The organism is Ilyobacter polytropus DSM 2926 (assembly GCF_000165505.1).
GTDB classification, from domain to species: domain Bacteria; phylum Fusobacteriota; class Fusobacteriia; order Fusobacteriales; family Fusobacteriaceae; genus Ilyobacter; species Ilyobacter polytropus.
In genome coordinates this window covers 1-115,343 of sequence record NC_014634.1, presented here as the reverse complement: position 1 = coordinate 115,343, position 115,343 = coordinate 1, and the positions used below count along the sequence as shown (strand labels likewise).

Genomic DNA, 115,343 nt, shown 5'->3' with positions numbered 1-115,343 from the left:
AACATTGCATCGATGCTTTCATTCCAAGGTGGGAAATTCGTACCCTCTTACACTGCGTCAAAGCACGGAGTAGCAGGTCTTACTAAGGCATTTGCTAATGAATTGGCCGGAATGAATATACAAATTAATGCAATTGCACCTGGTTATATAGCAACAGCTAACACTGCCCCTATAAGAGCTGATGAAAAGAGAAATGCTGAAATTTTGGAAAGAATTCCTGCCTCTAGATGGGGAGAGCCTTCAGATCTTGGTGGAGCAGCAGTATTTCTGTCAGCAAAGGCGTCTAACTATATGAATGGTCATATTCTTTGTGTGGACGGCGGATGGTTAGTAAGATAAATTTATAGATACTGTTTTTTATTGAGGGAGATTTTTAGAAGATCTCCCTCAATTTTTCTATATAAATACAATACTTCAAGACTCGGAGGATATTAAGTGATTTATGGAAATTTAGAAAAATTGGGAGATATCACCATATACCCAGTGTCTATACAAAAACAATCAAATATCTTATGGATACAGATCTTGCCAACATAGAGGCCGGGGTATATGAAATTCAAGGAAGGCATATGTACGCACAGATTATGGATATAGAAACTGCCTTTAGAGAGTATAAAAAGCCAGAAGTTCATAGAATTTGGGTCTCTATCCTCCCATTTTTTCCTGAACTTCTAAAAGAGCTTTATGACCTTTTTAATGTCCTAAGTTTCTGATAATATATTTACAATTTGTTCTCTTTCTGCAGATATTTTTTCTCTTTTTACCATAATAAAAAGCCTAATTATTTAAATGCTATTTACAGACTTTTTTGGACAGTCTCACATATTTTTTTCTATTCTTTGATTCAACATATCTATAAAGGTTACTGCATCCCCTTCTACCACTACATCCGATATAAAACAGATAGGTGCATTTTTATTCTTATTTACTGATATCAGGTGTTGTACGTTTTTCAATCCCACTACGTGTTGAGATGTTCCGTGAATACCTAATGCGATGTATAGTTTTGGACTCACAATCTTTCCTGATTGCCCGACCTGAATATCCCTTTTTACATATCCTCTGTCTACTAACCATCTACTTGCCGAAACATTCCCGTCTAGATTATCTGCTAAAGTATATAGTTTAGCAAATTGATCTTTAATTCCGCTTCCACCTGAAATTAATATGTCACTTGACCTTATATCCTTAGTTTTAGGTTTTTTATATCTATCTTGAATAACTACTGAGTCTGTTGGAGTTATAGAGTCTTCATATATCTTCGTTATTTTTTTGCTGTTAATATTTTTTTCATTCTTAAACATCAATGGTCTTATAGACATCATTACAGGTTTTTTATCGCATACTATACTCGCAAAAAGTTTTCCTTCAAAAGCCGGTCTTACCATTACAATATCTTCACCATTCTTTTCAATCTCAGTTACATCAGCACAGAGACCTGTATCTAAGGCCATAGCTACTCTTGGTGCAATCATTCTACCTAAAACTGTAGCAGAGAAAAGCACATAATCAAAATTTTCATTGCAATGTATCTCCTTTATGTACTCAGCAATCACTTTATTATTATATTTATCAGCTTGAGAGCACTTTATCTTTATTAGTTTATCTATATTAGAGTTTTTAATATCTATTTTTTCATCAAAAGAAATAGCCCAGATCTCATTTTTTTCACTAATTTTATTTGACACATTAATAAGATCTTCGTAATAATTAGTGTTTCCAGCCTCTAAACAAATCAAAATTTTATTCATTTTTAATAAAACCTCTTTCTAACAAATAATTATAAACATAGTCAATTCCTTCACTGTCACATCTAACTATTTTTTTCGTTTTATTTACAGTTTGTTTAGGTTTGGCTTTTATAACCTTAGTAGGAGAACCTTTGAGACCTATTATTTCATCAGCAATAGATAAATATTCATTGTTCACTATTTCTATTCTATCTACCACGTCCTTCTTAAGATCTGCGTACTTTGGATAACGAAGTTTATATTTTTTATTGCTCTTTAAACTAAGTAATGTAGGAATTTTAGTATTCAAATTTAAGATCTCATCCTCTAACTCAATCTTAAAATCCAAAGTATTATCTCTTACAAAATCTATTTGACTCACATCGGAAAACTGATTGATGTCTAAAAGATGAGCAACTTGTGGTCCGATATGTCCTGTATCACCATCTTGAGCTCTGCTTCCACTTAGTATAAGATCGTATTCGCAATTTTTCAGATACCCTGACAAAATATTACTGGTTGCATAGGTATCGGAACCTGCATATTTCTTATCGCTTATAAGGATCCCTTTATCGATTCCTCTTCTGACTACATCTTTCAAGTTTTCTAAAATAGACATGCTTCCCATAGTTACAGTCGTTATTGATACATCATTATATTTTTCTTTAAGCTGTAATGCACACTCAACAGCACATGCATCGTGGGGATTTAAAATCATGTTCATCCCATCTCTAATTAGAGTATTAGTTTCATAATCATATTTAAACTTATCTATATTTGGAACAAATTTAATTAAGCAAATAATATTCATATTTTTCTCCATAATAAATTTTAAATCCATACAGATCAAATGATCTGCATGGATCCGTTAATTTTATTGATCTTCAGTGCTATATTGTAAATCTTCAAGAACTTCCTTTGTTTGTATAGACTTTTTCCGAAAGATAGTTATTGCGATTACTCCTATAAAACCACAGATAGCACTAGTAATAAAATAAGAATTATAGCCTCCATTACCGCCAAAAGTTCCAAATAATACACTATTTACCTTTGGTATTATCATATCAGGAAGGTAACCGATAAATGAAATTACACCTATAGAAAGACCTAAGATTGCGTTATTAAGTCTACAATCTCCAAGAAGAGACCAGTATAGTCCTCTTATAGCATAAAGCATTATAGCAAGTAAGATAAATAATGCAAAGAAAACTATTTTTGGAGTAGTGTAAGGCAATACAGAGATTCCAATAAGTAGAACAGAAGCAAATCCTACAGCCATTTTAAGTGTTTTTGCTTTTCCAATTTTATCAGCAATAAATCCACCACAAATTCCACCTACTGGACGCATCCATAGTATTATAGTTGTAACAAGACCTACAGTTACTGGATCTACTTCTATATTAGTTTGTAAGAATCCCCCTACATAGTACACAGTCCAGAATACTGTATAACCCATAAATATTATAATTCCTAAGTTCCATACAAAACCATTGGAAAATACACTTTTGAAATCGTCAATTAGGTTACGTTTAAGAGAATTTTTCTTTTCTTCTTTCTCTACATTACTTTTATTATCTTTTAGAAAGATAGCCATCAAAATAGATAGAGCAAAAAGTGAGAAGGTATACATATATATTACTTTAACAAGAGCCTCTCTTTTTAATACTATATCACTTGATTCACCTAATATCGAAGAAAATAAGGCAAGACCAATCGACGCAAGTAAAGCTTCTACTACTCCTCTACCACCGTCAAGTATTCCAAAAAAACGTCCTTCTTCCTCCTTTGTAGACATTAGTTTTACAATTTTAAGATGAGCTCCCCAAAATGTAAATACTGAAAAAAATCCCCAAATAGCAAAGATTATTTTAACACTCGTATAACTAGGTATTTGTGCATACCAAAGTCCGCCTAAACCAGAACCAAATAAAGATCCAACAAGAAGTTTTTTTGCAGAAATTTTGTCAGCTAACCAACCACTAGGAAAATATCCAATAACATACACTAGTCCTAATGTGCTATATATAGTATTTAATTGTTCATTTGTAATTCCAAATACCTCTATCATTGTAACCTGATAATTAGTTCTAAGGTACATTAAAGCAAAAATCATGCCTGCTGCTAAAACTACAAGAAGAAACTGAAAATATCTACTGGTATTATTTGTTTTCATAAGATCCTCCTCTTTAAATTAAAAAATTGAATGTGCTACCTTTAAAACTTCATCTGTATGTTTTCTAACATTTTTTATCACCTTATTATTTATTTCATCATAAAATGAATAAAGTTTTTTATTTGGTTCAAATACTTCTTTGATTCTGACCATATTTTCTATTGCTTCATCAAAGGAGTCATAGATGCCAAGATATTTAGCTGCGCATATTGCAGCCCCTAAGCAAGCACAACTTGTTGCTTCGTTTCTTTTGGTTGGTAAAGCAAACATGTCCGCTATTATTTGCATCATTAAGTCGCTTTTAGATCCACCACCTATTACTGTTATATTGTCAATCTCTGATCCTATTTCATCTAACATATCATATATATTATTTTTAATATTGTATGATATAGCTTCTAAAATAGAACGATATATATGAGCATTTGTGTGTCTGTGATCAAAACCAAGCATAACCCCTTTTCTAAAATCATAAGCTGAATTGTTTAACCAATCTAGCAAAGTTATCAAACCGTCACTTCCTGGAGGGACTGTTTCCCCAATTTGATTTAAATACTCTTCTTCAGAAATATTTAATTCCCTAGCTTTATTAATAACTTCTTCTCCCAAAAGGTTTTTATACCAACTTACAGTCCACATACCTCTTCTTATTCCTGTAGATTCATAGACATATTTAAAAGGTACACACGCTAACGTTGGAAAGAAGCTTTTAGCATTTTCAAAATAATTCTCTCTTATAAGCATAGAAGATATAAAAGTTCCTAAAGAGATCATGATTGATTTATCATTGTTGATACCTGAACCCAAAACTTCGACAGCCTTATCATTACCAGTTGCCACAACTTGAATACCTTCTTTTAGGCCAAATTCTTTGCACAACTCAGCTTTTAGTGCACCATAGCTTTCCCCCGGTTTTATTATTGTAAACAGTTGATCTCTTCTCAAACCATTTTCCTCAATGACTTGATCATCTGTTGACCAATCTAATGTTTTTCTGTCAATTGGCCAATAAACTTCTAAATTACTGCAAGTATCTTTAAATTCTCCTGTCATCCTGTTAGCAAGATAACCTGAGGTAGTTGTAACATATTTTACCTCATCATTCTCATGTACATACGGAACAGATAATCTGCTGTCCATCCAACTTAAAACAGGATATGCCAACGAACCATCTTCTTTTAGAAGTGCACGACAACACCTGATTGTGCATAGTCCTATGGCAAGGATATCACCTTTATCTCCATGAAATTTATCGAGACAATCCTTTAGTCCGCCACGAACACTATCCCATAAATCATCATCTGGGTGCAACACTACTCCACCCTCAGCAGTATAAAGGTTTTTAAGAACCTTTGATCCATAACAAACTTCATTTCCTTCTAAGTCAAAAATAGTAACTTTAGTACTTTGTGAACCATTGTCTATACCTATTAAATATTTACTCATAATTAATCCTCCTACTCCTTTGGACAACATCAGGACGAAATGAACTCATAAAGTCCAAAATGTTCAAAAAGGCTTTTGCCCCAAAAATTACCCATATGTATTCTATTCCAGTGTCTATTTTAATTAACACTGTATAAAATACATATGGGTTTTTAGCCAATTAAATTACTCTAGTAGTAAATATATATTGTTTATTTTTAAGGATATCTTTATTTAATTTTGTTCAATATATTTTTTAATCCCGTCTACTTTCGGATAGATTGTTCCATAGTTCATGATACCTTTAGGATCAAAGACCTCTTTAAGTTTTTCCAACATATAGAATGCTGATGTATGCTCATCTTTAGCCCACTGCGAACGATATTTTCCTATTCCATGATGGTGACACATAGAACCACCTAATTTAAGAGTTTCTTCGATGACTATCTGATGGAGAGGGTGGTGGTAAATCTTCATTTCATCTTCTGGTGCACAGTTTATATTGTAGTTATATACAAAGTATAAATTAGTTCCATTTATATAACTGTGAGACGAATGTCCTCCCAACATAGTAATGTCATGAGCTCTATCAAATTCATTCCTTACTCTTTTTATAACATTGTGATAGATCTTAGGTATAGTTTCCCAATCTGCTGAAATCTCTGTGGTAAATCCATCATGAGAATCATTTTCTATCATCCCTTCAAATTCATCATCAAGATCCTGCTGACTCCAGTTAAGGTGGTTAAACCACTCCTCTATTAGAGATGAATCTACTTTCTTAATTACACCATCTTTAAACTTACTTACAGCTTCCTCTATCCCTTCACCTGTGGCATCTACTATACCTTTTGGCCCCTCAGCCATAAACACTAAAACACATTTACCTTCATGAAAATGATAGAAATGTTGTTGTGCATCCTCTTCAGAATAAGCACGTGCAACCGATGGTCTGAAGCCATTAACCATAACTTCACGTAGGATTTTTAAACCAGTATCTATATCTTCAGTTAAATATCCATAGAACTTATTATTTTCAGGGTAGTATTTAAATATTTTAACAGTCACCTCTGTTATGTAACATAGTGTTCCTTCATTACCTATAGCAAGATGTCTGATATCTGGTCCTCCAGCACGACGGGAAACATTTTTTATTTTTGAAATATGTCCATCAGGAAATACACATTCTAGTCCTACAACCATGTCTTCTATCCCACCATAAAGAGTAGAAAATTGACCGATACTTCTAGTAGCCACAAGCCCCCCCAATTGTGCTACAGGTTTAGATTGTGGTGAATGCCCAGTCGTATAACCTAATTTTCTGAGCTCGTCCTCTAAATCTAGAAGTCTTGTTCCACACTGTACAGTAGCTTGCATATTGTAGGTGTCTAGTTTTATAATTTTATTCATTTTAGAACCATCAATAACTAAAGTGTCTTCTTTCCAATTTTCAAGACCACCCTCTGTAGCAGTTTTACCACTCCTTGCTATAACATTTATATCATTATTATTACAGTATTTGAGTAAATTCTCTACATCATTTGTACAACTTGGATACACTATAGCTATAGGAGTAGGAACATCCAACACTTTTCTTGCTTTGGCATACTTTTTATATCTGTCTGATGCTGCATCGTATAACTCTTCTGCATTTGTTACAATTTGATTAACATCAACTAATGATTCTAAATCCTTTAATACTAATTCTTTTTTAGACATTTTTTCTCCTCTTTTCTTTAATTTTTATAATAAAATTTATCTTACTAGATATCCACCATCTACAGCAAGCACGTGGCCATTTACATAATTAGAAGCATTACTAGCTAAGAAAACAGTAGCTCCCATAAGATCCATTGTTTCACCCCAACGATTTGCAGGGATATGATCCAGAACTTTTTTATTTGTTTCAGGGTTACTTCTAGTCTTTAATGTTATATCAGTTGCATAATATCCAGGTGCAATTCCGTTTACTTGAATATTATATTGTGCTAGCTCATCGCAGTAAGCTTTTGTAAAACCTGCAATTCCATGCTTAGTAGCGGCGTAAGCTGGAGACCATTGACCGCCTAAGAAAGAAAACATTGAACATATATTGATAATCTTTCCGTTATTCTGAGGAATCATATATTTAGCTGCTTCGTGACTTAATTCAAATGCTGCTGTTAGATTTACACTTATCATTGGATCCCATTCATTTCTTGCAAAATCTTTTACCTCTGCTATTTTACATATTCCTGCACTATTAACTAAAATATCTATAGATCCAAGCGTTTCTACACACCTTTCAATAATTTTTTTAGGCATGCCTTCTTTTGTTATATCTGCCATCATGAATTCCATCTTTACACCTTCAGCTTCTATCAATTTTTTAGTTTCTCCGTCATCATCCATTATGCTAGGTATAAATATATTGGCTCCCGCTTTGGCTAAAGCAAGTGCAAAAGCCTGTCCCAATCCTGTATTTCCACCAGTTATAAGAGCATTTTTACCTTTTAAAGAGAAAAAATCCATTGAAAATTTTTGAATGTCATTGATATTGTTCATTCGTTACCTCCATTTTATTATATTTTTTCTAATTTTACTTCTCGCGGATGTACTTTTATTGATTAGAAAGTATTGTTACAGAAAAAGTTAATCTGATTTGGTGGTTTGTTTATCTTGATAATGAATATACCACCTGTTTTTTTTTTAGTCAATGGTTTTTTTGGAAATTTTTACATAAATTAGAATTTAAAATATAAAAATGGAAAATTTTCCATTAATTTGATCATTCAATTTATGTTAGTATTGAAAATATCATTAGTTTTTTCAATTTAAATTTTGGAAATTTTTATACTTTTTACATTTAAAATGTATTTAGGTGGAAAATTTTCTTTGATTTTGTTATTATTAATATAATAAAATATTTATTACGAAACAAAATATAAGGTGAAGGTGATTTTTATGATAGGTATTAGCCACACTAAATTGAACAATCTAGAAAAATGCATAATAGAGACTATTAATAATTCTGACAAAATAACCAGTAAACTTAAAATTTATGAAGTTGCTGAAATTGCAAAAGTCTCTCCATCTAAAATATCCAAACTTTCTAAAAAACTAGGATTTGAAAATTATAAGCAGTTTATTAAATATCTTTCTAAAGAATCTCCTTTACCACAGAAAAAAGAAACGAATCTTGAAGAAAAAAGAATAATCGATTTTTTACAAAACTTTAATATTAAGATTATAGATGATCTTATTAAAACTATAGAAAAATACCAAAATATAATATTAGTTGGATACGGTCCCTCTCTTTTAGCAGCAGAATATTTTGCATATAAATTGAAATTAGCTGTTAAAAAAAATATTATAACAACTAGTGAAGAAATGGTGATTGAAAAACTATACAATGAAGACACCATATTAATTTTATTTTCTGTAAGTGGAAAGTTTAAAAAAACCTCTGAGTTGTTAAATAAAATTTCCAATAAAGGAGGGTATATAATTCAAATATTAGATGAATACAACACAAACATTGAAATGGAAAAATTTTCACAGGTAATTTATTTAACAAAGTCATTCCAAGATGAGAACTTATTACATTATGAAAAATCGAGGAGTATCTTTTTTATATTTTTTGAAAAATTTCTTCACAGATTAAGAGAGAATGACAAACTTTAATCTAATAATATAAATATATCCAATAATAGTTATACCTTTTATATATTTAGTTTTTTTATCATATAAGTATAGTATTTGATTATTAAATTTTAGATAGATGAAATAAAAACTAAGGGGGATATTATGTTTAAACAAATTAGGCCTATTGCTTTTTGGCCTGCTTTCATACTTTTAATAGTTTCCTTAAACTCAACTGAGTTTTCCAAGATATATTTAAAATGTTACAGCCGCAAGTGATTGGATGCTTGCAAATTTTGGATGGGCATTTAATCTAATAGGCTTTTTAGTTATTATTGCTGTTGCCATCATGTATTTTTCAAAATTAAGTGAAATAAAAATAGGAGGAGTTAATGCAAAACCATTTCCATCAAATTTTAACCGATTTGCCATCACTTTATGCACAACCCTTGCAGCAGGCATAGTTTTTTGGGGAACTGCTGAACCAATTTATCACTTAGCGTATCCACCTAAAACTTTAGGAATACAACCACTTTCTCCAGAAACTGAAAAATTTGCCATGTAAACAATGTTTTTACACTGGACTTTTACTCCGTATGCGATGTATACATTGCCCACCGTTTTATTTGCAATCTCTTTCTATAATTAAAAAAAACCGTTTAGTATCGGCTCACAACTTTCTCCTATTACAGAAAAAATAGAAAATAATAAATTTTACCAGGTAATTGATGCTGTTTGTTTTGTCTGAGTGCTGGTGCAGCTTTTGGGACGTCTACTTTAAATATCGGAGGTCTCTTAATTCCACAATAGGAATTCAAAATACTCCAAGTTTATGGTTTTTAATTTCAATTTCAATTACACTTTCTCCAGCTCCTAATGATGCTTCTTTTGCTGCTTTTGATGTAAGATCTGGCACCAATCCTATCACATAAACCTTTAGCCCACCTCCTGCGGATGAACAGGCTATTTTATTTATAAAATTTATATTTTCAAAATCTATTTTTTTATTTACTTCAATTTTTAGTTTTTTGTAGGTTTTTTCAAAACCTATCATTATATCATCTTCTACAGTAGTAATATCCTTAGATGTTGCTAATATTTTTTCAGATTCAACATCAACTAATGTTAATTTATTATAGGTACTTCCAAAACCAATTAATAAATAAGCGTTCATTTTCACCACTCCTAAGTTTATTTTTAAAAATAATTGTTCTTGACATTTTTTTTTATGCGTATTATTATAATAACACTTTTAGTACGGATCCGTAATAAAAGAATAAAAAAATTGAGGTGGCTCATGAAAAAATTATTTGATGAAGTTAAAATTGGGAATTTATCAGTTAAAAATCGTTTTGTGAGAACAGCAACTTGGGAAAATATGACACAGGATGGAAAGATGAACCCAAGGTTATTTGATTTATATGAAGATCTTGCTAAAGGAGAGGTTGGTCTCATTATCACAGGATATGCAAATATTGTAGAAGAAGAACAGCCTAATGCGGGAATGTTCGGTATATATAATGACTCGTTTGTTCAAGGATATAGTGAGCTATGCAAAAGAGTTCATAGATATAACTCCAAAATCATTCTTCAAGTGGCTTATGGAGGAACTAAAACAAAGTATAACGTAGGTGCAAGAAAAATATTTGCTCCTAGTGATGTTGCAGAATTATCTACTGGAACCCTTGGGACTCCTATGACTAAAAAGGATATAAACTATATTATTAAGGCTTTTGGTCAAGCTGCAAGAAGGTCTAAAGATGCTGGATTTGACGGAATAGAGATCCATGCAGCCCATACTTATCTTATCAATCAATTTCTATCACCATATTATAATCAGAGAAAGGATGAATATGGCGGATCTTTAGAGAATAGAATGAGATTTTTAGTAGAAATATATAATGCAATGAGAAATGAAACAGATTCTGACTATCCTATTTTAGTTAAGCTGACTGCTTCTGATTTCTTTGATGGAGGATTGACATTTGAAGAGACAAGAAGAATATCCAAAAAAATGGAAGAAATAGGCATAAATGCAATAGAAGTTTCAGGAAATATCCATGGAAAAGGTGAGTCTTTAATAGGCCATGAATTTGAAGGTTATAAAATACAAGATGAAGCTTATTTTGGAAGGTTTGCTGAAATTATTTCAGAAGAACTGAAAATTCCTGTAATAACTGTTGGTGGGATAAAAACTTATGAAACCGCAGATAAAATTTTAAACTCTAGTAACATTTCAATGTTTGGATTATCAAGGCCATTACTTACAGAACCGAATCTGATAAAGAGGTGGAAAGACGGAGACAGAAAAAAAGTTAAATGTGTCAGATGCAGTAAATGCAGAACATCAGAAGGAAATTACTGTGTAATTTTTAATAAGTAAAATAGTGTAATAATCTACTAATTAGGAGGGAAAAAATATGAAGTTTAAAGCAATTAGAATTTTTGAAGAAGAGGAAAAGACGTTTGTATCAAAGATTGTTGAAAGAAGTATAGAGGAGCTTCCAGAGGGAGAAATTGTGATAAAGGTGGCATACTCATCACTTAATTATAAGGATGCACTTTCTTCTAAGGGAAACAGAGGAGTAACAAGAGAATTCCCTCATACACCTGGGATAGATGCTGCTGGAACTATTGTTTCATCTAAGGTAGATGATTTCGAAATTGGTGAAGAAGTATTAATTACTGGTTATGATTTAGGAATGAATACAGACGGTGGATTTGGTGAATATATAAGAGTACCTGCTAGCTGGGTAGTCAAGAAACCTAAGGATTTAACCCTTAAAGAAACAATGATATATGGGACAGCAGGATTTACATCTGCTTTATCTGTATATGAATTAATAGCTAACGTTAAGCCAGCAGATGGTGAAATATTAGTAATTGGTGCATCTGGAGGAGTAGGAAATCATTCAGTAAAATTCCTTGTAAAATTAGGATATAGTGTAGTTGGAGTAGTTAATACAGAAGCGGAAAGAGATTTTGTATTAAGTTTAGGAGCGACTAGAACGATTTCTAGAGAGGAAGCTGATAATACAACTGGAAAACCAATGCTTAGACCGGAGTGGGCAGGAGTCATTGACACTGTAGGGGGAAATCCTCTATCCACAGCTATTAGATCTACAAAATACAGTGGTGCAGTAACAACTTGTGGAAATGTAGCAGGTGGAGATATTCCTACAATGAATGTATATCCTTTTATTCTTAGAGGAGTAAAACTTATTGGAATTGATTCGGTTAACTGTCCTATGCCAAAAAGATTAGATGTATGGAACACATTGGCTAAAAGTTGGAAGGGTAAAAATTTAGAATCTGGAGTCGTAGAAGTATCTATGGAAGGAATATTAGATAAGATAGATGAGATGTTAGCTGGAAAATTGGTAGGAAGAGTAATCCTAAAACATAGTTAAAAAAATTCAGCATATGTAGTTAAGCAATTTAATAGAATGGATAGTAGTAGATAGGCTACAACGTTTTGGACAGTTTTCTTAAGTTCATATAAAATTAATAAAAAATAGTAGGGCTATCCTAAGTATTTAAAATCTAAACTTTCCTTATGTAAGATCTAGGAGGATAGACAACGATGAATAGTGAAAATATAGTGTATTCTATCTTTTCGGCATCTAGAAAGATTCGCCAATATTTAACTGAAGGATTTAAAGAGTATGGGATCACTCCTGAACAATGGACAGTTTTGAAAATATTATCACATAAGGAAGGAATCTCTCAAAAAGAGATTGCCTGCAAAACAGAAAAAGACCCAAATAATATCAAAGCTGTTATAGATAAACTAGAAAAAAAATCTCTGATTATTCGAAAAAAAAATTCCTTTGATAAACGAGCATTTTCTCTTTATATTACACCTGAAGGCAATAATTTATTTCTAAAAATATCTTTGATTGACCGAGCAATGTTTGACAATGTTACTGCCGATATTTCTCATGAAGAATTTTCTAACCTTGATTCTATTTTATTAAAAATCAAAAATAGTATTTCTAAAAAATAATTGGTAATAAAAATATTTTTATATTTTTAGATTATTCTCTTAATTACTGAATGATATAAACATTATTGAAAAATATACGTTTAAACCTATTGCCGAAATAATATCTACAGGTCAAGTCGGGGTAGACCCTTCTATAAGGGTTATGGCCCCTGTCCCAGCCATAAATAATGCACTGAGTAAAGTAAAAATACAACTAAAAGAGATAGAAATTTTAGAGATAAATGAAGCCTTTGCTACTAAGTCACGAGGAGTAATGGCTAAACTTTCAAAATAATATAATTTAGATCTTAAATGGTTCACGAAAAAAACTAATATCACTGGGGATGCCATAGCACTAGGACTTCCTGTAGGGGCTCTGGAAATAGAATCATAACTACTCTTATTCACGAAATGATAAAAAGAGGTGAACTTTTGAAGTATAAAAATTTAATTATAGAAACAAATGATAAAATTTGTATAGTGAAGATAAATAGACCAAAGGCGTTAAATGCTTTAAATGTAGAAACAACAGTTGAAATTTATCATTGTTTTAAAGAACTTGAAAATGATGATAATATTGATGTGATTATCATTACAGGTGAAGGGAAATCTTTTGTTGCAGGGGCAGATATATCTTATATGAAAAATCTAAATGCTGTTGAAGCTAAGGAGTTCGGTTTATCTGGTATTAACGCATTTAACGCTATCGAAAACAGTAAAAAAATTGTAATTGCTGCCTTGAATGGATTTGCATTGGGTGGTGGGTGTGAGCTTGCTATGGCATGTGACATTAGGATAGCCTCGACTAAAGCTAAAATTGGTCAACCAGAGGTTACTTTAGGAATTACTCCTGGATTTGGTGGAACTCAAAGATTTCCAAGACTTGTAGGTGTAGCTAAAGCCAAAGAGCTAATTTATACAGGGAAGATAATTGATGCTCAAGAAGCAGAGAGGATAGGATTAGTAAATAAAGTAGTAGAACCTGAATTTCTTATGGAAGAGGTTCTAGGGATGGCAAACAAAATATTAGAAAATGCAAAATTTGCTGTAAGATACTCAAAGGAGGCAATTGATAAGGGATTACAGGTAGATAAAACTACAGGTATGTATATTGAAAGTAGTTTATTTGGGTTGTGTTTTTCTACATATGACCAAAAGGAAGGAATGTTGTCGTTTCTTGAAAAAAGGAAGGCGACATTTAAAAGCAAATAAAGCGGGTCTTTCCCAAATTACGTGTAAATTACATTCCTAGTCATCTATGGGAGCTCTAGCTAGAGCTCCTTTTAAATTAAATATTTATCCATCTTTTCTGGATAAACTACTACCAGCATTCTAAGCATCTTTTCCCAGCCCCTGATCTTCTGAATCAATTTTTTAACATGTTTTTGGAAGCCAGATAAAAAACCTTTTGAAGAGAGTCATCTGTTGGAAAAATAGACTTAGAGCGGCTAATTTTTTTGAACTGACTATTAAAGGGAGTGTGAAGTTTTTTGTTTAAAATCCAGATATTATTAAACATAGACTTTGGTTGAAATATTAGCTTGAAAAAAAGAGTCCCCTTAGGAACCCTTTTTCAGTAAATTTAGGACACTTCTGTACACTTGTAAATAATTATATTTTTATTAAACTTTTAACAAAAATATAGACTTCTTCAGATAGATTTATTAGCTCAATTACTTCGTCTTCTTCTGGCATTATTTGGTTATTGTTAAAATATCTATATAGAGTGTCATTGGGGTTTAATATTCCACAAGCTTTCTTCATTTTTTCAAACTCTGGATCTTCAATAATACAAGCTTTTAAGAGCATTAATAAATTATGAGTTCTCAATTTTCTATCTTCTGTATCTTTCCCTTTATAGTTAAGATAAGCTTTCATTGCTTTTTCTGCGCATTGCTGACAATGATATGCTGAAGTATCGAGTGTTTTAGGCTCTATTAACCCTTTTTTAGCTGTTAGAAGGTCATTTTTTGATCTCTGTAATAGTTGCTCCCATTTATCCATGTAATACTACCCCCTTGCTGTCCACATAACTTTCAAGACTACCCCTAGTATTCTTTGATAAATTAAACTCTTCAGATGTTTCGACTACCAAGTCCACTGGAAAATCTAAATCAAAAAGAATATCAGTAGCTTTGGCTATCCTTTTCCCAAGGCTTAATTCTTTAAATTTATTGCTAATTACCAATATATCTAAATCACTATCCTCTGTAGGTTCTCCCCAGGCATAAGATCCAAATACATATACTCTTTCAGCATTGTATAATATTTGTAATTTATCTCTTAATAGGTTGATTTTTCTAAGATTAATCATTTTACCCTCCCAAAATAAAGCATATTTTTATTATATATTATCTTCTGTAAATACTCAACTTCCTTTATCTCTTACATTTATTATTTAATGGTCAAACTCATGCTTATAAGCGAAGGGATTTTAGAAACGTTATTTTAGCTATGGTTCAATAAAAAATTATAGATGATTTTTAAGATTTATTCAACTTTAATTTATATGCCGTAGTTCTACCAACCCCGTATAGCTTAAGTTTTTCTAAAGCTTCTTTCTGCATAATTTCCCTAGAATTCCATCTTCTAAGAATATCATTTACTTCAGGAGTGACCTCTATACAGGGTCTTCCCCACCCTCTGTCTTCCTTTCTAAGCCTGTCCTGTGCTATCTTTACCCCTTCCTTAACTCTGAGGGCTATATTTCCCCTCTCAGCTTCTGCTCTGAGAGCTTCATTTTCAAGTTGTTGGTCTATCATTCCTATCATCAATTTTTTGATGAGCTCCCCCAGTCCACTGATAAAGTCATCTAACAGACCATTTCCAGTGTCCATGGTGAAATCCTTAAATATCTCTGCTTGTTTCTCTGCTTGGGCTTTCAAATCTTCACTAGATAGGTAAGGAGTATCGATTATAAGAATATTAATTCCTATGTCCACAAGATTCCAGTATTCTTTTAAAATAAATTTTTTATCTCTCCCCAGTCTGTCCAAATTTTTAATCAAGAGGTAATCTCCAGGAACCATGAGTTTTTTCATTTCAGAATACATGTCTCTATCTTCGGCATTGGATTTTCCAGTTATCTTATCTCCTCTTATAAAAATATTATCTAATCCGTAATCTTCAAATATTTTTATCTGTCTGCCTTCACTCTGTTTTGAAGTTGACACTCTCCAGTAAGCCCAAACTCTTTTTTTATCTTTAAATAACAAATTTACCCTGTTTTTCATGTTTCACCTCTATTTTAAGTTCAAATTACAATTTTTAAAACTAATATATTGTACTACTAGTTCATAAAATTCGCAAACGTGTATTTTGAACTTGTGAAAAGTATGATTTTAAAAAAGTACAGAATACTGTAGTATTTTGAATTATAAATATTTAAAATAATTAAAAGAAGTATTTTCCCATAAAAAAAAAGGCACTTCGGAAAGGACCTTTTTCTTTTTGATCTTAATTGAAATATTGTTATTTTTATAATGATTTTAATATAGACTGTTTGACTTGTTATAGTCTATCCAGTTTTGAACATAATATCGCTAAATTAAAATAGTTTCAAGCAATGGCTAAGATCTATCGTAATGGTATCTGCATTGGTGAACTATTATTTCATTTGAATCTACTTCATAAACTAAACGATGTTCACGATCAATTCTTCTAGAACATAAACCAGAAAGACTACCTTTAAGAGGTTCAAGGGCACTTGGCTAACCACAAAATCATATTTAGTTTTATATACAATTCCCCTCATATGATAAGGTATAAAATTTTCTCAATCTTTAACAATATAAGTTGTCCCCATTGCAGTAGCTTCGACAACTTCCTTCATATCCACCTTTGAAGCCTATTCTTTAACATTTTCTTTCATTTCTGTAGCCTTTTCCGCAACATTCTCTTTCGTTTCCGTAGCCTTTTCTGCAACATTTTCTTTCATTTCTGTAGCCTTTTCTGCAACATTTTCTTTCATTTCTGTAGCCTTTTCTGCAACATTTTCTTTCATTTCCGAAGTCTTTTCTTTAATATTCTCTTTCATTTCCGAAACCTTTTCTTTAACAGCATCTACAAATAAATTTTTTTTCATAAAAAGCCCTCCTTGATTCTTATAACTTTCTTCCACGTATTATCCGTATCAATATTACAATTATCGCAATTACTAGAAGAATATGTATAAAACTACTCATAGTATACGAACTAACTATTCCTAAAATCCATAATATTATTAGGATTACAGCAATTGTTTCTAACATCCTATCACCGCCTTTAAAATTTAATATTAATCCTTTTCACTATTTTTTAATTTCCTCTACCTCTTAATTTTCTTATACAAACTTCTATGATTTTCTTTGCTGTTGTCTTTAATAATTTAAATTAATAAAACAGTTTCGGCTATAAAAATATTCAAAAGAAAATGGATAAACCCTTCAAAAAAATGGATAGGCTACAATGTCTCTTAGGCTTGCCTATACCCTCAAATGGATGTCTTAATACTTCTTTGATCAATTTCTGAATTTTTTTCTGAATTTTTCTGTCAGTATCACACCAATATGTGTTATCTTCCCAGCCGATTTCTGTAAAGGAAAGGTTCATTACTCCTCCTTGAAAAATTTCTTTAATTGTAATGAAAATTGTACAAAAATTCAAATGATATACTTTTAAGAATTTTTAATCAAAAAAGTCTAAGTATAAACATTACACTTACACCTTGGTTAAAATATTATGATTTATATATTACTTTAAAAAACTGTCCAACTTATTGTAGCCTATCCAATTTAAACAATGTTAAAAATGTTAATTTATATTTAGATCAGATATGTGACTTTACACTTATATCTTGATAATTAATATAAAAAAATTAAAAAAAGGATGGTAAGAAAAAATGAGCTGTAATAATGAAAGGTGTACTTGTCCTAATATCAAATGTATCCGTCATGGTAAATGCTGTGAATGCATAAATCATCATATGGAAAATGGAGTTACTGTTCACTGTATGAAGGATAGTGACCTTTCATATTGGGAAAATGTCAAAAAATAGTTAATTATACCTTTCTAAAAAAGGCGGGATTTGAAGCCTACATGAAATACGAATAAAAAAAAGTCCCATTTTCAGGGACTTTTGACTATTCAATCAAGAAGTCTATGATATTTTTAACTTTGATCCCAGAGTAGTCATTGAAAATGATTTGGTCCATAGTCAAAATATATTTCGGATAGTTATCAGAAATGGATTCTAGAGGTCTAAGCTCTCGCTCTCTCGTTTTCGTATCCATGATTGTAGCTGAAACTTGATAGTAGATTTTTTCGTCTGTTTTTGAGGCGACGAAGTCGACTTCTAAGGAACCGATTTTTCCAATAGTCACTTCATAGCCACGTCTTAATAGTTCCAGATAAACTACGTTTTCTAAAACATGACCATAATCTGTGTTACCTAGGCTGGTCAATCTATTGCGTATACCTATATCAACGATGTAATACTTTTCAAGGGTTTTTAGAAACATCTTCCCTTTTAAGTCATAGCGGTTTGCCTTGTAAATGATAAATGCATTTTCAAGCATCCTAAGATAATTATCAATCGTATCACTAGTAGTCTTCCTCCCACTACTGGTAAGATAGTCGCTAATTTTTTTAGTAGAGACGATACTTCCGATATTGGCAGCGATAAATTTCAAAATACTTTCAAGAAGGGCGGCATCCCTGACCCCATTCCTTTCAATAACGTCCTTCATAAGCACAGTATTGTAGATGCCTTCCAGGAAAGGACCGATTGTATCTGGATTATTTAATAGATCAACTACTGTAGGAAGCCCACCGTATTGAAGATATTGATTAAATTTTTCTTGGAGATTCATTTCTTTATCTGATTCTAAGAAATATAAATACTCTTTAAAGGATAAAGGCTGCATTTTGATTTCAACATATCTGCCCGATAGCAATGTGGAAAGTTCTGAAGACAAAAGATAAGCATTTGACCCAGTTATATAGATATCTACATTGGCATCGACAAGGAAAGAATTAATAACTTTTTCCCATGAAGAAACCTGCTGGACTTCATCAAGAAGAATATAATATTTTTTATTTGTGTCACTAATGCGTTCTTTAATGTGTGCATGGAGTTCCTTATAACTGATAATTTCATCGAACTCAAATGACTCAAAGTTCATACGGATAATGTGTTTGTTGTCAACACCGCTGGCGATCAGATGATTTTCAAATAGTGAAAGTAGGGTTGACTTACCCGAACGTCTTAAACCGGTGATTACCTTAATTAATTTTTTATCCCTAAACTGAATGAGTTGATTAAGATAAAGATCTCTATTTTTCATAATATCACCTCTTAAATAGAGTATAACAAAAAAAAACTATACTTTCAATTTTTATTCGACTATACTCGAAAAAGTTTTATAATAATAACTTTTATTGGATTATAAAATAGAAAGTGAGTCCGGTGTAATAACTAGATTTAATCTCTTTTTTATCTCTATATATTGTAGAAATAACTTGATAAATAAGTATTTTAGAGTGATACATACTTTGACGACTAAACCCTAAAATCCTTTATTTATAGATGTTTTAGGTTTTTATATTTCAACGAGGGGTCCCGTCAGGAAAATTCGGATTTACAACGCTAAGGAATTTTCATGAGGGGACCCCATTTAAGATTCAATTATTTGTAGTAATGTGTATTTAAGTAAAAAAATAAATTCTACCACAAACCTCCAATTAAAATCTTTATTACTCATAAAAAATATATTATGGTAAAAAAATAAAAAAATTACCATTTCATAAAATATAGTGGTATAATTAACTCATATTAAATGATTATGGTAATTTATCATTAATTTTACCATTTGGAGGAGAAGATGACACCTAATAATGATTTAAAAATTTTGCCACCTAAAATAGATATAGAAACTGTTTCAGTATTAAAGCAGCTGAACAAATCAAGTAGAGCTCTTGCAGAATTAAAAGCATATTCAGAATTAATACCCAATAAAGAAATACTAATAAGTTCATTAGCTCTGCAGGAAGCAAAAGCCAGTTCAGAAATAGAGAATATAGTTACTACTAATGACAGTTTATACAAAGCAATCGCTATTGATGAAAAGAAAATTGATCCAAGCACAAAAGAAGTTTTAAACTACAGAACTGCCTTATGGAGAGGAGTAGAATTAGTAAAAGAAAAAGGGTTTATTAGTACCAATCTTATTATAGAAATTCAAGAAACTCTTGAAAATAATAGCGGTGGGATCAGAAAAATTCCAGGGACAGCTCTAAAAAATGCACTAACAGATGAAGTAATCTACACTCCTCCGTCAGGAGAAGAACTTATAAGGCAGCTATTAAGAAATTTAGAAGAATATTATAATATAGAAACTGATATCGACCCCTTAATAAAACTAGCTATATCTCATTATCAGTTTGAGGCTATCCACCCTTTTTATGATGGAAACGGAAGAACAGGAAGGATTCTTAATATTCTTTATCTTCTCAAAGAAGGACTGTTAGAATCTCCGATACTATATCTAAGTTCATATATTATCAAAAATAAAGGATTATACTATAAACTTCTAGAAGAAGTTACAATAAATGAAGCCTGGGAGAAATGGGTCTTATATATTTTAAAAGCCATTGAAATTACTTCCAGAGATACCTTAGAACTTGCCAAGAATATTAAAAGTCTTATGGACATAACAACCCAAGAAGTAAAAAATAAACTTCCTAAAATATATAATAAAGAGTTAATAGAATTTATCTTTACAGAGACCTATACTAAGGGATCTCACCTTGTTGAACAGGGTTTCGCTACTAGAAAAACTATGACTAAGTATCTTAGAGCGTTAGAAGAAATTGGAATTTTAAAAAGTGAGAAAGTTGGAAGAGAAGTTATATATATAAACGTCCATCTTTTCAATCTTTTAAAAGGAAGTTAATACAAAGAAGTTTATTTTTAATTTATACCTTTCCAAAATGAATTAATATAATATTCAAAAGATTAGGCACTCCGAAGAGTGCCTTTTTGTGGTTAAAATCTAGGTGCTATTACGTTTAGACCTTGGCTGAAATATTATGATTTTTATATGACTTTAAGAAAACTGTCAAACTATCCATTTAAGATCAAACACCAGTAGAGTACAAAATGAATAACCTTAAAAAAGTTGTCTAAAAAAGTGGTGCCATTCCATAAAATTCAACTTAAAATAGAAAAATTTTAAGCAATTTTTAGGAAAATCAACAAAACATTGAAAACACTGGGCTAAACAAATAAATGATCCGTTTTCCCTAAAAAAACCGACCACGGCCTTTAAAGCTATTGTTATTTACAATAGAAAAGGCCATTGCAATACTGAAAATTATACAGTACTTTTGCAACAGCCTAATTTAGTCTTAGAATAAAACTGTCAAATTTATTGTGGTTTATCTAAATTTGTTCTCAAACGATATTGGTATTTTTTCCCTACTTTTTCCTTTAAATAAACTCTCATTTCAACCAGAATATTTAAGTCTTTTCTAGCAGTCTCTTGTGTTACTTTATTTATTTTCCTATAAAACTCTATATCTATAGATTCTTTTCCAAAAGAGATAGTCTTTTCTATTATTTTTTCCTGTCTTTTGTTAAGAGCTACTCCTCTTTTTTCTAAATCTAGTTTTATAACTTGTTTGAGATATTCTCTCTTGAAATCATTTCTAACTTTTACAATGCTTTTTAGAATCATTTCAGTATAGAAAATTGCAAAGTAAGTCATATCACTTTCGTAGTCTTCTGAATTTTTAATAGATTTATAATATCCCTGTCTAGCTTCCTTTATTAAGCTTGATATAGAAAAATACTTAAAAAAGCTATAACCATTTTGAATAAGATACATATAGGTTAAAGCACGTGCAGTTCTTCCATTTCCATCATAAAATGGATGAATATATACAAAATAATAGTGAATGATTATTGCCTTTAGAATTGGATGTATTCTTTCATCAGATTCAGTTCTGATAAAATGAATTAGTAAATTCATCATACCTTCAACATTTTCAGCCTTTGGAGGAATATATATAACCTCTTCTAAATTTCTAACCTCGTTTTCACCTGTTCTGTATTTTTCAACGACTTCATCTATTTCCAATGTAGAATTGGTTATTATATGATATATATCAAGGATTATTCTTTCAGAAATAGGATTACTTATTTTTTCTAAGACATAAATCAAAGCGTTGTAATTGTTGAGGACCATTTGCTCATCCTTGTTTTTGGGCTGCTCTTTTTTTTCTATCATGTCTTTGGTACGTTTTTTAGTTGTATGTGCACCTTCAATGACACTCGAATAGAATGCTTCATCTGCTTGTGCTCCGAGCATTACATTCATCTTAGTTTCCTCATCAAGTTCTTCAAAAATATTCTGTCTTGCCAAGTCATCAATTTTTGCTATATTTTCTTTAAGTTTATCAGTAAGGACAAAAAAAATATTTTTAGATTTTTGATCGATAAGTGGAATTTCAATACCTATATTCTTTCTGTATTCCATTAATTCTGCCCAGACTACATTGATGTCCTTATCTGTTTTCAAACGATATAATAGATCTGTTCTGTTCATATATAATGGTGAATTGTAGTTATCCATAATCCTCCCCTTTTTTAATATTTTAAAACTATTTTATTACTAAATTCTAACTATTATAAGATTAAATGTCAAGTATATAACCCATTATTTTCAATGTTTTGGTTTATAATTATATATTGTATGAATTTAATTCTAATCGTCCTTAATTAGTAGTAATTTAATCAAAAAAGTCTAAGTATAAACATTACACTTAGACCTTGGTTGAAATATTATGATTTTTATATGACTTTAAGAAAACTGTCAAACTATCCATTTAAGATCAAACACCAGTAGAGTACAAAATGAATAACCTTAAAAAAGTTGTCTAAAAAAGTGGTGCCATTCCACGAATTCAGGGGAAAGTATTATTATAAATGAAAATTTAGACGAAGATGTATAAATAAGAAAAAAATAAAATAAATAAAGTTCATAATTTTATTACGAAAATTGATTGGAACTACTTTTTCTATTTCAGAAAATAAGAACATAAAATATAATATCCAATATATTTACAGGTCTCCGTATTTAATTCTTTCAGGTTATCATCTTGATATTATTTACCTAGTGGTGTATAATGGTGTATATGAGATGAGGGGGAATTTTTATGCCACAAGCTTTTAAAAGACATAATATTTTATTTTCGGATGAAGAGTGGGAATTGATAACTGATAAAGCTAAGGAGCTTAAAATTTCTGTCAGTGAGTTTATAAGAAAAACTATGGCCAAAGAAATACAAGAGAGAGAGAATCAAGATCTTTTGAACTATATAAATCAAAACTGTGAATTTGTATCTCCTGAGGAAGAAAAAGATATAATGCTTCTGCTAGAAGATATAGATTTAAATGATGATTCTGACGGAGTAGAGGTGACTGTGGATGACATATTACAGGGTTAGATATAAAAAAGAAGCCCAAAAGTTTTTATTAAAAAATAAAAAGGTTGGACTCCAATTTCATAGAGTCTTTGATAGTATATCAAAAGACATAGAATCAGTAGATTTATATAATATTAAAAACCTTCAAGACTATAATAATTTAAAGAGACTTAAAATTGGAAATTATAGATCTATTTTTAAGATGGATAGCGAAGGGCAGTTAATTATAGTTGCAATTATTGGTCCACGTGGTGATATATACAAAAAAATAAAAGGTCTTTAGGGAAGTTTCCAAAATTTAGTGGGGTCTTTCATTTTTTATTTTTTAGGGTTTCCAAAATTCAAACTAAATTTTGGAAACCCTTTACTAGTCTATTTGTACTATCATATAAGCTTCTTCAGAATCATATTTTTATGAGCCAATAGATCGAGGGTGTGAAATAATCCCTACTTTTTTGGGAAGCTGTCTAATTCGAAATTTATATAGTCACCATTTAGTTTTAATTTTAAGTATGCCTCATATTCTTTCCCAGATTTATTCTTAAGTTTAAACAGAGCTTTTCTAGACTTATTTAACAATAGTTTGGCTTTTGTTTTGGTTATTTTTATTTTATTATCATAATGTTTTGAGTCTTCCCAAAGGACAAATTTACATCCTTCTTTATATGCTTCACAATAATAAGTGATCTTTTTAGTTTTTGTTTTTCCCTGATAAATATTTTTTCCACATTTAGGGCAAATTCCAATAATTTCCTTATCATAGCTTTTAGTATTTATCTTATCGATTTCAACTTTTTTTGAAATAGTTATATCTAATTCTTCTTTTGTGAGTGATATCAGAGATTCTAATGATGTCTCTCCTCTGGATATTTTTTTTAAAAGTTTAGAAAACTCTATTGTTCGGTTTTTATATAGATTTATCTGAAGAATATCCAGTGTTTTTATCAAATCTTCTCCCAAGGGCTCTATGGAAAAGTTTTGTCCTTTCTGACTAAGATATTTTTCTTTTATGCATTTTTCTACAATACCAGTTCTTGTTGCTTCAGTCCCTATTTCAACACCCTCAAGAATTGCTTTATATTCTTCGTTTTCAGTAGTTTTTTCTGTTTTAAATGGATTTTTAAGAAAGCTTGATAATGAACTTTCTGTTATTTTAGATGGTGCTTGAGTTTCCTTTGAGACTATCTTAAAATCTACTTTAAATATATCACCTACATTGAGTTTTGGTAGGTTATTTGTAATCTTTTGGGGTTCATATTTTAAAAAGCCCTCATTTTCAATTGTTTCACCTTTCAATGTAAATATTTCTTCATTAACTCTTATTTTTAAAGTGGTTTTAGATATAATTGTTTCCTCATCTAAAAAATTAGATACAAAACGATTAAAGACCGTCTTGTATATTGTTTTTTCTAAGGCTTTGAGCTCATCTTTTTTAGGTCTTTTAGTGGTGATAATAATAGCACTATGGCTTTCTAGTTTATTATCATCAAAGATAGACTTGAGTTTTTTTACTTTAAGATTTACCTCCGGGTAATTCTTTATAATTGATTCTATTTTAGGTATTTCATTTATGCTAAGATACTCTGTATTTGTTCTTGGATATGTAATATATCCCTTTTCATATAAACTCTGTATAGACTTCATAGAGGCTTGAAAATTAATTTTATGTGATTTAGATAATTCTGATTGTAATTGAGAAAGAGAAAACAGTTTTTTAGGATATTTTTTTACTTTTTCTTTTTTTAAATCTGAAACAAGAGCTTGTGAATTATTAAGTAAATGTCCTTTTTCTTCAGCTTTGGCTGCATCTTTTAACTTAAACTTTTCTTTAACTTCTAATTTAATACCTTCAGTTTCTGAAACTAGTTGCAAGTATTTTTCTGGTTTAAAATTCTTTATTTCTAAATCTCTGTCATAAATAAATTTAACAACTGGGATCATAACCCTGCCTGCTCTCAGAAGAGTACCCTTTTTTAAGCTGATATGCCTCGTAATATTTATTCCAAGAATCCAATCTAGGTAAGTTCTAGCGTATCCTTCAGCAGCTAAATTTGTATATTTTTCATTAGGCGACAGATTTTTCAGCTCTTTTCTTATGGTGTCTTCTGTTTGTTCTGGTAGCCATAGCCTGGTAACTTTTAAATTTGTTTTTAGGGTATCTATAATAATATCAACAATAATTTGTCCTTCACGATCTGCATCTCCACAATTTACTATCTCAGTAATAGGGTTTTCTTTAATGATCTTTTGTAATATTTTGAACTGCTTTTGTATACCTTCATTGTTCTTGAGTTTAAACTCAAATTTTTCAGGAATAAAGGGAAGAGAAACATCCTGCCACCGTTTATTCTCTCCAAAATAATCATTTACAGATTTAAGTTCAAACAAATGCCCAAAAGCAAAGCTTACTATATATTTATTTGTAAAAAAATAGCCCTCTCTCTTTTGAAATTGTCCTAAAGCCCTTGCCACATTTAAAGCCAGACTAGGTTTTTCACATATAATTAACTTCATAAATCTGCTCCCCTTATATTTATTTATAAAACTGAAAAACACACTAATTTCAAATTTTAATATTTTAGTATCAGTTTAGCTTTATTTTTTATCTCCGATCTCTTAATCGCTCCAAAATATCTGCTATCAAAGGAATTAGGATTTATCCCAAGGACAAAGAATTCGTTAGATTTAGGCTGTAAATCTCTAGTAGATAGGTAAGGAAGATTTCTTCCATTAGAATCTTTACTTTTAATATATGAGTGAAATTTTCCATTTATATATAGTTTATCATCTATCCTGAATATATTTTCTTTTTCAGTGGCAACTACTTTTTTCAGCAATTTTTTTACATCTTTTTTAAGATACTTTCTTCCGTGTATATACTTTTCAGATTTTTTAGGTATATTGAAAATAACTATATCTCCTTTTGTAATTTCTCCTGTTCCAATAAGCCAATAGACTCCTCTAGGAAGGCTACTGCTTACATTGATGGTGAGATGGTTTCTTACTGCAAATAAAATCGAGACAAGGCTCAAAATCAAAATTATCAAATAGAAATTATATTTTTTCATATCAACGTCTATCACATCCAAATATTAGGGTCTTTTTTTAAGTTAAATATTTAATCTTCTATTTAATCGGTTTTTTTGGAATTTTGATACAACTCTGAGTTTTCTTTTCCACCAGGTGAGGTTATATTATTATTTGATCTACTTAAACCTGACATCATTTTACTAACTCTTTGACCAGCAGTATGAGCTCTTCCACCTTTAGAAATATCTCCAAGGCTTTCTTTCCCAGAGACTCCTAATCCAAAATTAATAAAGTTTTTACCACTACCAACCATAGCCCCTGCAGCTCCGCCTATTGCTGCAGCTCCTGCATTTGTGCCACTTTTTATAAAACCAGCCAGATCTCCACTAGATAAGTTAGGATTTCCTGTTAAAAGTGATGCCGCCAGTCCTGGAGTCCTCCAGATTAAATACATAATAGACATTACTATACTTAGTACATGAAGAGCAGGCAACAATCCCATATTTTCAGGGATACTTATTTTTGAAAGAATTTTATAGCTAGCCCCTAGTGTTAAAGCTAATGTCATTATTTTTATCCCCATGGAAAGTATAACAGAAAAAGCTTTTTCTGTTATAAATGAAGTTTTATCAAGAGCAGCAAATGGTATAAAGATTATCGTGATACCAGTAAGAGCATAAAATTCTAGCCATACGACAAAGACCTGAAATGCAATTGCAATGGCACAGAAATACATTACAAGTATAATCACCCAGTACATGAGACCGGTTTTCGTAAAAAGGGCAGCATTATCATATAAGGGGGTAGTTATATTAAAAATCTCAGTTAACAAGTTGCTTGGATTCCTTAAAAGTTCTCCGTCAAAAAAGCCAGTAGAATTGACTCCGATTTTGACAAATCCCCCTTGTATTTCAGTTAAGATATATTGATATTCGTCTATTATCCAGTACAGGAACCCTATTTTAAATGCTTTTCTACATAATGTTTTTATCCAATTAATTTCATCAACTTTGAAAATAAGCAATCCAAAATCAATTATTGTTAAGGTAAGAAGAAGCCAAAGGGCTGTTTCTTTCAAATTTTCAGGAATACTAAAAAATTCTTCAGAAAGTGTTTCAAGTGTTTTAGTTAAAATTTGGGTATCACTATACATATAGTTTCCTCCTAGAAAAACTGCCCTAATAAATTACCTTCATCATCTATAATTCCTGAAGATTCGTTGCTGGTGTCCATATCATGTCTTAAGTTAGAATTTTCATTCTGTTGATTTATTATTTTTTCTTGATTTTCATTTACAATATAAGTTGATTGCAATTTAAGACTTTGACCTATTAAATATTTTAATTCCATTAGTTGCTGAGATGTCCCTGCAGAGAGTTGTACTACTGCCTGGATTGCTTGTAGCTGCCCCACTGCATCTTTAGCCGTATCCATAATGGCATCTATTTTTTCTGTGTCGTTATTATATTTTTCAGGAGATATTATTTCCAAAGATTTCATTGCGTCATATGTGACATCATTAATTTCTTTGGAAAGTTCTTCTGCTTTTCTTGAATAATCACTGGCTTTAAGGTAAGAATCATCAGTATAATCTGGATAAAGTTCCATAAACTTACTTTGAAGATCGGTGTAGTTATTAATTGTTGACTGAGTACTATTTTGTAATGCAATTATTCTTTGGAGATTGTTTCTGAGGTTCTGTATCGATCCCATGCTCAAACTTAAATCAAATTTTTCAAGTTGTTTAGCTTGATTAACAAGACTTTTAGCTTGGTTTTCAAGACCTCTTATCTGATTGTCAATCTGCTCAAGAATATTTAATTTATTTTCTAAATTTACCGCGTAATTTATTGGGTCATGAACAGTAAAAGAGTATGTCAATGAAGATATGATTATAAAAAAAATTAAAATAAATTTCATAGTATAGATTCCTCCAAAACTTTAAAATATTTATTCTTTCTTGATTTGTCTCATGATTTTAGCTATATGGACATTTTTAGTTGAGTTAAAAATTTTTTTGTGTAGTGTATTCATAGACTTTGTATCAGTGGTTTTTAGATAATTTATTTTAGCTGTTTCTAAGATTTTAAGCTTCTTCTCATCAGGTAAACGGTTATATTCCTCAAGTAAAACATTGTTTTCAAATTCTATTTTTTCAAGATTCTCTAGGTCATTTTTTACTTTTTCTTTTAACATTTCAGAGGTTATTACATCTGGTGTTATGATGGTTTAGTAGACAGTTTAGCACTCAAAAATATATAATAAAAAATAAACATATTTAGGAGTGGCTATGATGGAAGAAAAAAGAAGATATGCAAGATTTTCAGAGGAGAAACAGAAGCAAATCGCTGAGCTTTCTTTCCTTAAAATAAAAACAAAGGTAGAGCTATCAAATGAATACGGTATTACCACTAATACTGTTGCTGCCTGGGAAAAGAAATACTTTGGAGGTCCTAAGAAGGACATGGAGTTAAGCGCTCAAGACAAAGAAATTATCAGGTTGAAAAATCTACTTAAGGAAAAAGAAGAGGATATAGAGATCTTAAAAAAGGCTACAGCCATATTCTCAAGGAAAAAAAGATAACTAAGAGGGAACTCTTTATCTTCGTTGAAATACACAGAAATGTTCATTCTATATCTCAGATATGTAGAGCCCTAGAAGTCTCTCGAAGTGGTTTTAATAAGTTTCAGAATAACAAAACTACTGAGAGAAAGAAAAAGGATCAAGGGATTCTAGATAGTATTCTAGAGGTCAGAAAGAACAGACATAAGAGGAGCTATGGAGCCCCTAGACTAAAGGTTGAGCTCAAAGATGAATATGGCATAATAACAAGCGAAAGACGAATAAATAGAATAATGAAAGAAAATGATATATCAGTTAATTCTACCAAGAAGTTTAAAACAGGAAATGAAAAGAGTAAAAGAGAAAATATCACAGGAAATATTGTAAAAAGAAAATTCAAAGTAGGTAGAAAAAATGAGGTCTGGGTTACAGATATCACATATATTTGGACAAGCGAAGGTTGGCTATATTTAAGCACAATTATGGATCTTTTTTCTAGAAGGATTATCGCCTACGATATAGGTAAGCGCATGACTAGTGAGTTAGTAATAGATACTTTAACAAGGTCATTTTTACTGGAGGAACCAGAGGAAGAACTGATAATTCATAGTGATCAAGGATCGCAATATTCGAGTAGGGAGTACTCTAACCTTGTAAAGAAGCTAGGATTAATCCAATCTATGAGTAGACGTGGGAACTGTTATGATAATGCAGTAATAGAATCCTTTCATGCTTCTTTGAAGAAAGAGATGATTTATGTAGAAGGTTTAGTAACTAAAAGGTATATGAAGGCAATGGTATTTGATTACATAGAATTTTATAATAAAGAGAGGAGACACAGTTTCTTAGGAAATGTCTCCCCTGTTGAGTTTGAAAAAATACAGAAAAAATTGGTGTTAGGTTGACTACTATATTGACAGAAGACCACATCTCCCCTTTGCCATCTATTGAATCTATCTACCGTTTTAAATGTATCCCATTTACCGATTAAAGCTGTATAAACAGCTCCATTTAAAGATATTACTTTGGGATCTTTTTTCATTTTGTTATAAATCTTTTTAAATTCCTCTTCAGTAAGTTTAAGTATATTTTTTCTAATATTAGATTTGGTTTTTTCATTTAATCTATAATTGTCTAAAAATTTATAAACTATCGTTTTTTTATCTTCTATTTTTTTAGAAGAAGATTTTTCTTTTGTAGTATTATTTGAAGTAGTATCTGATATATGTAACTTCCCTTGAGGAAGTTCCGTAAACTCCTTTTGGTTAACTCCGTAACTTACCAAAGGGAGTTTACAGGGATTTCCTTTTATTACTGGTTGGTCTAGATCTTTTGAATCTACTTTAATTAAATTGTCTAAAAACTCATCTGTATATTTGTTGTTCCTGTAATAGAAAGTAATACCCTTAATTTTATCGTGATATGAACAATAAAAAAACTCTTCTCCATTTTCATTGATGAATACACTTTTATCTCTATTTATTCTCTCTTCAAATGATCTTTTACTGACATATGAAATTCCTAATTTACTAAATGCTGTTCTAACTTCTTTTTCAGAAAAAACAAGCTCTTCAGACCAACTATCACCATTTTTATAAAATTTATTTTCCTTGTTAGGTTTAGAAAGAAATTTATAAAATGGCTGTCCATTTTTTATATGAAACCAATATTCAATTTGCTGCATTAAAATAGTGGCATTGGTATTTTTGAGAACCCTTTTAAGTTGTGGAAGATATGGAATACCTTCTCTAGTGACAGCTAAGAGCTTGTTTTTCATTTGGTCCTCCCTTCTTTAGTTACTCTATATTAAGTATCGATAAGTTAATAATATGTTGCACTCCTGTGGTTAGAACAAGCTCTTAGTATTCGCTTGTTCTAATCCTCGTAGCACGAGTTTTAAGAAATTCTATTTTTTTAAAAATTTATTAATCTTTTTTCAACCTCTTTTACTATTTTTTCTCCGTTAAATCCTTTGAATTTGAGCCAAGCAACATTGAATTCTTTAACATTTAAATGCATAATATTTTTAGCTGATTGCTGATCAGATTCTCCACTTGTTGCCAGGTATGCTAATTCTAAAGGGCTTAACCCCAACTGATACAGCCTGGAACCTAAAGATGACTTATAATAATAGTCTCTTTTTAAAGTTCCTAAAGATAAAATTTCGATTTCTCTTTCATTCAATCCAAATTCTTTATATATTTCAACATTTTCTTTAGCTTTAGGATTTGGCAGAAATATCTTAGTTTGGCATGCATTTTTTACAGTTTCGCAGATATTAGATTTAGCTATATCATTAAGTTCTTGGGTTGCAAAGACAACACTTGCATTTTTTTTCCTAAGGACTTTAAGCCATTCTCTGATCTTAGATTCAAATTGTTGATTATCAAAAAATAACCAACATTCGTCTAAAATTATTAAAGTAGGATCTCCATTAAGACGGTCTATTTCGATTCTATGAAATAAATAGCTCAGTGTGGGAGTAATGACTTGTTTTTTTTCAGCAATCTTTTCCATTTCAAAAACCTGCCAATTTCCATAACTCAGATTATCTTCTGAAGAATCAAAATACTTTCCATATGGTCCTTCGTTGGTATAGGGTTTTATCGCTCTTCTTAGGTCTTCATCCTGAAGATAGGCTTTAAATCCAGTTAATGTTCTTTGATTAATTGGAGTATTCTCAAGGTCGGTTAATGCATTCCAAATAGCTTCTTTTCTCTTTGGGTCTATTTCTATGTTTTCTTGTAAATAGATTGCTTCAAGCCATTCTTGGGCAAATTCTTTTTCGATAGCCCTATCTATCAGGGCAAGAGGTTGAAAAGCTAAGTCCTCTCCTCCTAAGTCATAAAAATCACCCCCAACAGCCTTAGTTAATATTCTAGAAGAAGCCCCTTTATCGAATGTGTATATTTGAGAGTTATTATATTTTTTAAATTGAGCTGCAAGAGCAGCTAACTTTACAGATTTTCCTGATCCAGTCATTCCTACAATCATTGTATGACCAACATCACCTTGATGAAGGTTTAATCTAAATGGAGTATTTCCACTTGTTTGTGTGTATAGTAGCGGTGGAACATCAAGATGTTTATTCCATGATTCACCAGCCCATACAGCACTCATAGGTAATAGGTGTGCTAGAGTTAATGAATTTATCATAGGTTTTCTTACATTGTAGATTGTTGTTCCTGGAAGAGATCCTAGCCAAGCCTCTATAGCATTGAATGTCTCAATATGAGCAACAAATTCAAGACCGTTGATTATTTTAACAATCTCTTTAACTTTTTTATTTAGAGCTTTTTTGTCTTCATCTAAAATCACAATTGTACAGGTATAATACCCTAGAGATACTTCATCACTTTGAATAAAAGTCTTTTCCTGGGCCACTTCTTCTGCCTTATTTAGGGAATCTCTATTTAAATTATGTATAGTTTCTTGATTGGTAAAAACCTCTTTAATCAGTTGAAAGAAGCTTTTTCTTCCAGCAAACCATTTCCTATGATAACTTTCTAAATTTTTTAAAGAAGTTTCTTTATCTAATGAAATGAACCTTGTAACCCAACGATACTCAACATTGAGTCTATTTAAATCATCAAGTATTCCGGGAATACTTGATCCGGGAAATCCATCTATTGATATAGTTCTTAGATGTTTTTCTCCTAGTTTAGGCTCTAAACCTCCGATCAATGGAGTGTCGGTTATAAAATTATCTAGTAACACAGAAAATTCTGGTACTTTAACCCCATGATATTTATCTGATACCGTGCTGTGCAGATATGTCAATGTTTCCTTGTCATTTAACCATCTTACTTGTGCAAATATTGGTTTTACAGAAAGAAAAAAATCTTCACTTTGACTTTTAAATGTCTTTATAGCTTCTTTATAATCTACTCCACCTTCAGTCTTTTCTCCAACTATGAAAAAATCAAGCAACTTCTTTGTAGCGTCTTTTGGTGGGAGATATGTCAAGGTAAAGAAATACTCACTTTCATAGTGATGCCCACTCTCAAAAAACTTTTTTCGTTCATCCTCTATAATTTGTACTGGTATTTCTTTAATTCCTTTACTCATTCTATAATTTTTAGATTTGAAACGCTTTGATTCACAGTGAAAGGTCCATTCCCCGTCTATTCGTTTAAAAATATTATTAATCTTATTAGCTGAAGATATCAGTTCTCCAATTGTGGAACTATCAAGATCAAAGCCTCGAAAGGAAAAGGTAGCTTGTATGGAACCATTTTTATTAATCAGGATTCCTGGTTCAACCATATACCCCCATGGGAGATAAAAAGCTAATCTATCCTGTACATCCTTGTACTCTTTAAGAAACATAGTTTTGCCTCCATTTTTTATATTTAATCAGGGATGATAATATCTTTTGTGCTTCATATATCTTTTAAAACACTCAAAAAACTTTTGATCTCTTTTAGCTGAGTAGATAATAAGTACGTGCGTAAAGGCAAACAGCGGCATGATTATAATATTTTCAAATCCTAAAAAAACAACTCCTGCAATCGTTGCGTTGAGAATAACTATATTTCTTGGACCTCCCGCTATTGGAATATCTTTTGTTATTGCCTGACAAACTGCTATTCTATAATTATCTTTAATACTCATAAACTTTTATCCCCTTCTCAATTAATCTATTTTAAATAACTCATAATCCTTACTATAGTTTTTAAGCTCCATTATATTTTCTATGTATCTTTTGGTTCCCAACTTTTTTATTGTTATTATAATATCTACTGCTGAAGCTATTAGTTTTTCTTGTGAACCTGTAGCTACTTCCTGTATATATTGTTCTAGTTTCTCAAGACCTGATTTACAGTCATTAGCATGAATTGTACAAATTCCACCAGGATGGCCGGAATTCCAAGCTTTTAAAAGATCTAGTGCTTCTCCTCCCCTTATTTCACCGATCATTATTCTGTCTGGCCTAAATCTCATTGTAGACTTTATAAGGTCACGCATAGTCACCTTATCTGTAGTTTTCATAAAAACAACATCCTTTGCTGAACATTGAAGTTCTTGAGTATCTTCTAAAATAATAATTCTGTTATCATACTTCGCCATTTCATTGATGATGGCGTTACAAAAAGTTGTTTTTCCAGTGGAAGTTCCCCCTACAACGAGGATATTTTTCCTATCTTTTACGGCCTGACAAACTTTTAAATATTGCTTTTCAGTTATAGATCTTCTTTCTAGGTAATCATTTAAAGTAAAAATCTTTATAGCTTTTTTCCTTATTGTAAAGATTGGATTAGTAACTGTAGGTGGGATCATCCCTTGAAATCTACTACCTGTTCCTGGAAGCTCTGCACTCAATATCGGATTGTTCTTATTCACTATTGTTTCTACTGCACTGGATACTAAATTTATTATTCTTAATGCAGAAGAAGGTAAAATATCTGTTCCTGTATATTTTCTCCCTTCAGTAAGAGTATCTATCCACAATTTTGTATCTGGATTTAGCATAATTTCAATAACATCATCGTTTAACAGATAGTTCAAAATTTTTTCTCCCAAGGCTGTTTCAATGAGATCCAATTGTCTTTGTTTAGTTAGGCTCACGTAAGACTTTCCTTTCTGGCAGACTTTCTTTTGAGTGCCTCCATTCTTTTTTGTTCTTTTAATTCCTCTATCTTAAAGGCTCCTATCTCTTTTAAAAAATCTAGTCTTTCCTTATTATTTTTAGGGTCCCGTATTAATTCAAGCGTTTCCTGAGAACTCCCATAAAAAATTTGTTTTGCCAGATCATCGTCAATAATTTCATTATAGATACCCAAGTAGTCTAAAAACTTATTTATCTCCCTTTTTTTTCTAGCCATCTCTTTTTGGAGGACCTCTTTTATCTGCAAGTCTAAGTTTTTCTTTTCTTCTTTAAGTCGTTCCCTTCTTTGGTGTAAGCTTTCTAGCTTCATATTTCACTCCTTTGCTTTTAGCTTTAATCTGTTTAAATATTTTCTATCTTCATAGTACTTAATCTTGAATCCTTGTATAGGAGGCTTTCCGTTTATTAATATTAAATTTTTATCTGAAGAGTAAGTTCCAACTTCTCCTTCTGTTAAAAGTCTTCTTCCGCTTTTGTGTGAAGAGTAACTCCAATCAGATAGATACTTAAACCCTTTCCAAGATTTTGTTGTAAATTCAATAGTTTTATCTCCTAGAGAATTAGATATTAGCCTTGGTGTTTCATGATCTGATTTTGCAGGAGTATAAAAAACAGTCACATAGCAATTACTTAGTATAGAATTATCTTTTGTATACAGCCTGTTTACTTGATTAATATCTTGTGTTATTAAAAGAGCCTTCATGCCATAACCTGCTATGAAGGCCAAAGCTTTTTCTATCAACGGAATTTTTCCAAGTGCTGGGAATTCATCTAATAGAAGCAATAATCTATGTTTATATCCCTTATTTTCCATTCCATTTATAAATTCCATTTCCTCAGTAAGACCATATATAATCTGAGTTATGATTAACCTAAAAAGTGGTGCAGTGACATCTAATGCCTTAGGTGGTGTTACAAGAAATAGATCTAAAGGAACATCGGCATTCATGAGATCATTTACCTTAAAATCACTGCCAGACGTATTTTTGTCTATGATAGGATCCTGATATATTCCTAATTTTGTGAGAGCAGTTGATACTATACTTGCCCTTTCCTTATCTGCTTTTCCTAGCATATCTCCTGCAACTCTTGCTGCAACAGGATGTGTATTTGGAAACTCTGTTACTATTAACTCTTGTGTCTCTTCATCTTCAACGTTTAGCTTTACAACATCATGATATATATTTTCAAAAATAAATGGGTCATTCGTATGAGGATATGACATTATTAATTCCATTTTATCTTCAAAAGTTGTTTCTGTGGATGTTAGAAAACGAACTATTCCTCCTAAAGTAGGGTTAGATTCTGAATAGATAACGTGAAGGATTATTCCTGTTAAAAAAGAAGTTGCACTTTGAGACCAGTGATCTGGCTTATCTGAAGCACATATTATTTCTGCAATAATTCTTGCATCTTGATATTCACAGTCCTTACTTTTATTAACATCAAGAAGGGGATTATACTTACATGAATCCACGGGATTTGTTGGATCAAATTTCAGACATTTGTGACCCAATGTTTTCCTGAATTTTTTTGTTAGTTGATAGTTCTCTCCTTTGATATCATTAACAATTGTTGAATGCTTCCAGGTAAGAAGAGTAGGTATAATAACACCAACTCCCTTACCTGATCTGGTAGGGGCCATGAGCATAATGTGTTCAACTCCATTATGTATTATCTCTCTTCCTTTAGGGTCTTTTCCTAGAACGACTCCATCTCTATGATGTTCTTCTTTGGGAAGTCGTTTGGTATAAATATCCCACATTCCAGATAATTTTAAGGCCTTTTCAACCTCTTTATTTTTTAAATAAAGTCCAGATTCTTTGATATCATGGATATCTGCCCATCTAGCAGTACCGTGGGTGTCTAGAGAGGAATGCTTTCTTTTAAAAATAGCCATAAGAAAAAATCCTGCAAAAATAAATTCAAATAATATCTGTAGCGACTTTTTAGTAGCAATGGGAGCTGAATGTGAATATTTTTTTAACCAGATTAAAATCAAAAAAGGTTTGTATATTTTAATGTCTTTAAATTTAATTAGCGGGTCCTCTAATCCTGGATGATATCCTGTATATTTAGCAAAAGTTTGTGTGGACACCCATATCCCTAAAAGGAGAAATAAAATGAATATATAGCCAATTGTATTTTTTTTATAAAATTTAAAATTAAGTTTCATATTAGATTTTCCTTTTTGACTATTTTCATTCCTTATTCATAAGGTGTTAAAACCATGTCGCTATTTACCATAATGTTAAATCTATATCCTGCTCTTATCTCAATAGTCGGCTGTACATCCAAGGCCTTTTCTGCAAAGTTATTTCCGATGTTAATAATTGCTATTCCTGCAGCCTTAGCAGCTTCAGACTCGTAATCATTATTTTCATCATTTGTTACTATTGCTGAGCCGGCACCTGTAATTGATGTAAGTACCACTCCTTTTAAAAGTGTTCCAAAGTGATTATTTACTTTATCACTGAAACCTGCCTGACCTGTAAGGTCAACTCCTGGCATATTAGAAAGATTAATTGATTTCCCATTAGGGAAAATAAGTCTTTGCCAGACAATTAATACTCTATCTTGTCCCCAGGTTATACTAGAATCATAAGTTCCAAAAATTTTAGTTCCTTGAGGAATTAAAAGATAGTTTCCTGAAACTGTGTCAAATACTGACTCCCTAACTTGACCCACTATACTTCCTGGTAAATCTGAGTTAATCCCGGTAATCATAATACCAGGTATTATTGTCCCTGCTTTTACTTCATACGGTGATATTGGATCTTCTATATAATTTCCAAGGTAGTTAGGACTAGATTCCTTATTTTTTAAGAAAGAATCCTTGCTTCCTTGGTCATTTAAATTCTGTTCTCTTGAAATATAGGTAGTTTGGTCAATTGATGTGTTTTCATTATTTCTCTTATTGACACCAAATCCTATTCCACTTCTCTTAGCTAGTTCCGCTTCTTGATAAAGTTTATCCAATTTTTTATGCTTTTCTTCATCTAACATTTGATTTTTATAACTTATATTTTTTGTGTATTTGCTATTATCAAAAGTTGTTTCTATCTCTTCTTTTATTCTCATCTCTTGATAGCTATTTGGAAGATCTGAAACATTATTAACCGTCATTTTTTCCTCTAAATTGATACTTTCCTTCTTCTCAGAACTCCCTTTATTTTTAAAAGATGAAGTTAAAATTATGATTCCAAGGATTAGAACAAACGCTATTATTAAAGACCTTTTGTTTATATGTTTTCCTGGAATCACATCTTTTTTCACTTGTTTTTCATTAGAACTTTCTGACATATCAAAGCTCACCTCTACGACCAGATAGCTTAATATTATCCTTCCTTTTTCTATTAGAATTAATAGTTCTCTTAATTTTTACTTCTTTTTTACCAAGTTTTATAATTGCCTTATCAAAAATCCGATCAATTATATAATAATTGCCTTTAATTCTATAATTTACTAGTGCTATGTCTCCTGTAAGAGGATCTTCTACATAGATTACAGGAGCCTCGGAACTTTTTATTTCTTTTTTCATTATCAGAAATGTTTTATTCCCGTCATCAAATACCTGTGAGGGAGCTATTTTATACCTTGAGTGATTTATCTTATATCCAAAGAAGAGATCTTCAGTGTTTACTGGAGTCAATTGTTTTTCATCCTTAAGTTTTTGAATCTTATACTTTAATTGAGATTCTCTAGGGTACAGAAAACTAATCAGAGGATTATAGTAATTTTTAGCGCTTTGAAGAAAAAAATGATACTGCCTTTTATTTGTATTAATAACCAGGTTTGTTTTGATTTCTTGTTGAAATGGTTTGATATAAATTGCAGTTCTTTCTCCTTCATTAGAACCTGTTATTGCCTGTTCAATAGCCCATCTAGAGGTATCTCCACCACCTAAAAATTCAACTTCTTCTCCTGGCTGAAGTAATATTGTTGTTAGGAATCCCTCCCTAGCATAGATCCTATACATATCTCCTTGATTAAAAATAAAGTTTCTAGAAATGTTTTCTTCAGCTTCTTTTAAGCCTGTCCTTATAACGGGATCTTTCATAGAAAAGTCTTTATAACTAGATTCTTCTGAGAATGAAAAACAGCTAACAATTATAAAGGTTCCTAATATTAATTTTTTCATCTTCATTCTCCTTCTATATTTCAATAGACTGTGAAAAATCTTCGATAATAATTCCAAGTGGATTCCTGTATAAAGCTTCCTCTGTTTTAGGTGGATTTGATGAAATAGTATAGATCCCAGAGAATTGTTTTTTTTCTTTTACTCCTCCCTCTTTACCAAAATATGTTTCAGTCCATCTTATCTGGTATGAGTTAGGGGTACCTGCAATTTTAGCAATAGATATAATCTCTGGTGAAACTGTTTCTTTAGCTGTTAGTTTTTTAAGAACTTCATCTTCTACGTATAGTAATCCAAGCTTTTGCTTTGATTGTTTACTAACAAAATAGAAAGCTTCTTTATACTTTTTTCCATAAAGAACTGGATCTAAAGGTATAGTTCTGGTATTTAAAATAAACTGGCGTAAAAAATACTTTATTTGTCCCTCAGTTACTTTGTAATTTTGCTCCAATGGTTTGCCTATAGAGTTAACTTTTCCATTTTTCTCAACTTCAATTATGTATGGAACAAATGTTGCTTTGATACTTATAAAATATGTAACTATAAGAGAACCGGTAAAAAGAATAAAGATAAAAGAAAAAGCTAATTGCCAGTTTCTGACTCCCTTAGAAAGATTTAAGTACCTGTCATGCCAAGAATCCATTGGGTTTATCTTTTGACAATTAGCAACGAAAGGAGGAGTGTCTGGTTTATAGTTCATAGCTTCCCTCCTTAAAAATTAACTCCACCTGAAAAACTGAAGAAAGTTGGAACCCAACTAACTGCAGCAAAAACTATTGAAATACCAAAGACAATATTAACAAGTCTTTTCATAGCTCCACCCATCTCACCAAACGACATAGCAAGACCACATCCTGCAACACAAATAATCGCTAAATATTTAGCAACCGGACCTGTGATTGCCAACATAATCTCTTCAAGAGGTCCGACAAAGGGCATGTCTGAAGAAGACGCCATACCAACCTCCCTTATTAAAATAAACATCCCCGCAACAATTAGGTAATGCAAATTACTTTTTAAAAACTTTTTCATTGAAAATCCTCCCTTAGATTTTAATAGTCCTCACGGTCAAAAAGCTCATCAATAGAAATATCCAAAGCTTTAGCAATCTTATCTAAAGTAGAGAATTTTGCCCCTTTAGTTTTGTTTGAGATTATATTATGAAGAGATTTATAGTCTAGTGATGTTCTCTCAGATAATTCAGATATGCTTATACTTTTTTTTAAAATGATGCTTTTCACTTTTATTAAAATAATCCACCTCCTCAATTGCTTTTTGACACTAAAATTCTATAATTAAAATTGCTATTTGTCAATAAAAAATAAAAAATACTATGCTAATTGTCAATTAATAAAGTAAACTATAATGAAATTAAATTGATTGAAAGGAATAAAAATGGATATTAAAAAAATTGGAGAGTTCATTAGAAAGAGAAGAGAAAGTCTAAATTTATCCCAAGGTCAGTTATCATACAAGTGTGATTTAGAGACCTCTGTTATACATAGAATAGAGGTTGGCGAAAGAAAAAAAATTAATTATGAACATTTAAAAAAAATTGCTACAGGCCTAGACATGAATTATATTGAACTATATAAACTAGCTGGTATAATTGAAGAAGATGCCCTTTCAGATTATTATCTTCCAGACTTTAACGATAAGATCAATCAACAAATAGAGCTAATTTCAGATACCAAGGTTGATACAATTCCAATCTATGAAAGTGTTTCAGCTGGATGTGGATATATTCCTGATTCGGTCCCATTAGAATATATATCTTTACATCTGAGTGGAAAAGAAAATTGTATTGGAATCATAGTTGATGGACACTCTATGGAGCCAACTATCACAGATAAGGCAGTCATAGTAATGAAAAAAGATACAGAGCTTAAGTCCAAAGATATTGGTGTTTTTCTTTTAAATGGAGAAGCTTATGTTAAAAGATTTTTTAAAAAAAATAATATTATAATTCTATACTCTGACAACAGCGAATATTCCCCTATTATTGTAGATGAATATGATGATTTTATTATTTGTGGAAAAGTTATAAAGACTTTAAATGAAATAAAGTAGAATTCTAGATTTTTTATTTAATACAGATTATACTTTTTAAGAAAAAAAAGACACATAAAACGTTCTAGATATTCTTGTTGAAGAAGTTTCTGTGATAAAAGATAGTAAAATATGTATTCACATAGAAAAAGGATCAAATTTGAGAATAGACTCAAATTTGATCCTTTTTCTTAAATTATATTATCTTCGATTTTATTAATTCGTAAAATTTCTTAAAAAGGTAAATATAATCACTTTTAATTTTTCCGTATATTTCCCAAGCGGTATCTAGATTGTATGTGTGAGAAGTCCTATTTCTATCTTCCATCATTTTTATCCAATCAGTAGCATTATCTAATATAGAATTTTTAAAAGCTTGTCTGAAGCTCTCTCTAGGGCTATTAACTTCTATTCCATTGTATTCTAAATAACCTTTCATAAGCTTCCAACTTAGTTCAAACACAAACTCAAACCTTTGGATCGTGCCGTCTAAATACAGGTCATCTAAATTGGGATCTTTTTTTAAAGAATCATCCAATTTAGATAAAACTTTTTCAAAATTTGATAATTTATATTTTAGCTTACTTTCATTCGTAACTATACTCCCCTTATTATCTGTCAAAAAAATAATTTGTCCTTCTTTATCTATAAGACTTTCTAAATTTTTATTTGTATTTTTATTATAATCAATGATATCAACCATGTAAGGAAGTTGTGTATTGTAAAAATCACTTTTTATTTCTAATAGTCTGTCTTCTTTAAATGAGATTGCAAGGTCTATATCAGATGTTTTTTTGTAATCATCTCTAGATCTAGACTCAAATATTTTAACCCATTCTATATCTTTGGAGTAAGCGTTTAGTACAGTAATTATTTGATAGAATTCCTTTTCAGTTAGTCCATACATACAGCCATCCTCCCAATATATATTTGTTTTATTATACCTTTTCAATTTAATTAAGTAAAGATTCGAAACTTGGACTGATCGGTAACATAACCACAAAATAATTTGTATTTTATGGCGTGCAATGGATATCATCTCAGATCTGATTGTCCTATAATAATTTTATGAGATAAATCACTCCGAAATGAAGGAGTGCACGCTTACGCGTTCATTTTTACCTATTGGCAAAATTGAACTCACGTGTAAGATTAAAAACCACTTTGATTTCTGATGATTTCCCCTTCATTTCATTTGGTAAAGCTTCGCTTGTGGGAATTTTCTCCCCACCTGTTATTTTTTTAAGGAGGATTTCTTATGGCTAACTATCATCTGACATATAAAATAGGGAATATTGGATTTGGAGGTCCTCATGCAGAATATATTACCAGGTCCGGTAAATACTCTAAAAGTCATAAAAAAGAAGAGCTTCAATATAAAAACTCGGGAAACATGCCACAGTGGGGAATAGAAGACCCAGTTAAATTTTGGCAAGCTGCTGATATATTTGAAAATGTAAATGGAAGATCTTATCGTGAATTTGAAGTTTCCCTTCCTAATGAGCTCTCCATCGATGAAAACATTAAACTTATGAATGAATTCAAAGATATTATGCTTGGAAGAGATTTTGCATACACATATGCCATCCATAGGAGCTATAACAATGGGCAGGAAAATACCCATGCACATTTTATGTTTACTGAAAGAAAAAATGATGGAATTGAAAGAGATCCAGATGCTTTTTTTAAAAGAGCAAATTTTCGTTACCCTAATAAAGGTGGAGCTAAAAAAGATAGGATCTGGCAAAAGAAAGAGGTCCTTTTAAATGCAAGGAAACAATTTGCAGCTATAACTAATAAACATCTTGAAATGGCAGGATTTAAAGACAGAGTTGATCACAGATCTATTAAAGATCAGTTAAATGAAGCTCTTGAAAATAACGATATTAATAAAGTTGAGTACCTCACCAGGCCAGCTGTAAATATTTCTGGAAATCTTCTAAATAAAGTAGAGAGAAACCTATCTACCCTGGAAAAGAAAAGTCTTTCTGAATTCCAAGAGGCAAGACAACTTAAAATAGAAAAAGAGAAGGAGTACAGAACTAGGACTTCACCTCTCGAAAAAAAAGATATTTTACTTAAAATAAAAGAAATAGACAAGAAATTAGACAAGAATAAATTAAAAAAATCCACCCTTAACTCCATTACCAACGGGGACTATTATAAGTTTCTCAATAGAAACTTCAAACTGAAGAAAGAGCTAAAAATAGACCCGACTAATATGGATATAAAAACTAAACTAGATGATCTTAGGGCAAAAATCAATGATATTGAAGAATATCTGCCAGAGACCAGCAAATATATTGCGAAATACAGAGCTCTTGAGAGGGCTTATACAAGTAAAAAAGAAGCCTTAATTGAAGAACTCGAAAATAGATTTGGAATAAAGAAAACAGATTCTGAGAAGCATATCAAAGAAAATAGTCTTGATAATATTAAATCTAATATAAATATTTCTAAACTCAGAAGAACGGTAGACTTATCGAGTTATTTGTCTATAAAAGATAGCCTAGAAAGAATTGATTATAATATTAAACATTTATCCAAAGGGAATCCTGGGAGAGATCTAAAAAAGCTTAAACTTGAAAAGAAAGTTTTAGAAAAAGAATTAAGTAAAAGCAAGTTACCTGACAAAGAAACTCTTGAAACTTATAACATTGAGAAACTTATCAGGCTCAGATGGGAATATTTAACTTCAAAGCTTAATATAGATAATTTTAAAAAGAAAACAACTGATATTAACAATTCTGAAAACAGACCTAGATATTCAAAGCTTATTCATAAAGCAGTAATGCTTGAAAAGCTCATAGAAAGGCAGGAAGCAACTGTCAAAAAGATAAGTAAACCAAAAATACTTGAAATCTCTTTAGACTACAAAAGAAAAGAGGAAAACAAACAAGGCAGGCTTAAAAATGGAGTTAAAAAACTTGAGAATTTACTAAAATCAGAGGAGATGCTAGAGAAAAAAGCACTCAACAAACTGACAAAAGGGAAATACTCTTATCTTGAAAAACAAAAGATTCAATTAAATAATATGATATGTGAATTTAAAGAGGAAAGAAGAATTCTTGAAAATAAGCTGCAACTGACGAGTAAAATATATTTTATACAGTCGAGAAAGCTTAATAAAAAAATAAACACCCTTAATTCTAAAATAGATCCTCTCGAAAAGAAATACAACCATCTAACAAAAGAGCATTCAAAACTTTATAAGGCCGTAGATCCTAAGCTCCTGAAAGATCAGGTAAAAGAAGTTAGCAATAACATTTACAAGGCTCTAAACAGGACAAAAATGGAGTTATCTTCCAGTAAAGGTAAAATAATTATCTGCAACAACATGCAAAAATCATATAGACCTTTAACCAGGTCTTATTCTGTTTCTCATTCAAAACAAAACTCAAGGAACCTTAAAAAGATTGGGGATTTATTTCAAGAAGATTCTAAACCAAACGACATAAAGCAAAGCATGAAACCAAAGATTTTTAAAAGGGAGGATGATAAAGATATAGCAGAATTAGAAAGATAGAACTACAGGAGGCTTTGATGAATCTAGAGAACCTATATTCAAAAAAGAGAAAATTGTACATAGCAGATAAAAAAGCCAGGCTGAAATTGGCTAGTTTTGAAAGGAAAAGTCAGTTTATTCTCAGGAAAGAGAGAGCAAAAAGGCTTCTTATGCTTGGAATACTAGTTGAGAAAGCCGAGATTGACAACCAGCCGATTGAAACTATTTTGGGCTACATTTTAGAATACAAAAACCTTTCTCCAAAACAGGAAAAATCATTTCTTGTAGAGGGTAAAAAATTATTTTTGAAAAAGAGTAGAGCAGAAAAAACAAGGGAAATAGAGTTCTCGTATATGACTTATCTTGAAAAAAAAAAGAGAGCCCATAAGCTCATAGGTATAGGTGCGCTATTTGAGATAGCAGATCTAGATAAAAAAGATAAGGGTGCACTCGTAGGATATCTTATCCAGTTCAAGAAAAGGGATCTTCATGAAAAGAAAGGCTATAATGAGGCGGGAACTAGAATATTGATTAAAAGAAAGAATAATTATAAACAGGGGGACAAGTATGAAAAAAAATAAATTTGAAGATATAGTAATTAGGATCAAACATAAAATAATAAAAGATAATCTTGGAATTACTGACAATTCAGGGATAGTCTCAGAAAAGGAGATGGATGGGGAGTGGTTTGAACCCGATCTAAGTTATTTCATAGGTAAAGGTGAACGCCCTGATGAATAAAACACAAGAGAAAATAAAGAAGGAACGTCAAAATCTGACCAACCAAATAATAGAAAATCTAGAAAAGGAAGGCTCTATATGGAAAAAGGGATGGAATTCAGAACTTTTAACTCCCTATAACCCTACCAACGGGACAAATTATAAAGGATATAACAGGGTTAAGTTGATGATGGCCGCAGAAGATTGTAGATCCACAGATCCGAGATGGATGACTTATAAACAGGCTCAGGAAAAGGGATGGCAAGTCAAAAAAGGCTCCAAAGGAGTATCATGTGAATATTGGAAATTTGAAAAAGAGGTAAAAGAAAAAGATTCAGAAGGGAATGAAATAATAAAAAAAGAAAAACTTAAAATTCCTTTTGGAAATTCATTCACTCTGTTTAATGGGACAGATATAGACGGTATCCCTGAGCTAGCTAAAAGAGAATGCGTAGAGAGCAGTGAGCTAAGGTTTATAAATGATACCCTAATAAAATCCTCAGAATGTGAAATCAATGAAATGGCTACTAACCGGGCTTTTTACAGACCATCAGAAGATAAAATATATATTCCTCTTAGAGATTCCTTTAAGAAGCCACAGGAATTTACAGCCACTCTTATACACGAGATGGCTCATAGTACTGGTCATGGATCAAGATTAAACAGAGAAAAAGGTAAATCCTTTGGAGACGAGCTCTATGCAAAGGAAGAGCTAAGAGCTGAATTGTCCTCAGTCTTCACTCAAAATAGCTTAAACCTAGAACTAGATACAACAATTGACAATCATTCTGCTTATATAAAATCATGGATTCAGGTTTTGAAAAATGATCCAAATGAAATCTCAAGAGCTGCAACTGATGCAGAAAAAATATCTGACAGACTAATAATAAACTATAGAGAAACTGAAAAAGAAAAGATCCAGGAACTAATAGGAAATCCGTTAAAAAAGGATCCATTTAGAGGACTTGTAATTAGACATCATTATAGTGAAGCTAGTTCAGAGCTTGGAATAGAAGATAATACTACTCTTAGGGGATACAGGGCATATAAGTATCTTGAAAAAGTTATCGCCCTAGATAAAAAAATATATCTTCAAAATAATAGTCAAGATTCTAAAGATTCATTTTACAAGACTAAATTCTCTTTTAAACTCGGTGAATATGAAAAAGATAACAATGAGGCTGTGAGATATGATCTAGGAAGCGGAGAGTTTGGAAGCCACACCAAAGTATCGTCCGCTATTAAATTTCGTTTTAACGAGCATTTAGAAGCTCTAAACAATCAAAAAGAGTATTGGTCTTCCAAATATAATATAAGTGACATAGAATTTGACAAAGAATTGCAAAATATGGAAAGTGACATAGAAAAAATGGTAAAAAATCTAGAATCAAAAGAGCTGAAAAATCAGAAACAAAAACAGCCTAAGACTCTGGGGAAAATCATATATCCAAATAAATCAAAATCTAGAGAAAAAAATATAGATTTAGAGCTGTAAAAAAAGTTTGATAGGTTACTTCATGTAGCTTGTTGGGAACGGTAAATCCCATGATGTTGTCAAAGCCTGCAAGAAGTTTAGGATGAAATTTTCCTAGTGAGAGTGGCCGTTATTGCTGCTCTCTATTTTTTTAAAAATGCAACCTAAATTTTAAATTTAGATTGTAATTTTTAAAAAGGAAAAAAAGACAGTTTATAGTAAAGAATTAGTAATTCACTTCTCTAAAATTTTAATAGCTTTTATATGACTCTTCTGATCAAAGCCCTGTTTTAATAGAGCAGGGCTTTTTAAGGTGTTACGCTACGAAAAGTTTTCTGGAATTAAAAAAAACAATTTTTTTTTAAAAAAAATTTGAAATCTTGAAATTTTATTGTTTTGATTCAAAAAGTAGTATCCCTTTCTAACCAAAATAGTAATAGCCCGCAGCCATCTACCCAAGGTGGTTGCACCCCAAAATTATTGGCTAGGCATTTATATGTCTGGCTTTTTTTTGCAAATCACAGGATATAGTCCCTAAATTTACCAACTCCCATATTACCTGTAAGCTCGTTGATTAGACCCAAAGCCTTTTTTCCAGTTCTTGTTTATGTTCTGACATGCTTTTCTCCTTAAAATACAATTTTTATAAGATCAATCACACTAACAGTATATACCATTCCACCACATATGGAAACACGGAAAATAAAAAAGAGAGGCATAAACCTCCCTAGAATATATCCCCTATTCGGATGCATCTTCAAAATCCATATATGCATTTAAAGCGTAACCTATATACCTCTTATAATTCTCCACATTAAATTTTTTGTGTTCCAATTCCTCTAAGATAATTGTCTCCAAAAATAAGGTTATATTTGGTAATTTGTCTTTTATCAAGTCGAAAATAATTGTTCTGTCTAATATGGTGCTGTCTTTCTCTCTAATTTCTACAAAGTTTTTCATCGCACCCCAAGGAATTTCAGGATGCTTTTCTTTCACTTCATTGCTAACTCTCTTAGAAGATATTCCAGTGCTTATGAGTAGTTCAATAGAAGCTTGAAACGTTAGATTATCCATAGCGTTATAAAATTCTGTTGAGTTGTTATAGCCCTCAGCCAACTCAGAAAGTAACCTGATATTTTTTAAAATATCAATAATAGGTGCCAAATCACCGCTTGTTTTTTCCCGCATAAAATACCTCCTTCGAAATTTAATCAAAAAAACTCGAAGCAGGTTAAAAGAATGGATTCGGAACGCTTTTTAGCATGCTTCTTATTTAATTTCTACAAAATATCTATGCGTATCCTTTATGGTTTAATAAGTTATTTATCACGTATAACTCCTTATTTTATCTATAAATTATAGGAATCTTCTAAAAGTAAGCTTCTGTGTCATTTTATTTTTATCTTGTCCACTTTTACCATTTTCGTTAATCTATGAACTACCTGCTTTAGTGAAAATTCTTTTTTACCATCTCCTATCTTAGGAAGAATTAAAGTTTTTTCTCCGGTAGATTCCAAAATAACATATCCCTCTGCTGAGAAGGTTTTTCTGCTTGAGTCAATGTATTTTATAAGGTCTATCTTCCAGCAGTTACCTTCATTTTTTAATTCGAGTCTTCTTCTTTTATTTGAATTCTTTGTGTATTTCCAGTCTCTGATCACTCTGAACTCTCCCTTCTGCCCTGGAATTATTACGAATTACTTATTATCATCAGGTATACTTGTGATTATCTCCCTTATCTTGTCTCCAATCATAGGGATCTTAATCTCTCACTCAATCTATGTTTCTGTATAAACAGTCTTGATAAAGTTACGCTGCATCCTATTAGAATACCTTCACTATTCTATACAGCAAAAAAAGCCCCTCTTATCAAAGGTTCTTAAATTCTTTTTGATCTTTTATAATCTCTTTACATAGTTTAATTCCGTCATAGATGTAGTCTTCTACCACTTTTTCCACAATGGATAAGTTAAGAGTCTGATAGTCATGCACTGCCACATTCCTAAATCCGACCATTCCTTGTAGTCTTTCACTTAATTCTTTAGGGATAATTTTGTTATCTTCAAGTATCTGAAAACTGTCCTTGCTACTCTGAGGCACACCAAGTTTTTTCTTTCTGATTATATGTGTGGCTATGTCGATACATGCCTCACATAGTCTTTGAATATTTAGAATTATCGAGTCCTGCCTTCTGTATTCATTCAAGTTTTCAGGATTATCTTCATATTCCTCGTTTATTCTTTTTATACACCTTTTTATTGTTTCACTTTTATTTATAATAATATCATCTATCATAGGTCAGCTCCATAGTCGTTGATAATTTCCCTTCTCTCCTCATTGAGTCTTGCGTACTTCTTAAACACCAATATCTCAAATTCTTCTCTCTTGATAGGATCTTTTTCATAAATCAATATTCCATTTTCCACAACTTCTTTTTGAAAAACTGTTGAAGAATTCTTTAGTTGGATAAAGTCTACCTCTCTTTTTAATGCTTTCCCTATACTCTGGGCCAACATAAAAATTTCAAAGGGTTCGTAACTGTTTCTAGAATAAAAAGCAATGTCTATATCACTGTTGTCATTTTCTATTCCTTTGGCTACAGATCCGAAGATGTATACAAAATCTTTATCTATTTTCTCCAAAACTTCCATTATTAAATCGACAACATTTGGCGACATAACATTCCCTCCCTTCATTGAATCTTTAAATATATTATATCTCAGAAATCCTTTATTTACCAGGTAAACCTGGCAATGATATCCTTGATGGTTTCTGTAACCAATGGAATCTTAACCCTTCGATCTCTCAGTCCTTGTTTTTCTTTATCTGTTTATCTTTCTTGAGAAGCTATATTCTGCCTTATCTACATTTAGGGTCTCAGTGCCATAAGAATATTGTCAGATTCATGGAGAACTATGTACTTTTTTTTATTTTTTTTCTACGGAGATACCTGGTTTTATAATTCAACGAAGTTAAACCAAACTTATTTCGAGCCCCGGGCATCTCAATTACGAAAAATACATTTATTTTATATGACCTTAAGAAAACTGTCCAACTTATTGTAGCCTATCCAAACAGCTACAGTGTATAGCTAGAGTAATACTCTATTGATGCATTATTTGAACCCTGGTAAAATAAGGATTTATAGAGTCTCACAAGACTTGTCTCAAAGAAGGAGGTTAAATCTTGAGAAAAATAGTCTATATTCGTGTAAGTTCTGAAAATCAAAATTTGAAAAGACAGCTACAGCAACTAAAAGAAATTGGAATGGATTTAATTTTTCAAGAAAAAGTTTCAGGTGCTACAACTAACAGAAAAGAGCTACAAAAAATGTTAGAGAATTTAAAAGCTGGTGACACAATCTATGTAACCGATTTGACCAGAATAACAAGAAGCACTCAAGATTTATTTACTTTGATCAATAAAATACGTGAAAAGAAGGCTTTTTTAATTTCTTTAAAAGATACGTGGCTAAATCTGTCTAAATACAATCCATACAGCCAATTTCTAATAACAATTATGGCGGGTGTTAATCAATTAGAAAGAGATTTAATTAAGATGAGACAACGTGAAGGTATTAAAAAAGAAGGTAAATACAAAGGACGAGTTAAAAAGTATCATGCCGATCATGCTGGAATGAATTATTCTTTAAAACTGTATCATGAAGGTAATATGACAGTTAAGAAGATTTGTGAAATAACAAATATTTCTAAAGCCTCAATATACCGAAAACTCTTAAAAAATAAGGAATTAAAAGGATAAATTAATTCCTTAACGTTGTAAATTCGCATTTTCCGGAGCAGTAATTAAAGGATTGTGGGTATACCAATTTTTGTTCACGAAAACCATTATAAGCCCTTGATATTAAAGGGATAGCCCATCATGAAAAATCCCTTAGCGTTGTAAATCCGCATTTTCCTGACGGGACCCCTATTATGAACTCCTTTAGATATGGCGTATCTAGACATACCAGCCCTATATCCTGCTTTATGAATCTAATCATAAGTTCTTTAGTCTCTTTTCGGTAGTGTAAATATTTTTGTGTTTTTGAGTCCTTCTCTTGATTACTGAATGATACTGTTGTATCTATGTAATTAAGAGAGGGATTTTTTTATGGCTAGATTACCGAAGGAACTTGTTAGAGATTTTGTTAGAAAAGGAAACTTTAAATCTATTAAGGATATCGAAGAAGCTTTAAAGGATATTTTTAAAGACACTATTCAGGAAGCTTTAGAAGCTGAAATTGAAGAAGAGCTTGGATATTCTAAGTATGATTTAGCCAACAAATCCACTACTAACTCTAGAAATGGTAAGTATAAGAAAACTGTTAAATCAAGCTCTGGAACCATTGATCTCCTCGTTCCGAGAGATAGAGAAGGTGCATATCAGCCTAAGATTGTTGAAAAACATCAAAGAGATATCTCTAAATTGGAAGATAATATTCTATCGCTCTATGGAAAGGGAATGAGTACTAGGGATATCAGCTCTCATGTTCAGGATATCTATGGATTTGAAGTGTCTGCAGAGAGTGTTAGTAGAATAACAGATAAACTAATTCCTCTTATTCAGGAATGGCAGAGTAGACCTCTTGATCCTGTATATCCATTCATTTTCCTTGATGCAGTCCACTATTCAGTCAAAGAGGAGAATAGGATTGTTAAAAAGGCTGCCTACGTTGTATTAGGAGTTACTTTAGAAGGAAGAAAAGAAATTTTAGGAATATATATAGTTGAGAATGAGACCTCCAAATTTTGGTTATCAGTAATGACTGATCTTAAAAATATAGGGGTAAAAGATATCTTAATCGCTTCTGTAGATGGTCTGAACGGATTTGATAATGCTATTCTGAGTGTATTTCCACAGGCTCAGATCCAGAGGTGCATAGTTCACCAAATAAGGAATACGCTAAAATATGTAAGCTACAAAGACAGAAAATCTTTTGCGCATGACTTAAAATCTATTTATACCGCCCCAAGTGAAGAAGCAGGACTAACTGCCCTTAATACTATCAAGGATTCCTGGAAATTCAAATATCCATACGCTCTAAGGAGCTGGGAAGTGAACTGGAGTCAATTGAGTGCATTCTATGAATATACAGAAGAAATTAAAAAGGTCATGTACACAACCAATATGATAGAAAACGTCCACAGGCAGTTTAGAAAGGTTACTAAATCCAAAGGAGTCTTTCCTACGGATATGTCTCTTTTAAAACAGCTATATCTTGTGGTAATTGATCTGGATAAAAAATGGGATAGGAGTTTTAAAAGAGGTTGGGATCAGATTCTTGGACAATTGGCAATTAAATATGAAAACAGACTCTCAGAATATTTATTTTAGAGAGAGCCTGTCAATCTCCTTTACAACCAGTATATCTCCAGGTTTCAATATCGCTAATAGCTCATTAAGACCTTCTCTGTCCAAAGTCTTTCCACTATATTTATCTGAAAATATAAATCTTGGATTTATTCCGTGGTCAATCAGTGCATCTACCTTTCTCTGTAGGTTCTGATGCTTTGTACTTACTCTGCAATATCCATATATCATTTTTCTTTGGCTCCTTTTAATTAAATATATGGCTATATTATTCTGAATTATAGATTTGGTCTATAATTATTTAAATAAACTGTATGAAAGTCAAAAAATATATGATTCTCAACAATCAATGCAATTAAAATTAAGTTCTAATCATTATTCAAGAAAGAAACAATCATTTTTTTTGTATGAAATGGATCAGAAAGAATTAAAAATGAGGTGGTTTAAGGTGAATAAAAATAGAAGAAGTGATGAAATTCAGAAAAAGACTCCGTTGAGGGTGGCTTTGATTTCCCCCATAGCTTGGAGAACCCCTCCAAGACATTATGGTCCTTGGGAAAGTGTTGTTTCCTTACTTTGTGAGGGTTTAGTAAAAAGAGGAGTGGATGTAACCCTATTTGCAACAGGGGAATCTATAACAGAAGGAGAATTGAGATCAGTATGTCAAGTCGGATATGAAGAGGATAAAAATATAGATCCTAAAGTCTGGGAAGGTCTGCATATAGCTAATGTATTTCAGAGCGCCGATGAATTTGATATTATACATAACAATTTTGATTTTCTCCCGTTGACATATAGTGGTTTAGTTGAGACGCCAGTACTTACTACAATACACGGATTTTCTTCTGAAAAAATACTCCCTGTGTATGAAAAATATAACAAAAGAACCTACTATGTTTCGATAAGCAATTCGGATAGGAATAGTGGTTTGAATTATATTGGTACTGTACACCATGGAATAGATTTAAATCAATTTACATATAGAGAACTACCTGAAGATTATCTGTTATTTTTCGGAAGATTACATAGAGATAAAGGTCCAAAGGAAGCTATTGAGACTGCTAAGAGATCCAATAAAAAACTCATCATGGCAGGAATTATTCAAGATGAAGGGTATTTTAAAGATGAAGTAGAGCCCCATCTGAATGAACAGATCACCTATATAGGAAGTGTTGGACCTGAAGAGAGAGATAAGTTGTTAGGCGGAGCACTGGCCCTTCTTCACCCTATATACTTCCAAGAACCCTTTGGATTATCTGTCGTTGAAGCGATGGCTTGTGGGACACCTGTAATAGCATATAACAAAGGTAGTATGCCTGAACTTATAGAGGATGGTGTCAATGGGTTTATTGTGAATGATGTAGACGGAGCTCTAAGAGCCTTGGAGAACATCTCAAGCATTGACAGAAAAAGATGTAGAGAGATTGTGGAGGAAAAATTTTCAGTAGACCGAATGGTGGATAAATATATAAAGGTCTATGAAAAAATCCTCGAAGAACGAGGAGGAAATATGTGAAGAAAGAAGTGGTGGTAAGATATAAAAAAAATCCTATATTGACTAAAGATGACGTGCCATATCCTGTAGCTACAGTTCATAATGCAGGGATTGTCAAATATAAAAATAAATATATTATGCTATTTCGTTCCCACCTGCTAAATGGAAGATCTATTATAGGAATGGCTAAAAGTGATGATGGTTATGATTTTAAAGTGGAATCGAAACCTTTTTTAACACCATGTAAGCAAAAGGAATCAATATTTTCTCAGTATGAGGAATACGGTGTAGAAGATCTCCGGATTAGTGAAATCGACGGTGAACACCTTTTAACTTATAGCTGCTATTCTAAATATGGAGTCAGAATAGCCCTTGCAAAAACTCGTGATTTCACAGAGATAGAAAGAGTCGCTCTTATTACCCAGGCGGATCTAAGAAATGTAGTTATTTTCCCCCAAAAGATAGACGGACAGTATGTGAGGTTGGATAGACCTCATTCAGAGATATCTAAATGGTCTATCTGGATATCTTATTCACCGGATTTGGTACATTGGGGAAGATCTAGATTAATAATGCAGCCCCATAAATACCACTGGGATGAGATGAAGATAGGACCTGGAACTACTCCTATAAAGACTGAAAAAGGATGGCTAAATATATATCATGGTGTATTTAAAACCATGTCAGGATCTGTTTACAGACTTGGGGTAGCACTTCATGATTTGGAGGATCCATCTATTGTATTGGGAGTTTCAGATGAGTGGATCTTGGAGCCAGAAGATCCCTGGGAAGTAACAGGCTATGTGCCCAACGTAGTCTTTACCTGTGGAGCAGTGGACGAAGGGGATGGGACTCTGAAGATTTATTGGGGCGGTGCCGACAGTGTCATGTGTGTAGGAGAAGCCAATATAAATAAGTTAATAGATATGTGTTTAAAGGAGAGGGATTAAAATGGGAAAATTAAATGTAAGGAGGATAGACAAGATATTTAGACCAGATCCATCAAGAGTAATTATAAAATCTCATATACCTTCAGGTGAAGGACGTATAGATAATATCATAAATCACGTTTTAAACTTATCAGATGAGGAAGCCAATAATATTTTACAGGATACAATAGAAAACTTCTCAGGAAGGCATAAAAATATCTGGGATGCACTGGATAAACACTATAATAGAATAAAAGAGCATATTCCTTCGAATCAAAGGATAAGTGAGGTGAAAAGAGCTCTTCTGGGAGCTTATTTTTCCCAAGAGTATACAGTTCAATCAGCAGCTTTTTTTAATCCATCTATTGTAAAACATCCAGATCAAACTCAAGTTCCAGAAGGGAGTATAAGATTTATATTAAGTTTTAGGGCAGTAGGAGAGGGACACCTATCCTCTATAGAGTTTAGGGGCGGAATGGTAGATAAAGAAGGCAACTTTGAATTTGACGAGGTGAGTCCCTTTGTAGAAAGGGCAATAGCCGTGAAAAATCCTGTATATAAAAAAGATATATTCTTTTGTAAATTAAATGAAATGAATGAAGACTGTAGTTCCTTATCAAATCTAAAAGAACAACTATCAGATGAATTCAGTTTATCTGAGCTCCGGGATCTTTTAAATATATCACCAGAAAAAAAAAATCATGATCTAAAAGACACCATATTATGGTTGGCAGAATCTAATTATGAGCTACAGTTTAAAATAGATCAAAAATTATCCGAAAGGATCGTATTCCCTAGTTCACAAAATGAAAGTAATGGAATAGAAGATGCAAGGTTTGTACGATTTAAATATGATGATGGAGAGGTAGTTTATTACGCTACGTATACGGCCTATAATGGAATTAAGATTCTTCCCCAAATATTGGAAACTAAAGATTTCTTTAGCTATAAAGCTATAACGTTAAACGGAGAGTATGCAGCTAATAAAGGGATGGCTCTTTTTCCAAGAAAAATCAATGGGAAATATGTAATGCTTTCTAGAGTTGATGGAGAAAATCTATATATAATGTCTTCTGAAAACATTCATTTTTGGGAAACTTCTGAGCTGCTAAGACGACCTAAATATGATTGGGAATTTATGCAGATTGGGAACTGTGGGTCTCCGACAGAAACAGATAGAGGATGGATAGTTTTAACTCACGGTGTTGGGGCTATGAGAAATTATTGTATAGGAGCAATCCTATTGGATCTAGAGGATCCAAGAAAAGTAATAGGGGCGACCAGTAAACCAATTTTAGAACCGTTAGAAAGCGAAAGAAATGGGTATGTTCCAAATGTAGTTTACTCTTGCGGAGGAATCATCCATGGAGATAATTTAATCATTCCTTATGCAATGTCAGACACAAATTCAGGAATAGTTTTAATTTCAGTAAAGGAATTACTGGATTACATGATAAACTAGGGAGTTGGAAAAATGATAAATAAGATTATAAATGGACAAGAAAAAATATGTGTTATAGGGAATTATCTCCCAAGACAGTGTGGAATAGCCACTTTTACAACAGATCTGAGTAAGGCAATAACCAATGAATTACGTGGGGAAAATGGATTAATAAATATAGCTATGAATGACAAAGAAGAAGGTTATAATTATCCTTCTGAAGTAAAACTAACAATTCAAGAAGGTAACATGGAAGAATATATTAAAGTAGCTCAATATCTGAACGGGAATAATTATAGAGCTGTAGTTATTCAGCATGAATATGGAATCTATGGCGGTGCAGATGGTGAATACATCATAGAACTGATGAAAAGGTTAGATATACCTGTTTTAACCAACCTTCATACTGTATTGGAAAATCCAAGTTTTGAGCAAAGAAAAGTAATGAATGATTTGGCTAAATACTCTGAAAAACTATTGGTAATGAGTAGAAAAGCTTTCGACATACTGACTAGAGTATACGGTATTCCTCAAGAAATTGTGGTATTTATTCCCCACGGAATACCAAACACCACTTATGAGGATCAGGGTATATACAACGATGCAATAGGTTTAGAAGGAAAAGAAATTATTCTTACCTTTGGTCTTTTAAGTCCTGGCAAGGGTCTGGAATTTATGATCAAAGCAATGCCAGCTATTATAAAGAAAAATCCTAATGCGGTTTATTTAATCTTGGGGAAAACACATCCTAATATTGTAAAGAAAACAGGAGATGTATATAGAGAAAAATTAAAAGAACTGATAAGAAGTTTAAACTTAGAAAAAAATGTTGTTTTTCATAATAAATTTGTAGACCAAGAGACTCTTGTAAGCTATATAAAAACATCTACTGTATACTCTATACCATATTTAAATAAAGAACAGATAACTTCTGGAACATTAGCCTATGCTCTTGGGTCAGGGGCAGCAGTTGTATCTACGCCATTTTGGCACGCTGAAGAACTCTTAGCAGAAGGAAGAGGGATATTAGTACCCTTTAGAGATTCAGAAAGCTTAGCTAGAGAAATAAACATATTATTATCAGATTCAGAGAAGCGTGAAAATATAAGAAGAAAGGCTTATAATTATGTTAGATCTATGATTTGGTCGGAGGTTGCCAAGAGTTATTTGAAGGTCATAGTGGAGTGCAAAGAGAAAAAGAATATCAATATATCTCCAAAATATGAATCAGAGGATGAAAGAAGGTCAAAAAGAATATCTTATGAATTACCCGAGATAGACTTATCTCATCTAAAAATATTGACCGATGATACAGGAATACTTCAACATGCAAAATATACTATTCCAGATTTAAATCATGGATATTGTGTAGATGATAATGCCAGGGCACTAATCGTTGCATCGATGTATTACAAGCTTAGAGGAGATAGGAGTATATATCCTTTTATTAAGAAGTATTTGGCTTTTTTAAATTATTCCTTTGATGAAAAGACAAATAGATTTGCAAACTTAATGTCTTACGACAGAAGGTGGCAAGAAAATATAGGCAGTGAAGATTCTCACGGAAGAGCTCTTTGGGCACTAGGAGTTACAATTAAAAATATAATGGATGAATCTATCCGTTCCAATGCTATAGATCTGTTCATATATGCACTTTCTGTGGTGAGAGATTTCACATCTCCTAGAGCTTGGGCTTTTACAGTACTTGGTTTGTCGGCATATCTAGAAGTAAATTCGGAAGACTTGGAAAAAAGATTAATTAAAAGAATTTTAGCTGAAAAAATTCATAGCCTATACAAGAAAACAGTAACCAGTGATTGGCTTTGGTGCGAGGAAACCATTACCTATTCTAATGGAATTTTACCCCATGCTTTAATAATAACTGGCGAAACGATAGATGATAAGGACATGTATAACACAGGAATTCAGTCTCTGAAATGGTTACTGGAAATTCAAACCGCTCCAGAGGGACACCTTTCTGTAATAGGAAATGAGGGTTGGTTTGCTAAAGATAGAGAAAAAATTGTATTTGGTCAGCAACCAGTAGAGGCTATGTGCTTACTCAATGCTTGCTTACACGTATATAAAACTACAAAGGACCCATGGTGGCTAAATGAATGTAAAAAATGTATGGCATGGTTTTTGGGAGAAAATGATCTAAAAATACCTATATATAACTATGATGATGGTGGGTGTAGAGATGGATTGGATTCTCACGGAGTAAGCAAAAATCAAGGAGCTGAATCTACCTTAGCAGGGTTAATATCCTTAATTAAAATGCACGAGATAGAAGACGAAAGTTTTAAATGAAATTCAAATAGAGTGCTGTAGATGTAGTTGAAAAGTATGGTATAGAAGGGTTACCTATGCCATGGATTAATTTATAAAAGATATTCTTAAAAAATAATACATAAATTATTAACTTTAGCTAAATTTTTAAGTATTTTTAGGAGGTTAAGCATGATAAAAGCAGAAGAGGAACTTAGTAAACAAGGTATTGAAATAGGACGTATACCAGCAAAAAAGAAAATCGCAGGTTCTTGGATAGGAGGAACAAAAGAATCAAGAGGAAACCCTAGTCCAGAAAGGGTAGAAACTTATAATCTTATAGGACCTATTTTTAAAGTTATAAACGAGGAAGGTGATATTAGGTACTCAAAATCATATTTAAGCGATACTTATTTAGATAGGTTTGTAAGATTTGAATGTATCAATTCTGAAACTATAATATATAATCTTAAGTTTATCAGATCCATCGAAGTTGGAGTTTTATATGCAATTCTGAATCCTGATTATAATGCCTACAACCCTGATAAGACTCGCAATATAATTGAAGACATGTTTTATTTCTCTGGTATTGGTGAATTAAAAGAATATAAAAAGTAATACTATAGGGGGTCCCGTCAGGAAAGAGGGTGTGCAAAAAAGTCTGTAAATAGATTTCAATAATTAGCTTCCTGTGGTAATAAATATATTATCTTAAGGAGGCTTTTTATTATGGCAAAAAAAGAAAAATTGATACCAGGAAGAGAGATGGCTCTCAATCTTCTTTTTGAAAATTACGATATTAAATCTACTGATGATCTACAAGAAGCTCCAAAAGACTTACTTGGCGATGGAATCAAAAAGATGCTTGAAGCTGAGATGGATGAACATCTTGGCTATGAAAAAGGACAAATTAGTGATTCTACTAATTCTAGGAATGGGCATAAGAGTAAGAAACTTAGAAGTCATCAAGGAGAAATTAACCTTTCAGTTCCGCAGGACCGTGAGAGTTCATTTGAGCCTTTAGTCGTTCCAAAGCGACAAAAAGATATATCACACATTGAAAATCAGATTATTTCAATGTATGCTAGAGGACTAACTACTAGACAAATTTCAGATCAAATTGAAGAAATATATGGGTTTGAAGCAAGCGAAAGCTTTGTTTCTAACATTACTAACAAGATCTTACCTGAGATTATGGAGTGGCAAAATAGGCCATTAGATGATATATATCCAATCGTTTTCATTGATGCGGTTCACTTCTCAGTCAGGCATGAAAAAGTAATAAAAAAATTAGCTGCTTATGTTGTTTTAGGTATTAGTAAAGATGGTAAAAAAGAAGTGTTAGGGCTATATATTGGTGAAAATGAAAGTAGTAAATACTGGCTTGGTGTGCTTAATGAACTCAAAAATCGAGGTGTCAAAGACATCTTGATTATGTGTGCTGATGGTCTAAGTGGGATCAAAGAGAGTATCCAAATAGCATTCCCTAATACCGAGTATCAGAGGTGTATCGTTCACCAAGTTAGAAATACTTTAAAATATGTATCTCATAAGGAAAAAAAGAGGTTTGCTTGTGATTTGAAGTCAATATATACAGCTCCTACAGAAGAGGTCGGATACGATCTTTTACAAGAGGTTAAGACTAAGTGGCAAGTGAAATATCCTAATTCTATGAAGAGCTGGGAAACGAACTGGAACGTTCTAACACCTATTTACAAATTCTCTCCAGAGGTTAGGAAAGTTATTTATACCACTAATGCCATAGAGAGCCTTAATAGCACATACAAGCGCCGAACGCACAAAGGAGTGTATTTCCATCGAATCAAGCCCTTCTGAAAGCATTATATTTAGCTACAAAGCAAGCAAGTAAAAAATGGAAGATTCCTCTGAGGGGCTGGGGTAAAGTCTATGGAGAGCTTTCAATTATGTATGAAGGAAGACTTCCAGAGTAAAAATAGCATGTCAAATCCGCCCTAGTTTAAAGGGTTTTCTTGACATGCTAAAATTTTAATACTATGCTAGTAATATATAGATTTATGAAAAATCTATTAAATTTAACGTTATGACAGGAAGCTATTTATCCATTTACAGAAAAAACTTCACACTCCCTCAGGAAAATGCGGATTTATAACGCTAAGGAATTTTTACTGACGGGCTATCTCTTTAATATCAAGGTATTCTATAGCTTGATATTATCTCTTTTTTGTTGAGCTAAATATGTGATTGGTGAAAAAATTCGGGAAAAAAGGAGCTAGGCCTTAAAGCTAAATTATATTATTGTTCCGCCGGCGTAAAATTTACCTTATTCATAACAAAAAGAGACTCCCATAACGGAGTCTCTAATAGTTTTACACAAACATCTGCTGCAACAGCCCTCTCTTGAACTCTTTTACCTGTTCCGTTTCCTGCTCCACCAGCTCTATCTTCTTGTCTATCCCTGACAGGAAGTTGGCTATCTTCTGTTGTTCCAAAATTGATGGATACTTAAATAGGATTTCCTTCATATACTCCCAATCAGCTCTTGGCATTTTAGAGCCAGACGAAACATTAGCAATACTATTAAATTTAAAAGTCTTTATCAATTGATACAAAAAATTATTATCTAGTTTTTTACCCTTTAAAACTAATATTTCTGAAGAGCAAACGCCATCAAAATCAGCCTTGTAATATTTTTTCAAATAAGGTCTTAGTTTTCCATAAAGAATATCACCCTTATTAAATTTATTTTTTATACTCTGTTGTTGGGATGAATTGAAATAACCTAAAAGTTTACCGGTTTCCTGTGATAAATTTTCTAGCTCAATACATTTATAAATTTCTTTATCTCTTAAAGGGTTATATTTTTCTTTTGAGATTATAACCAAATCACCTAGGGGTAATTCCACCCACTCAGGGTACTCTTTCCCGTCCTCGCCCTTAAACCTTATCTCCTGTGAGAATATCTTCTGCATTACTCCCCTTTTGTATTCGGCCATGAGTTCCCTCTTCTTCTCCAGCTTCTCGATCTTGCTGTCCACAGAGGTGAGGAAAGAGGCTATTTTCTGCTGTTCTGGGGATGTGGGAAGCGATAAATTTAAAGAGAGTATGTCTTCTCTAGAAAGCCCCGGTATCATATTTCCGCTTGCCAATTTTTCAAAATATTCTCTTTTCTTAGGTAAGAAATGAGATAATAATTTAGTGGATGAAATTCTAGAACGAATAGCCATTAGCTGTCTTCCTATCATAACACTTTCTAAGTTCAGATACATTAAAGAGCCTACTCCACTTCCTTTAACAGTAAAGAGGACATCATGTTTTTGAGCTAATTTTCCATTAACCAGAGACCATTTTGAAATTTCATCTGTTTTATTTGTAAAATCAGATGGACCTGTAAAATAAGGTGTCTTGTTTTCTTCTTGAGAATATTCATCGGGTCCTAGATGTTGCCCTGAAATCAAAGTATAACTATCTTTTAATTTTATATTTTGCCACTCACCATTAAACTCAGGAAATCTCAACTTTGGCTCCAATCTATTTTCTCGTACCATACTTACCTCGCTTTTTAAAATAGCAGACAGTGTCTGCTGATTTAATGTTTATAAAATTTTTCAATTGGTCAGACGCTGTCTGATGCATTACCCTATATCATTGGAGCTTCGATACCAAGCTCATCACAGTATTTTTTGATCTCTTCATCTATAGAGAGTATATCCTTGTCCAAGGCCTTTATCGCTTTAGCAACTTCCGCCAGATCCACAGGCTCCTCTTCTTCGAAGGTGTCTACATACCTAGGTATATTTAGGTTATAATCGTTCTCCTTGATCTCTGCCATTGTGGCAACGTGTGAAAACTTCTCTATTTCAGTCCTGTTCCTATAAGTATCTATGATTCTTTCCACATCTTCATCTCGTAAATAGTTCTGGTTCTTTGCCTTCTCAAAGTAATTGCTGGCATCTATAAACAGCACATTCTCAGGATTCTCCCTGCACTTCTTAAACACCAACACACACGTTGGGATTGATGTTCCGTAGAATATGTTGGCAGGAAGTCCTATCACTGCATCCAGATAGTTCTTCTCTTCTATGAGGTATTTTCTGATAACTCCCTCAGCTGCACCTCTAAATAATACTCCGTGAGGAAGTACAGTTGCCATAGTTCCGTTTTCATCCAGCTGGTGTATCATATGTTGCACAAAGGCAAAGTCAGCCTTGGTCTTAGGTGCTAATTTTCCGTAGGCACTGAATCTCTCGTCTGATAAGAAAGTCTGGTTTGCCGACCATTTTGCTGAAAATGGCGGGTTAGCAACCACAGCTTCAAATCTCTTATCCAGGTGGTGTGGGTCTTCTAGAGTGTCTCCCTGTTCTATTTCAAAGTCACTGAATTTTTTGTCATGCAAGATCATATTCATACGTGCCAGGTTGTATGTGGTGGTATTTAATTCCTGCCCGTAGAAAAAGGACACATCACTCTCCCTTGATACCCTAAGTAACAGCGATCCCGATCCGCATGTAGGGTCATATACAGTTTTGATCTTTTCCTTCCCAAGGGTTACAAGCTTAGCTAGTATTTTAGATACCTGCTGCGGTGTATAGAACTCTCCTGCTTTCTTCCCTGCACCACTTGCAAACTCTCCGATCAGATACTCATAGGCATCTCCCAAAACGTCCATCTCTGTATCTTCAAACTTGAAGTTTATCTCGTCTAAGTGCTTTATTACTTCTGATATTAGCCTGTTCTTCTGTTCCACCGTTCTTCCTAGTTTGGTAGATGTTAAATCCACATCTTCAAACAATCCTGTAAAGTCTTGTTCACTCTCATGACCCAGTGCAGACTCTTCTACCTCTTTCATCGCCTTTATAAGGTCCTCTATAATCATCTCTCTGCTTCTTGCTCTTGCTGCTATGTTGTGGAATAGGTGACGAGGTTCTATAAAATACCCTAGTGATTCCATAGCCTCCTCTTTCAGGTCTTCCATTATCTCAGGGTCTTTTACAGCATCTGCAAAACTTATCCCCTCTACTTCTAACTCTTTCTTTGCGAAGTTCTCCATCTTCTCCGAAAGAAACTTAAAGAATATAAAACCCAGAATGTAATCTCTGAATTCATCTGCACCCATATTACCTCTCAGCTCGTTTGCTATGGCCCAAAGCCTTTTTTCCAGTTCTTGTTTATGTTCTGACATGCTTTTCTCCTTAAAATACAATTTTTATAAGATCAATCACACTAACAGTATATACCATTCCACCACATATGGAAACACGGCAAATAAAAAAGAGAGGCATACCCCCCCTTAAACAAAGTTCCATTAGTTTTTAGTTAAATCCTCTAAAGCTCCAGCTATGTATGGCAGCTTATCTTTAATTAAATCGAAAATAACCGCTCTGTTCAATATTGTGCAATCCTCCTCTCTAACTTCTATGAAGTTTTTTATCACATGCCAAGGAACTTCAGGACATTTTTCTTTTACTTCATTGCTGACATTTTTAGAAGCTGATCCTATATTTATAAGTAGTTCAATGGAATTTTGAAAAGTTAATTTATCCATAGAATTATAAAATTCTGTTGAGGTGTTGTAGCCCTCAGCCAACTGAGAGAGTTTCCTTATACTTTTTACGATATCAATAATAGGGACTAGATCACTATTAACGTCTTCTTGCATAAATAACCTCCTTCTAAATTTAATCTCGAAGCAAGTTAAAAGAATGGATTCGTAACGCTTTTTAGCATGCTTCTTACATAATTTCTACAAAATATCTGTGCATATCCTTTATGTTTTAATAAGTTATTTATAACGTATAACTCCTTATTTTATCTATAAATTGTAGAAATCTTCTTAAACTAAGCTTCTATGTCACTTTATTTTTATCTTGTCCACTTTTATCATCTTCGTTAATCTATGAACTACCTGCTTTAGTGAAAATTCTTTTTTACCATCTCCTATTTTAGGAAGAATCAAGGTTTTTTCTCCAGTAGATTCCAAAATAACATATCCCTCTGCTGAGAAGGTTTCTCTGCTTGTGTCATTGTATTTTATAAGGTCTATTTTCCAGCAGTTACCTTCATTTTTTAATTCGAGTCTTCTTCTTTTATTTGAATTCTTTGTGTATTTCCAGTCTCTGATCACTCTGAACTCTCCCTTCTGCCCTGGAATTATTAGGAATTACTTCTTATCACCAGGTATACTTGTGTATTATCTCCCTTATTTTATCTGCAATCATTGGAATTTTAACCTTTCTTTCTTTCAAAGGTGGCTTCCGTATAAAGGCAGCCTTGATAAAGTCACGCTGCATCTTGTTGGAATACCTGTATTCTTCCATGGTTTCTTCTACCTTACTTCTATGGAGATTCTCCTGTGCCACAAAGGCATCTACCTCTCGTTCCTCTTCTGCAACGAGGAACTCTTCAAATTTACTTTCCACATCTCCGCCATCATCAATATGCGGAAGATTCTCCTCTATAAACTTCTCTATTAGCTCCCTCTTGCTACGTAGATCCTCAGAGCCCTCCATAGTTCTTAGGATAAACTCCTTGTCTTTCACAAAGCTTGCACTTCCTGTATCTAAATCCTTTAGAAGAGTCATAATATATGCCACGTTTACATCATCACGCCTTATTAGCTCCACTTCAAAATCCAATTCATCCAATATAGAGACTTTTTCCTTATCTCCTTTTCTATATTCGTAGATGTCCAGATACTTGCTCTTATAGTCTTCAAAAGTTTGTCTTCCCATATGCAGGTAGTCAAAGGAAAATTCATTAAATGAAAACAGTCTAGTCATAAGCCTCAGAAGGTTTCTGTATGCCTGGACAAATTTCGCCTTATCGTCTTCACTCTGTAGATAGTCTACAGAATCTACAGTTGGTGCTATATCATAAAGTTCAAGGATATGCTTATTAAAATCCTCTACATAGTGCTCATAGGGCTTCATCAGTACAGTTTCAATGGCATCCTTGTTAGAGAACAAGGTAATTGCCTCGTCTGTCCTCTTTTTTAAATTTCTGAAACACACTATATTCCCGTGCTTCTTCTTCTCGTTTAAAATTCTGTTGGTTCTTGAGAATGCCTGTATTAAACCGTGGTGTTTAAGATTCTTGTCCACATAAAGGGTATTTAAGCTCTTACTGTCAAAACCTGTTAGAAACATGTTCACAACAAGAAGGAGATCTATCTTTCTGTCTTTTACCTTCTTGGAGATATCCACATAGTAGGCGTTAAATCCGTTTTCTCTGTTGAGGTCGTGGTTGTCACCAAAAGTTTCATTGTAGTCTTTTATAATCATATCCAGCTTATCCCTGGTATGAAGTCCTGTTTTCTCTTCCTCTTCTTCTGTGTAGCCATTTGCGTCTGGATCTTCTTCATTAGCCTGGTAGCTAAATATCGTTGCTATCTTTAGATTGTGGTCTTTGCTTTTAAATATGTTGTAATACTTCAAAAGAGATTCCACCGAGTCCACTGCGAATATTGAGGTGAATTCCTTACCGTAAGTCTTTCTAGCATGGTTGTTTATAATAAATTCTGCTACCCCGTCTAATCTTTCCTCAGCTCTGAATACCTCTCTGGTATCTATTCCCTCTACCCTAATATCGTCTACAGGTAAATCATTCCCCTCTTCATCAGTGAGGTGAGACTTAAAAGTATTATAATACTCCACCGAGAATCCTAAAACGTTGTCATCGTTGATGGCATCTTTTATTACATACTTATGCAGGCACTCGTCAAAGAGATCTACAGTAGTTTTATTTTTTATTGAATTCTCAGCAAAGATAGGAGTTCCTGTAAATCCAAAGAACTGCTTATTGCTAAAGAACTCTTTTATCTTCTGGTGAGTTCCTTTAGTTGTTGCTGTTCCTCCAAACTGACTACGGTGACACTCGTCAAAGATAAATACCATTCTCTTGTCTTTAGCAACCTCCATCTTCCTCTGTAAATGTCCTTTGCTTATGGCATTATTTAGCTTCTGAATAGTTGTAATAATAAGCTTAGTCTTATCGTCGGTCAGCTGTTTTACAAGGTGCCCTGTGTCATCTGTGCCATTTACAGAACCCTTTGAAAATGCATCAAACTCTTTTATGGTCTGGTAGTCTAGATCCTTTCTATCCACTACAAACATTACCTTGTCTACATTCTTATTCTGGGTGATAATCTGACTGGCCTTAAAAGATGTTAGGGTCTTCCCTGATCCAGTTGTGTGCCATATGTATCCGTTCTTTGTAGGGCTGTTTTCTACCCTATTTACAATCTTCTCAACTGCAAAATACTGATAGGGCCTCAGAGCCATAAGAATCTTATCAGACTCATGAAGAACTATATATTTGGATATCATCTTAGCTAAGTGACACTTATCCAGGAAAGTCTCTGCAAACTCGTTCAGTCTGCTATACCTTTTATTCTCTATGTCGGTCCAGAAGAAGGTCTGCTTGAAAGACTGAGTCTTATTGTTGGCATAATACTTTGTATTTACACCGTTGCTTATTACAAATAGCTGGACGTAGTTAAAAAGCCCTCTATAAGAGTGCTTATGGTATCTGTTTATCTGATTAAAAGCTTCTTTTAACTCTATGCCGCTTCTCTTTAACTCTATCTGTACCAAAGGCAGTCCGTTTATAAGGATGGTCACATCGTACCTATTCTTGTACTTCCCTGTCATAGAGATCTGATTGGATATCTGAAAAATATTTCTGCACCAATCTTTACAGTTAAAAAACTCTATGTAAAATATATCGTCGTTATCTCTCTTCAGTTCAAACTTATCTCGTAGCTTTTTGGCTTTGTCAAAGACACTTCCACCGTCTAGGTGTATCAGTACCTTGGAAAACTCCCTGTCTGAAAGCTCTATCTTATTATGCTTCTCTAGCTGTTTCCTAAAGTTGCTTTTGAGTTCATCTTCGTCTTTTATATGAATTTGTTCATATCCCTGAGCTTTCAGTTGCTCTAGTAGTTTATTTTCAAGTGCTGCCTCACTCTGTATGCACATATTCCCTCCTTGAAACCCATATGCTTTTCAACACTAGTATATACCACAAAACCCTCATAGTCTACGTGACAGCCTCAAAAAGCACCTAAAATCACTTTTTTTATTTTTTCTACGGAGATACCTGGTTTTACAATCCGGTAAAATGAAACAAAACCTATTTCGAGCCCTCGGGCATCTCAACTACGGAAAATACATTTATTTTACCTGCCTTAAATTTTATACTTTTGAAAATTTATCATTAAAAAAAATTAAAATTGTATGGTTTTCAACCTTGCAATTATTCGATAAAAATATTATCCTAATAAAAGAGATAGGCTTTATAAAGATCTTTCACTTCAAAAATAGCCGTAGGTCACCTTTGAAAATAAAATTAAGATTCTTTGGGTTAATACCTTTTATATAGGAGGATTCACACGTGAAAACGATAGTACAGTTGTACGGAAAAGACTTAAAAAAAGTACCAGATATATTGAGAAAAATAGCAGATGAAATAGAGAAAGGAAAAGTTGGTTCCAGCTGTCTATAAGACGATTATTGCTATGATTACCTCATTGAAGAGGAGAGTTATTATAGAAAATTTTTAGTTTACTCAAATGATGAGATAATCGATAGAGAAGGTAAAATCAAAAAAGAGGCTAAAATTCTCGGTATAGCGTTTGGATCTTGTCCACACGAAGCCTTTGAAAACTTCTATGTGAAAGATAAAAAAATTAAAAACATAGTGGTCAGAGAAATATTGGGAAATCCTGCTTACAAAGTTTTAAAAGAAGAATAAATTGATGATACTCTTCCATCTTAGGTACTGGAGGAGTATTTTTTATTTTTTGCACGGATCTAAAATTTTCCACCTGTTTTATATTGTCTTTCGTCGCATATATAACCATTCAACCCTTATAAACATGAGACTGACGGTTTTAAAGAGGTTTAAAATCCAAATAAGGCTGTCATATTTTCAAGGGTAAATCTCCAAAAATAGAAGTTTTTTTCTATCTGAATTTATAGGAAAGTATAAAGGAATGAATAGGAGGAAAGGACAACCACTACCGGGAAAAGTGATTGTCAATCTATCATAAATTTGATTGGTGTCTGATTTAAAACTAATTAAATTTTTATATTATTTTTGGCCGCTACAAATTGGTTGACTTAACCATTTAGGCTTTAGGATGGGGAGACAACCACTCCGGGGAGAAGTGATTGCCAATTATGATACAGTTGTTAAAAATGTTGTCCGATTTAAAACTACGTCTACTTTTAAATGTTTCCTTTTTTTTATTTATAAAAATTTATATTGATTCTCATCTTTTATGAAGTTATCGTAGAACCTTTCTGTTAAGTATATTAAAAACTTGACCTATATGGTCGAAAAGTGGTACTATCAAAAAATATTCGGCAAACTAATGGAAATGTTAGGACGCAAAACTATAGGGCCTTTAAAATGGCAGCCAGTTGCAAAAAAAAAGGTTTTTCTATTTTTTGCGTGGCCAAATAGGTCAGGCATTTTTTAATTATGGAATATATTTTGAATAACCACGAAAAAAATAAAAGGGGTAAAACATGGACAAGAGGACAAAAGTATCATATTTAATTTGTTTAATCGTAACAATAATTTTAACATACACAGATATGTCATTTCCAAAGTTAGTGGGTTTTACCTCATGGGATATTGTTAGTGAGCTTTTGATATGTATCCAACCTATTATATGGATATACTTTGTGAGGTTCGACCTCGGAAAAAATTACTTCAATAGATTCATCATATTCGGATTTATTCTATTTTACGCAGGATCATTTCAAAATGTGATGGATGAAATATATGAAATGGAAGGTTTTATTTCCAATTTGGATAAAATTTTGATGCCTATAGGTTTGATGACCATATCAACAGTTACAATTTTATCTTTTATGAATCAAAGAAAGATTCGTTCTACTATATCAGATAAAAGTATGCACGATCATTTGACCGGATTATATAATAGACATTACTTAGAATTAAATCTGGATACCTTAATAAAAAAATCATTGGCATTTGACAAAGAAATATCTATAGCATTTATCGATCTTGATAACTTTAAAAATATAAATGATAAATATGGTCATAAAAGAGGAGATGAAGTTCTAGAATTTATGGGCAAACTTATTAAAAGCTCTATAAGAGAGACGGACAACGCTATCCGATATGGCGGGGATGAATTCATAATATTATATCAAGATACATCAACAGAAAAAGCCCTCGAAATAACTGAAAGAATTAACACCAAAATGAAAAAGAATGATTTCCTTTATGAAAATAAAATTAGTATAAGTTCAGGAATAGTGTCTTATCAGAAAAATGAAAATTGGAAAGAATTAATTAATAGAGCGGACAAGGCTATGTACGATTCCAAAAAAAGTGGTAAAGACAAAATAAGTATAGCTCTTTAAAATTAGTTGCTGTGCCAAAGTTATAACGCAAATTATACATTATGAGTATATAATACGAAAGGGCCTAATAAAAACTATGATTCTATTAATATCTAAAGATAAAGAAAATACAGCAAGACAAATTAAAATACTGAGAACTTTAAACTATAAAGTTATTCCTGCCAAATCCTACAGAGAAACGATTGAACTTTATGAAAAAAATAACTCTATAAAAATCGTCCTAATTGACATCGACTCTATAAAAAATGCTTCCGTTTTTATTAAAAATATTTTATCTCTTAAAGATATTCCTTTTATATATCTAACCTCTGAAATAAAATCTTATGAGATAGAAAGACTTCAAAGCAATTTCTGTTACGGGTGTATCACTAAAAATGCTAACGTTTCTGTGATGGATTTTTCAATACGGAACGCCTTAATTGCATTTAAAACAATAGAAAATATTCTGGACAATGAAAAAAGATACAAAAAGGCTGAGCTGCTAGCGGGATTTGGACACTGGGAATTAGATTTAAATAAAAAAATCATGTATGGTTCTGAGGGTGCGGAAAAAATATACGGAGTGGAATACGGGCCTTATCAGTATAATGAAATTGAAAACATGGTACTTCCAGAATATAGAGAAAGAAAAAGGGAAGCTTTCAGAGATATGATTGAAAAAGGATTCCAATATGATGTGGAATTCAAAATAAAAAATAAAAAAATGGAAATATCGTATCAATCCACTCTTTAGCTGAGTTCGACCCACAAAGTAATATTGTACATGGATCCATACATGACATTACAAAACGTAGAGAAGCTGAAAAAACCATTGAAAGACTAGCTTACTATGACACTCTGACAAACTTACCAAATCGTAAAATGTTTATAAATAGTCTTTTTGAATCAATTTTAAATGCATCTGAAAATAACTCAAAATTCTCTCTGCTCTACATAGACATTGATAACTTTAAAAACATAAATGATGATCATGGTCACTATGTAGGGGATCTCTTTTTAAAAAGGGTGGTAAAGCGTTTAAAAAATTTCCTTGGAAAGAACTGTAACCTCTCACGATTAGGCGGAGATGAGTTTATAATTATCCTTGAAGGAGTTTCAGACGTTAAACAGCTATCAGATATATCCAATAAAATATTGTCAAACTTGAAACACCCCTTTAAAATTGAAGGTAGAGAAAATTTTATTTCAGCAAGCATTGGTATTTCAGTGTTTCCAGATGATGGATCAACAGTAAAAAAACTTTTAAACAATGCCGATGCTGCAATGTTCCAGGCAAAAAACATAGGTAAAGACAGCTACTGTTTTTTTTCAGAGGAGCTTAATCAATCTATAAAAAGAAAAGAGAGCATAAAAGCTGAGCTTAGACAGGCCATTAAAAATAATGAATTAGAGCTTTATTACCAGCCTAAAATCGACGTATCTAAAAATAAAATAGTAGGAGCAGAAGCTCTTACTCGTTGGATTCGTGGTGGAGAGAGTTATCTCTATCCAGATGAATTCATATCTATAGCAGAAGAGTCTGGACTTATTTTTGAATTGGATAAATGGGTACTGATGACAGCGTGTAAGCAAATAGATACCTGGGAAAAATCGGGGATAAAAGGGCAGAAAATCGCAGTAAATATCTCAGCCTTGCATTTTAAAGAGGGAAGGATACTGCAAACTATAAAAGAAGCTTTTAAGCATATCCCAATTTCTCCTAAGTCTCTAGAAATAGAAATTACTGAAACTATGTTCATGGATGATATAGACGAGGCCATTTCCATTCTAACGAACCTGAGATCTATTGGAATTGAAATCTCAGTTGACGACTTTGGAACTGGATACTCCTCGCTTAGCTACTTGAAAAAGCTTCCCATAAGCAAAGTTAAAATCGACAGAAGCTTTATATCCGATATTACTACTGATAACGGGAATTCTGTACTCACCCAAGCAATTATAAAAATGTCGGAGTTACTTAGCTTGCAAGTAGTAGCAGAAGGTGTAGAGTGCAAAGAGCAGGTAGATCTTCTTTCTAAATATGGATGTCACTCCATGCAGGGATATTATTTCGCTAGGCCAATGGAAATAAGTAAATATGAAACTTTTTTTAAAAATTGGAAAAATTAAAATCTGAATTCTTAAATTGAATGCAATAGTTGTTCATGACTCATAGAAAATTTCCATTGGATACTTATATCGTATCGAAGAAACATCTATGGATCATTTTGTGCTGTTAACTAGACAATTCAAGGTGAATAAAAAAATAGAGGTCCTAATGAGACCTCTATACTCTTTCACGCTTTATCCGATACAGCGTTGCCTTGCTTAGCTCTGTCAGTTTTATGCAGTCAGATAGTTTTATGCTCTTGCTCATCCAGGCATCTATATGCCGCTCCTGATCTTTTGTAAGGGCATCTCTCTTACTAGGTCGACCTGTCTCTCTTCTAGTTCGCTTAGATACCTTTTTACCATTATCATTTATCTCCATAGCCTCTATACCTTCACGCTGCCTCTTTAGTAGCTTTTCCCTCTCCTTCTCTGCGATATATCCAAGAAGGTGAATTAACATCGGCTGTAGCAGATCTATCTCTATTTCATTTTTATTTGCCGTAGACAAAACTTCATTGTCCAATATCTCTAGATGCACCTTCTTCTTACCTAGAAGCTCATAGGTGTCTTTTATCTGTTTCAAATTTCTTCCTAGTCTGTCTAACTCCTTGACCACTATCGTGTCTCCAGCTACAACTTTTATAAGTAACTCATTCCATGCAGGTCTATCCATGCTTTTCCCTGAGATCTTATCTGTATAAATATGACTTTCAGTGACTCCGTGATCTCTTAGAGCCTTTATCTGTCTCTCCTCATTTTGTTCTCTAGTTGATACTCTCACATAACCGTATTTCATTTAACACCTCCCACACTCTATCTTACAAAAACTGTAACATAAAATGTTCCAAAAGGTCAATGTAAATTATGATCACTTTTTATGTGAAAATACGGCTCTCTAGCCCAGTAAATACGTTATGAAATTTTCGTCTCACAAGGTATACCTTTTGGAAAGTAAAATTATTAAGATGGAAACTTAGATTAAATTTTACTTTTTGTAAAATAATTTTGAAATGTGACTCTATTTTACTGATTTTAACAGGAGACTATATGAAAAATTAGAGTGTAATTTCAATAACAGGAACTACCAACGAATCCTTTCAAGTTAGTTTTTTTTAAACATCATATACCTAAATTTTCTGCCGTCTCCTGAAGGCATAGTATAGTTTTGATCATATGCTTTTAACAGTTTGAAATTATTACCCAATCTTTCTAAAACCTCACACTCATCCCAGGTTCTTATTTTTAGTCCACTACACCTATTTTTATTGTCTTTTGAAAAAGTTGCCAATATAAAATATCCAGCTTCGTTTAAATATCTCCTAAGCTGATCAAAGTAAAGATTTTCATCTTTTTCTGAATTTAAAAAGTGTAATACCGCCCTGTCGTGCCATATATCCACCTTTTCATCTAACTTTAGACTAAGTACGTCACATTGAAATAAGTTTACCCTGTCGCAATATTCAGCCAGACTCTCTTTTAAATCACCAATAGCAATTTCACTTAAATCTATCCCGGTTATGTTATCATAACCCATCTCGAGGAGACTCTCTATAAGGGTAGTCTTCCCACATCCAATGTCTATTATATTTTTTTTGATACCTGTTTCCACTATCAAATTCAGTGATTCTTTTGCCTCTTTTTCATACCATCCGAGATTCTCCCTGTTGCATCCTGAATAAATTTTATCCCAATGAGACTTTGAATTTTTTCTAAAAAACATAGATTCCCCCCGTACTATTCATAAACAAATTAATTTTTTATCTTTAAATATATCTCAAGTATGGTATTTTATTTTTTATCTGTCAATAAAAAAGCTGGAGATCAACTCTTCAGTTCACTAAAAGGGAACTTCTCTTAAAATTGTATGATAACCTGAATTTAATTTGAAAGGTGGTTTTTATGAAAAAATTAAACTTGCTCGTTATGTTCTTTTTTCTGTCTCTATCTATTCTTTCTCAGATCCTCATTGGTAAGGTTAGTAACGGAGACACACTACAGCTGATATCCAACGGAGAAAAATAGAAGGATAGGTTCCGCTTTTTCTCAGAAAAGCTCAATCAGGCTATAAAAAGAAAAAATAGAATAAAAGTTGAGCTTAGCAAAGCAATTGAAAAAATGAATAAGAACTATACTATCAGCCAAAAAGGACTAAATTTTCTAACGGTTTGACCCCCTAATTCTTGGACTTATTTCTTTATTTTGCGCGTTTTATGCTGCTACTTTAAATTTCTCTGATTCTTTCCCTTTATATTTCTCACCTGATGGACAATACACCTCTGATATTCGGTATTTGGAAAAGCAACTTGAATGCTCTCTTTAATGCCGCCAAGACCATTTGCACACATAATTAATATATCTTTAATTCCACAATTCTTAAGCTCATTTAGTATTCCTAACCAATACTTACTGCTTTTATTTTAATCAATATAAAGTCCTGGAACGTCCTTCTTTCCTTGTTAATTCCTAAAACCACGTACGCTGCAAGTTTTTTAATAATCTTCTCCTGCCTAATAGCGAAGTGAACTGCATCAATAAAAATTATAGGATAAACGTCATCTAGAGGTCTATTTTACCAGTCCATAATTTCAGGTAATATTTTATTATTAATATTTGAGACAAAACTTTCACTTACATCAAAACCATAAATCTCTTCAATTTGGTCAGAAGTTTATCTAGTAGTAAGACCTCTCGCATACATAGATATAACCTGTTGCTCTATTCGCAAGACTTTATTTCTTTTGGACAACCATCGGTTCAAATGAACTTTTAGGGTTTTTAGGGATTGAAAGATTAATTTCTCCATAATGAGTTCTAACTTTTTTATCTTTGAATCCATTTCTAGAATTAGTTGAAGAACTCTAATGTTATAAGTCTCTAATAATGCATTTACAACTTGTTCTCTTTCAGCAGATATTTTTTCTATTTTTGCCATAATAAAAAGCCTCCTTATAGTAATAGTTATTACCACAGGAAGCTAATTATTTAAATGCTATTTACAGACTTTTTTGGACAGGCTCTATCTTGACTTTGTGTAAAGAAAAATAGGGGAAGTCCAGTTTAGGTTAATTCCATTCCGTTATTAAATTTGCTATAATAATTTAGATTTTTCAATTGCATTTCCTACTGCTTCTTTGATTCCACGGGATGTATAGGTAGCCCCTCCAATATCGTCCACCTCTATACTCTGAGTTATAATAATTTCAGGAATAATATTATCTATTGCCATCTGCGCTATTTCAGGAGTATCTCCGTGGCTTGTCACCATGATGTTTTTTATTTCGTCTCCACTCATACTGACTTTTACCGAAACTTCACCCGAAAACCCTTGGCCTTTCCCTTTAAACTCAGGCAGAACGGTTGCCATTTCATAGAATCCTGTAAATATTCCAGAACATATAAATAAAACTACACCCAGTCTCCTAATCTTATCTATCTTTCTCATTAAAGCTCCTTCACCAAATTTATTTAAGATTTTACGTATTATTTTTAAATTTTAATTGTTCTTACTAGTTAAGGCGTTTTCTAACGCAAGTTTAAGTCCCTTGGATGTGTACGTGGCTCCGACAACAGTGTCTATTTCAGATATTTCTTTTCCGATGCTTGATACAGCCAGCTTCTCCAGTGCCTTTCCTCCGATATCAGGTGTTTCAGAGTGTTCAAGTATATTGAGAGATGCAATTTTATTTTTTTCAAAATCTGCAGCTATTTTGATATTTCCTTTAAACCCTTTTGCCTTTCCGTTATAAATATTTTCCTTACCTGAGTTAGCACTTGCAACTATTCCTATAGTTAATGTCATCAAAGATATTATAAGTAATTTTTTCATATGAATCCTCCTAGTTTTTTGTTTGAAGTAAAGATAAAAGCAAACATATATCCAATTGGATGTATGTTTTTTAAAAAAATTAGCCAGATAAGCAGCTAAAACTCTCTCTATAAAAATGCTGATGCTCTTTTCCCAATTACCACATCATCAAAGACAAGTTCTGCTTTAAAGTTATTTGCAGTTGCTATACCAAAACATACATGAAGTGGTAACAGATGTTCTTCTCTTGGGTGACAAAACCTCCCTGATGGAGTCTTTTCCCATTCGATCACTCTTCTTTCCCTCTCATTTTCACTTATATTTTCATCTGTACATGTTTCTATAAGCCAGTTATTGAATTCAATTGCTTTTTGATCTGCTTCAGATGATTTATGGAAGAATTCTCTCATATTATGAAAAGACAAGCCTGAACCAACAACTAAAATATTCTTTTCCATAAGTTTTGTGAGGGCTTTTCCTAATGCTATGTGTTCCCTTGGTTCGAGGCTTTTTAATTGAGATATTTGAATACATGGAATATCCGCATCAGGATACATAAGCATCAATGGGATAAATAGACCGTGACCATAACACCTTTTATCATCTTTTTTCGCCAGAATACCATTTTCATTAAATGCACCTAAGACTTCCTTTGCGGAGCATTATATTTTATAAGATTCCTCAGGGAAACCAGAGTAATCATAGATCATTTCAGGATGCTTAGCACCTGTAATTGTTGCTGTTCTCTCCTCCCAATTAGCACTGGTTACGACGATCGCTGATGGCTTCCTTAGCTTATTAGGGATTGTTTTCATAAATTTAATAAGCTCTGCATGATTTGGATCACCTAGCAACGGCATAGGACCTCCCCCATGTGGAAGCTAATTATTTAAATACTATTTATAGGCTTCTTTAGACAGGGTCAGTTTTATTGCCTAAATAAAACTCTAAAATTTCATTATAATATTTTTTTCTTGTAGATATTCTTTCAATGCGATTATACCATCCTCTATACCATCTAGATCTGGGAGATAAAAATCTGTTTTGATATCAGTCGGTGTTCTTTCTCCTATCCAGATTATCTCCATATTTTCAGGACTAACAACTGTTTTTATTAATTCTAGTTCTTCTTCACTTAATTCTACTATAGTCGTAATAAGAATATTTCCTGCATCAACTAATATGTATGCTATTTCAGCGAATCTTCGTATAAACTCTTCCCTATTATCCTCTTTTTGAGGGTCTTTAATATCAGCATCAATACCATAAATTAGATTTTCTACTCCCAAATAATAGGCTTTTTTACCGGTAGAAAGTAGTTTTTTCTCTAATCCCTTAGCAATGTCTCTTCTTCCGGACCCTTTTCTCCCAGTTATCAAAAGGAGTTTTGATTTGTGATTGTAGCCTTCGGCCCTCTCACTAGAGCTGACCATGCTTTTTTCCCAGTTGTAGTTTCTAAGTAGAACCTGATCCCTTACCTTACTTTGTTTATCCTCTAAGGCCTCCTCTATAGTACCACCACCTGATATATCGTAGTCATCCACAATAACAAATCTACTCGTATTTTGAATATGTTTGTTTTCGTCGAAAGCAATCGGATTTTGAGTTTTAAGGATACATTCAGCAACATCATTTCTATCAATCTGTTCTCTGTTTACATTTGTAAGAGTAGATGCATCTATAACCCGTTTGATTTTTTCGATCTCAACCTTTACTTTGGCGTTCCCAATTTTTAAAAAATAGCTATTACCTTTTATCATTGGAGATCTTCCAAGCCAAAATAAATTTACTCTTATTCTTGTGGCAACTTTTGGGTTGGAAACTCCAACTTTTCCTGCCATTTCCCCTCTTGTTATGTAGATTTGCTCTTTAAGGGTAAATCCGGTTGAATAACCTGCCGTTACGTAGTTTTGAGTTTTCCTATTAAACGCCTCAATTGATTTTACAGTACTTCTTTTCCCAGACGGATAAAATACCACCTCATCTCCAACTGAAAGCTTACCTGTTTCTATAGTTCCTGCTACTATTCTTCTATTGTCACCATCTTTTGTAAATTTATAAACATCCTGAACAGGCATCCTAAATGGTTTGTCGTCAGAAGTTTCTGCTATTTGGAAATTGTCTAAGGTGTTGATAACGGTATTCCCATTATACCAGGGAGTATTTTCGGACTTCGTAGTAATATTATCCCCTATCATACCGCTTATTGGAATAAAACTATCTGGTTCAACATTTATTTCTCTCAAAAAACCAGTATATTCCTTTACAATGTTTTGAAATACCTTTTCGTCGTAATCTACAAGATCCATTTTATTTACAAGAACCGAAATTTGATTTATTCCCAACATCGAAAGAAGATATCCATGTCTTTTGGAGTTTTCTTGTATCCCTTCATTGGCATCTATTACAAGAAGAGCAGATTCTGCTCTTGAAGCTCCCGTCACCATGTTTTTTAAAAATTCTATATGCCCTGGAGCATCTATTATTATATATTCTCTATTTTCTGTCTGAAAAAAACATCTTGCTGAATCTATAGTTATACCTTGGGCCTGTTCATCCTTTAGCGCATCCAATAAAAACGCATATTCAAATGGTTTGGAATTTCTACGGCACCTTTCTTTTACCTCTTCAAGTTTACCATTAGGAAGCGATCCTGTATCAGCAAGAAGCCTACCTATAATCGTGCTTTTTCCATGGTCAACATGACCAACTATTACTATATTCATATCTTCTTTTCTTTTTATATCCTTCATCAGCCATCTCCTCTATATTAAGAATAAGTTTTTCCTCTATTAACTCTTACATGTACCCGTCTTTTCTCAGTTCTTCGAGGCCTCCACCATCTTCTTTATCTTGAGCTCTTCCAGACCTTTCTGCTATATTTGCAAACTTACCGGTTTTAAGTTCCTCGACTATATCTTCCACATTTTTAGCTGTTGAGTCCACAGGAGTGGTACAAGGATAACATCCTAAGGATCTATATCTTTTGCCTTCACCTTGATCAAAATACAGTGATACTACAGGTATTTTTTCCCTTTGAATGTATTCCCATATATCTAGTTCGGTCCAGTCAAGAAGTGGATGTATTCTGACATGAGTCCCAGGCTTGAAATCTGTTTTGTATTGGTTCCAAAATTCTGGTGGCTGGTCACCAAATTCCCATGTATTTTCTTTATTTCTTGGGGAAAAATATCTTTCCTTAGAACGGCTCCCCTCTTCATCTGCCCTTACCCCTACAATAACGCCTGTGAAAGCTTCCCTGTTTTCGTCAATTTCATACACACCTTTTTTATGGTTTAGTCTGTATCTAGTCCAGTCTCCATTTAAAGTGTGTTTCAAAGCATCTGCTTTTAAAAATTTACAGCATTGAAGTCTTGACACATTACCATCTGGATAAGTCTGCTTAGAATCCAGAGCAACTTTATTCTCTCCATAAATCATATCGATTTTCCACTCTTTTGCAAATCTGTCCCTATATTTTATCATCTCAGGTATCTTATAATGAGTGTCTACATGAACCAAAGGAATAGGCACATGACCAAAAAATGCTTTTCTTGCAAGCCATACAAGAACGGTACTATCCTTTCCTATAGACCAGAGCATCCCAAGATTTTTAAATTGACTGTACGCCTCTCTTAAGATATTTACACTTTTATTTTCTAATCTGTCCAAATGATCCATATTGCTCCTCCCTCTAAAACTTGTTAGAATCCTTTTTATTTACTTCTATCTCCTCTACAACGACTCCATTTTCTTTAATCTGCCATTTCATTATATTCTTTTCTTCTTTCACAAAAAGAGTACTCCCACTTCCTCCTGTTTCCGGAAAAAGATACATCTCTATTGCCTGCACAGGACATTCCTTCATACACGCCGTACAGTCCCAACACTCTCTAGGATCATATATCTCTGCCTTGAATTTTTTATCCAAAGATATAAGATTTCCTGGACAGACTTCTACACAAAGTCGGCATCCAATACATCTTTTAGCATCAATTTTTATGGCCATCTACATCACCCTTTGAAAATCTCTTTGAATTATTACAATGTCATTCTCTTTTTGATTGTATACTGAATTTACGAATTTAAACCAGTTTTCATTATCTAGGTTAGGATAGTCACTTCTCTCTTGATAGCATTTCCATCTTGTTTCCTTTCGATAAATAAGATGTTCTATCACAACTTTAGCAACTAATATTCTGTTTATCAACTCATTATACTTAAGAACTTCTAGAGGTTTTTCGCATTTAATCTTTTCTATATCCTTATCGAGTTTTTTTACAAGCTTTTTTGCTTTCAGAAGTTTCTCTTCGTTTGTTTTGTAATTTTCGCTTATTCCTCCAGCATATTCATCCATGATCTTCTGTAATTTTTCTTCGATATCCTGCGCCGAAAAAAAACCATTTTTATTATAAAGCGGATAAAAAACTTTTTTTATTTCAGACTCTATCTTATTGTTATCAAAATCCTTCGAAATCTTTATACTTGATAGATATTTTATAGCTGACTCTACAGCTATTTCACTCTCTGCCATACACCCTGTCACGTATTTTTTCGGAGATCCGCCACATACATCACCTGCAGCAAAAAGTCCTTTAACACTGGTACTTCTGTCATCTTTTATCCAGTATCCTGCTTGCCCGTGTCCACCTACTATGTAAGGTTCTGAGCCGCATATCTCCACAGGTTCTTTTGATATATCAATATCTTCGTCATGCCATTTAAGGATTATAGATGGCGACATGTTTAGGTAGGCTTTTTTCAATTCTTCTACCTGATCTTTCGTAGCTTTTCTAGTATCTAAATAACAAGGTCCTCTCCCCTCAAGATTCTCTAAAATACTTGCATAAAGCCTCATAGGAGTAGATTTGTTTTCATATCTCTTCATATAATTTTCGCCCAGGGCGTTTATCTGTCCAACTTCGAGACCTTGTGCTATTGTTCCTGTTGGAGATATAGTATCCTTAGTCCTGAGGGCTATAAACCTCATTTCAAAGCTTGTCATTTCAGCCCCGGATCTTATGCCCATTGCAAGTCCATCTCCAGTATTGAAAGGTGAATACCACATCTTATGTCGAGCTTCTACAGGATTATTTGGCTTATATATTCCCGAGGCTCCACCAGTTGTACATACTACCGCTTTAGCCTTAATTACGTAAAATTTATCCATTTCTAAAGAAAAACCATAAGCTCCTGTTATTTGTCCTTTCTCTACTATATAATCTGTAGCAATTACTTTATTAAGCACCTTAGCTCCGCTTTCAATTGTTTTTTTTGCCAAAATTGGTTTTATATTCTCACCATTTATTTTGATACTTCTTTTTCCTCTGACAATATAATTGCCATCCTTGTCTTTTAAAAAAACCAAACCATAAGCCTCTAGTTTTTTTGTCATATCGTTTATTTTTTTCCCTATAGATAAAGTTAAATCTTCCCTTATCAGCCCATGGGATTCTTTTTTAACATAATTTACATAGGACTCGGGAGTTTCCCCCTCAGGAAGATATGCATTTATTGCATTCACCCCTGCGGCGAGACATCCGCTTCTTTTTATTCCAGCTTTTTCCATTATTACTACGTCTAACTTAGGATCTAACCCCTTTGCATGGATTGCTCCATGGCATCCAGCCGTCCCTCCTCCGATTATTAAAATATCCGTAATAATTTTAACAATTTCCAATTTTATCACCCCGCCTATGAATTAGTTATAAAGTCTATAAGTTTATCGGAAAGTTCATTTACACTTTTATTTTCAGTGTCTAGAACGACTTCCGCATCGATGGGAGCTTCGTATTCTGAATCAATTCCAGTAAAGTTTTTGATCACGCCATCTCTTGCTTTTTTATACAGACCTTTAACATCCCTTTTTTCACACTCCTCTAAAGAGCATTTCACATAGACTTCTATAAATTCTCCAGGAAGGAAGGAATTTCTGATAACTTCTCTGTCTTGCCTGTAAGGAGAAATGAAAGAGACAATAGTTATAACCCCTAAGTCTACAAAAAGTTTGCCGACTTCTGTTATCCTTCTCAAATTTTCGATCCTGTCTTCTTTAGAGAATCCAAGGTCCTTATTTAACCCGTGCCTTATGTTGTCGCCATCAAGGATATAAGCTAACTTGTTTTTTTCATGAAGTTTTTCTTGAACTTTTTTAGCTATTGTAGATTTTCCTGATCCTGAAAGACCAGTCATCCAAATAACAACACCATTTTGACCTAGCATACTTTCTCTTTCTTTTCTTCCTATTATACTTTCACTCCACACTATGTTTTTTGACATCTGCTTCCTCCTGTTGTTATATTCCTATAAATGGAAAATAATACTTTATAAATATGAACATAATAATCACCGATATAATCTTAAGAACAAAGCCACTTTTTATAAGAGTTTTTAGATCTAATTGCTTAGTAGAATAAATCATAGCTACAACAGGGCTGCTTATTGGAAAAATATATGAAAGCCCCGATGGAAGAGCTACTGACATGGTAACAAGCTCAGGACTGATACCCATTTTAGTTCCAAGATTGATAGCCACCGGAAGGAGAATCACTATGACTGCACTATTTGAAATTAACTCTGTCATAAATATACTTGTTGTTATCAATAAAAAAATAAATCCACTCTCTGAAAAATTAAGATTCAAAAGATAATTGTCAACAATCCACTTTAGTACCCCAACACTATTTAATGCAGATCCTATGGCAATGGAACCTCCATACATAAAAAGAACTCCCCAGTTTATCTCTCGATTTATTTCTTCCCATTTTGCAACATTCAAAACAAAGTAAAGGGATGCACTTAAAAGTGCAATGTTGGATATGCCAAATTCTTCATTATAAAAGATCCAAAGGAATATTGTGAGAATTAATATTGAAGCTGCTTTTATCTCATTAAAGCTTATCTTTTTTAACCTATAATCACTTGTGATTTCAAGCTTATTCTTAATCTTTCCAGCACTGATCTCCGAACTGATCTTTTTTTTTAGATATAAAAGAATCATTGCCATCAAAACATAAATTGGTGCAGAGGCTCCTGCCCACCACTTTATGAAACTTATGTTCTTTCCTGTCATTTCATTTAATATACCTACAGCAAGTGGATTTCTAGCTCCTCCCAAAAAAGTGACCACCCCTCCTGTTACGCAACCTAAAAATATTGAAAAGTATAAATACTGATTAAGGACATTTTTTCTTTCAAATGTTCCACTAATATCTCCTAATATAGGGATGAGAAGAGCTGCCACTGCATGCTCTGGCATAATGTGAGACATAAACGCGGAAAGAAAAAAAATTGAGGCCACTAGGCTAAAAGGTCTACTATTATATCTTGCTAGGACAACATAAGCAATTCTTCTGCTAATACCTGATACCTTTACACCTGCTGAAATAATAAATGATCCTAAAATAAAAAACACAGAACTGTTTCCAAAAAAAGAATAAATCACCTTACTTTCCAGAACGTTGTAAACTGATAATAGACCCATTATTAGAAGAGAAGTTATCACCACAGGTATAATATTCAAAGTCCACAAAACTATGGCTAGAAAAAATATGATCATCGCCCGATAACCAGCAAGAGAAAGTTCTGTTATATTGACATTTTTATTTATAAAGTAAAAGAAAGTCATCAATATTGTAAAGAGCATTATTGCATTTCTATATTCTATAAGAAAAAGTAGCCCTATGGGTCTTTTATCTATTTCATATTTTTTATTCATAAGTTCTCACCTACAATTTACTTGAATTAAAAGAATCTTCTACACTTTTTACCATCAATCTCTGTCTCAAATTATAACTTTCAAGAACAAGCTTTCTTTTAAGCTTATGCCCAATGTGATAGCTACATACTGTTTCATCTAAAAGCGGTACGTACTTCAAATACCGTGAAAGTGTTCCATTCTCATTAACTTTTTCTTTAATATAATTTAATAAAATAGGGTCACAATTAGTGGACACTGGGATTAATTCCCTCTCCAATATTTTGTCAACTTGACTTATTTCATTACCGTTATAATCCATAAACAAGCTACCTTTCGGAAAAAGTTTGATGGCATGGTCAATAATTCCCATGTCGATCGATGAAATATCTTTAATACTTTTGAAATAAATACCATGGAAACCATTAAAAAAGCTCTCGTCTATTCGGGATTTCAGCTTTGGAAAATCTGAGATTTCAAGTATAAAAATATCAAAATGGTTTTTTATCTCTCTGATAAGTTTTCTTATGTCTTTTTCTCCAGTATCATTTTCTAATAAGATAAACGAGAGCCGTTTTTTTAAAATCCGATTTTCAATTATATCTAAAAAATCTGAAAGTGATTTGATTTCGCTGATTTTAAATTTTATCTCCATGACGTCCTCCCCTAGAACACCCTAAACTTAAAATACAGTTTATACATGTATTTTAAGTTTTTGCTTTTGTTAAGGTTAGCATATAAGTATAATTAAGTCAATAAATATGTTTCCTAAATTACATATTCAAACAAAGTAATTGCTCTAGATTCAGGATCATTTTTTAAAATGACTCTTAAAAATTTTGGACTGGCGTTTCTAGGTGATAATATTAACTTAAATGATAACACCCTTGCATAAAAAACTATACCTTTTAATACAACGAAGTCTTTCTAATTATAAGCTTTGATAATCAAAATTGTTGACTTTTAAAATTAAAGGTGTTATTATATTTCTACAATAATATTTAGGAGGTTTTATTCACATGAAGAAGCTATTAATTGGATTGGCCCTATTATCTTCAGTCGTTGCAAATGCAGCTGGAGTTGTTAATGTTTACACAACGAGACATTACGATGCAGATGATGCCTTATACAAGGAGTTTTCTAAAAAAACTGGTATTGAAGTAAATGTTGTTAGTGATAAGGGTGCTATAAGTATAACCAAGATAAAGGAACAGGGAAGAGCTCCCTTAGCTGATGTATTTATGACCTCAGATGCAGGTAACTTAGCTAAAGCAAAAGAAGCCGGTATCTTACAACCGGTAAAAAGTTCTATATTGGAATCGAATATTCCAGCCAAATATCAAGACGATGATAATCAGTGGTTTGGGTTAACTAAGAGAGCTAGGGTCTTTATTTACTCAAATGATAGAGTTAAAGCTAAGGATTTGAAAGGACTTACTTATGAATCTTTAGTTAAAAATTCCAGATGGGATGACAAGGTACTTGTTAGGTCCTCCTCAAATATGTATAATCAGTCACTGGTTGCTTCATTTGTAGCATTAAATGGTAAAAATAAAACTTCAGAGTGGGTTGAAGGCTTGGTTCACCATATGGCTAGAAATCCTCAAGGAAACGATAGAGTCCAAGCTGTAGCTGTTAAAGATGGTGAAGGTGATATTGCTATTGCCAACTCTTATTACTATGGTAAACTTGTGAACGAAACTGATGTCACTTCAAAATACTACGGGGTAGCTGATAAGACTAGTCTTTACTTTCCAAACCAAAATGATGGAGAGTCTGGAGTTCATATGAATATTAGTGGAGCCGGAGTTGTTAAAAATGCTAAAAACAAAAAAGAAGCAGTGAAATTGATCGAGTTTCTTTCTATGAGAAAGCAACAAGAAGCATTCTCTGCTACTAACTATGAATTTCCTGTTAATCCAAAGGCTAAGTTAAGCCCTCTTCTTGCTTCATGGTTAGATAAACAAGGTCTTAAGACGCTGAAAGAACAAGATATCAATTTGAGTTTATTAGGTAAATATAATGAAGAAGCACTTAATATCATGATAGGTGCCAACTGGGACACTCCTAAAAAATAATCTTTCAACGTGATTAAATCAAAAGAGGTTGGTAAGGGTATAAAATTACTCTTATCACCTCTTTATATTTTATAAGGATGTGAAATTCATGAAAATTTTTAAAATAGAGGATGGCCTAATAAAAATGCTCTTATTAGGCCTAATACTTAGTTTTATACTGCTTCCAATATCCGACTCTATTCCTCTATTATTTACACCTAATAGCTCATATCTAGAAGTTTTGATAAGCAAGGGGATTATCTGGGAGTATTTATTTAACACACTAGAATTGGTATTTAAAGTTGGTATATTTTCTATACTGTTAGGTTTTACAAGTAGTTATTTGATAACTATGTATGAATTTAAATTTAAAAATATGTTCAAGGTATTACTGACTCTGCCACTAGCATTCCCTGTTTACGTAGGAGCATATACCTACTCATCGATATTTTATACCAATAAATGGTTAAGTTATATCTTCACCAATAAAATATTTATGGAAGGTTCTGTATTTATATATGGGATATTTTTATACCCTTATATTTATCTTGCCTGTCGTTCATACCTCAAAAACAACTTGGTAGAATATATAGAGGCCTCTAAAACCCTTGGAAAATCTAACTTTGAAACTTTTATAAAAGTTATTTTCCCAATTTCATGGCCAGCTATATTAGGGTCTACGTTATTTGTGATCTTTGAAACTCTATCTGACTTTGCAGTTGTAGAGTTTTATGGCGTAGCAACAATATCTAAAGTTATTACAGACTCGTGGATGGGTCTAGGACAAAAAGATACTGCTGCTAAAGTATCTATAATATTAATATTTATCCTTGGTGCCATGATATTTGTTGAAAAACTAATCAGAAGAAGAAAGAGATATGAAGGTATCTCCAACAGAAAAATAAAACCTGAGAAACCATCAAAATTACAGAGTTTTGCAATCTATATTTTTCTCGGAATTATTGTCTCTTTAGGATTTATTCTTCCTGCATATGAAATGATAAAGTTTTCTATAGCTAAGAGTTCATACATTGAAGGTCTAAACCTTTTTGATATTACTTCTAATACATTACTCACTCTGTCTATAGCTATAGTCTTTATTATTGCCATAGCAACTATATTTGCAAGTATAGTAAATCAACTAAAAAACGGAAAAAAATTCTTCTCTACCATTGCAGTAATGGGATACTCAATCCCGTCACTTATACTAGCTCTGGCAGTATATATTTTTACTCTGTCTTTAGACAATAGTATATATAATTTATTTCATATTGAGTGGCTTGTGTTGATGAATACAAGAACAGCACTGATTATAGCTCTTGTAATTAAATTTATATCTGTGGCTTTTTCAAACTACTCAAATACTTTAGATAAGATAAATCCTAATATATTTAATGCCTCAAAAACACTTGGTCATAATTTTTTAGGAACATTCGTAAGGATAAACCTTCCACTGCTTAAGAAGCCTACAAAATTTGTATTTATTCTGTTATTTATAGATCTGATAAAAGAACTGACACTGACCTACACTTTGAGACCCTTTAATTTCAAAACTCTTTCTACTGAAATATATAGATATGCTGGAAATGAAATGATAGAAGTTGCAGCTATTCCATCTCTTGTTATTGTAGGAGTATGTAGCTTAATGATTCTCTATTTAGAATTAGGAGGAAGAAATGTTAAAAATAGACAACCTTAATTTTAGTTATGGAAATAAAAAAATTTTGAAAGACTTTTCTATGGAAGTACGAGAAGGTGAAAGAGTTGCTCTTAAGGGATCGTCTGGATGTGGTAAGAGTACACTTCTCAGATTGATTGCTGGTCTTGAAAAACCTAGCATTGGTAATATCTTTTTTGATAATAATAATGTTACCAATCTTCCATCTTATAAAAGGGAGTTTGGATATGTATTTCAGGACTTTGCATTATTTCCACACCTAAATGTTAAAAAGAATATCTCTTATGGCATTTCACAATATGAAAACAGTAAAAAAGAAAATTTGTTAAATAAATATTCTAAGATGTTGCATATAGATTCTCTTTTTAACCATTATCCACATGAACTTAGCGGGGGTCAAAAGCAAAGAGTAGCCCTAGCCAGAACTCTTGTTACCAGTCCTAAGATTATACTTCTTGATGAAGTTTTTTCAGCACTTGATGAAGGTCTAAAGGAAAGTGTTAGATTAGAAATACTAGAAGTATTAGAAGAGTTAAAAATAACTACAATTCTTGTAACTCATGATAGCAGAGATGCTGAGGTACTGTGCAGTAAAATAATAGAAATGTAATCTCAAAAAAAATATTTAAAATGGGGTCCCGTCAGGAAAAATTCCTTAGCGTTGTATATTTCATTTTCCTGGCGTAACCCCATTTTAACAAAATCTACTCTTATAGATATACCAGCAAAATTGGATTGTGGGTATAAAAAACAGACTTAAAGTTGTTTAATTTTTCTATTTAGGAGAATCAATGATATTTTTGCAAAATATCTTAAATATAAATTTACCTTCTTTCCAAACAATTTGTAATGGAATATTATTTAGATCCAAAGATTTTTTAACTATGGAAAGCCCCAATCCTGTTCCCTCTATTTCTGAATCTTCCGCATTTTTTCCACGGTAAAATGGTTGGAAAAAATTTTCAATCTCTTCTGACCGAATCACTTCTGACTGATTTTCTATACAGAGACAACCTTTTTCTTCATAGATTTTTACCACCCCTCTATTGGGAGAATACTTTAGAGCATTGTGGATTATATTGTCTGTTGCTAGTTTTAGAAGGTTAGAATCTCCAATGACTTCATTCGTTCCTATATCTACAACAATACTAATATCTTTCTCAAACTCCAAAAAATCATATTTTTCTAAAGAATCTTCTATGAGAGATTTCAAATCTATTTTTTCTTTTTTTATCTGATAGTTAGGAGTATCAAGTTTAGAAATAGTTAGGAGGTTTTGTGTTATTTCCCTCATTTCCAGTCCTTTCTTAAGCAGAATTTCATGGTACCTTTTTTTTTCAGCTTCATTTTTTACTTGTCCCACTACAAGTGCGTGGGCATGGGTACATAATACTGATATTGGGGTTTTAAGCTCGTGAGAGGCATTAGATACGAAGGATCTAAGGCTGTTAATTGAAAGTTTAAGTTCATCAGACATCATTGCTAGACTTCTGCTTAAATCTCCTATTTCGTCATTTCTATCTATTTCTATATTTTCAGGAAATTTCAATTTTGATATCTCGTCAGCACTTTTACTTAAAAGCCTGACATCTGAAGTTATCCTATTTGAAAAAAAAGCTCCTGCAATTAATGAAAAAGACAGAGCAACAAAGGCAGTCAGGATATTAAAAAGATTTATCTCATGTTTATGAGCCTCCATTACAGAAAGGGAGGTACTTACAATAATTCTATTTCCATCTGGAAGCTTTTCGTGATAGGAAAGTATCAGTGCCCCAATACCTTTGAGTTTAGTCAATTTAAATTTCTTATCTGGAGGATTTGAACCTACAATCATAAGTGGTCTTCCCATCATATTCATATGTCCAGGTTTAATTATACTTATCTCGATTCCTTCAAGCTCCTTCACTTGATATATGTAATCTTCTAATTCTTCATTATTTTTAAATCTTGAGTATTTTTTTAAATCTCCTACAACCTTAAGCATAATCCGTTCTTTTCTATGTATATAAAATTTATCGAGAAAAAATACATTGAAAATAGTGCTGACAGATATTGTAGTGAGGACTATCAGAATAGAATATAGGAAAACTCTCTTAAAAAAATTAATTCTGATTTTCGTTAAAGACATAACCCACACCTCTTATTGATTTTATATAATCACTATATTTCCCTAATTTTTTCCTGAGACGTTTTATGAGTGTATCCACTGCCCTTTCATCTCCGAAGAAATCAAAACCCCAAATTTCATTTAAAAGAATTTCTCTTGAAAGTATAATCCCCTTATGCTTGAAGAAATATTCCAAAGCGTGAGCCTCACGCCTTGAAAGATCTATCGTTTCTCCATCAATCGTAAGAATATAGCTTTTAAAATCAAAGGTAAGGTCTTTTATTCTGAAAAAAGTATCTCTTTCCAATTTAAGAAGTTTTTTCACCTTGACTGAAATCAATTTTAAGCTAAAAGGTTTAGTAATATAATCGTCAGCACCAAGTTCCAACCCCTGTATCTCATCAAGCTCACTATCTCTGGCCGTCATCATTATAACAGGAATGTTAGAAACAGCTCTTATTTCCTTACATATCTCCCACCCATTCTTTTTAGGAAGATTTATGTCTAAGAGAACAAGGTCAGGTTTATCATCATAAAATATTTCCATAGCCTTATCACCATCATGTGCAATTTTTACATTAAACCCGTCATCTTCCATAGACTTTCCAATTATTAAAGCAAGTTCTTTCTCGTCCTCTACTATGAGTATATTTTTATTCATTTTGTTTACCTTCCTTTTATTTTTTATTAAACCAATCCACTGCACTTTTTTTCACTTTATAATCGTATAGTTTTTTAAATAATTATTTTTTGCCATACTTAGGCCACAAACAAATGTTATCATTTTTTCATAAAGAAAGAAAACTAAAAAAATATAAAAATAGGAGTGATTTAAATGAAAAAAATGTTAATAATAGGTATCCTTGCACTTTCGGCTACATCTTTTGCCAATTCTGCTTCAGTTGACCACTCAGCTCACAATAAGACAGAAATAAAATCAGAAAATACAAAAAAATCCGGAATGATGAATCAAATTAATAACCTTTCTGCTGAGCAGCAAAAAGAATATCATGCTATTCACGAAAAACATATGTCTAAAACAAAAAACATTATGCTGGATATAAAAGAAATTAATATTCAAATTCAAAAAGAGATGTTAAATGAAAAATCTGATTCTAAAAAAATAGCTCGACTTATAGATAAAAAATCTATACTTCAAGCTGACAAAGAAAAAGAGATGCTAAAGTTTAAAATTGAAGTGAAAGAAAAATTTGGTATAAAAATGATGGATGGTATGATGGGTAAAGGTAAGAAGTGCAAAATGATGGATAAGAATTCTTAGGTAAAATAAAGTATGGGGTAAGCTCCTAAAGAGCCTACCCCATTTTGTTTTTTAAGACCTGTTTATCCATACAATCCCTCTACACCTAAAGAAAATATATTTATTAAGAAGCATATCCTAAAACTCAATACTTAAAGAATAATAAGGAGTCCTTAATATAGCTAAAACACCATATTTATAATAACCATTCTTGACATATATACCACCTTCATATACTATTCGTTTATAAATACTTAGGATGGTGGCTGATATTATGATCAAAAAAATTAAATATTTTATGGTTTTTTTCTTTTTCAGTTTTGTTATATTTGGAATGTGGGAGTGGCTTCAAACCCCTTTTTTTCAAGATATTACCGATAAAATAAATTATATTGTATGGTATAGATTTCACTGCACAATAGGCGATATAATGATTTTAGGTGTCTCTATGGTGATATGGTCTCTGGCAAAAAAGAACAATATGTGGTTTTTCGACCCGTCAAAACAAGATTATTTAGCCGTTACAGTCTTGGGGGCATCATATACCGCATATAGTGAAATATTAAATGTAGTTATAAGAGAATCTTGGTCGTATTCAGAATATATGCCCCTTATTCCTGGTACTCATATCGGAATTATTCCGATTATTCAATGGATTACTCTTCCAACACTTATAATTTATATATGTGCCCGATTTATAAGAGGGAAAAAATAAAAGACTTCCCATTAAAAGGAAGTCTTTTTAGAAACTAACAACTATAGAATAAAATCAGAATCTAATACATATGCCCTCTTCTGCTCATATTGTCTCTTCCACAAAATCCTCTCACTCCGCTCATTCTGTTCATATGTTCATAACCTGTTATGTCATAAGCTTGTCTGTTAAATTTCATTGATTCAGTCCTCATCCTTGCCTGAATATCAGCAATTTCACCATTAATTTTTTCAACTTTTACCCAGTCAATCTTATCCTCATTCATCATTCGTTGAACTTCCAAATTTTTGGTTTGAATATCTAAAGCATGTCTTCTTCTATTGTTGTAATTCTCTTTCTCTAAAGCATTTAATTTTTCATTTTGTTCAGGAGTTAAGTTTTGATTAATTCCAGTTTCATATCTGTGCGAATCATACATGTGACTGTAGTTATTATAGCCTCTAGCAAAAACTACAACTGATACAACCAACAATCCTGCGATTAAAAATTTTTTCATAATTATCACCCTCCTTGGTATACAAATAAATACCTTATGAATGTGACGAAATTGTGACAGTAGTTAGTATTATTTTCAAAGTGTTAAATTTGATTAATACTAAAAAATAGCATCAATGATCAAAGCAACTGTTTGGATTAAATATTCACAAAAGGACTTCTAAACTTTTAATTGAATAATAAATGAAGTATATAAAAATTATTTTATTATAGGGAGGTCTATTTAATGAAGAAGATTTGGGCAATACTTTTATATATTGTAATTTTTACTTTTAGTTTCTCTAAATTAGTGGAATATGAAGTTGACATAGCCTATACAGAAGTAAATTTTACTGGGAATCCTGTAAAGGCCATGACATTAAATGGAGGAATCCCGGGACCCACTCTTGAATTTACAGAGGGAGACATTCTTAGAGTAACATTTAACAATTATATGGATGTGGAGACCTCTATACATTGGCACGGTCTGCTTGTACCAAATGATCAAGACGGGGTTCCTTACCTAAACACCCCTCCCATACTTCCAGGAACTTCATTCACCTATGAAATTCCATTGATACAATCAGGAACCTATTGGTATCATTCTCATACAGGATTACAGGAGCAGCGCGGTGTATATGGAAGTATCGTAATTCATCCAAAGGAAGAAGAGAAGATAGAAGAGTATGTTGTGGTAGTATCCGACTGGACAGATGAAGACCCGGTGAAAATATTAAAAAATTTGAAGAAGGACGGAGATTATTATGCTCTTAAAAGAAATAGAGTACAGTCCTGGGAAAAAGTTTTAAAAGAGAGAAGGATAAAAGAAAGAATTAATGGAGCCCTCATGAGAATGGGGCCCATGGACCTATCAGATGTTGGGTATGATGCCTATTTAATAAATGGGGAAAAAGAGATATCCCTTGGAAATATACCAACAGGAACTTCCGTAAAATTAAGAATAATCAATGCAGCCGCATCAACATACTTTAACCTCTCCTACTCAAAGGGAAATATGGAGGTTGTGGCCGCTGATGGTATAGATGTAATGCCTGTAGGAATGGATAAAATACTTATAGGTGTGGCAGAAACCTATGATGTGATAGTAGAATCTGGAGGAGTTTTTGTAGCTACTGCTCAAGATAATACTGGAAAAGCAAGTTTGCACATAGGCAAAATTTCTGTGGAAATGGCAGAGCATAAGGAAGGCAAGATGATAGAAGAAACTAATATGGATAAAATGGATGGTATGACTTCTATGATGGAATCCTCCAAAGTTCATGATTCTACAGCCATGAAGATGGCTGAAGGTGATATGGGACACACTATGCACCAGATGCCTGAAAAATCAGAATATTATGATTTCTTGAAGGCAAGGGAATCCACAGAATACAGTAAAACCCTTGAGGAAAGAGTTATAGAATTAAGAGTTACTGGAGATATGGAAAACTATATCTGGACATTTAACAATAAAGCTCTCACAGATAGTGATAAAATCCTTATAAAGAAGGGAGAAAGGGTAAAGTTCATCCTTAAAAATGAGACCATGATGCATCACCCTTTACACCTGCATGGCCACTTTTTTAGAGTTATAAACAAGCATGGAACCCACTCTCCTTTGAAACATACTGTAGATGTACCTCCAATGCAGACTATAGAGATAGAGTTTCTAGCAAATGAGGAAAAGGACTGGTTTTTTCATTGTCATAATCTTTATCATATGAAGGCTGGGATGTCAAGGATTATAAGCTATGACAGTGAAGAGCTTTCCAAGGATTTATCCAGCAAGCTTTCCTGGGACAGAAGATGGTTTTACAAAGGTAACTTTTCTGTTTATACAAACTATTCAGATATTAATCTCACAGCATTTAATTCAAAGAACACTTTTTCTCTAATGGGAGAGGTATCCTATGAGGGAGAGCATGAAATGGATATACAATACGGAAGGTATATAAACCGAAATCTATCTTTAATTACTGGTTTTAATTTTGAAGAGGATGAAGACGGGGAAATAGATAACAGGGGATTTGTAGGTGTGGAATATCTTCTTCCCCTGCTTATAGAGTCCGAAGTAAAAATTTATGATGACGGAGATCTGGAAGCTGAACTTTCTAGTGAACTGCAACTCACAGACAAGCTTCAGTTCAATTGGGAATTGGATACTGATGGAGAACATCTATTGGAGTTGGAATACCGGTATAGGAAATGGCTTTCTTTTATAGCAAATGTGCACTCTGAATATGATGAAGGAGTAGGAATAAGAATAAATTTTTAAGTTCATAAAAATAAAGTTTATGATTAAAAATTTATAAATAGTTTATTTTTAGGAGGTGTATTAAATGAAAAAGATAGCAATTGAAGGTATGATGTGTGGTCATTGTTTAGAAACCATCGAGAAAAAACTAAAATCTATAGAGGGAGTAGAAGATGTCAAAGTTTCTCTTGATGAAAAGGCAGCCTTTATTTCCGGTGAAATTGAGGATGATCTGATTAAGTCAGCAATTGAAGAGGAAGGATATAAGGTTCTTTCCATAGAGGTTATAGAAAGTCATTCTAAAGAGGAAAAAGAAAAGAGAGGATTTTTTAGCAGACTTATAAGAAAAATAGAAAAATCCAATATAGAAGAATTTGGGGAAGGTAAATTGCACTGTTGTGATCCCGATAAAAAAGAAGAAGATAAGAAAAAGCACTAATATTACTTTTTCTTTCTTTTTAAAAAGTTTGATTTTATCCAGTTCCAATTCATTCCAACATGAAAAAATAACAAAAATATAAATGAATATCCTAGTTTCGGGTGAATCAGATAAAATATTTCTGGAGGCATTAAACTTCTCAGAAATACCACGGCTACAATGGATATAAAATTTGTTAAAAGAAGTAAATTAATTATTTTAAGTAAGGTAATTTTTTTCATAATAACACCACCCGTAAAAAATATCCTATTGCTATATTTGATTAGATTTGAATTTTCCCTTGTACAAAGTGATGTCTTAGTTTGGATAAAGTCAAAATTTATAAGTACGGTCCAATGTAATAAAATTAACGCTATCTTTAAGGAGAGAATGCTTATGAGAATCTCAGTAAAAGAATTAAGAGACTATCCAATATTTTTAAAACCATTCTTTTGGAGTCAAAAAAAGAGATACGGAAAAGTTCTGGTTCCAGGTCTTCTCTGGGGAAGAGTACCAAAACTTTTTGCAGCTGTGGCAGTCCTCTACGGAGTATTAATAAGAAAAAAATCCCCTATAAGCCCTGTGATCCGATCTATAGTAACAGTAAGAGTTTCTCAAATAAACTGGTGTCGTTTTTGTGTTGACATAAACTCCTCTACGCTGGCTAAACTAACTAATTCAATGGATAAAGTTGAGAATTTGGAAAAATGGAGGGAGTCTGCCCTCTTTGATGACAAAGAGAGAACTGTTCTTGAATATACCGAAGCAGTGACATACTCAGATAAGGAGGTTACTGACGAGATGATTGCCGATCTTAAGAAATATTTTGATGAAGATGGCATAGTTGAACTAACCGGCCTAATAGCCTTTCAGAATTTATCTAGTAAATTCAACAGTGCCCTGGATGTTGCTCCTCAAGGATTTTGCAAACTCCCTGTTGAAAATATAACACATGAAACTAGGTGAGTAAAAAATCTTGAGAGATAAATTTTGTGCTATTATCAGGAGGTGAAAAAATGAAAAGGATATTATGGGTTATTTTTATAACATTCATTTTTATTAGCTGTTCTGGTGAAAATGATGGTAAAAAGATCAATCCCTCCGATCACAAGGTAATTGGTGAAATTATTAATGGTGTAAGGGTTATAGAAGTAGAAGCGTATAGTTTTGCCTTTGAACCAGATTATATAGTTGTAAATTCCGGGGAAAAGGTTAAGTTGAATTTTACAACCCGGGATGTTACACATGGGTTTATGCTTAAAGAGATGAATATTGATGTGACTATAAATCCAGGAGAAATAAGTACTATAGAATTTACTACAGAAAAAAGTGGCATTTATAAATTCAAATGTTCAGTTCCTTGCGGAAGTGGGCATAAAGCAATGATTGGATATTTAATTGTGAAGTAATAAAAATGAAAGCTGTTGGAATTCCAACAGCTTTCAAATTGTAGATAAAACTTATCTGTAATGTGATTACTTTATTTAATTTCAGTTAAAAATATTACTTTGAGGAAATTATACTAAATATTAAAAGGAGTATCTATGAATTATAAATGTTTTCAGAAAACGCCAACATTGAAGTTAACAACATCATAATTAATAATAAAATTATATAAATTTAACTATCTGTCTTAATGCTGGAATGCCAACGTTTCATGAGCAGCGAGTTGCTCACCACAGAAACAGAACTAAAAGCCATTGCTGCTCCTGCTATTACTGGACTCAGCAAAAATCCTGTAAAGAGATAGAGAGCTCCTGCAGCTAGTGGTATCCCTAGACTGTTATAGAAAAATTTCCAAAATAAATTTTTCTTGATTTTTCTCATAGTATATTTTGACAGTTCCATCGCCACCACCACGACTCTCAAGTCCTCTTTAATAAGCACAATATCCCCAGTCTCTATTCACGCTCTTTAAACCTATTTCTATTCCCAGGTCATCCTAGGTAAGAGCAGGGGCATCATTTATCCCGTCCACAACCATTGCACCCTTCTTTCCCTCATTAAAAATAAATATATATATTATCTACCTCAAGATTCCATTATTATAATAGGTGCGGTACATAAACTATCTCCTATTTACTCACATTAAATTGTCCCATCATCCCCATATCTTCATGTTCAAGTATATGGCAGTGATACATAAATAATCCTGCGTGTCTGAATTCCACCAAGAGTTCTACAGTCTCTCCTGGGTCTACTAATACAGTATCCTTGTATCCTCGCTCCCACTTATACGGAGGACGACCATTACGATTAAGTATTCTAAACTGTGTATTGTGAATATGGAATGGATGCGGGATATTTCCCATCATGCTACTCATACCACCACCCATCATCATGTCCCTTCCCATATGATGTGAGGCATTAGTTACAACCCAAATCTCTGGCTCATTTAATTTTACATATTCGTCTATTCTATCCATATCCATTTGTTTCCCATTAATATTAACGGTTCTACCAGATCCCTGCATAACAAAATACCTCTTCTTCATTTTAGATGTATCTGGTAGTTTAACCTTTTGATTGAGCATTTTGGGAACTTTTTCCACCTTGCTCTCTTCATCTTTTGGTATTAAAGTTAGCAAAGAATAATCTCCATCTCTGAGTTCCACCTTTTCATTTAGAGACTTGAAGTCAACTAAAATTTCTGCCCTCTCTCCTGGAGCTAATAAGAGACTTTTTCTTCTTATAGGTTTTTCTAAAAATCCTCCGTCTGTAGCTATCTGATAGAATGACCTGTTATCACTAAATGCTAGATTAAAAGTCCTTGCATTAGCTCCATTTAATATTCTGAACCTGGTAACTCCTAACTGGGGTTTAAAAGTCGGATCTACAACACCGTTTATTATCCCTACATTCCCCAACATTCCATTTATGATATCTTCATTTCTTGTAAGATACTCAAGTTTCATTTGTGAATCAAATCTCTTATCTTGAATAATGAGTGGGATATCATCAACCCCGTAATTTTTAGGCAGATTCAGACTGTCTGATCTTTCATCATCGATTATAAATAAACCCGCTAGTCCCTTGTAAACCTGAATCCCAGTCTTATGAAGAAGATGTGGGTGATACCAAAGCGTTGCGGCTTCTTGCTCTATTGGAAACCTTACTTTCCATGTTGTTCCAGGCTTGATAACCTGATGAGGTCCCCCATCCATAATTCCTATTACTCTTAAACCGTGCCAATGAACCGTAGTGTCTTCTTTAAGAGAATTATTAACGTGAATTTCTACCATATCTCCTTTTTTTACTCTTATTGTTTGACCAAGTATATTACCGTTGTATCCCAATGTACTTTCCTCTGTTCCATCAAAAAATTCATATTCTCCCTCTATAACTTTTAAATTAAAAACTCCGTCTTTTTCTTCCAAAAGTGGTGGAATTGGCAATATTTCTCCAAAGGACATTTTAAATAAACATAAAAATAACAATACCAAAATTTTCATAATATACCACCTTTCTTATCTAATACTATTCAATGAAAATACTAATAATCCTATCATTTAAATCTTTTTTGTCACGCTTAAGACATAAAAAAATTGTATAATTCAGTATTACAAGGTATAAATAAGAAAGTTTAAAAATGGAGGTGTCTAAATGTGGGAATGGTGTTTTAATAATTTTTCTAGAGGTGGAATTTTTGGTTGGATGGGAGGTGGTCTTATGATGTTGTTTCCGATACTGATTATTGTTTTGATTTTTTATCTTTTTGAAAAGAGAGAAAAACATAGCACAACTGGAACCGATACTCCCTTGGAAATACTAAAAAAAAGATATGCAAGAGGAGAGATTACCAAGGAAGAGTTTGATGAAATAAAAAAAGATCTGTAAAAAATCTCTGTTTTTTAAGGGAAGAGGAAGGGGTTCTCAAATTTAGTGTTTTCTTCAAAACTTAATTACTGAATAAACCAGCAGGCTCTAGAATAAATATTTTGAGAGTCTGTTTTCATATTTAATTACTATTTGCCCAAGAATCTGATCCCAACCTCTTTTAAAACTTCTATCCCATTTATTGTCTAGATCAATTACTACAAGAGATAACTGCTTCAAAAGAGACATATTAGGTGAAAATACTCCCTTGGATTGGGAGTGTGAAGTTTTTTCTGTAAATGGACAAAAAACTTCCTGTCATAACCTCAAAAAAGTTGCCTAAAAAATGTTGCCATTCCAGACTGCTGCAAAAGGATATGAAGCATGTAAAGTTTCTAAACCTAAAAAAGAGAGGCTGTTTAGCCTCTCTTAAATATATTTGACAAGATTGATAAGATTTATAATATGAGTATTATTCTGCTGTTGTAGGATCTATTATTGTATTTATTTTTGAAATTTTATCTACAGGTATTCCGTCTTTTTCTGCATGCTCTCTTATCATTTCTTCATTTGGAGAAATATAAACACAGTAAATTTTGTTTTCAGTTACATAACTTTCTACCCACTGTATTTCAGGACCCATTTTTCTCAAAACATCACAAGAACTTTTAGCCGCTTCTTTTAATTTTTCTAAAGAAAAATTTCCTGCTCCTTGAATATTTCGTTCAATTATATATTTAGGCATAGTAACCTCCTTAAAAAAATTAAAATAAAAAATAAAAAAAATAATTACAAAATTATATTTGAAGGTTTCTTTTTATATATCCGACATAAGAGCTATATTTAATTATTTTCTATATTTAACTTTAGAATTTATGAACATTTTATACTATTGTCTTATTTGTTGTTTCTCAAATACATTTTTGCACGACTTATCCGTTCATTCTCCGTATCTGCACCTCTGGTTTGACCTATGAATACCTCATAATAGTATTTTGCACTAGTAACATCCCCTTGCATTTCAGCTGTTCTTCCGGCGCCATACAGGCTGTTAAATCGATTTTTATTTCTTTTTAGGCTTGCCTCATATTCATCTTGAGCTTTTTTATACTGCTTTGAATCAAGAAGCATATCTCCATAAAGTTCTCTAGCAGGTAAAACTTCACCTGGTGTTACAGGATGTTTCTCCGTAGTAGCTTCCATCATGGCTGCTTCCTTCATCATCTCAAGACCTTTTTTCTTATCTGTAATATATGTTGTCCATGCCATTATAGAAAGAGACTGAATTTTTATCTGCTTTGACCAATAAGGTGATACTGACTCAGTTTTATCGTACAACTCTAAAAGCTTTTGAATTGATTTTTCTGCAGAAGATTTATTTCCAGATCTGGCGGCACCAAGACCTTTTGCAAAATAGGTGATGGCTTCCATGGCGGGAAACTTATTTGAATCGTAATTTTCTGGAACCCAAGGCTCAAGCTTCATCGCTTCATTCCATTTCTGTCTTTCAAGAAGAAGTCGTGCTGGTGCAGCATTAAAAGTGTAAGATGCTGCAATATGAGATTGAAAATCTTCTTTCATTGACATCAAATTTTTCAAGGCTTCTTTCGCTTTTAAGTCCTCTCCACGTTGAAGATAAGCGTAGATCAAGTAATCCACTGCATGAGGATAATGTAAAGAAATAGTATCCTTTGCAGGATGTTTTAAAGCAGCTTCTGCAGACCTTGAATTCATCATAATAGATTCTTCCCACAAACCGAGACGAATGAATATGTGAGATGGCATGTGGAGTGCATGTGGTACTTCAGGAGCTATTTCACCATAGCTTTTTGATATTTCCAAGCCCATGGGTGCTAGTTCAGGATAATCATAAGCATGAATCATGTAGTGGTGAGCTCCGGGATGATCCGGTATAATTTTCAATACCCCTTCAGCTATTTTTCCGACTCTCCTTTGTTTTTCATAGCTTTTATCTTCTGGATCTGCAGTTGAAAGATATGACAAAGCATAGAATGCTGCGGCTTCTGGATCACTTGGATATTTTTTAAAAACTTTTTCCCACCCATCAGCAAAATTACTTAGATTATTTTTTTCACTTTTTTCTTTTCCTTTTAAATAGTATGATTCAACTGCCATGATATAATCAGCTTCTTTTCCCTTTTGATATTGTTTTGCTTTTTTTATTAAATTTAATCCCTTGTTAAAATCCTCTTCGCTTGGTGGATCTGACCACAATGGATGAATATATGTCATGGCCTGACCCCAATATCCTAAAGCACATTTTGGATCAACTTCAGTTGCCTTTATAAATTCCTCCCTTGATTCTGTATAGGTCATATGATGAAGTAAAGCCAGTCCATATTTAAGATGGGACTCGACTGAAGATTTATATTCTATAGGAAGCTGAACCGTTCCAAGCTGATTCCCGTATTTCACACCCTTTTCTTGTGGTTTCATCTTATTACTCATTGCAAATGCTGAAAAAGTAAAACATAAAATTAAAATAAATGAATAGATCTTTCTCAACGGATTCCTCCTTAATCTAAATAACAATATAAATAAAAAATTACGAAAGATATTGAAAAATTAACCTTCAACATACTATAAGAAATAAAATTCACTTTACCTCTTTAAAATTTACTATAGGTAAATAATAATAATAAAAAAGAGAGGCTCTATAACCTCTCGTAGTTGGGTATATTCTTGTTTAATTTTAAAATTAATTTTATCAAACTGCACATGCTTATAAAACCAATTTTTTATGCATACTTGATACTCTTCCTACATCTTAGGGATGTGTGTTTATTCCACTTCACCTCTAATAGACACTTTTCATATATAGCTTAATCTATAAAAAACAAATTAGAGTTTTACTGCAAAATCCCTTCCAAATACCATACATTCTTCTCTTGTAGCACTGTTAAGATTCCACTTTACTTTCAGTCCCTCGTTAACAAGAGTCATCTTTGTTTTAGACAGTTCTTCGTTAAGTACAGCAAGTGATTTTCCATTCCATCCATAACTTCCAAAAGCCGCTACTTTCTTATCCTGGAAATTTACTCCTTTTACCCCTTCTATCAGAGCAGCCATAGACGGAAGAATCCCATTATTTATCGTTGAAGATCCAAATAGTATTGCAGATGCTCTGAACATATCTGTAACTATGTCGTTTTCACTGTTCTTTGCTGAGTTGGTGAGGATAATCTCATATTCTGGTTTTACTTCCCTTATACCATCAGCTATGGATTCTGCCATCTTCTTTGTACTTTCCCACATAGTATCATAAGCTATCACAACAACGTCTTCTTTATAACTTCTACACCATTTAGAATATTTTTCAACAATCTGCATAGGATTATCTCTCCATATTACGCCGTGAGACGGACATATTACATCTATAGGAAGTCCAAGAGAAATAACTTCTTCTAATTTTTTCTCAAGGATCTTGCTGAATGGTGTAAGTATACATGCATAATATTTTAGGCATTCGTATTCTAAAGTATTCTGGTCTACCATATCATTAAAGAGCCCGTTGGCACCATAGTGCTGACCGAAGGCATCATTACTAAAGAGGATGTTTTCCCCATTTAAATAAGACATCATACTGTCAGGCCAGTGAAGCATTTTCATCTCTACAAAAGTGATCTCATTTTTTCCAAGACTTAGTTTATCGCCTGTTTTTACAATGTTAAAGTTATAACTTCTTCCGTAGTAAGCTTCTATAATCTCTTTCCCCATCTGCGTACAGTATATCGGTGTATCAGGAATCTCCTTCATGAGCTGCACAAGAGCTCCACTATGGTCAGGTTCATTGTGATTCATGATTATATAATCTATCTTGTTAAGGTCAATCTCTTCTTTCAAAAGTTCCAGCCACTGCTCACCAAAAGCATGAATTACTGTATCTACAAGAGCTATTTTTTCGTCCCTTATTAAATAAGAGTTATATGTAGTACCACTTGGAATAGAAAGTTCTTCTCCATGAAATTTTTTCATATCCTGGTCAACAACTCCAACCCATTTAACACTATCACTAACAGAAACAAATTTTTTCATATTCTTCTCCTTTTAGTATATACTGAACTTAAATAAACAATCTATCTAACTACCTATTTTAAACCTAACCTCAAATTATAGCAGTAACTTATGTTACCTAACACAGCATAAGTTAAATTCCTATCTAAAAAAACCTGCAAACAAACACATTAAATTGTTTTGTTCACAGGTTTTCTATTTCTGTTTTCTAAAAAATATTTAACTCAGTAGTTTTTTACCTATTGAACTTTTTCAAAATCTTCTTTTGGTGCACCACATAAAGGACAAACCCAATCTTCTGATAAATCTTCAAATTTAACACCTGGCTTTATATCACCAGCTTCATCACCAACTGCAGGATCATAAATATAGCCACAAGGTTTACATCTCCATTTTTCCATTTTCATTCCTCCTATTTTCCCCTAAATTTTTTTATCCGAATAAGTCAAAAAATTTATTCTATTCCAAAAATTTTCATATCTTCTTCTACTGAAGTTATTCCTGCAATCCCAAAATTCTCAACTAGTACATTTGTAACTGCTGGTGAAAGGAATGCTGGTAAAGTTGGTCCAAGGTGAATGTTTTTTACACCAAGGTGGAGAAGAGCAAGTAATACAAGACAAGCCTTCTGCTCATACCATGCAATATTATATACTATAGGAAGATCATTTATATCGTCTAATCCAAATACCTCTTGTAACTTCATAGCTACTAAAGCAAGAGAATATGAATCGTTACATTGTCCTGCATCTAATACTCTTGGAATTCCGCCTATTTCTCCAAGGTTTAATTTATTATATCTGTATTTTGCACAACCTGCAGTAAGAATTACTGTATCCTTAGGAAGCTTCTCTGCAAATTCAGTATAGTATTTTCTATCCTGCATTCTAGCATCGCATCCAGCCATTACAACGAACTTTTTAATAGCTCCGCCTTTTATTGCTTCTACTACAGTATCAGCAACTGCTAATATCTGATTGTGTGCAAAACCTCCGTCTATGGCTCCGTTTTCTATTTCAACAGGTGATGCACATTTTTTTGCATGTTCTATTATTTTACTGAAGTCTTTTTTTCCTTCAGCATCTTTTAATATATGTTCGCATCCATGCATTCCAGCTGAATTTGTAGTGTAGATCCTGTCTAGATAATCTGCTGCAGATCCTCTAGGAGGAACTAAACAATTACTTGTGAATAATACTGGACCGTTAAATGAAATAAATTCCTTAGTCTGGTGCCACCATGAACCACCGTAGTTACCAACCAGGTTATCATATTTCTTAAACGCAGGATAAGAGTTAGCCGGAAGCATCTCAGAGTGAGTATAAATATCTACTCCTGTTCCCTTTGTTTGCTCCAATAACTGCTCTAGATCTCTTAGGTCATGACCAGATATAAGGATACCAGGATTGTTTCTAACACCTATATTAACCTTTGTAGCTTCTGGATTTCCGTACGTACCAGTGTTAGCTCCATCAAGAAGAGCCATGGCAGTTACTCCGTGTTTACCAACTTCCATCGTAAGAGCCACTAATCCGTCAAGTCCAAAGCTCTCATCATCAAGGTCAGCCAGTGCTTTTGCCATGAATTTATATACTTCCATATCCTCTTTACCAAGGTTAGATGCATGCTCAACATAGGCACTCATCCCTTTTAATCCGTATGTCACAAGCTCTCTTAGAGACCTTATATCTTCATTTTCAGTTCTTAACACTCCAACATTTTCAGCAAACGCAATCATATTTTCTTTACCAGTGAATTTTAAATTCTGAAGATATTTATCAGGCACCTGAATACCAAGTTCTTTAGCTTTTGATTCAAGAGTTTCCCTACAGCTTTGTCCTTTCTCTATCTCTTTGATAATTGCGTCATCATCAAAGTTAGCGTTAGTTATAGTCATGAATAAAGAATTTACAACCCAGACATATGCTTCCTTAGGTACTTCATATTTCCCATCCAATAATGAGCAGTAAGACGCTACACTTTTTGCAGTATAAATTAAAAGATCTTGAAGTTTAGCTGTCTCAGGAGTTTTTCCACAGACTCCTCTGATTGTGCATCCTTTATTCATAGCTGTTTCCTGACATTGATAACAGAACATTGACATTTATTTCCTCCTCTAGATTTAAGTTATAATTAAGAATTATTCAACTGGAGCGATACAATCAACAGGACAAACACCTGCACAAGCACCACAATCAATACATACAGCTTCGTCGATTCTTCTTTTTCCACCTTCTACCTCAGAAATGCACTCTACTGGGCATACTGGTTCACACGCACCACAAGCTATACATTCATCTTCATTAATTCTATAAGACATATTTATTCCTCCTTATTTAGGTCTATAACCACCAGTAATATTACTCTACTAATCTATTTATTCAAAATTAAAATGTTGTATAATCTGCTTAAATTCATGATTAAATAACACTGAAATCCTCTTTAGGCGCACCGCAAAGAGGGCATACCCAAGTATCAGGAAGGTCATTAAACTCAGTCCCTATAGGGATATCGTGATCTGTATCTCCGATATTAGGGTCGTAAACATATCCGCATGGATTACAAAGCCATTTTTCAGATTCAGGAGCTTTTTTTTCTTTCTCTATCGCCTCAAATTCATCTTTTGAAGCTTGGCAGACAGGGCATACCCAATCTGTTGGCAATTCTTCAAAAGGAATATCATCAAGACCTTCTTCAGTATCTAGCATGTCGATAGTAGCAAGCATACTTCCGTTAGGCAGACCATCTCTGATGTGAGTATCCATATTCTCATAAACGTGTCCACATTTTTTACATCTCCACTCTTTCATTTTAACCTCCTGACTTTTATTTTTTAAATTAACCTACCCGTAAAATTATACTAAATTTAACTTTAAATCCTCTAATAAATCAAAGTCTAGAAACTCTCTCCAAAGGAATCCCTTATCATCATAAATAATATTATCGGCTAATATATTGAAGTATTGATCTTTTAAAAGGATTTTTTTTAATTTTCAGAAGGCTATTTTAGACGTATCAGTTTTAATCACTGTTGTGAATGACTTTCTCCAAAAAATTCCTTTACAACTCAAAAGGTAGGCTTAATAACCTACCTTTTGAGTTGTATATAAAAATATTGCATCAAATGCAGGAGGTAAAAAAGCATGAAAAAGTTTGATCCCATTGCATATAAAAAAATTGTCAAATCTTACCAAGATCAAGATAGACCTACTGATTGGTTTGATAGTATTTATACCGATGCAGAAGGAGATTATAGAGATGTCTTCTGGGCAGACCTTGAACCCAATCCTTATCTTTTAAAATGGTTAAAAACTTATACTTTTAAAAGTACAGAACTTAAGGCAATTGTTATTGGATGTGGAGTAGGAGATGATGCAGAAGCTTTGAGTGAAGCGGGATATGAGGTAACTGCTTTTGATATTTCTCCTGAAGCAATACGTCTTTGTAAAAAACGTTATCCATATACCAAAGTAAAATATCTTATAGCTGATCTTTTTGATTACCCTTCAAAATGGTTTGAAAGTTTTGATCTTGTTTACGAGTGTAATACAATCCAAGTTTTACCAGGTAAGTACAGAGTACAAGCAAGAGATGCAATGGTCTCTCTACTGGCTCCGCAGGGATACATTCTTGTCTCGTGTAGAAGTCGTCTTAAGGAAGAACAGGAAGATGACATCCCACTTCCTCTTGATAAAGACGAGATAGACGGTTTTATACGATGTGGCCTAAGGGAAGAGAGTTTTGAAGCTTATGATGATACCCAAGAACCACCTGTTCCTCATTTCTTTGCCGTTTACAAGAAGTTAGAATGACCAAATTACAAAAGTCAGTGTTGGCGCTCGTATTTAAAAAATATATATCGAGAATTTCGTGTTGTAGATTTGAATTAAACTATGAATTTAAAAAGGGATTCCAACTGGAATCCCTTTTTAAATCAAAATATATCACTTTATATTGTTGATATTTTAACTGTTTTTACTCTTCATCAGGATGTTTTTTATGGATTTCATCGAACTTATGATGAATTTTAGAAAATGCAGTTAGTATGTCGGGATCAAAATGTTCTGGAGAAGTTCTGCCGTCTCCCTCTAATATTATTCTAACTGCCTCATCATGGGTGAATGCTTTTTTATACGGTCTTTGACTGACCAATGCATCATATACGTCCGCTATTGCCATAATCCTAGCTGACAATGGAATCTCTTCTCCAACCAAACCTTCTGGATAACCTGAACCGTTCCATTTTTCATGGTGGGAGAATGCAATCTCCTTAGCAAAAGACAATAATGACTTATTTCCAATAAATTTTTCAGATTTTTCAATAGTTTCTTTGCCGTAAGTAGTATGCTTTTTCATTATCTCGAATTCTTCTTTTGTGAGACCAAAGGGTTTTAAGAGAATGTTATCTGGTATTCCTACTTTTCCAATATCGTGCAGCGGTGCAGATCTGAACATCAATTCAATATTTTTTGACATTAGTTCTTCTGAAAATTTTGGATTTTCCTTAAGATATTCTGCCAGTGTCTCTACATAATGCTGAGTTCTAAAAATATGACTTCCTGTCTCGTTATCTCTAGTTTCGGCCAAGTTGGCAAGACTTCTGATTGTGATGTCTTGCGTTAATTTCAATTCACTTGTTCTTTCAGTTACAATAGTTTCCAGGTGTTCATTGTGATCTTCCAATTTTTTATGAAGTGATTTCAATTCTTCGTCTCTTGTTCTTATTTTTTCCGTCATATTGTTGAATCCCTTAATTATAGGATAAAACTCTCTTTCACTATATTCATCTACAACATGCCTATAATCACCTTCTGAGATGGCCTGAGCCGCCTTGTAAAGCTTTGAAATTGGAGTGAATAATTTAAATGATAACAAACTAATAATGCCAGATAAAAATAATGCTCCTATTGTAAAAATAGTTTTAAGAAAATCATAATGTAAATGTTTAAAAAAGCCTTTTACAGATCCAAGATCAACTTTTATGCAAAGGACTCCAATTATTCCATTTTCTTGTATGCTGCTATATCCAACCTCATTTATTGGAATAGCCATATCGAAGACATTTTCAGAAAAGTTTGATTTTTTATATTCAAGTATTTGTCCATTTAGTAGCTCGTCTAAAATTTTACTCCCTGAATTATCATCACCTTTATAGCCAGTACCTGAAGCTATAATTTTTTTATTTTTATCGTAGACCTTAACTTCTTTTATGAAGTTATGGGAGGCAATCTTTTCCACCATTCTCTGAAGGTCATTAAACTCTCCGTTTTGAATAAAGATTGAACTTGAGATATTTGCACTGTCTAAAATAGAACAAATTTGATTTTCAGTAGTGGTATCTATGTAATTAAAAATAAAATCATTATGAAGATATGAAACCAAAAAAATTGCAGAAGTTACTGCCACTAATATTCCTAATGCAATTTTTACATATAATGAAACGAAGGCTTTTCTTATTATATTCATCTCTCTACCTACTTCAAATCCTGTTATCAATATTTTTTTAAATTATAATTCTTCACAAAAAATAAAAAAAATATGGCAAGAAACCCATACTCTAAATAGTGGACAAAGAATTTTCTTCTTTGGTAACTGGCTGCCACATTAAAGGCCCTATAGCTTTGCGTCCCATCGTTTCCAATGGTTTGCTATTAATATAGTTTTATAAATACGAGTATAACATTTTTTTATTAAAAAGTATACCCTATACATAATATTTAACCATTCAATCTAACATTCAATAGCTACTCTAGATAGATTTTATAGTCTCTATAGAACCTCTGAAACTAACTGAGACTATTTCACAACAACAACCTTTTTTCTTGTCCAATAATTTGTTAAAAACCGTTTAAAGCTGAATTTATATCCACATAAAAATTTACATGGAAATTTTTTGCCTGAGAAATATAGTTACATTCGTTATTAAAAAAAAGGAAAAATACTATTTAATGTTAAGTTAATATTGAATCAATTATGATTTAGTCTTCAAATCTCTAAGATGATTTTTTCCCTAAAAGATTCCCACTTATCGAAGCCTCAGGTATAATTTCCTGGGGTTTTGTAATTATATTGAGATTTTTTAACTCACAAAATTATATACAATAAGTGTATAGCTAAAAGGTAGGTTTATCACATTATAATTTTATGCTAAAATAATTGACGTCGAAACTTTTCCAATTCAAACAAGAGTATTAGCCGGCAGCCATCTCCCCAAGATGGCTGCCACCCCAAAATTCTAAGCTGGACATCTACCGTGTCTGGCTTTTTTTATTTGTAAAGCACAAAAGTTCAAAATAATTCGATTTTGAAATGTTGACTGCAATATCAGTAAAAACCCTTTGTGCAATTAAATTACTAAAATATGTAGTTATAAAAAAGGAAAAGATATAAAACAAAGAAGATATCTTTCAAGTGAATTATTTGGCAAACTAATGGAAACGTTAGGACGCAAAGCTATAGGGCCTTTAAAATGGTAGCCAGTTGCAGAAAAAAGGGTTTTTCTATTTTTTGCATAGCTAGGTAAGCTATGCTTTTTTATTTCGACATTTTTAGTTAATTCTCAAAGCTAGAAAAATCTAACTATACTAATCTTATAATTAAAGAAAATTCAAATAACAGTTTAAAGAAAGTCATGCATTTCAATTTAGCAGTTTATAGAAAACTTTTTTCCATACACAACACACGTAATATGATAAAAAAAGGAGGTATCGATGGTTTTAAACATTAATTTTCCAAAAGATTTTAATAGTGAGGTGAAAATTTTATACCTAATTAAAAACAGTAAACTATTATTAAAAGGTTACGGGTGCCACAATCCTAATTCGGAGAAATGTAGAAATTGCACATTACAAAGTTTTAAAAAGGGAAATCTTTTAGATATTGATATCGATGATGTTAAAAAAAATAAAGGTATTGGTTGCACTGAAATGTCCAATCTTTTCTTTTCACTAAAATTCGAAGTTGTAAACATAGAGGGAATTATACTCTCTTGAAAATGGTTCTTATGCACTTAAATAATAGAAATAAATTAGACAACATAAAAAAGAAACCCTACATTAGGGTTTCTAAAGGCAATGATTTTTTTAATAAAAGAACTTAAATTATACTTCAGAAGCTTTATATTTCTTATGCCAATCTATAAACTCTCTATATGCAAGAGGTTTCGTATAATAATATCCTTGAGCGTAATCACATCCCATATTTTTTAAAATCTCAACTGTTTCTTTTGTCTCTACACCTTCAGCTACAACTTCCATGCCCAAAATATGTACTATACCAATTGTTGAACGAACAATCTCTCTGGTGTTGCCGTTAGTTTCTATGTCTTTTATAAACATTCTGTCAATTTTTATTTTATCAAATGGTAGATTCTGCATATATGACAGTGTGGAGTAGCCTGTTCCATAGTCATCTAGTGAAAAAGAAATACCCATTTTTTTTAAAGTTTTTACTGCCGATGCAGTGATCTCAAAATCTTCTACATTATCTCTTTCAAGAATTTCTAACTCTAATTTTTGAAGGGGAAGTTGCTTTTTTTTATAAGACTTAAGATATCTCACTATTATTGGATTTTCTAGTATTTTAAGTGGAATATTGACAGATACGTTCACATCTATATTTTCACTCTCCATATTTTTTATTTCTGAAAAAGAAGTTTTCAATACCCACTCAGTAACCTTATTTATCATTGAGGTCTTTTCTATATGAGGAATGAAATTATCAGGTGCAATAAATCCTCTTTCAGCATGGTTCCATCTTATTAGAGCCTCTATTCCTTCAACCTCTCCAGATCTAAGGTTTATTTTGGGGTGATAACATAAAAAGAACTGTCTTTCATTTAAAGCTCGTGGAATCTCCATTGAAAGGTCAAAATTTTCATTAGATTTTTCACTTAATTTAGGAGAATATATCTTATAAAGCTTTAGATCTTTCCTGGCAGACCTTCTTGCTGTTTCAGCATTCTGAATAATTTTAGTATTACTCTCATTGCATTCGCTTATTCCTATAAACACACCTGGAAAGTGATTAAGCTCTTTCGATTTTATAGAACGATATATTCTTTTAAACACATTTTTAAAATTATCTTTAGTTTCTAATTCCGAGAACACAACTGCAAGCTTATCTTCGTCAAGATGAAATACATTAGGTCTATCAGCTATTCTTCTGTCATCATTGAAGATTTCTACAAAGATGGAGGATATTTTTTTTATAAAATCATTTGCATAATCCTCACCATAACTTTCTATCATTTTATAGTACTCTTCAAACTTTATAACTGCAACACGATCATGATAATCCCACTTCATATCCATTTTCTCAAAATATTTTTTATTTGGTAAGTTCGTAATAGGTTGATACAAAGTGGCTGAGCTTAGGTTCTCTATAATATCAAGAAGATATCTAATACCTTTTCCTGAAAAAAAACCTACAACTACATAGAAAATAAACCTGAAACCCCAGTCGAATGTTTCTTGCATAACCATGAGAGTAGCATCAGCTGGCATAAAAGGGCCTAAGAAAAATCCACCAGTTATTCCTAAAAAAGCTCCTCCAATAGGTCCAAAAAAGCATCCTCCTAATATGACAATTAAAAGGACAAAGTATGCAAATGCTGTTTTCGTTCCCCCCGAACTATAAATCATAAAAGTTATAAAAAGTTGAATAGATACCATTAAGGCTATCAACAGTATCTTTCGAAAAATACTGGTTTTTTTCCAAGAAATTATCTTCTCTATTATAGTAATTAAATCCATAAAGTTAGCTCCTTCAGAATTTATTTCTTAGCAAGTAAAGAGGTTTTCAAAATCAAAAGTTTGTATTTTTATAACTGAGTAACTTCATTTATATAATACACCAAAATTATTGAAAAATATATGGCGAAATAGTGATATATGTATTTTCATGGAAGCTCTTGGTTCTTATAGGCTTTACGATATAAAGTTTGAAAGTCGGTTATTATGCGAAAGTTGCAGTTAGTTAATCTATTTTTTTCTCTCTATCCTAACACAAAGCTTTTCCGAAAAGGTTAGTTATGCTAATTATAGAATTTTTTTTATACTAAATAGAGAAAAAACTTGATTCGTTTTGCAATTGTCCTTAATGGTTCTAAATGTGAGCTAAATGCTTATCTGGAAAAACGTCAAAGCAGTATCTCCAGTATCATCAACAAAAGCACACTCAAAAGAGGATCTTTTTGATACTAAACGAATAATATTCAAAATAAAAATTGATTGGAGGGATCGTCATGAGTAAGAAGAGTTTTTTTAGGGTCAAAAATCTAAAAGAGGCATTTATAAACTCTTTGAAAATATTTTTGTTGTTCTTTATATTGATTTTTTCTATGATGGCTCCTCTTTACTTAATTTACATAGAAAATTTTGATACTATTAGCTTATTCAAAATAAGTTTAATTACAGGTTTGAGATCAGTCTTCTTATATCTCGTTGTGATCTCAGCAATACGCATTTTTAAGGGAAAACCAGGAAAAATAAACGTAGAAAAATTGTAGGAGCTTGTTTTAGTAACAAATTTAAATTGTCATCAGAAAATTTGGAAAAATAACATAGACGAAATTGTCCAACTGTAAATAAATAGACGTTTCTATACCTAAAAGTGAATCCACTGCAAAAGTCTATGAAGATTGTAAGGTCTCTAAACCCAAAAAAAGAGAGGCTAAATTTCCTCTCTTAAATTATTTATAATTTCATTTTTATCTAATTTTAGAGTTGATCTTCTAAAATCTCACATGCTTATAAAACCTGTTGCCTATATGCATCTTGATATTCTTCCAAAATAAATTTTTTGTTATTTAGCTCTACTGAAACAATGTCTTCTAAATTTTCTAATATCGACGGAAGTTTATCTTTGATTACATCGGAAATAATAAATATATTCAGATTCACGTAGTCGTAAGCCACTCTATTTCTAAAATTTTTCATGGTTTTCCAAGGAATATTTACATGCTTTTCTCGAAGTTCCTTACTCATTTTTCCAGAGGCTTCTCCTATATTTACCAATAAAGAGAGGGATGCATTGAATGGCATTTGATTTACCACTTCAAAAAACTCTTCCGCATCTGAATAGCCTTTTGTATACTCAGATAGTTTTCCAATACTCTCTAAAATACTTAAAATATATAATAGATCATTAGCTATATTTGGTGACATAAACAATCTCCTTTTTAGCTCTCATTAAAACAATCGGATTGGCATACTTCTCTAAAACAACGTCCAAATGAAGATGATAATTATTCTCTAAATCATTTTTTATGGAGATCCATTTTTTATAATTGAGATATTCAACCAAAATATCTATATCATTACCATCTTCGCCTCTTGCCAAAGAACCAAAAACTCCAATTTTTTCAAGAGCATATTTATCAAAAATTTTTTCTTTTATCAGAAAATTCCTAAAATTTTCAAGTGTCATTGATATTAGCCCCCTTCAGTTATGATCACCTATCTTCATTTGAATGATTTTTTTACTAGTAACACTGTGTTACCACTAAACTATTTTGCTTCTCTAACTAGAAGACCACTTTGAAAGAATCTTTTCTATTCTCTTCATATCCTTTTCAAAAGCATCTTTATTATCTTCAGAAATTTTATCAAGGGAAACTTTTTTATATATATTACCTATTTCACTGTACAATTTTTCTGCTTCTTTGGGATCATAAGGCAATATATCCACCCCTTCAAATATTTCTGGGCTTGCTATCATGTTCTCTAACTCTTTTCTCGTTATTCCTTCGGTAATTGTCGCCGCTATACCACTAATATCTTCCTGCCTGTAGATAGAATCTATGATTCTTACTGGTAAAGTAGCTACAAAGGCTTTTCCCTTTTCTGAGTTTACCATAGTATAAAGTTCATACCTTCTTCGGTGTCTAATAGCAGTCATTTTGTTAAATCCATTTTTTTCTAACCATACTGTATAAACACCATTATGATGGTTGTCTCCAGCTAGTTTTTCGTGAACTTCTTTGAATACCTTTCCTAAGTCTACCGAAGCCTTTGCCTGTATTCTTAAAACTTCTATGGATTTTTTAACTAGAAACTCATTTGTTTCTTTATCTTCTGTGATTTTAAAATCTTCCTCCAGTTTTACTGGTAACACTGTGTTACCAGTAACTTTTTCTAAGTTACTGGACTTCTCTTTTAATTTTTCACTCTTTTCTCTTATGCTCAACAATCCCGATGTTTTTCTACCCAAGACTCATCACTTCCTCCGCCAGCTGGCTATAGTCTTTAGCAGCCTTACTCTTACTATCATAGTCAAAAATATTCGTAGATTCCAGCTGTGAGTTAGATATCTTCACATCCTGCCTAATCAAAGTAGTCAAAGTTATATCTCCGATAATTTCTCTTATTTCCTTCTCTAAGGCTACATTATGGGAAAAACTTTTATTATACCTGGTTATCAAAAATTTATAGTCTAAATTCTCATTGAGGGGTTTAACCTCTTCTATGGTGTTCAAAAGTGCATCTATCCCCTTTGTGCTGTATTTCTCAGCCATCATAGGAACCAATACTAAATCTGAGGCTACTAGGGCATTCAGAGGCAATAAAGATAGACTTGGTTGACAATCTAATAAGATAAAGTCGTACTCATCCTTAAAATTGTTTACTGAACTTTTTAGTATGCTTTCTCTTGCTATTCTATTCGCTACTGACAGATCAAATCCGGCCAAAGATATATCTGCTGGAATTACATCATAATGATCTGTCTTTATTCTACTATCTGTCCCATCAAGGAGAAATTCAAGAGTTGTATTTTCCTGTTCATCTATAATTCCAGAGGTATCTGTACTATCCCCCTGAGGATCTAGATCTATTAATAAAACTTTTTTATTTAACTTACTAAGAGCAACAGAAAGATTTACAGCAGTAGTACTCTTTCCTACGCCACCCTTTTGATTCAAAATAGATATTACTTTCATCTACTCCCCCTTGATTATTCTAATAATATAATTTTTTTCCAAGTTCTTAAATATTTTTTCATGCACTCCATTAAACGATTTTGAGTTGGTTTCCATAAGATAAAGCTCTCTAGCTCTTTTTCTCAAAGCCTCCTGCTCTTCATCCTTCATTTTTAAGTACATACCATGTAAAATTTCAGTCATAGGGTCTCCCTGTTCATCTGAAAAATTTTTCTCGTTTTTATAAGTTTTACTCTGAGGCTCTAGAGGTTCTAGAGCTTCTGATGTTCCAAGGTTTTTTTCTATCATTTTTTCATAATATTCATTTTTAGGAATGTTTTTTATTATCCCATTGATATATTGGACTAGAGTAGTTCTAACATCCTGTTTAAGGTTTTTATATGCTGTCTTCAAAATATGCACAGCGTACTCTTCTCCATCCTCAACTGCTATCTTTTTGATTTTATTGTCTGCTCTTTTATTCCACGCCTTAGATATAAATATATTTCTTTTGGACTTGTCTATCTCATTTTGTAGCCTGTTAATACTTTCTTCAATAAAAGAGTTTTTTGAACCAGGCTTCTTTTCATCTGCTGATTTCACTTGTTTTTTATTCTCCAATTTAAGAGTATGAGTCGTTATTATCCCCATCTTCTCTCCAAATTCATACCAAAACTCATAATTTTTTTCACCATGGTAAATAGTTTTATATTTTTTTAAATAACCCAAATCCACTAGTAGGTTCATATGTTCCTCTATTCGAGCTTTTATCTCTTTTCTTCTACAGGTATAGTATTCCTTTTCTCCAGCTTTAGTTTTCTTGGTTACCTTAGTTTCTACCTCATAAGGCACAACCATTGCCAATGCTTCCAAAGAAGATGTATCTTGAACCTTGGAGAATCTCTTTTTCCCTATATATCTAAAAATTCTCAATGCTGCCCTGCTATGTTTAGAAATATCTCTTCTTGAACTTTCTGTAAAATACAAATAATTTTTATTCTGCAGCGCTCTCTGAAGCAAAGTAGAACTAGGAATTATTTTATAAAAGGTTTTTCTTCCATTTTTTAGTTTTTGATAATTAATTAGCTTAAAAGTGTCCGTTTCGAATATATAATTACTCTGCTGAGCTTTCTTAGAATTTTCTGTCTCAAAATAATATTCAGTAAATTTCATGTTATTAAGAGCTTTTTCTACCTTTGTATAGAGCGATTGGCTTTTTAGAAGTCCCAAGTGCTTTAAAAGGTCCTCTATGGAAAAAGTTATTTCAATGTTATTAATGATATTTTTTTTTAATTTTTCCTTCGTACTCTCTGCGTATTCTTCATTACCCTCTATGCTCGTAAGCTCATCTTTATAAGCCTCAAAAGATCTCTGGACTACATACTCAAATATACTTTCCTCAAATTCTGATGGCTGCTGTGCGTCCTTTTCCTGCGAAGTTATGTTACAGTGCATCTTAATACCAAAATCAGCAAACTGATAAACAAGATTAACCTTCTTATTCTTCTTTCTGGTAAAAAACGGAAGACTTATATGATCCAAGCTCGATATCTCCCACTTTTCATCTGATTGACCATAAGTTATTATTTTAGTTTCTATTTCATCTATATCTTTTTTTATTATTCGCATTGTGGAATCTTCTGGACTGCCTCCTGAATCAAACAAAGCATAAGACTCCTTAAGCTTTTTATTCATATTTTCTCCCCAAGTGTG

At 32.5% G+C, this 115,343-nt stretch carries 117 protein-coding genes, 6 pseudogenes and 3 riboswitches (1 of these 126 running past the window's edge); of the genes and pseudogenes, 45 read left to right on the top strand and 78 right to left on the bottom strand.

Annotated elements, in window-relative coordinates:
• Positions 1 to 339, top strand: the 3' portion of a protein-coding gene (gene kduD / locus ILYOP_RS14970) for a 2-dehydro-3-deoxy-D-gluconate 5-dehydrogenase KduD (RefSeq protein WP_013389313.1). The gene continues 432 nt to the left of window position 1, outside the view; the window shows 339 of its 771 coding nt (coding positions 433–771); the start codon falls outside the window, past its left edge; its stop codon occupies positions 337 to 339.
• Positions 340 to 512: 173 nt separating this feature from the next.
• Positions 513 to 713 (top strand): YhcH/YjgK/YiaL family protein, encoded by a 201-nt coding sequence (locus tag ILYOP_RS15610; RefSeq protein ID WP_245546536.1) that lies wholly within the window; start codon positions 513 to 515, stop codon positions 711 to 713.
• Between the two features lie 105 nt (positions 714 to 818).
• On the opposite strand, the gene ILYOP_RS14965 is transcribed toward ILYOP_RS15610, so the two are convergent.
• From ILYOP_RS14965 to ILYOP_RS14940, 6 genes are all read right to left on the bottom strand, one after another.
• The gene (locus tag ILYOP_RS14965) at positions 819 to 1,751 is read right to left on the bottom strand and encodes an electron transfer flavoprotein subunit alpha/FixB family protein (protein WP_013389312.1); all 933 of its coding nucleotides are present in this window, start codon (positions 1,749 to 1,751) and stop codon (positions 819 to 821) included.
• Positions 1,744 to 2,541, bottom strand: a complete 798-nt coding sequence (locus ILYOP_RS14960) for an electron transfer flavoprotein subunit beta/FixA family protein (RefSeq protein WP_013389311.1) — start codon at positions 2,539 to 2,541, stop codon at positions 1,744 to 1,746. The genes ILYOP_RS14965 and ILYOP_RS14960 overlap by 8 nt, the downstream gene beginning before the upstream one ends.
• A gap of 63 nt (positions 2,542 to 2,604) precedes the next feature.
• Entirely contained in the window at positions 2,605 to 3,903 is a 1,299-nt protein-coding gene (locus ILYOP_RS14955) for an MFS transporter (protein WP_013389310.1), read from the bottom strand.
• Positions 3,904 to 3,921: 18 nt separating this feature from the next.
• Positions 3,922 to 5,349: an FGGY-family carbohydrate kinase gene (locus tag ILYOP_RS14950; RefSeq protein ID WP_013389309.1), complete on the bottom strand. Its 1,428-nt coding sequence runs from the start codon at positions 5,347 to 5,349 to the stop codon at positions 3,922 to 3,924.
• A gap of 213 nt (positions 5,350 to 5,562) precedes the next feature.
• The gene (locus tag ILYOP_RS14945) at positions 5,563 to 7,047 is read right to left on the bottom strand and encodes an FAD-binding oxidoreductase (RefSeq protein WP_013389308.1); all 1,485 of its coding nucleotides are present in this window, start codon (positions 7,045 to 7,047) and stop codon (positions 5,563 to 5,565) included.
• A 36-nt stretch (positions 7,048 to 7,083) separates the two neighbouring features.
• On the bottom strand, positions 7,084 to 7,872 hold the full coding sequence (locus ILYOP_RS14940; protein ID WP_013389307.1) for an SDR family oxidoreductase: 789 nt from the start codon (positions 7,870 to 7,872) through the stop codon (positions 7,084 to 7,086).
• A gap of 399 nt (positions 7,873 to 8,271) precedes the next feature.
• On the opposite strand from ILYOP_RS14940, the gene ILYOP_RS14935 reads away from it, so the two are divergent.
• Positions 8,272 to 8,991: a MurR/RpiR family transcriptional regulator gene (locus ILYOP_RS14935; RefSeq protein WP_013389306.1), complete on the top strand. Its 720-nt coding sequence runs from the start codon at positions 8,272 to 8,274 to the stop codon at positions 8,989 to 8,991.
• Positions 8,992 to 9,223: 232 nt separating this feature from the next.
• A pseudogene (locus ILYOP_RS15440) lies at positions 9,224 to 9,514 on the top strand (BCCT family transporter); the annotation flags it as partial.
• A 249-nt stretch (positions 9,515 to 9,763) separates the two neighbouring features.
• On the opposite strand, the gene ILYOP_RS14925 reads toward ILYOP_RS15440, so the two are convergent.
• Positions 9,764 to 10,123 (bottom strand): glutamate mutase L, encoded by a 360-nt coding sequence (locus ILYOP_RS14925; protein WP_041921430.1) that lies wholly within the window; start codon positions 10,121 to 10,123, stop codon positions 9,764 to 9,766.
• Positions 10,124 to 10,246: 123 nt separating this feature from the next.
• Here ILYOP_RS14925 and ILYOP_RS14920 point away from each other — a divergent pair, with 123 nt between their 5' ends.
• The 5 genes from ILYOP_RS14920 to ILYOP_RS14905 all read left to right on the top strand — a co-directional run bounded on the left by ILYOP_RS14920 (position 10,247) and on the right by ILYOP_RS14905 (position 14,146).
• Complete coding sequence (locus ILYOP_RS14920) at positions 10,247 to 11,332, top strand: NADH:flavin oxidoreductase (protein ID WP_013389305.1); 1,086 nt, start codon at positions 10,247 to 10,249, stop codon at positions 11,330 to 11,332.
• Positions 11,333 to 11,369: 37 nt separating this feature from the next.
• Positions 11,370 to 12,359: a YhdH/YhfP family quinone oxidoreductase gene (locus ILYOP_RS14915; protein ID WP_013389304.1), complete on the top strand. Its 990-nt coding sequence runs from the start codon at positions 11,370 to 11,372 to the stop codon at positions 12,357 to 12,359.
• Between the two features lie 173 nt (positions 12,360 to 12,532).
• Positions 12,533 to 12,955 carry a MarR family winged helix-turn-helix transcriptional regulator gene (locus ILYOP_RS14910; protein ID WP_013389303.1) on the top strand — a complete coding sequence of 141 codons (423 nt, stop codon included), beginning with the start codon at positions 12,533 to 12,535 and terminating at the stop codon, positions 12,953 to 12,955.
• A 142-nt stretch (positions 12,956 to 13,097) separates the two neighbouring features.
• Complete coding sequence (locus ILYOP_RS16095) at positions 13,098 to 13,229, top strand: hypothetical protein (protein WP_245546535.1); 132 nt, start codon at positions 13,098 to 13,100, stop codon at positions 13,227 to 13,229.
• Between the two features lie 137 nt (positions 13,230 to 13,366).
• Positions 13,367 to 14,146 (top strand): enoyl-CoA hydratase-related protein, encoded by a 780-nt coding sequence (locus tag ILYOP_RS14905; protein WP_013389302.1) that lies wholly within the window; start codon positions 13,367 to 13,369, stop codon positions 14,144 to 14,146.
• A gap of 399 nt (positions 14,147 to 14,545) precedes the next feature.
• Here the strand turns inward: ILYOP_RS14905 and ILYOP_RS14900 are convergent, their stop codons facing one another.
• From ILYOP_RS14900 to ILYOP_RS16295, 7 genes and pseudogenes are all read right to left on the bottom strand, one after another.
• Positions 14,546 to 14,938, bottom strand: a complete 393-nt coding sequence (locus ILYOP_RS14900; protein ID WP_013389301.1) for a HEPN domain-containing protein — start codon at positions 14,936 to 14,938, stop codon at positions 14,546 to 14,548.
• Positions 14,931 to 15,248 carry a nucleotidyltransferase domain-containing protein gene (locus ILYOP_RS14895; protein WP_013389300.1) on the bottom strand — a complete coding sequence of 106 codons (318 nt, stop codon included), beginning with the start codon at positions 15,246 to 15,248 and terminating at the stop codon, positions 14,931 to 14,933. Before ILYOP_RS14895 ends, ILYOP_RS14900 begins: the two co-directional genes overlap by 8 nt.
• 169 nt (positions 15,249 to 15,417) lie before the next feature.
• The gene (locus tag ILYOP_RS14890; RefSeq protein ID WP_013389299.1) at positions 15,418 to 16,167 is read right to left on the bottom strand and encodes a recombinase family protein; all 750 of its coding nucleotides are present in this window, start codon (positions 16,165 to 16,167) and stop codon (positions 15,418 to 15,420) included.
• Between the two features lie 336 nt (positions 16,168 to 16,503).
• Positions 16,504 to 16,623, bottom strand: a pseudogene (locus tag ILYOP_RS15600) (Txe/YoeB family addiction module toxin); the annotation flags it as partial.
• Positions 16,624 to 16,781: 158 nt separating this feature from the next.
• Complete coding sequence (locus ILYOP_RS14885; protein WP_049774920.1) at positions 16,782 to 17,018, bottom strand: YtxH domain-containing protein; 237 nt, start codon at positions 17,016 to 17,018, stop codon at positions 16,782 to 16,784.
• Positions 17,019 to 17,037: 19 nt separating this feature from the next.
• On the bottom strand, positions 17,038 to 17,184 hold the full coding sequence (locus ILYOP_RS15700) for a lmo0937 family membrane protein (protein WP_013389298.1): 147 nt from the start codon (positions 17,182 to 17,184) through the stop codon (positions 17,038 to 17,040).
• Between the two features lie 151 nt (positions 17,185 to 17,335).
• On the bottom strand, positions 17,336 to 17,524 hold the full coding sequence (locus ILYOP_RS16295) for a type II toxin-antitoxin system YoeB family toxin (protein WP_041921429.1): 189 nt from the start codon (positions 17,522 to 17,524) through the stop codon (positions 17,336 to 17,338).
• A 289-nt stretch (positions 17,525 to 17,813) separates the two neighbouring features.
• Between ILYOP_RS16295 and ILYOP_RS15920 the strand changes: the two genes are divergently transcribed.
• Complete coding sequence (locus ILYOP_RS15920) at positions 17,814 to 17,969, top strand: hypothetical protein (protein ID WP_013389297.1); 156 nt, start codon at positions 17,814 to 17,816, stop codon at positions 17,967 to 17,969.
• Between the two features lie 85 nt (positions 17,970 to 18,054).
• Here ILYOP_RS15920 and ILYOP_RS14875 read toward each other — a convergent pair whose 3' ends face one another.
• Complete coding sequence (locus ILYOP_RS14875; protein WP_013389296.1) at positions 18,055 to 19,257, bottom strand: ATP-binding protein; 1,203 nt, start codon at positions 19,255 to 19,257, stop codon at positions 18,055 to 18,057.
• Between the two features lie 537 nt (positions 19,258 to 19,794).
• Between ILYOP_RS14875 and ILYOP_RS14870 the strand changes: the two genes are divergently transcribed.
• A complete protein-coding gene (locus ILYOP_RS14870; protein WP_013388075.1) occupies positions 19,795 to 20,865 on the top strand; it encodes a Fic family protein in 1,071 nt (356 codons plus the stop codon).
• A gap of 474 nt (positions 20,866 to 21,339) precedes the next feature.
• Here ILYOP_RS14870 and ILYOP_RS14865 read toward each other — a convergent pair whose 3' ends face one another.
• Entirely contained in the window at positions 21,340 to 22,545 is a 1,206-nt protein-coding gene (locus tag ILYOP_RS14865; RefSeq protein WP_013389295.1) for a Fic family protein, read from the bottom strand.
• A gap of 583 nt (positions 22,546 to 23,128) precedes the next feature.
• On the opposite strand from ILYOP_RS14865, the gene ILYOP_RS14860 reads away from it, so the two are divergent.
• Together ILYOP_RS14860 and ILYOP_RS14855 are read left to right on the top strand one after the other, a co-directional pair.
• Positions 23,129 to 23,419 (top strand): plasmid mobilization protein, encoded by a 291-nt coding sequence (locus tag ILYOP_RS14860; RefSeq protein WP_013389294.1) that lies wholly within the window; start codon positions 23,129 to 23,131, stop codon positions 23,417 to 23,419.
• Positions 23,400 to 23,681, top strand: coding sequence for a type II toxin-antitoxin system RelE family toxin (locus ILYOP_RS14855; protein WP_013389293.1), 282 nt, complete (start codon positions 23,400 to 23,402; stop codon positions 23,679 to 23,681). Before ILYOP_RS14860 ends, ILYOP_RS14855 begins: the two co-directional genes overlap by 20 nt.
• A 164-nt stretch (positions 23,682 to 23,845) precedes the next feature.
• Here the strand turns inward: ILYOP_RS14855 and ILYOP_RS14850 are convergent, their stop codons facing one another.
• The 5 genes from ILYOP_RS14850 to ILYOP_RS14830 all read right to left on the bottom strand — a co-directional run bounded on the left by ILYOP_RS14850 (position 23,846) and on the right by ILYOP_RS14830 (position 28,624).
• Positions 23,846 to 25,912 carry a DNA topoisomerase gene (locus tag ILYOP_RS14850; RefSeq protein ID WP_013389292.1) on the bottom strand — a complete coding sequence of 689 codons (2,067 nt, stop codon included), beginning with the start codon at positions 25,910 to 25,912 and terminating at the stop codon, positions 23,846 to 23,848.
• A gap of 56 nt (positions 25,913 to 25,968) precedes the next feature.
• Positions 25,969 to 26,466: a signal peptidase I gene (gene lepB, locus ILYOP_RS15435; protein WP_148223753.1), complete on the bottom strand. Its 498-nt coding sequence runs from the start codon at positions 26,464 to 26,466 to the stop codon at positions 25,969 to 25,971.
• 62 nt (positions 26,467 to 26,528) lie between these two features.
• Positions 26,529 to 27,581: a type IV secretion system protein gene (locus ILYOP_RS14840; protein ID WP_013389290.1), complete on the bottom strand. Its 1,053-nt coding sequence runs from the start codon at positions 27,579 to 27,581 to the stop codon at positions 26,529 to 26,531.
• 11 nt (positions 27,582 to 27,592) lie between these two features.
• A complete protein-coding gene (locus ILYOP_RS15430; RefSeq protein WP_013389289.1) occupies positions 27,593 to 28,348 on the bottom strand; it encodes a TrbJ/VirB5 family protein in 756 nt (251 codons plus the stop codon).
• A gap of 30 nt (positions 28,349 to 28,378) precedes the next feature.
• Entirely contained in the window at positions 28,379 to 28,624 is a 246-nt protein-coding gene (locus ILYOP_RS14830) for a hypothetical protein (protein ID WP_041921428.1), read from the bottom strand.
• Between the two features lie 94 nt (positions 28,625 to 28,718).
• On the opposite strand from ILYOP_RS14830, the gene ILYOP_RS14825 reads away from it, so the two are divergent.
• Together ILYOP_RS14825 and ILYOP_RS15595 are read left to right on the top strand one after the other, a co-directional pair.
• Positions 28,719 to 29,012, top strand: a complete 294-nt coding sequence (locus ILYOP_RS14825) for a transposase (protein WP_083789061.1) — start codon at positions 28,719 to 28,721, stop codon at positions 29,010 to 29,012.
• Positions 28,991 to 29,896, top strand: a complete 906-nt coding sequence (locus ILYOP_RS15595; RefSeq protein ID WP_148223647.1) for an IS3 family transposase — start codon at positions 28,991 to 28,993, stop codon at positions 29,894 to 29,896. The genes ILYOP_RS14825 and ILYOP_RS15595 overlap by 22 nt, the downstream gene beginning before the upstream one ends.
• Here the strand turns inward: ILYOP_RS15595 and ILYOP_RS15425 are convergent.
• The 11 genes from ILYOP_RS15425 to ILYOP_RS14770 form a co-directional block, all read right to left on the bottom strand.
• Positions 29,809 to 30,768 carry a hypothetical protein gene (locus tag ILYOP_RS15425; protein WP_049774918.1) on the bottom strand — a complete coding sequence of 320 codons (960 nt, stop codon included), beginning with the start codon at positions 30,766 to 30,768 and terminating at the stop codon, positions 29,809 to 29,811. The genes ILYOP_RS15595 and ILYOP_RS15425 overlap by 88 nt on opposite strands.
• Before the next feature lie 137 nt (positions 30,769 to 30,905).
• A complete protein-coding gene (locus ILYOP_RS14815; protein WP_013389288.1) occupies positions 30,906 to 33,320 on the bottom strand; it encodes a VirB4 family type IV secretion/conjugal transfer ATPase in 2,415 nt (804 codons plus the stop codon).
• A gap of 27 nt (positions 33,321 to 33,347) precedes the next feature.
• The gene (locus ILYOP_RS14810; protein WP_013389287.1) at positions 33,348 to 33,605 is read right to left on the bottom strand and encodes a VirB3 family type IV secretion system protein; all 258 of its coding nucleotides are present in this window, start codon (positions 33,603 to 33,605) and stop codon (positions 33,348 to 33,350) included.
• A gap of 21 nt (positions 33,606 to 33,626) precedes the next feature.
• Positions 33,627 to 34,559 carry a P-type conjugative transfer ATPase TrbB gene (trbB, locus tag ILYOP_RS14805; protein ID WP_013389286.1) on the bottom strand — a complete coding sequence of 311 codons (933 nt, stop codon included), beginning with the start codon at positions 34,557 to 34,559 and terminating at the stop codon, positions 33,627 to 33,629.
• Positions 34,556 to 34,909, bottom strand: a complete 354-nt coding sequence (locus tag ILYOP_RS14800) for a hypothetical protein (protein WP_013389285.1) — start codon at positions 34,907 to 34,909, stop codon at positions 34,556 to 34,558. The genes trbB and ILYOP_RS14800 overlap by 4 nt, the downstream gene beginning before the upstream one ends.
• 3 nt (positions 34,910 to 34,912) lie before the next feature.
• A complete protein-coding gene (locus tag ILYOP_RS14795) occupies positions 34,913 to 36,499 on the bottom strand; it encodes a type IV secretory system conjugative DNA transfer family protein (RefSeq protein ID WP_187288134.1) in 1,587 nt (528 codons plus the stop codon).
• A 308-nt stretch (positions 36,500 to 36,807) separates the two neighbouring features.
• Complete coding sequence (locus ILYOP_RS14790) at positions 36,808 to 37,902, bottom strand: TraB/TrbI/VirB10 family type IV secretion system protein (RefSeq protein WP_013389283.1); 1,095 nt, start codon at positions 37,900 to 37,902, stop codon at positions 36,808 to 36,810.
• A gap of 1 nt (position 37,903) precedes the next feature.
• Complete coding sequence (locus ILYOP_RS14785) at positions 37,904 to 38,740, bottom strand: TrbG/VirB9 family P-type conjugative transfer protein (RefSeq protein WP_013389282.1); 837 nt, start codon at positions 38,738 to 38,740, stop codon at positions 37,904 to 37,906.
• Between the two features lie 13 nt (positions 38,741 to 38,753).
• Positions 38,754 to 39,437, bottom strand: a complete 684-nt coding sequence (locus ILYOP_RS14780; protein WP_013389281.1) for a VirB8 family type IV secretion system protein — start codon at positions 39,435 to 39,437, stop codon at positions 38,754 to 38,756.
• An 11-nt stretch (positions 39,438 to 39,448) separates the two neighbouring features.
• Positions 39,449 to 39,769: a TrbC/VirB2 family type IV secretion system protein gene (locus ILYOP_RS14775; protein ID WP_013389280.1), complete on the bottom strand. Its 321-nt coding sequence runs from the start codon at positions 39,767 to 39,769 to the stop codon at positions 39,449 to 39,451.
• A gap of 20 nt (positions 39,770 to 39,789) precedes the next feature.
• Entirely contained in the window at positions 39,790 to 39,978 is a 189-nt protein-coding gene (locus ILYOP_RS14770) for a helix-turn-helix domain-containing protein (RefSeq protein WP_041921427.1), read from the bottom strand.
• A 154-nt stretch (positions 39,979 to 40,132) separates the two neighbouring features.
• On the opposite strand from ILYOP_RS14770, the gene ILYOP_RS15420 reads away from it, so the two are divergent.
• Positions 40,133 to 40,807, top strand: a complete 675-nt coding sequence (locus ILYOP_RS15420; protein ID WP_013389279.1) for a helix-turn-helix domain-containing protein — start codon at positions 40,133 to 40,135, stop codon at positions 40,805 to 40,807.
• A 175-nt stretch (positions 40,808 to 40,982) separates the two neighbouring features.
• On the opposite strand, the gene ILYOP_RS14760 is transcribed toward ILYOP_RS15420, so the two are convergent.
• On the bottom strand, positions 40,983 to 41,693 hold the full coding sequence (locus tag ILYOP_RS14760; RefSeq protein WP_013389278.1) for an HI0074 family nucleotidyltransferase substrate-binding subunit: 711 nt from the start codon (positions 41,691 to 41,693) through the stop codon (positions 40,983 to 40,985).
• A 351-nt stretch (positions 41,694 to 42,044) separates the two neighbouring features.
• Here ILYOP_RS14760 and ILYOP_RS14755 point away from each other — a divergent pair, with 351 nt between their 5' ends.
• The 4 genes from ILYOP_RS14755 to ILYOP_RS15410 are packed head-to-tail and all read left to right on the top strand — an operon-like array spanning position 42,045 to position 46,506.
• Positions 42,045 to 44,312, top strand: coding sequence for a MobA/MobL family protein (locus tag ILYOP_RS14755; RefSeq protein ID WP_013389277.1), 2,268 nt, complete (start codon positions 42,045 to 42,047; stop codon positions 44,310 to 44,312).
• A 17-nt stretch (positions 44,313 to 44,329) separates the two neighbouring features.
• Positions 44,330 to 44,872, top strand: coding sequence for a conjugal transfer protein TraD (gene traD, locus ILYOP_RS15415; RefSeq protein ID WP_013389276.1), 543 nt, complete (start codon positions 44,330 to 44,332; stop codon positions 44,870 to 44,872).
• Entirely contained in the window at positions 44,859 to 45,032 is a 174-nt protein-coding gene (locus tag ILYOP_RS15915; RefSeq protein ID WP_013389275.1) for a hypothetical protein, read from the top strand. The genes traD and ILYOP_RS15915 overlap by 14 nt, the downstream gene beginning before the upstream one ends.
• Complete coding sequence (locus ILYOP_RS15410; protein ID WP_013389274.1) at positions 45,025 to 46,506, top strand: ArdC family protein; 1,482 nt, start codon at positions 45,025 to 45,027, stop codon at positions 46,504 to 46,506. Before ILYOP_RS15915 ends, ILYOP_RS15410 begins: the two co-directional genes overlap by 8 nt.
• 720 nt (positions 46,507 to 47,226) lie before the next feature.
• On the opposite strand, the gene ILYOP_RS14740 is transcribed toward ILYOP_RS15410, so the two are convergent.
• The 4 genes from ILYOP_RS14740 to mntA all read right to left on the bottom strand — a co-directional run bounded on the left by ILYOP_RS14740 (position 47,227) and on the right by mntA (position 49,163).
• On the bottom strand, positions 47,227 to 47,673 hold the full coding sequence (locus ILYOP_RS14740) for a HepT-like ribonuclease domain-containing protein (protein ID WP_013389273.1): 447 nt from the start codon (positions 47,671 to 47,673) through the stop codon (positions 47,227 to 47,229).
• A gap of 200 nt (positions 47,674 to 47,873) precedes the next feature.
• The gene (locus ILYOP_RS14735) at positions 47,874 to 48,146 is read right to left on the bottom strand and encodes a hypothetical protein (protein WP_013389272.1); all 273 of its coding nucleotides are present in this window, start codon (positions 48,144 to 48,146) and stop codon (positions 47,874 to 47,876) included.
• A 208-nt stretch (positions 48,147 to 48,354) separates the two neighbouring features.
• Positions 48,355 to 48,780, bottom strand: a complete 426-nt coding sequence (gene hepT, locus ILYOP_RS14730) for a type VII toxin-antitoxin system HepT family RNase toxin (protein ID WP_013389271.1) — start codon at positions 48,778 to 48,780, stop codon at positions 48,355 to 48,357.
• Positions 48,777 to 49,163, bottom strand: coding sequence for a type VII toxin-antitoxin system MntA family adenylyltransferase antitoxin (mntA, locus tag ILYOP_RS14725; RefSeq protein WP_013389270.1), 387 nt, complete (start codon positions 49,161 to 49,163; stop codon positions 48,777 to 48,779). Before mntA ends, hepT begins: the two co-directional genes overlap by 4 nt.
• 508 nt (positions 49,164 to 49,671) lie before the next feature.
• Here mntA and ILYOP_RS14720 point away from each other — a divergent pair.
• Positions 49,672 to 50,247, top strand: a complete 576-nt coding sequence (locus ILYOP_RS14720) for a recombinase family protein (RefSeq protein WP_013389269.1) — start codon at positions 49,672 to 49,674, stop codon at positions 50,245 to 50,247.
• Between the two features lie 118 nt (positions 50,248 to 50,365).
• Here ILYOP_RS14720 and ILYOP_RS16195 read toward each other — a convergent pair whose 3' ends face one another.
• Entirely contained in the window at positions 50,366 to 50,488 is a 123-nt protein-coding gene (locus ILYOP_RS16195) for a hypothetical protein (protein WP_280985359.1), read from the bottom strand.
• A 110-nt stretch (positions 50,489 to 50,598) separates the two neighbouring features.
• Here ILYOP_RS16195 and ILYOP_RS14715 point away from each other — a divergent pair, with 110 nt between their 5' ends.
• Positions 50,599 to 51,822 carry an IS256 family transposase gene (locus ILYOP_RS14715; protein WP_013389268.1) on the top strand — a complete coding sequence of 408 codons (1,224 nt, stop codon included), beginning with the start codon at positions 50,599 to 50,601 and terminating at the stop codon, positions 51,820 to 51,822.
• Here ILYOP_RS14715 and ILYOP_RS14710 read toward each other — a convergent pair.
• Complete coding sequence (locus ILYOP_RS14710) at positions 51,814 to 52,029, bottom strand: recombinase family protein (protein ID WP_041921426.1); 216 nt, start codon at positions 52,027 to 52,029, stop codon at positions 51,814 to 51,816. The two genes, ILYOP_RS14715 and ILYOP_RS14710, sit on opposite strands and share 9 nt — an antisense overlap.
• Before the next feature lie 262 nt (positions 52,030 to 52,291).
• Here ILYOP_RS14710 and ILYOP_RS14705 point away from each other — a divergent pair, with 262 nt between their 5' ends.
• The 6 genes and pseudogenes from ILYOP_RS14705 to ILYOP_RS14680 all read left to right on the top strand — a co-directional run bounded on the left by ILYOP_RS14705 (position 52,292) and on the right by ILYOP_RS14680 (position 59,883).
• Positions 52,292 to 53,314: a glycosyltransferase family 4 protein gene (locus ILYOP_RS14705; RefSeq protein WP_041921446.1), complete on the top strand. Its 1,023-nt coding sequence runs from the start codon at positions 52,292 to 52,294 to the stop codon at positions 53,312 to 53,314.
• A complete protein-coding gene (locus ILYOP_RS14700) occupies positions 53,311 to 54,243 on the top strand; it encodes a glycoside hydrolase family 130 protein (protein WP_013389266.1) in 933 nt (310 codons plus the stop codon). Before ILYOP_RS14705 ends, ILYOP_RS14700 begins: the two co-directional genes overlap by 4 nt.
• Before the next feature lies 1 nt (position 54,244).
• Positions 54,245 to 55,684, top strand: a complete 1,440-nt coding sequence (locus tag ILYOP_RS14695) for a glycoside hydrolase family 130 protein (RefSeq protein WP_013389265.1) — start codon at positions 54,245 to 54,247, stop codon at positions 55,682 to 55,684.
• Between the two features lie 12 nt (positions 55,685 to 55,696).
• Entirely contained in the window at positions 55,697 to 57,973 is a 2,277-nt protein-coding gene (locus ILYOP_RS14690) for a glycosyltransferase family 4 protein (protein ID WP_013389264.1), read from the top strand.
• Positions 57,974 to 58,123: 150 nt separating this feature from the next.
• A complete protein-coding gene (locus tag ILYOP_RS14685) occupies positions 58,124 to 58,549 on the top strand; it encodes a hypothetical protein (RefSeq protein WP_013389263.1) in 426 nt (141 codons plus the stop codon).
• Positions 58,550 to 58,660: 111 nt separating this feature from the next.
• Positions 58,661 to 59,883: pseudogene (locus ILYOP_RS14680) on the top strand (IS256 family transposase).
• A 396-nt stretch (positions 59,884 to 60,279) separates the two neighbouring features.
• Here ILYOP_RS14680 and ILYOP_RS15405 read toward each other — a convergent pair.
• The 5 genes from ILYOP_RS15405 to ILYOP_RS14650 form a co-directional block, all read right to left on the bottom strand.
• A complete protein-coding gene (locus ILYOP_RS15405; protein WP_222838890.1) occupies positions 60,280 to 61,440 on the bottom strand; it encodes a restriction endonuclease subunit S in 1,161 nt (386 codons plus the stop codon).
• A 110-nt stretch (positions 61,441 to 61,550) separates the two neighbouring features.
• Positions 61,551 to 63,092 carry a type I restriction-modification system subunit M gene (locus tag ILYOP_RS14665; RefSeq protein WP_013389261.1) on the bottom strand — a complete coding sequence of 514 codons (1,542 nt, stop codon included), beginning with the start codon at positions 63,090 to 63,092 and terminating at the stop codon, positions 61,551 to 61,553.
• A 123-nt stretch (positions 63,093 to 63,215) separates the two neighbouring features.
• Positions 63,216 to 63,569, bottom strand: a complete 354-nt coding sequence (locus ILYOP_RS14660) for a HepT-like ribonuclease domain-containing protein (RefSeq protein ID WP_013389260.1) — start codon at positions 63,567 to 63,569, stop codon at positions 63,216 to 63,218.
• 192 nt (positions 63,570 to 63,761) lie between these two features.
• Complete coding sequence (locus tag ILYOP_RS14655; protein ID WP_013389259.1) at positions 63,762 to 64,034, bottom strand: hypothetical protein; 273 nt, start codon at positions 64,032 to 64,034, stop codon at positions 63,762 to 63,764.
• A 46-nt stretch (positions 64,035 to 64,080) separates the two neighbouring features.
• The gene (locus ILYOP_RS14650) at positions 64,081 to 66,885 is read right to left on the bottom strand and encodes a type I restriction endonuclease subunit R (protein WP_013389258.1); all 2,805 of its coding nucleotides are present in this window, start codon (positions 66,883 to 66,885) and stop codon (positions 64,081 to 64,083) included.
• A 1,378-nt stretch (positions 66,886 to 68,263) separates the two neighbouring features.
• Positions 68,264 to 68,339, top strand: a riboswitch (cyclic di-GMP riboswitch).
• A gap of 400 nt (positions 68,340 to 68,739) precedes the next feature.
• Here ILYOP_RS14650 and ILYOP_RS15400 point away from each other — a divergent pair.
• The 3 genes from ILYOP_RS15400 to ILYOP_RS14635 all read left to right on the top strand — a co-directional run bounded on the left by ILYOP_RS15400 (position 68,740) and on the right by ILYOP_RS14635 (position 71,415).
• On the top strand, positions 68,740 to 69,306 hold the full coding sequence (locus tag ILYOP_RS15400; protein ID WP_222838889.1) for a GGDEF domain-containing protein: 567 nt from the start codon (positions 68,740 to 68,742) through the stop codon (positions 69,304 to 69,306).
• A 76-nt stretch (positions 69,307 to 69,382) separates the two neighbouring features.
• Positions 69,383 to 70,039, top strand: a complete 657-nt coding sequence (locus ILYOP_RS14640) for a PAS domain-containing protein (RefSeq protein ID WP_041921425.1) — start codon at positions 69,383 to 69,385, stop codon at positions 70,037 to 70,039.
• Positions 70,018 to 71,415, top strand: coding sequence for a putative bifunctional diguanylate cyclase/phosphodiesterase (locus ILYOP_RS14635; RefSeq protein ID WP_342633616.1), 1,398 nt, complete (start codon positions 70,018 to 70,020; stop codon positions 71,413 to 71,415). The genes ILYOP_RS14640 and ILYOP_RS14635 overlap by 22 nt, the downstream gene beginning before the upstream one ends.
• Before the next feature lie 157 nt (positions 71,416 to 71,572).
• Here ILYOP_RS14635 and ILYOP_RS14630 read toward each other — a convergent pair whose 3' ends face one another.
• Complete coding sequence (locus ILYOP_RS14630) at positions 71,573 to 72,193, bottom strand: recombinase family protein (protein WP_013389256.1); 621 nt, start codon at positions 72,191 to 72,193, stop codon at positions 71,573 to 71,575.
• Positions 72,194 to 72,499: 306 nt separating this feature from the next.
• Positions 72,500 to 73,117: a class I SAM-dependent methyltransferase gene (locus ILYOP_RS14625; RefSeq protein ID WP_013389255.1), complete on the bottom strand. Its 618-nt coding sequence runs from the start codon at positions 73,115 to 73,117 to the stop codon at positions 72,500 to 72,502.
• Positions 73,118 to 73,296: 179 nt separating this feature from the next.
• On the opposite strand from ILYOP_RS14625, the gene ILYOP_RS16190 reads away from it, so the two are divergent.
• Positions 73,297 to 73,419: a hypothetical protein gene (locus tag ILYOP_RS16190; RefSeq protein ID WP_280985360.1), complete on the top strand. Its 123-nt coding sequence runs from the start codon at positions 73,297 to 73,299 to the stop codon at positions 73,417 to 73,419.
• A gap of 227 nt (positions 73,420 to 73,646) precedes the next feature.
• On the opposite strand, the pseudogene ILYOP_RS16290 reads toward ILYOP_RS16190, so the two are convergent.
• The 12 genes and pseudogenes from ILYOP_RS16290 to ILYOP_RS14570 all read right to left on the bottom strand — a co-directional run.
• Positions 73,647 to 74,255, bottom strand: a pseudogene (locus tag ILYOP_RS16290) (IS256 family transposase); the annotation flags it as partial.
• Between the two features lie 230 nt (positions 74,256 to 74,485).
• Positions 74,486 to 74,839: an FMN-binding protein gene (locus tag ILYOP_RS14615; protein WP_013389254.1), complete on the bottom strand. Its 354-nt coding sequence runs from the start codon at positions 74,837 to 74,839 to the stop codon at positions 74,486 to 74,488.
• A gap of 51 nt (positions 74,840 to 74,890) precedes the next feature.
• Positions 74,891 to 75,223 (bottom strand): FMN-binding protein, encoded by a 333-nt coding sequence (locus ILYOP_RS14610; RefSeq protein ID WP_013389253.1) that lies wholly within the window; start codon positions 75,221 to 75,223, stop codon positions 74,891 to 74,893.
• Between the two features lie 107 nt (positions 75,224 to 75,330).
• Positions 75,331 to 75,840 (bottom strand): annotated as a pseudogene (locus ILYOP_RS14605) (DODA-type extradiol aromatic ring-opening family dioxygenase); the annotation flags it as partial.
• Positions 75,841 to 75,864: 24 nt separating this feature from the next.
• Positions 75,865 to 76,062 carry a class III extradiol ring-cleavage dioxygenase family protein gene (locus tag ILYOP_RS16220; RefSeq protein WP_342633615.1) on the bottom strand — a complete coding sequence of 66 codons (198 nt, stop codon included), beginning with the start codon at positions 76,060 to 76,062 and terminating at the stop codon, positions 75,865 to 75,867.
• Between the two features lie 87 nt (positions 76,063 to 76,149).
• Positions 76,150 to 77,955 carry a GTP-binding protein gene (locus tag ILYOP_RS14600; protein WP_013389252.1) on the bottom strand — a complete coding sequence of 602 codons (1,806 nt, stop codon included), beginning with the start codon at positions 77,953 to 77,955 and terminating at the stop codon, positions 76,150 to 76,152.
• A 46-nt stretch (positions 77,956 to 78,001) separates the two neighbouring features.
• Complete coding sequence (gene cysD / locus ILYOP_RS14595) at positions 78,002 to 78,883, bottom strand: sulfate adenylyltransferase subunit CysD (protein WP_013389251.1); 882 nt, start codon at positions 78,881 to 78,883, stop codon at positions 78,002 to 78,004.
• Between the two features lie 13 nt (positions 78,884 to 78,896).
• Positions 78,897 to 79,211: a 4Fe-4S dicluster domain-containing protein gene (locus ILYOP_RS14590; RefSeq protein WP_013389250.1), complete on the bottom strand. Its 315-nt coding sequence runs from the start codon at positions 79,209 to 79,211 to the stop codon at positions 78,897 to 78,899.
• A complete protein-coding gene (locus ILYOP_RS14585) occupies positions 79,212 to 80,882 on the bottom strand; it encodes an adenylyl-sulfate reductase subunit alpha (RefSeq protein WP_013389249.1) in 1,671 nt (556 codons plus the stop codon). It abuts the gene before it with no gap.
• Positions 80,883 to 80,896: 14 nt separating this feature from the next.
• Positions 80,897 to 81,481 (bottom strand): adenylyl-sulfate kinase, encoded by a 585-nt coding sequence (gene cysC, locus ILYOP_RS14580; protein ID WP_013389248.1) that lies wholly within the window; start codon positions 81,479 to 81,481, stop codon positions 80,897 to 80,899.
• Between the two features lie 16 nt (positions 81,482 to 81,497).
• Positions 81,498 to 82,919, bottom strand: a complete 1,422-nt coding sequence (locus tag ILYOP_RS14575; protein WP_013389247.1) for an SLC13 family permease — start codon at positions 82,917 to 82,919, stop codon at positions 81,498 to 81,500.
• Between the two features lie 10 nt (positions 82,920 to 82,929).
• Positions 82,930 to 83,553, bottom strand: coding sequence for a hypothetical protein (locus tag ILYOP_RS14570; protein WP_013389246.1), 624 nt, complete (start codon positions 83,551 to 83,553; stop codon positions 82,930 to 82,932).
• Between the two features lie 364 nt (positions 83,554 to 83,917).
• Here ILYOP_RS14570 and ILYOP_RS14565 point away from each other — a divergent pair, with 364 nt between their 5' ends.
• The 3 genes from ILYOP_RS14565 (at position 83,918) to ILYOP_RS14555 (ending at position 87,243) form a co-directional block, all read left to right on the top strand.
• Positions 83,918 to 84,976, top strand: a complete 1,059-nt coding sequence (locus tag ILYOP_RS14565; protein ID WP_013389245.1) for a Fe(3+) ABC transporter substrate-binding protein — start codon at positions 83,918 to 83,920, stop codon at positions 84,974 to 84,976.
• A gap of 88 nt (positions 84,977 to 85,064) precedes the next feature.
• On the top strand, positions 85,065 to 86,654 hold the full coding sequence (locus ILYOP_RS14560) for an ABC transporter permease (protein ID WP_013389244.1): 1,590 nt from the start codon (positions 85,065 to 85,067) through the stop codon (positions 86,652 to 86,654).
• Positions 86,632 to 87,243: an ABC transporter ATP-binding protein gene (locus ILYOP_RS14555; protein ID WP_013389243.1), complete on the top strand. Its 612-nt coding sequence runs from the start codon at positions 86,632 to 86,634 to the stop codon at positions 87,241 to 87,243. Before ILYOP_RS14560 ends, ILYOP_RS14555 begins: the two co-directional genes overlap by 23 nt.
• Positions 87,244 to 87,408: 165 nt before the next feature.
• Here ILYOP_RS14555 and ILYOP_RS14550 read toward each other — a convergent pair whose 3' ends face one another.
• Both ILYOP_RS14550 and ILYOP_RS14545 read right to left on the bottom strand, forming a co-directional pair.
• Positions 87,409 to 88,617: a sensor histidine kinase gene (locus ILYOP_RS14550; RefSeq protein WP_222838888.1), complete on the bottom strand. Its 1,209-nt coding sequence runs from the start codon at positions 88,615 to 88,617 to the stop codon at positions 87,409 to 87,411.
• Positions 88,618 to 88,735: 118 nt separating this feature from the next.
• A complete protein-coding gene (locus ILYOP_RS14545; protein WP_013389241.1) occupies positions 88,736 to 89,401 on the bottom strand; it encodes a response regulator transcription factor in 666 nt (221 codons plus the stop codon).
• Between the two features lie 174 nt (positions 89,402 to 89,575).
• On the opposite strand from ILYOP_RS14545, the gene ILYOP_RS14540 reads away from it, so the two are divergent.
• Positions 89,576 to 90,022 carry a Spy/CpxP family protein refolding chaperone gene (locus ILYOP_RS14540; protein ID WP_013389240.1) on the top strand — a complete coding sequence of 149 codons (447 nt, stop codon included), beginning with the start codon at positions 89,576 to 89,578 and terminating at the stop codon, positions 90,020 to 90,022.
• 253 nt (positions 90,023 to 90,275) lie between these two features.
• On the top strand, positions 90,276 to 90,716 hold the full coding sequence (locus ILYOP_RS14535) for a hypothetical protein (protein ID WP_013389239.1): 441 nt from the start codon (positions 90,276 to 90,278) through the stop codon (positions 90,714 to 90,716).
• 61 nt (positions 90,717 to 90,777) lie between these two features.
• Here the strand turns inward: ILYOP_RS14535 and ILYOP_RS14530 are convergent, their stop codons facing one another.
• Complete coding sequence (locus ILYOP_RS14530) at positions 90,778 to 91,212, bottom strand: Spy/CpxP family protein refolding chaperone (RefSeq protein WP_013389238.1); 435 nt, start codon at positions 91,210 to 91,212, stop codon at positions 90,778 to 90,780.
• A 225-nt stretch (positions 91,213 to 91,437) separates the two neighbouring features.
• Between ILYOP_RS14530 and ILYOP_RS14525 the strand changes: the two genes are divergently transcribed.
• Both ILYOP_RS14525 and ILYOP_RS15585 read left to right on the top strand, forming a co-directional pair.
• Positions 91,438 to 93,465: a multicopper oxidase domain-containing protein gene (locus ILYOP_RS14525; protein ID WP_013389237.1), complete on the top strand. Its 2,028-nt coding sequence runs from the start codon at positions 91,438 to 91,440 to the stop codon at positions 93,463 to 93,465.
• A 64-nt stretch (positions 93,466 to 93,529) separates the two neighbouring features.
• Entirely contained in the window at positions 93,530 to 93,883 is a 354-nt protein-coding gene (locus ILYOP_RS15585) for a cation transporter (protein ID WP_013389236.1), read from the top strand.
• A 2-nt stretch (positions 93,884 to 93,885) separates the two neighbouring features.
• Here ILYOP_RS15585 and ILYOP_RS14515 read toward each other — a convergent pair whose 3' ends face one another.
• Entirely contained in the window at positions 93,886 to 94,104 is a 219-nt protein-coding gene (locus tag ILYOP_RS14515) for a hypothetical protein (RefSeq protein ID WP_013389235.1), read from the bottom strand.
• Positions 94,105 to 94,258: 154 nt separating this feature from the next.
• Here ILYOP_RS14515 and ILYOP_RS14510 point away from each other — a divergent pair, with 154 nt between their 5' ends.
• Both ILYOP_RS14510 and ILYOP_RS15395 read left to right on the top strand, forming a co-directional pair.
• Positions 94,259 to 94,828 (top strand): carboxymuconolactone decarboxylase family protein, encoded by a 570-nt coding sequence (locus ILYOP_RS14510; protein WP_013389234.1) that lies wholly within the window; start codon positions 94,259 to 94,261, stop codon positions 94,826 to 94,828.
• A 50-nt stretch (positions 94,829 to 94,878) separates the two neighbouring features.
• Positions 94,879 to 95,271, top strand: a complete 393-nt coding sequence (locus ILYOP_RS15395; protein ID WP_013389233.1) for a cupredoxin domain-containing protein — start codon at positions 94,879 to 94,881, stop codon at positions 95,269 to 95,271.
• 211 nt (positions 95,272 to 95,482) lie between these two features.
• Here ILYOP_RS15395 and ILYOP_RS14500 read toward each other — a convergent pair.
• Both ILYOP_RS14500 and ILYOP_RS14495 read right to left on the bottom strand, forming a co-directional pair.
• Positions 95,483 to 95,864, bottom strand: a pseudogene (locus ILYOP_RS14500) (heavy metal translocating P-type ATPase); the annotation flags it as partial.
• A gap of 73 nt (positions 95,865 to 95,937) precedes the next feature.
• Positions 95,938 to 97,314: a multicopper oxidase family protein gene (locus tag ILYOP_RS14495; protein WP_013389232.1), complete on the bottom strand. Its 1,377-nt coding sequence runs from the start codon at positions 97,312 to 97,314 to the stop codon at positions 95,938 to 95,940.
• Positions 97,315 to 97,465: 151 nt separating this feature from the next.
• On the opposite strand from ILYOP_RS14495, the gene ILYOP_RS14490 reads away from it, so the two are divergent.
• On the top strand, positions 97,466 to 97,699 hold the full coding sequence (locus ILYOP_RS14490) for an SHOCT domain-containing protein (protein WP_013389231.1): 234 nt from the start codon (positions 97,466 to 97,468) through the stop codon (positions 97,697 to 97,699).
• 451 nt (positions 97,700 to 98,150) lie between these two features.
• Here ILYOP_RS14490 and ILYOP_RS14485 read toward each other — a convergent pair whose 3' ends face one another.
• The 7 genes from ILYOP_RS14485 to ILYOP_RS14455 form a co-directional block, all read right to left on the bottom strand.
• Positions 98,151 to 98,423, bottom strand: a complete 273-nt coding sequence (locus tag ILYOP_RS14485; RefSeq protein WP_013389230.1) for a DUF4242 domain-containing protein — start codon at positions 98,421 to 98,423, stop codon at positions 98,151 to 98,153.
• Positions 98,424 to 98,575: 152 nt separating this feature from the next.
• Complete coding sequence (locus ILYOP_RS14480) at positions 98,576 to 100,204, bottom strand: tetratricopeptide repeat protein (RefSeq protein ID WP_013389229.1); 1,629 nt, start codon at positions 100,202 to 100,204, stop codon at positions 98,576 to 98,578.
• A 336-nt stretch (positions 100,205 to 100,540) separates the two neighbouring features.
• Entirely contained in the window at positions 100,541 to 101,734 is a 1,194-nt protein-coding gene (locus tag ILYOP_RS14475) for an oxygen-binding di-iron domain-containing protein (RefSeq protein WP_013389228.1), read from the bottom strand.
• A gap of 218 nt (positions 101,735 to 101,952) precedes the next feature.
• Positions 101,953 to 102,114, bottom strand: coding sequence for a rubredoxin (locus ILYOP_RS14470; RefSeq protein WP_013389227.1), 162 nt, complete (start codon positions 102,112 to 102,114; stop codon positions 101,953 to 101,955).
• Between the two features lie 53 nt (positions 102,115 to 102,167).
• A complete protein-coding gene (hcp, locus tag ILYOP_RS14465) occupies positions 102,168 to 103,781 on the bottom strand; it encodes a hydroxylamine reductase (RefSeq protein ID WP_425364874.1) in 1,614 nt (537 codons plus the stop codon).
• A gap of 72 nt (positions 103,782 to 103,853) precedes the next feature.
• Complete coding sequence (locus ILYOP_RS14460) at positions 103,854 to 104,033, bottom strand: ferredoxin family protein (RefSeq protein WP_013389225.1); 180 nt, start codon at positions 104,031 to 104,033, stop codon at positions 103,854 to 103,856.
• 100 nt (positions 104,034 to 104,133) lie between these two features.
• Entirely contained in the window at positions 104,134 to 104,523 is a 390-nt protein-coding gene (locus tag ILYOP_RS14455) for a rubredoxin (protein WP_013389224.1), read from the bottom strand.
• 333 nt (positions 104,524 to 104,856) lie between these two features.
• Here ILYOP_RS14455 and ILYOP_RS14450 point away from each other — a divergent pair, with 333 nt between their 5' ends.
• A complete protein-coding gene (locus ILYOP_RS14450) occupies positions 104,857 to 105,525 on the top strand; it encodes a class I SAM-dependent methyltransferase (protein WP_013389223.1) in 669 nt (222 codons plus the stop codon).
• A gap of 163 nt (positions 105,526 to 105,688) precedes the next feature.
• Here ILYOP_RS14450 and ILYOP_RS15390 read toward each other — a convergent pair whose 3' ends face one another.
• Complete coding sequence (locus ILYOP_RS15390; RefSeq protein ID WP_013389222.1) at positions 105,689 to 107,179, bottom strand: HD-GYP domain-containing protein; 1,491 nt, start codon at positions 107,177 to 107,179, stop codon at positions 105,689 to 105,691.
• Positions 107,180 to 107,297: 118 nt separating this feature from the next.
• A riboswitch (cyclic di-GMP riboswitch) is annotated at positions 107,298 to 107,373 on the bottom strand.
• A gap of 752 nt (positions 107,374 to 108,125) precedes the next feature.
• Positions 108,126 to 108,201, top strand: a riboswitch (cyclic di-GMP riboswitch).
• Between the two features lie 222 nt (positions 108,202 to 108,423).
• Here ILYOP_RS15390 and ILYOP_RS14440 point away from each other — a divergent pair.
• Positions 108,424 to 108,705, top strand: coding sequence for a hypothetical protein (locus ILYOP_RS14440; RefSeq protein ID WP_013389221.1), 282 nt, complete (start codon positions 108,424 to 108,426; stop codon positions 108,703 to 108,705).
• Between the two features lie 108 nt (positions 108,706 to 108,813).
• Here the strand turns inward: ILYOP_RS14440 and ILYOP_RS14435 are convergent, their stop codons facing one another.
• Complete coding sequence (locus ILYOP_RS14435) at positions 108,814 to 110,466, bottom strand: GGDEF domain-containing phosphodiesterase (protein ID WP_013389220.1); 1,653 nt, start codon at positions 110,464 to 110,466, stop codon at positions 108,814 to 108,816.
• Positions 110,467 to 110,957: 491 nt separating this feature from the next.
• Here ILYOP_RS14435 and ILYOP_RS14430 point away from each other — a divergent pair, with 491 nt between their 5' ends.
• Entirely contained in the window at positions 110,958 to 111,221 is a 264-nt protein-coding gene (locus tag ILYOP_RS14430) for a hypothetical protein (protein WP_013389219.1), read from the top strand.
• A 241-nt stretch (positions 111,222 to 111,462) separates the two neighbouring features.
• Here ILYOP_RS14430 and ILYOP_RS14425 read toward each other — a convergent pair whose 3' ends face one another.
• The 5 genes from ILYOP_RS14425 to ILYOP_RS14405 all read right to left on the bottom strand — a co-directional run bounded on the left by ILYOP_RS14425 (position 111,463) and on the right by ILYOP_RS14405 (position 115,325).
• Positions 111,463 to 111,879, bottom strand: coding sequence for a HepT-like ribonuclease domain-containing protein (locus ILYOP_RS14425; RefSeq protein WP_013389218.1), 417 nt, complete (start codon positions 111,877 to 111,879; stop codon positions 111,463 to 111,465).
• Positions 111,860 to 112,141: a nucleotidyltransferase family protein gene (locus ILYOP_RS14420; RefSeq protein ID WP_013389217.1), complete on the bottom strand. Its 282-nt coding sequence runs from the start codon at positions 112,139 to 112,141 to the stop codon at positions 111,860 to 111,862. Before ILYOP_RS14420 ends, ILYOP_RS14425 begins: the two co-directional genes overlap by 20 nt.
• A gap of 93 nt (positions 112,142 to 112,234) precedes the next feature.
• Positions 112,235 to 112,924: a hypothetical protein gene (locus ILYOP_RS14415; protein WP_013389216.1), complete on the bottom strand. Its 690-nt coding sequence runs from the start codon at positions 112,922 to 112,924 to the stop codon at positions 112,235 to 112,237.
• Positions 112,917 to 113,651 (bottom strand): ParA family protein, encoded by a 735-nt coding sequence (locus ILYOP_RS14410; RefSeq protein WP_013389215.1) that lies wholly within the window; start codon positions 113,649 to 113,651, stop codon positions 112,917 to 112,919. Before ILYOP_RS14410 ends, ILYOP_RS14415 begins: the two co-directional genes overlap by 8 nt.
• The gene (locus tag ILYOP_RS14405; protein WP_013389214.1) at positions 113,652 to 115,325 is read right to left on the bottom strand and encodes a hypothetical protein; all 1,674 of its coding nucleotides are present in this window, start codon (positions 115,323 to 115,325) and stop codon (positions 113,652 to 113,654) included. It abuts the gene before it with no gap.
• Positions 115,326 to 115,343: the final 18 nt, after the last annotated feature.

Coding starts and splice junctions, on each gene's coding strand:
- ILYOP_RS15610 (WP_245546536.1), top strand. CDS start 513: ATGGATACAGATCTTGCCAACATAGAGGCCGGGGTATATGAAATTCAA.
- ILYOP_RS14965 (WP_013389312.1), bottom strand. CDS start 1,751: ATGAATAAAATTTTGATTTGTTTAGAGGCTGGAAACACTAATTATTAC.
- ILYOP_RS14960 (WP_013389311.1), bottom strand. CDS start 2,541: ATGAATATTATTTGCTTAATTAAATTTGTTCCAAATATAGATAAGTTT.
- ILYOP_RS14955 (WP_013389310.1), bottom strand. CDS start 3,903: ATGAAAACAAATAATACCAGTAGATATTTTCAGTTTCTTCTTGTAGTT.
- ILYOP_RS14950 (WP_013389309.1), bottom strand. CDS start 5,349: ATGAGTAAATATTTAATAGGTATAGACAATGGTTCACAAAGTACTAAA.
- ILYOP_RS14945 (WP_013389308.1), bottom strand. CDS start 7,047: ATGTCTAAAAAAGAATTAGTATTAAAGGATTTAGAATCATTAGTTGAT.
- ILYOP_RS14940 (WP_013389307.1), bottom strand. CDS start 7,872: ATGAACAATATCAATGACATTCAAAAATTTTCAATGGATTTTTTCTCT.
- ILYOP_RS14935 (WP_013389306.1), top strand. CDS start 8,272: ATGATAGGTATTAGCCACACTAAATTGAACAATCTAGAAAAATGCATA.
- ILYOP_RS14925 (WP_041921430.1), bottom strand. CDS start 10,123: ATGAACGCTTATTTATTAATTGGTTTTGGAAGTACCTATAATAAATTA.
- ILYOP_RS14920 (WP_013389305.1), top strand. CDS start 10,247: ATGAAAAAATTATTTGATGAAGTTAAAATTGGGAATTTATCAGTTAAA.
- ILYOP_RS14915 (WP_013389304.1), top strand. CDS start 11,370: ATGAAGTTTAAAGCAATTAGAATTTTTGAAGAAGAGGAAAAGACGTTT.
- ILYOP_RS14910 (WP_013389303.1), top strand. CDS start 12,533: ATGAATAGTGAAAATATAGTGTATTCTATCTTTTCGGCATCTAGAAAG.
- ILYOP_RS16095 (WP_245546535.1), top strand. CDS start 13,098: ATGGCCCCTGTCCCAGCCATAAATAATGCACTGAGTAAAGTAAAAATA.
- ILYOP_RS14900 (WP_013389301.1), bottom strand. CDS start 14,938: ATGGATAAATGGGAGCAACTATTACAGAGATCAAAAAATGACCTTCTA.
- ILYOP_RS14895 (WP_013389300.1), bottom strand. CDS start 15,248: ATGATTAATCTTAGAAAAATCAACCTATTAAGAGATAAATTACAAATA.
- ILYOP_RS14890 (WP_013389299.1), bottom strand. CDS start 16,167: ATGAAAAACAGGGTAAATTTGTTATTTAAAGATAAAAAAAGAGTTTGG.
- ILYOP_RS14885 (WP_049774920.1), bottom strand. CDS start 17,018: ATGAAAAAAAATTTATTTGTAGATGCTGTTAAAGAAAAGGTTTCGGAA.
- ILYOP_RS15700 (WP_013389298.1), bottom strand. CDS start 17,184: ATGTTAGAAACAATTGCTGTAATCCTAATAATATTATGGATTTTAGGA.
- ILYOP_RS16295 (WP_041921429.1), bottom strand. CDS start 17,524: ATGAACCTTTCCTTTACAGAAATCGGCTGGGAAGATAACACATATTGG.
- ILYOP_RS15920 (WP_013389297.1), top strand. CDS start 17,814: ATGAGCTGTAATAATGAAAGGTGTACTTGTCCTAATATCAAATGTATC.
- ILYOP_RS14875 (WP_013389296.1), bottom strand. CDS start 19,257: ATGAAAAATAGAGATCTTTATCTTAATCAACTCATTCAGTTTAGGGAT.
- ILYOP_RS14870 (WP_013388075.1), top strand. CDS start 19,795: ATGACACCTAATAATGATTTAAAAATTTTGCCACCTAAAATAGATATA.
- ILYOP_RS14865 (WP_013389295.1), bottom strand. CDS start 22,545: ATGGATAACTACAATTCACCATTATATATGAACAGAACAGATCTATTA.
- ILYOP_RS14860 (WP_013389294.1), top strand. CDS start 23,129: ATGCCACAAGCTTTTAAAAGACATAATATTTTATTTTCGGATGAAGAG.
- ILYOP_RS14855 (WP_013389293.1), top strand. CDS start 23,400: ATGACATATTACAGGGTTAGATATAAAAAAGAAGCCCAAAAGTTTTTA.
- ILYOP_RS14850 (WP_013389292.1), bottom strand. CDS start 25,912: ATGAAGTTAATTATATGTGAAAAACCTAGTCTGGCTTTAAATGTGGCA.
- lepB (WP_148223753.1), bottom strand. CDS start 26,466: ATGAAAAAATATAATTTCTATTTGATAATTTTGATTTTGAGCCTTGTC.
- ILYOP_RS14840 (WP_013389290.1), bottom strand. CDS start 27,581: ATGTATAGTGATACCCAAATTTTAACTAAAACACTTGAAACACTTTCT.
- ILYOP_RS15430 (WP_013389289.1), bottom strand. CDS start 28,348: ATGAAATTTATTTTAATTTTTTTTATAATCATATCTTCATTGACATAC.
- ILYOP_RS14830 (WP_041921428.1), bottom strand. CDS start 28,624: ATGTTAAAAGAAAAAGTAAAAAATGACCTAGAGAATCTTGAAAAAATA.
- ILYOP_RS14825 (WP_083789061.1), top strand. CDS start 28,719: ATGATGGAAGAAAAAAGAAGATATGCAAGATTTTCAGAGGAGAAACAG.
- ILYOP_RS15425 (WP_049774918.1), bottom strand. CDS start 30,768: ATGAAAAACAAGCTCTTAGCTGTCACTAGAGAAGGTATTCCATATCTT.
- ILYOP_RS14815 (WP_013389288.1), bottom strand. CDS start 33,320: ATGTTTCTTAAAGAGTACAAGGATGTACAGGATAGATTAGCTTTTTAT.
- ILYOP_RS14810 (WP_013389287.1), bottom strand. CDS start 33,605: ATGAGTATTAAAGATAATTATAGAATAGCAGTTTGTCAGGCAATAACA.
- ILYOP_RS14800 (WP_013389285.1), bottom strand. CDS start 34,909: ATGAAGCTAGAAAGCTTACACCAAAGAAGGGAACGACTTAAAGAAGAA.
- ILYOP_RS14795 (WP_187288134.1), bottom strand. CDS start 36,499: ATGGCTATTTTTAAAAGAAAGCATTCCTCTCTAGACACCCACGGTACT.
- ILYOP_RS14790 (WP_013389283.1), bottom strand. CDS start 37,902: ATGTCAGAAAGTTCTAATGAAAAACAAGTGAAAAAAGATGTGATTCCA.
- ILYOP_RS14785 (WP_013389282.1), bottom strand. CDS start 38,740: ATGAAAAAATTAATATTAGGAACCTTTATAATTGTTAGCTGTTTTTCA.
- ILYOP_RS14780 (WP_013389281.1), bottom strand. CDS start 39,437: ATGAACTATAAACCAGACACTCCTCCTTTCGTTGCTAATTGTCAAAAG.
- ILYOP_RS14775 (WP_013389280.1), bottom strand. CDS start 39,769: ATGAAAAAGTTTTTAAAAAGTAATTTGCATTACCTAATTGTTGCGGGG.
- ILYOP_RS15420 (WP_013389279.1), top strand. CDS start 40,133: ATGGATATTAAAAAAATTGGAGAGTTCATTAGAAAGAGAAGAGAAAGT.
- ILYOP_RS14760 (WP_013389278.1), bottom strand. CDS start 41,693: ATGTATGGACTAACTGAAAAGGAATTCTATCAAATAATTACTGTACTA.
- ILYOP_RS14755 (WP_013389277.1), top strand. CDS start 42,045: ATGGCTAACTATCATCTGACATATAAAATAGGGAATATTGGATTTGGA.
- traD (WP_013389276.1), top strand. CDS start 44,330: ATGAATCTAGAGAACCTATATTCAAAAAAGAGAAAATTGTACATAGCA.
- ILYOP_RS15915 (WP_013389275.1), top strand. CDS start 44,859: ATGAAAAAAAATAAATTTGAAGATATAGTAATTAGGATCAAACATAAA.
- ILYOP_RS15410 (WP_013389274.1), top strand. CDS start 45,025: ATGAATAAAACACAAGAGAAAATAAAGAAGGAACGTCAAAATCTGACC.
- ILYOP_RS14740 (WP_013389273.1), bottom strand. CDS start 47,673: ATGCGGGAAAAAACAAGCGGTGATTTGGCACCTATTATTGATATTTTA.
- hepT (WP_013389271.1), bottom strand. CDS start 48,780: ATGATAGATGATATTATTATAAATAAAAGTGAAACAATAAAAAGGTGT.
- mntA (WP_013389270.1), bottom strand. CDS start 49,163: ATGTCGCCAAATGTTGTCGATTTAATAATGGAAGTTTTGGAGAAAATA.
- ILYOP_RS16195 (WP_280985359.1), bottom strand. CDS start 50,488: ATGATTAGATTCATAAAGCAGGATATAGGGCTGGTATGTCTAGATACG.
- ILYOP_RS14715 (WP_013389268.1), top strand. CDS start 50,599: ATGGCTAGATTACCGAAGGAACTTGTTAGAGATTTTGTTAGAAAAGGA.
- ILYOP_RS14710 (WP_041921426.1), bottom strand. CDS start 52,029: ATGATATATGGATATTGCAGAGTAAGTACAAAGCATCAGAACCTACAG.
- ILYOP_RS14695 (WP_013389265.1), top strand. CDS start 54,245: ATGGGAAAATTAAATGTAAGGAGGATAGACAAGATATTTAGACCAGAT.
- ILYOP_RS14690 (WP_013389264.1), top strand. CDS start 55,697: ATGATAAATAAGATTATAAATGGACAAGAAAAAATATGTGTTATAGGG.
- ILYOP_RS14685 (WP_013389263.1), top strand. CDS start 58,124: ATGATAAAAGCAGAAGAGGAACTTAGTAAACAAGGTATTGAAATAGGA.
- ILYOP_RS14665 (WP_013389261.1), bottom strand. CDS start 63,092: ATGTCAGAACATAAACAAGAACTGGAAAAAAGGCTTTGGGCCATAGCA.
- ILYOP_RS14660 (WP_013389260.1), bottom strand. CDS start 63,569: ATGCAAGAAGACGTTAATAGTGATCTAGTCCCTATTATTGATATCGTA.
- ILYOP_RS14650 (WP_013389258.1), bottom strand. CDS start 66,885: ATGTGCATACAGAGTGAGGCAGCACTTGAAAATAAACTACTAGAGCAA.
- ILYOP_RS15400 (WP_222838889.1), top strand. CDS start 68,740: ATGCCTATAGGTTTGATGACCATATCAACAGTTACAATTTTATCTTTT.
- ILYOP_RS14640 (WP_041921425.1), top strand. CDS start 69,383: ATGATTCTATTAATATCTAAAGATAAAGAAAATACAGCAAGACAAATT.
- ILYOP_RS14630 (WP_013389256.1), bottom strand. CDS start 72,193: ATGAAATACGGTTATGTGAGAGTATCAACTAGAGAACAAAATGAGGAG.
- ILYOP_RS14625 (WP_013389255.1), bottom strand. CDS start 73,117: ATGTTTTTTAGAAAAAATTCAAAGTCTCATTGGGATAAAATTTATTCA.
- ILYOP_RS16190 (WP_280985360.1), top strand. CDS start 73,297: ATGAAAAAATTAAACTTGCTCGTTATGTTCTTTTTTCTGTCTCTATCT.
- ILYOP_RS14615 (WP_013389254.1), bottom strand. CDS start 74,839: ATGAGAAAGATAGATAAGATTAGGAGACTGGGTGTAGTTTTATTTATA.
- ILYOP_RS14610 (WP_013389253.1), bottom strand. CDS start 75,223: ATGAAAAAATTACTTATAATATCTTTGATGACATTAACTATAGGAATA.
- ILYOP_RS16220 (WP_342633615.1), bottom strand. CDS start 76,062: ATGCCGTTGCTAGGTGATCCAAATCATGCAGAGCTTATTAAATTTATG.
- ILYOP_RS14600 (WP_013389252.1), bottom strand. CDS start 77,955: ATGAAGGATATAAAAAGAAAAGAAGATATGAATATAGTAATAGTTGGT.
- cysD (WP_013389251.1), bottom strand. CDS start 78,883: ATGGATCATTTGGACAGATTAGAAAATAAAAGTGTAAATATCTTAAGA.
- ILYOP_RS14590 (WP_013389250.1), bottom strand. CDS start 79,211: ATGGCCATAAAAATTGATGCTAAAAGATGTATTGGATGCCGACTTTGT.
- cysC (WP_013389248.1), bottom strand. CDS start 81,481: ATGTCAAAAAACATAGTGTGGAGTGAAAGTATAATAGGAAGAAAAGAA.
- ILYOP_RS14575 (WP_013389247.1), bottom strand. CDS start 82,919: ATGAATAAAAAATATGAAATAGATAAAAGACCCATAGGGCTACTTTTT.
- ILYOP_RS14570 (WP_013389246.1), bottom strand. CDS start 83,553: ATGGAGATAAAATTTAAAATCAGCGAAATCAAATCACTTTCAGATTTT.
- ILYOP_RS14565 (WP_013389245.1), top strand. CDS start 83,918: ATGAAGAAGCTATTAATTGGATTGGCCCTATTATCTTCAGTCGTTGCA.
- ILYOP_RS14560 (WP_013389244.1), top strand. CDS start 85,065: ATGAAAATTTTTAAAATAGAGGATGGCCTAATAAAAATGCTCTTATTA.
- ILYOP_RS14555 (WP_013389243.1), top strand. CDS start 86,632: ATGTTAAAAATAGACAACCTTAATTTTAGTTATGGAAATAAAAAAATT.
- ILYOP_RS14550 (WP_222838888.1), bottom strand. CDS start 88,617: ATGCTTAAGGTTGTAGGAGATTTAAAAAAATACTCAAGATTTAAAAAT.
- ILYOP_RS14545 (WP_013389241.1), bottom strand. CDS start 89,401: ATGAATAAAAATATACTCATAGTAGAGGACGAGAAAGAACTTGCTTTA.
- ILYOP_RS14540 (WP_013389240.1), top strand. CDS start 89,576: ATGAAAAAAATGTTAATAATAGGTATCCTTGCACTTTCGGCTACATCT.
- ILYOP_RS14535 (WP_013389239.1), top strand. CDS start 90,276: ATGATCAAAAAAATTAAATATTTTATGGTTTTTTTCTTTTTCAGTTTT.
- ILYOP_RS14530 (WP_013389238.1), bottom strand. CDS start 91,212: ATGAAAAAATTTTTAATCGCAGGATTGTTGGTTGTATCAGTTGTAGTT.
- ILYOP_RS14525 (WP_013389237.1), top strand. CDS start 91,438: ATGAAGAAGATTTGGGCAATACTTTTATATATTGTAATTTTTACTTTT.
- ILYOP_RS15585 (WP_013389236.1), top strand. CDS start 93,530: ATGAAAAAGATAGCAATTGAAGGTATGATGTGTGGTCATTGTTTAGAA.
- ILYOP_RS14515 (WP_013389235.1), bottom strand. CDS start 94,104: ATGAAAAAAATTACCTTACTTAAAATAATTAATTTACTTCTTTTAACA.
- ILYOP_RS14510 (WP_013389234.1), top strand. CDS start 94,259: ATGAGAATCTCAGTAAAAGAATTAAGAGACTATCCAATATTTTTAAAA.
- ILYOP_RS15395 (WP_013389233.1), top strand. CDS start 94,879: ATGAAAAGGATATTATGGGTTATTTTTATAACATTCATTTTTATTAGC.
- ILYOP_RS14495 (WP_013389232.1), bottom strand. CDS start 97,314: ATGAAAATTTTGGTATTGTTATTTTTATGTTTATTTAAAATGTCCTTT.
- ILYOP_RS14490 (WP_013389231.1), top strand. CDS start 97,466: ATGTGGGAATGGTGTTTTAATAATTTTTCTAGAGGTGGAATTTTTGGT.
- ILYOP_RS14485 (WP_013389230.1), bottom strand. CDS start 98,423: ATGCCTAAATATATAATTGAACGAAATATTCAAGGAGCAGGAAATTTT.
- ILYOP_RS14475 (WP_013389228.1), bottom strand. CDS start 101,734: ATGAAAAAATTTGTTTCTGTTAGTGATAGTGTTAAATGGGTTGGAGTT.
- ILYOP_RS14470 (WP_013389227.1), bottom strand. CDS start 102,114: ATGGAAAAATGGAGATGTAAACCTTGTGGCTATATTTATGATCCTGCA.
- hcp (WP_425364874.1), bottom strand. CDS start 103,781: ATGAATAAAGGATGCACAATCAGAGGAGTCTGTGGAAAAACTCCTGAG.
- ILYOP_RS14460 (WP_013389225.1), bottom strand. CDS start 104,033: ATGTCTTATAGAATTAATGAAGATGAATGTATAGCTTGTGGTGCGTGT.
- ILYOP_RS14455 (WP_013389224.1), bottom strand. CDS start 104,523: ATGAAAGAGTGGAGATGTAAAAAATGTGGACACGTTTATGAGAATATG.
- ILYOP_RS14450 (WP_013389223.1), top strand. CDS start 104,857: ATGAAAAAGTTTGATCCCATTGCATATAAAAAAATTGTCAAATCTTAC.
- ILYOP_RS15390 (WP_013389222.1), bottom strand. CDS start 107,179: ATGAATATAATAAGAAAAGCCTTCGTTTCATTATATGTAAAAATTGCA.
- ILYOP_RS14440 (WP_013389221.1), top strand. CDS start 108,424: ATGGTTTTAAACATTAATTTTCCAAAAGATTTTAATAGTGAGGTGAAA.
- ILYOP_RS14435 (WP_013389220.1), bottom strand. CDS start 110,466: ATGGATTTAATTACTATAATAGAGAAGATAATTTCTTGGAAAAAAACC.
- ILYOP_RS14430 (WP_013389219.1), top strand. CDS start 110,958: ATGAGTAAGAAGAGTTTTTTTAGGGTCAAAAATCTAAAAGAGGCATTT.
- ILYOP_RS14425 (WP_013389218.1), bottom strand. CDS start 111,879: ATGTCACCAAATATAGCTAATGATCTATTATATATTTTAAGTATTTTA.
- ILYOP_RS14420 (WP_013389217.1), bottom strand. CDS start 112,141: ATGACACTTGAAAATTTTAGGAATTTTCTGATAAAAGAAAAAATTTTT.
- ILYOP_RS14410 (WP_013389215.1), bottom strand. CDS start 113,651: ATGAAAGTAATATCTATTTTGAATCAAAAGGGTGGCGTAGGAAAGAGT.
- ILYOP_RS14405 (WP_013389214.1), bottom strand. CDS start 115,325: ATGAATAAAAAGCTTAAGGAGTCTTATGCTTTGTTTGATTCAGGAGGC.